The organism is Dyadobacter sp. OTU695, assembly GCF_038440355.1.
Lineage (GTDB): Bacteria > Bacteroidota > Bacteroidia > Cytophagales > Spirosomataceae > Dyadobacter.
In genome coordinates, this window is record NZ_JASATN010000009.1 from 115,344 (window position 1) to 230,686 (window position 115,343).

Annotated in this window: 102 protein-coding genes and 1 tRNA gene (2 of these 103 cut by a window edge); 37 read left to right on the forward strand and 66 right to left on the reverse strand. The window is 48.9% G+C overall.

Annotated elements, in window-relative coordinates:
- From AAHB90_RS17735 to AAHB90_RS17770, 8 genes are all read left to right on the forward strand, one after another.
- Positions 1 to 434 carry the 3' end of a S41 family peptidase gene (locus AAHB90_RS17735; RefSeq protein WP_342086534.1) on the forward strand. 958 nt of this gene lie to the left of the window's left edge, so the window shows 434 of its 1,392 coding nt (coding positions 959-1,392); its start codon lies beyond the left edge, outside the window; the stop codon is at positions 432 to 434.
- A 111-nt stretch (positions 435 to 545) separates the two neighbouring features.
- Positions 546 to 2,060 carry a GH3 auxin-responsive promoter family protein gene (locus tag AAHB90_RS17740; RefSeq protein WP_342086535.1) on the forward strand — a complete coding sequence of 505 codons (1,515 nt, stop codon included), beginning with the start codon at positions 546 to 548 and terminating at the stop codon, positions 2,058 to 2,060.
- Between the two features lie 112 nt (positions 2,061 to 2,172).
- The gene (locus AAHB90_RS17745; RefSeq protein ID WP_342086536.1) at positions 2,173 to 5,271 is read left to right on the forward strand and encodes an SMC family ATPase; all 3,099 of its coding nucleotides are present in this window, start codon (positions 2,173 to 2,175) and stop codon (positions 5,269 to 5,271) included.
- Between the two features lie 47 nt (positions 5,272 to 5,318).
- The gene (locus AAHB90_RS17750; RefSeq protein ID WP_342086537.1) at positions 5,319 to 6,518 is read left to right on the forward strand and encodes a hypothetical protein; all 1,200 of its coding nucleotides are present in this window, start codon (positions 5,319 to 5,321) and stop codon (positions 6,516 to 6,518) included.
- Positions 6,519 to 6,770: 252 nt separating this feature from the next.
- Positions 6,771 to 7,166 (forward strand): sugar 3,4-ketoisomerase, encoded by a 396-nt coding sequence (locus AAHB90_RS17755; protein WP_342086538.1) that lies wholly within the window; start codon positions 6,771 to 6,773, stop codon positions 7,164 to 7,166.
- Positions 7,163 to 8,257, forward strand: a complete 1,095-nt coding sequence (locus AAHB90_RS17760) for a DegT/DnrJ/EryC1/StrS family aminotransferase (protein WP_342086539.1) — start codon at positions 7,163 to 7,165, stop codon at positions 8,255 to 8,257. The genes AAHB90_RS17755 and AAHB90_RS17760 overlap by 4 nt, the downstream gene beginning before the upstream one ends.
- Positions 8,254 to 9,174, forward strand: a complete 921-nt coding sequence (locus tag AAHB90_RS17765; RefSeq protein ID WP_342086540.1) for a glycosyltransferase family 2 protein — start codon at positions 8,254 to 8,256, stop codon at positions 9,172 to 9,174. Before AAHB90_RS17760 ends, AAHB90_RS17765 begins: the two co-directional genes overlap by 4 nt.
- Positions 9,171 to 9,938 carry a class I SAM-dependent methyltransferase gene (locus AAHB90_RS17770; RefSeq protein WP_342086541.1) on the forward strand — a complete coding sequence of 256 codons (768 nt, stop codon included), beginning with the start codon at positions 9,171 to 9,173 and terminating at the stop codon, positions 9,936 to 9,938. Before AAHB90_RS17765 ends, AAHB90_RS17770 begins: the two co-directional genes overlap by 4 nt.
- 3 nt (positions 9,939 to 9,941) lie before the next feature.
- Here the strand turns inward: AAHB90_RS17770 and AAHB90_RS17775 are convergent, their stop codons facing one another.
- Positions 9,942 to 10,820, reverse strand: a complete 879-nt coding sequence (locus AAHB90_RS17775; RefSeq protein ID WP_342086542.1) for a PIG-L family deacetylase — start codon at positions 10,818 to 10,820, stop codon at positions 9,942 to 9,944.
- A gap of 124 nt (positions 10,821 to 10,944) precedes the next feature.
- Here AAHB90_RS17775 and AAHB90_RS17780 point away from each other — a divergent pair, with 124 nt between their 5' ends.
- The 5 genes from AAHB90_RS17780 to AAHB90_RS17800 all read left to right on the forward strand — a co-directional run bounded on the left by AAHB90_RS17780 (position 10,945) and on the right by AAHB90_RS17800 (position 15,970).
- The gene (locus tag AAHB90_RS17780; protein ID WP_342086543.1) at positions 10,945 to 11,754 is read left to right on the forward strand and encodes an SDR family NAD(P)-dependent oxidoreductase; all 810 of its coding nucleotides are present in this window, start codon (positions 10,945 to 10,947) and stop codon (positions 11,752 to 11,754) included.
- A gap of 85 nt (positions 11,755 to 11,839) precedes the next feature.
- Positions 11,840 to 12,418 carry a TetR/AcrR family transcriptional regulator gene (locus tag AAHB90_RS17785; protein ID WP_342086544.1) on the forward strand — a complete coding sequence of 193 codons (579 nt, stop codon included), beginning with the start codon at positions 11,840 to 11,842 and terminating at the stop codon, positions 12,416 to 12,418.
- A gap of 49 nt (positions 12,419 to 12,467) precedes the next feature.
- Entirely contained in the window at positions 12,468 to 13,469 is a 1,002-nt protein-coding gene (locus AAHB90_RS17790) for a quinone oxidoreductase family protein (RefSeq protein WP_342086545.1), read from the forward strand.
- 23 nt (positions 13,470 to 13,492) lie between these two features.
- On the forward strand, positions 13,493 to 14,083 hold the full coding sequence (locus AAHB90_RS17795; RefSeq protein WP_342086546.1) for an NAD(P)H-dependent oxidoreductase: 591 nt from the start codon (positions 13,493 to 13,495) through the stop codon (positions 14,081 to 14,083).
- Positions 14,084 to 14,095: 12 nt separating this feature from the next.
- Entirely contained in the window at positions 14,096 to 15,970 is a 1,875-nt protein-coding gene (locus AAHB90_RS17800; RefSeq protein ID WP_342086547.1) for a monovalent cation:proton antiporter-2 (CPA2) family protein, read from the forward strand.
- A gap of 5 nt (positions 15,971 to 15,975) precedes the next feature.
- Here AAHB90_RS17800 and AAHB90_RS17805 read toward each other — a convergent pair whose 3' ends face one another.
- The 5 genes from AAHB90_RS17805 to AAHB90_RS17825 all read right to left on the reverse strand — a co-directional run bounded on the left by AAHB90_RS17805 (position 15,976) and on the right by AAHB90_RS17825 (position 21,062).
- Complete coding sequence (locus AAHB90_RS17805; RefSeq protein ID WP_342086548.1) at positions 15,976 to 17,367, reverse strand: sodium:solute symporter family protein; 1,392 nt, start codon at positions 17,365 to 17,367, stop codon at positions 15,976 to 15,978.
- Between the two features lie 243 nt (positions 17,368 to 17,610).
- Entirely contained in the window at positions 17,611 to 17,910 is a 300-nt protein-coding gene (locus tag AAHB90_RS17810) for a hypothetical protein (protein WP_342086549.1), read from the reverse strand.
- Positions 17,911 to 18,116: 206 nt separating this feature from the next.
- Complete coding sequence (locus tag AAHB90_RS17815; protein WP_342086550.1) at positions 18,117 to 18,416, reverse strand: Dabb family protein; 300 nt, start codon at positions 18,414 to 18,416, stop codon at positions 18,117 to 18,119.
- A 29-nt stretch (positions 18,417 to 18,445) separates the two neighbouring features.
- Positions 18,446 to 19,537: a sensor histidine kinase gene (locus AAHB90_RS17820; protein ID WP_342086551.1), complete on the reverse strand. Its 1,092-nt coding sequence runs from the start codon at positions 19,535 to 19,537 to the stop codon at positions 18,446 to 18,448.
- A gap of 250 nt (positions 19,538 to 19,787) precedes the next feature.
- The gene (locus AAHB90_RS17825; protein ID WP_342086690.1) at positions 19,788 to 21,062 is read right to left on the reverse strand and encodes a Glu/Leu/Phe/Val family dehydrogenase; all 1,275 of its coding nucleotides are present in this window, start codon (positions 21,060 to 21,062) and stop codon (positions 19,788 to 19,790) included.
- A 408-nt stretch (positions 21,063 to 21,470) separates the two neighbouring features.
- Here AAHB90_RS17825 and AAHB90_RS17830 point away from each other — a divergent pair, with 408 nt between their 5' ends.
- Positions 21,471 to 22,160, forward strand: coding sequence for a hypothetical protein (locus AAHB90_RS17830; RefSeq protein WP_342086552.1), 690 nt, complete (start codon positions 21,471 to 21,473; stop codon positions 22,158 to 22,160).
- A 25-nt stretch (positions 22,161 to 22,185) separates the two neighbouring features.
- Complete coding sequence (locus tag AAHB90_RS17835; RefSeq protein WP_342086553.1) at positions 22,186 to 22,515, forward strand: hypothetical protein; 330 nt, start codon at positions 22,186 to 22,188, stop codon at positions 22,513 to 22,515.
- Between the two features lie 53 nt (positions 22,516 to 22,568).
- Here AAHB90_RS17835 and typA read toward each other — a convergent pair whose 3' ends face one another.
- Entirely contained in the window at positions 22,569 to 24,383 is a 1,815-nt protein-coding gene (gene typA / locus AAHB90_RS17840; protein WP_342086554.1) for a translational GTPase TypA, read from the reverse strand.
- A 211-nt stretch (positions 24,384 to 24,594) separates the two neighbouring features.
- Entirely contained in the window at positions 24,595 to 24,864 is a 270-nt protein-coding gene (locus AAHB90_RS17845; protein WP_342086555.1) for a DUF2442 domain-containing protein, read from the reverse strand.
- Between the two features lie 165 nt (positions 24,865 to 25,029).
- On the opposite strand from AAHB90_RS17845, the gene AAHB90_RS17850 reads away from it, so the two are divergent.
- The 4 genes from AAHB90_RS17850 (at position 25,030) to AAHB90_RS17865 (ending at position 28,284) form a co-directional block, all read left to right on the forward strand.
- Entirely contained in the window at positions 25,030 to 26,652 is a 1,623-nt protein-coding gene (locus AAHB90_RS17850; RefSeq protein ID WP_342086556.1) for a M28 family peptidase, read from the forward strand.
- Between the two features lie 90 nt (positions 26,653 to 26,742).
- The gene (locus AAHB90_RS17855) at positions 26,743 to 27,603 is read left to right on the forward strand and encodes a TraB/GumN family protein (protein WP_342086557.1); all 861 of its coding nucleotides are present in this window, start codon (positions 26,743 to 26,745) and stop codon (positions 27,601 to 27,603) included.
- A gap of 33 nt (positions 27,604 to 27,636) precedes the next feature.
- Positions 27,637 to 28,092 (forward strand): DUF6934 family protein, encoded by a 456-nt coding sequence (locus AAHB90_RS17860; protein ID WP_342086558.1) that lies wholly within the window; start codon positions 27,637 to 27,639, stop codon positions 28,090 to 28,092.
- Positions 28,093 to 28,113: 21 nt separating this feature from the next.
- A complete protein-coding gene (locus AAHB90_RS17865; RefSeq protein ID WP_342086559.1) occupies positions 28,114 to 28,284 on the forward strand; it encodes a hypothetical protein in 171 nt (56 codons plus the stop codon).
- Here the strand turns inward: AAHB90_RS17865 and AAHB90_RS17870 are convergent.
- Positions 28,281 to 29,738: an NADH-quinone oxidoreductase subunit N gene (locus AAHB90_RS17870; protein ID WP_342086560.1), complete on the reverse strand. Its 1,458-nt coding sequence runs from the start codon at positions 29,736 to 29,738 to the stop codon at positions 28,281 to 28,283. The genes AAHB90_RS17865 and AAHB90_RS17870 overlap by 4 nt on opposite strands.
- 91 nt (positions 29,739 to 29,829) lie before the next feature.
- Here AAHB90_RS17870 and AAHB90_RS17875 point away from each other — a divergent pair, with 91 nt between their 5' ends.
- Positions 29,830 to 30,495: a hypothetical protein gene (locus AAHB90_RS17875; protein WP_342086561.1), complete on the forward strand. Its 666-nt coding sequence runs from the start codon at positions 29,830 to 29,832 to the stop codon at positions 30,493 to 30,495.
- Position 30,496: 1 nt separating this feature from the next.
- On the opposite strand, the gene AAHB90_RS17880 is transcribed toward AAHB90_RS17875, so the two are convergent.
- From AAHB90_RS17880 to AAHB90_RS17940, 13 genes are all read right to left on the reverse strand, one after another.
- On the reverse strand, positions 30,497 to 31,741 hold the full coding sequence (locus tag AAHB90_RS17880; RefSeq protein WP_342086562.1) for an alkaline phosphatase family protein: 1,245 nt from the start codon (positions 31,739 to 31,741) through the stop codon (positions 30,497 to 30,499).
- Positions 31,742 to 31,852: 111 nt separating this feature from the next.
- Positions 31,853 to 32,353 carry a hypothetical protein gene (locus AAHB90_RS17885; protein WP_342086563.1) on the reverse strand — a complete coding sequence of 167 codons (501 nt, stop codon included), beginning with the start codon at positions 32,351 to 32,353 and terminating at the stop codon, positions 31,853 to 31,855.
- A 13-nt stretch (positions 32,354 to 32,366) separates the two neighbouring features.
- Entirely contained in the window at positions 32,367 to 33,689 is a 1,323-nt protein-coding gene (gene ffh / locus AAHB90_RS17890; RefSeq protein ID WP_342086564.1) for a signal recognition particle protein, read from the reverse strand.
- A gap of 131 nt (positions 33,690 to 33,820) precedes the next feature.
- Entirely contained in the window at positions 33,821 to 34,633 is an 813-nt protein-coding gene (locus tag AAHB90_RS17895; RefSeq protein WP_342086565.1) for a mechanosensitive ion channel family protein, read from the reverse strand.
- A 217-nt stretch (positions 34,634 to 34,850) separates the two neighbouring features.
- Positions 34,851 to 35,180, reverse strand: a complete 330-nt coding sequence (locus tag AAHB90_RS17900) for a DUF6787 family protein (protein WP_342086566.1) — start codon at positions 35,178 to 35,180, stop codon at positions 34,851 to 34,853.
- A gap of 110 nt (positions 35,181 to 35,290) precedes the next feature.
- Entirely contained in the window at positions 35,291 to 36,826 is a 1,536-nt protein-coding gene (locus AAHB90_RS17905; protein ID WP_342086567.1) for a PepSY domain-containing protein, read from the reverse strand.
- Positions 36,827 to 36,832: 6 nt separating this feature from the next.
- A complete protein-coding gene (locus tag AAHB90_RS17910) occupies positions 36,833 to 39,178 on the reverse strand; it encodes a TonB-dependent receptor (RefSeq protein WP_342086568.1) in 2,346 nt (781 codons plus the stop codon).
- 44 nt (positions 39,179 to 39,222) lie between these two features.
- Positions 39,223 to 39,600 carry a hypothetical protein gene (locus tag AAHB90_RS17915; RefSeq protein ID WP_342086569.1) on the reverse strand — a complete coding sequence of 126 codons (378 nt, stop codon included), beginning with the start codon at positions 39,598 to 39,600 and terminating at the stop codon, positions 39,223 to 39,225.
- Between the two features lie 110 nt (positions 39,601 to 39,710).
- Positions 39,711 to 40,844, reverse strand: a complete 1,134-nt coding sequence (locus AAHB90_RS17920) for a cytochrome-c peroxidase (RefSeq protein ID WP_342086570.1) — start codon at positions 40,842 to 40,844, stop codon at positions 39,711 to 39,713.
- 18 nt (positions 40,845 to 40,862) lie between these two features.
- On the reverse strand, positions 40,863 to 41,693 hold the full coding sequence (locus tag AAHB90_RS17925; protein WP_342086571.1) for an MbnP family protein: 831 nt from the start codon (positions 41,691 to 41,693) through the stop codon (positions 40,863 to 40,865).
- Positions 41,694 to 41,810: 117 nt separating this feature from the next.
- Positions 41,811 to 42,164 carry a hypothetical protein gene (locus AAHB90_RS17930; protein WP_342086572.1) on the reverse strand — a complete coding sequence of 118 codons (354 nt, stop codon included), beginning with the start codon at positions 42,162 to 42,164 and terminating at the stop codon, positions 41,811 to 41,813.
- 146 nt (positions 42,165 to 42,310) lie between these two features.
- Positions 42,311 to 42,976, reverse strand: coding sequence for a hypothetical protein (locus AAHB90_RS17935; RefSeq protein ID WP_342086573.1), 666 nt, complete (start codon positions 42,974 to 42,976; stop codon positions 42,311 to 42,313).
- The gene (locus tag AAHB90_RS17940; protein ID WP_342086574.1) at positions 42,973 to 43,452 is read right to left on the reverse strand and encodes a hypothetical protein; all 480 of its coding nucleotides are present in this window, start codon (positions 43,450 to 43,452) and stop codon (positions 42,973 to 42,975) included. The genes AAHB90_RS17935 and AAHB90_RS17940 overlap by 4 nt, the downstream gene beginning before the upstream one ends.
- A 171-nt stretch (positions 43,453 to 43,623) precedes the next feature.
- Between AAHB90_RS17940 and AAHB90_RS17945 the strand changes: the two genes are divergently transcribed.
- The 3 genes from AAHB90_RS17945 (at position 43,624) to AAHB90_RS17955 (ending at position 45,465) form a co-directional block, all read left to right on the forward strand.
- Positions 43,624 to 44,208, forward strand: a complete 585-nt coding sequence (locus AAHB90_RS17945; RefSeq protein ID WP_342086575.1) for a Uma2 family endonuclease — start codon at positions 43,624 to 43,626, stop codon at positions 44,206 to 44,208.
- A 120-nt stretch (positions 44,209 to 44,328) separates the two neighbouring features.
- Positions 44,329 to 45,012: a MotA/TolQ/ExbB proton channel family protein gene (locus AAHB90_RS17950; protein ID WP_090157321.1), complete on the forward strand. Its 684-nt coding sequence runs from the start codon at positions 44,329 to 44,331 to the stop codon at positions 45,010 to 45,012.
- Between the two features lie 60 nt (positions 45,013 to 45,072).
- Positions 45,073 to 45,465, forward strand: a complete 393-nt coding sequence (locus tag AAHB90_RS17955) for an ExbD/TolR family protein (RefSeq protein WP_342086576.1) — start codon at positions 45,073 to 45,075, stop codon at positions 45,463 to 45,465.
- A gap of 80 nt (positions 45,466 to 45,545) precedes the next feature.
- On the opposite strand, the gene AAHB90_RS17960 is transcribed toward AAHB90_RS17955, so the two are convergent.
- The 9 genes from AAHB90_RS17960 to AAHB90_RS18000 form a co-directional block, all read right to left on the reverse strand.
- Positions 45,546 to 46,574 carry a Gfo/Idh/MocA family protein gene (locus tag AAHB90_RS17960; RefSeq protein WP_342086577.1) on the reverse strand — a complete coding sequence of 343 codons (1,029 nt, stop codon included), beginning with the start codon at positions 46,572 to 46,574 and terminating at the stop codon, positions 45,546 to 45,548.
- Positions 46,575 to 46,643: 69 nt separating this feature from the next.
- On the reverse strand, positions 46,644 to 48,467 hold the full coding sequence (locus tag AAHB90_RS17965; protein WP_342086578.1) for a TonB family protein: 1,824 nt from the start codon (positions 48,465 to 48,467) through the stop codon (positions 46,644 to 46,646).
- A 21-nt stretch (positions 48,468 to 48,488) separates the two neighbouring features.
- Positions 48,489 to 50,075, reverse strand: a complete 1,587-nt coding sequence (locus AAHB90_RS17970) for a M56 family metallopeptidase (protein ID WP_342086579.1) — start codon at positions 50,073 to 50,075, stop codon at positions 48,489 to 48,491.
- Positions 50,076 to 50,089: 14 nt separating this feature from the next.
- Positions 50,090 to 50,464 (reverse strand): BlaI/MecI/CopY family transcriptional regulator, encoded by a 375-nt coding sequence (locus AAHB90_RS17975; RefSeq protein WP_015812834.1) that lies wholly within the window; start codon positions 50,462 to 50,464, stop codon positions 50,090 to 50,092.
- Between the two features lie 158 nt (positions 50,465 to 50,622).
- Complete coding sequence (locus AAHB90_RS17980) at positions 50,623 to 51,246, reverse strand: Uma2 family endonuclease (protein ID WP_342086580.1); 624 nt, start codon at positions 51,244 to 51,246, stop codon at positions 50,623 to 50,625.
- Positions 51,247 to 51,405: 159 nt separating this feature from the next.
- Entirely contained in the window at positions 51,406 to 52,845 is a 1,440-nt protein-coding gene (pyk, locus tag AAHB90_RS17985; protein ID WP_342086581.1) for a pyruvate kinase, read from the reverse strand.
- Positions 52,846 to 52,874: 29 nt separating this feature from the next.
- Positions 52,875 to 55,370 (reverse strand): replication restart helicase PriA, encoded by a 2,496-nt coding sequence (priA, locus tag AAHB90_RS17990; RefSeq protein WP_342086582.1) that lies wholly within the window; start codon positions 55,368 to 55,370, stop codon positions 52,875 to 52,877.
- A 42-nt stretch (positions 55,371 to 55,412) separates the two neighbouring features.
- The gene (locus AAHB90_RS17995) at positions 55,413 to 56,006 is read right to left on the reverse strand and encodes an aminotransferase class IV (protein WP_342086583.1); all 594 of its coding nucleotides are present in this window, start codon (positions 56,004 to 56,006) and stop codon (positions 55,413 to 55,415) included.
- Positions 55,993 to 56,997 (reverse strand): aminodeoxychorismate synthase component I, encoded by a 1,005-nt coding sequence (locus AAHB90_RS18000; RefSeq protein ID WP_342086584.1) that lies wholly within the window; start codon positions 56,995 to 56,997, stop codon positions 55,993 to 55,995. Before AAHB90_RS18000 ends, AAHB90_RS17995 begins: the two co-directional genes overlap by 14 nt.
- Before the next feature lie 125 nt (positions 56,998 to 57,122).
- Here AAHB90_RS18000 and AAHB90_RS18005 point away from each other — a divergent pair, with 125 nt between their 5' ends.
- On the forward strand, positions 57,123 to 58,130 hold the full coding sequence (locus AAHB90_RS18005; RefSeq protein ID WP_342086585.1) for a YpdA family putative bacillithiol disulfide reductase: 1,008 nt from the start codon (positions 57,123 to 57,125) through the stop codon (positions 58,128 to 58,130).
- Positions 58,131 to 58,132: 2 nt separating this feature from the next.
- On the opposite strand, the gene AAHB90_RS18010 is transcribed toward AAHB90_RS18005, so the two are convergent.
- On the reverse strand, positions 58,133 to 59,149 hold the full coding sequence (locus AAHB90_RS18010; protein WP_342086586.1) for a WD40/YVTN/BNR-like repeat-containing protein: 1,017 nt from the start codon (positions 59,147 to 59,149) through the stop codon (positions 58,133 to 58,135).
- A 191-nt stretch (positions 59,150 to 59,340) separates the two neighbouring features.
- Between AAHB90_RS18010 and AAHB90_RS18015 the strand changes: the two genes are divergently transcribed.
- Positions 59,341 to 59,643 carry a YtxH domain-containing protein gene (locus tag AAHB90_RS18015; protein ID WP_342086587.1) on the forward strand — a complete coding sequence of 101 codons (303 nt, stop codon included), beginning with the start codon at positions 59,341 to 59,343 and terminating at the stop codon, positions 59,641 to 59,643.
- A 68-nt stretch (positions 59,644 to 59,711) separates the two neighbouring features.
- On the opposite strand, the gene AAHB90_RS18020 is transcribed toward AAHB90_RS18015, so the two are convergent.
- The 13 genes from AAHB90_RS18020 to tgt all read right to left on the reverse strand — a co-directional run bounded on the left by AAHB90_RS18020 (position 59,712) and on the right by tgt (position 76,428).
- Positions 59,712 to 60,257, reverse strand: coding sequence for a DUF4136 domain-containing protein (locus AAHB90_RS18020; RefSeq protein ID WP_342086588.1), 546 nt, complete (start codon positions 60,255 to 60,257; stop codon positions 59,712 to 59,714).
- A 22-nt stretch (positions 60,258 to 60,279) separates the two neighbouring features.
- Complete coding sequence (gene dnaG, locus AAHB90_RS18025) at positions 60,280 to 62,304, reverse strand: DNA primase (RefSeq protein WP_342086589.1); 2,025 nt, start codon at positions 62,302 to 62,304, stop codon at positions 60,280 to 60,282.
- A gap of 13 nt (positions 62,305 to 62,317) precedes the next feature.
- Positions 62,318 to 63,070, reverse strand: a complete 753-nt coding sequence (locus AAHB90_RS18030) for a TerC family protein (RefSeq protein WP_342086590.1) — start codon at positions 63,068 to 63,070, stop codon at positions 62,318 to 62,320.
- A 334-nt stretch (positions 63,071 to 63,404) separates the two neighbouring features.
- The gene (locus tag AAHB90_RS18035; RefSeq protein ID WP_342086591.1) at positions 63,405 to 64,367 is read right to left on the reverse strand and encodes a glycosyltransferase; all 963 of its coding nucleotides are present in this window, start codon (positions 64,365 to 64,367) and stop codon (positions 63,405 to 63,407) included.
- Positions 64,360 to 65,754 carry an O-antigen ligase family protein gene (locus tag AAHB90_RS18040; RefSeq protein ID WP_342086592.1) on the reverse strand — a complete coding sequence of 465 codons (1,395 nt, stop codon included), beginning with the start codon at positions 65,752 to 65,754 and terminating at the stop codon, positions 64,360 to 64,362. Before AAHB90_RS18040 ends, AAHB90_RS18035 begins: the two co-directional genes overlap by 8 nt.
- Positions 65,742 to 67,094: a hypothetical protein gene (locus AAHB90_RS18045; protein WP_342086593.1), complete on the reverse strand. Its 1,353-nt coding sequence runs from the start codon at positions 67,092 to 67,094 to the stop codon at positions 65,742 to 65,744. The genes AAHB90_RS18040 and AAHB90_RS18045 overlap by 13 nt, the downstream gene beginning before the upstream one ends.
- Complete coding sequence (locus AAHB90_RS18050) at positions 67,058 to 67,798, reverse strand: acylneuraminate cytidylyltransferase family protein (protein ID WP_342086594.1); 741 nt, start codon at positions 67,796 to 67,798, stop codon at positions 67,058 to 67,060. Before AAHB90_RS18050 ends, AAHB90_RS18045 begins: the two co-directional genes overlap by 37 nt.
- Positions 67,795 to 68,940 (reverse strand): UDP-N-acetylglucosamine 2-epimerase, encoded by a 1,146-nt coding sequence (gene neuC / locus AAHB90_RS18055; RefSeq protein ID WP_342086595.1) that lies wholly within the window; start codon positions 68,938 to 68,940, stop codon positions 67,795 to 67,797. The genes AAHB90_RS18050 and neuC overlap by 4 nt, the downstream gene beginning before the upstream one ends.
- The gene (locus AAHB90_RS18060; RefSeq protein ID WP_342086596.1) at positions 68,933 to 69,946 is read right to left on the reverse strand and encodes an N-acetylneuraminate synthase family protein; all 1,014 of its coding nucleotides are present in this window, start codon (positions 69,944 to 69,946) and stop codon (positions 68,933 to 68,935) included. Before AAHB90_RS18060 ends, neuC begins: the two co-directional genes overlap by 8 nt.
- Positions 69,947 to 69,976: 30 nt before the next feature.
- Positions 69,977 to 72,235 (reverse strand): GumC family protein, encoded by a 2,259-nt coding sequence (locus tag AAHB90_RS18065; protein WP_342086597.1) that lies wholly within the window; start codon positions 72,233 to 72,235, stop codon positions 69,977 to 69,979.
- Positions 72,236 to 72,382: 147 nt separating this feature from the next.
- Positions 72,383 to 73,489, reverse strand: coding sequence for a UDP-galactopyranose mutase (glf, locus tag AAHB90_RS18070; protein ID WP_342086598.1), 1,107 nt, complete (start codon positions 73,487 to 73,489; stop codon positions 72,383 to 72,385).
- Between the two features lie 120 nt (positions 73,490 to 73,609).
- Entirely contained in the window at positions 73,610 to 75,067 is a 1,458-nt protein-coding gene (locus AAHB90_RS18075; protein WP_342086599.1) for an OmpA family protein, read from the reverse strand.
- 227 nt (positions 75,068 to 75,294) lie between these two features.
- Complete coding sequence (gene tgt, locus AAHB90_RS18080) at positions 75,295 to 76,428, reverse strand: tRNA guanosine(34) transglycosylase Tgt (protein ID WP_342086600.1); 1,134 nt, start codon at positions 76,426 to 76,428, stop codon at positions 75,295 to 75,297.
- 60 nt (positions 76,429 to 76,488) lie between these two features.
- On the opposite strand from tgt, the gene AAHB90_RS18085 reads away from it, so the two are divergent.
- From AAHB90_RS18085 to AAHB90_RS18100, 4 genes are all read left to right on the forward strand, one after another.
- Positions 76,489 to 77,670 (forward strand): glycosyltransferase, encoded by a 1,182-nt coding sequence (locus AAHB90_RS18085; protein ID WP_342086601.1) that lies wholly within the window; start codon positions 76,489 to 76,491, stop codon positions 77,668 to 77,670.
- Positions 77,661 to 78,281 (forward strand): 16S rRNA (guanine(527)-N(7))-methyltransferase RsmG, encoded by a 621-nt coding sequence (gene rsmG / locus AAHB90_RS18090; protein WP_342086602.1) that lies wholly within the window; start codon positions 77,661 to 77,663, stop codon positions 78,279 to 78,281. Before AAHB90_RS18085 ends, rsmG begins: the two co-directional genes overlap by 10 nt.
- Positions 78,282 to 78,308: 27 nt before the next feature.
- Positions 78,309 to 78,590 (forward strand): hypothetical protein, encoded by a 282-nt coding sequence (locus AAHB90_RS18095; RefSeq protein ID WP_188938409.1) that lies wholly within the window; start codon positions 78,309 to 78,311, stop codon positions 78,588 to 78,590.
- Positions 78,591 to 78,675: 85 nt separating this feature from the next.
- Positions 78,676 to 78,749, forward strand: a tRNA-Asn gene (locus AAHB90_RS18100).
- A 439-nt stretch (positions 78,750 to 79,188) separates the two neighbouring features.
- On the opposite strand, the gene AAHB90_RS18105 is transcribed toward AAHB90_RS18100, so the two are convergent.
- The 3 genes from AAHB90_RS18105 to AAHB90_RS18115 form a co-directional block, all read right to left on the reverse strand.
- Positions 79,189 to 80,601, reverse strand: coding sequence for a gliding motility protein GldB-related protein (locus AAHB90_RS18105; RefSeq protein WP_342086603.1), 1,413 nt, complete (start codon positions 80,599 to 80,601; stop codon positions 79,189 to 79,191).
- Positions 80,602 to 80,654: 53 nt separating this feature from the next.
- Positions 80,655 to 81,353 (reverse strand): hypothetical protein, encoded by a 699-nt coding sequence (locus AAHB90_RS18110; RefSeq protein ID WP_342086604.1) that lies wholly within the window; start codon positions 81,351 to 81,353, stop codon positions 80,655 to 80,657.
- A gap of 233 nt (positions 81,354 to 81,586) precedes the next feature.
- On the reverse strand, positions 81,587 to 83,239 hold the full coding sequence (locus tag AAHB90_RS18115) for a T9SS type A sorting domain-containing protein (protein WP_342086605.1): 1,653 nt from the start codon (positions 83,237 to 83,239) through the stop codon (positions 81,587 to 81,589).
- Positions 83,240 to 83,422: 183 nt separating this feature from the next.
- Between AAHB90_RS18115 and AAHB90_RS18120 the strand changes: the two genes are divergently transcribed.
- Positions 83,423 to 84,310 (forward strand): dienelactone hydrolase family protein, encoded by an 888-nt coding sequence (locus tag AAHB90_RS18120; RefSeq protein ID WP_342086606.1) that lies wholly within the window; start codon positions 83,423 to 83,425, stop codon positions 84,308 to 84,310.
- Positions 84,311 to 84,399: 89 nt separating this feature from the next.
- Here AAHB90_RS18120 and AAHB90_RS18125 read toward each other — a convergent pair whose 3' ends face one another.
- The gene (locus tag AAHB90_RS18125) at positions 84,400 to 85,437 is read right to left on the reverse strand and encodes a hypothetical protein (protein ID WP_342086607.1); all 1,038 of its coding nucleotides are present in this window, start codon (positions 85,435 to 85,437) and stop codon (positions 84,400 to 84,402) included.
- 999 nt (positions 85,438 to 86,436) lie between these two features.
- Complete coding sequence (locus AAHB90_RS18130) at positions 86,437 to 87,867, reverse strand: T9SS type A sorting domain-containing protein (protein ID WP_342086608.1); 1,431 nt, start codon at positions 87,865 to 87,867, stop codon at positions 86,437 to 86,439.
- Positions 87,868 to 88,373: 506 nt separating this feature from the next.
- Between AAHB90_RS18130 and AAHB90_RS18135 the strand changes: the two genes are divergently transcribed.
- A complete protein-coding gene (locus tag AAHB90_RS18135) occupies positions 88,374 to 89,921 on the forward strand; it encodes a tail fiber domain-containing protein (RefSeq protein WP_342086609.1) in 1,548 nt (515 codons plus the stop codon).
- Between the two features lie 53 nt (positions 89,922 to 89,974).
- On the opposite strand, the gene AAHB90_RS18140 is transcribed toward AAHB90_RS18135, so the two are convergent.
- The 9 genes from AAHB90_RS18140 to AAHB90_RS18180 all read right to left on the reverse strand — a co-directional run bounded on the left by AAHB90_RS18140 (position 89,975) and on the right by AAHB90_RS18180 (position 98,191).
- Positions 89,975 to 90,877 (reverse strand): carbon-nitrogen hydrolase family protein, encoded by a 903-nt coding sequence (locus tag AAHB90_RS18140; protein ID WP_342086610.1) that lies wholly within the window; start codon positions 90,875 to 90,877, stop codon positions 89,975 to 89,977.
- A 7-nt stretch (positions 90,878 to 90,884) separates the two neighbouring features.
- Positions 90,885 to 91,487 carry a GNAT family N-acetyltransferase gene (locus AAHB90_RS18145; RefSeq protein WP_342086611.1) on the reverse strand — a complete coding sequence of 201 codons (603 nt, stop codon included), beginning with the start codon at positions 91,485 to 91,487 and terminating at the stop codon, positions 90,885 to 90,887.
- Positions 91,484 to 91,888, reverse strand: coding sequence for a nuclear transport factor 2 family protein (locus AAHB90_RS18150; protein WP_342086612.1), 405 nt, complete (start codon positions 91,886 to 91,888; stop codon positions 91,484 to 91,486). The genes AAHB90_RS18145 and AAHB90_RS18150 overlap by 4 nt, the downstream gene beginning before the upstream one ends.
- Before the next feature lie 52 nt (positions 91,889 to 91,940).
- Positions 91,941 to 92,345, reverse strand: a complete 405-nt coding sequence (locus AAHB90_RS18155; protein ID WP_342086613.1) for a hypothetical protein — start codon at positions 92,343 to 92,345, stop codon at positions 91,941 to 91,943.
- 15 nt (positions 92,346 to 92,360) lie between these two features.
- Positions 92,361 to 94,403, reverse strand: a complete 2,043-nt coding sequence (locus tag AAHB90_RS18160; protein ID WP_342086614.1) for a glycosyltransferase family 39 protein — start codon at positions 94,401 to 94,403, stop codon at positions 92,361 to 92,363.
- A 66-nt stretch (positions 94,404 to 94,469) separates the two neighbouring features.
- Entirely contained in the window at positions 94,470 to 95,519 is a 1,050-nt protein-coding gene (locus tag AAHB90_RS18165; RefSeq protein WP_342086615.1) for an ABC transporter ATP-binding protein, read from the reverse strand.
- On the reverse strand, positions 95,516 to 96,568 hold the full coding sequence (locus AAHB90_RS18170) for a FecCD family ABC transporter permease (protein ID WP_342086616.1): 1,053 nt from the start codon (positions 96,566 to 96,568) through the stop codon (positions 95,516 to 95,518). The genes AAHB90_RS18165 and AAHB90_RS18170 overlap by 4 nt, the downstream gene beginning before the upstream one ends.
- Positions 96,565 to 97,734 (reverse strand): ABC transporter substrate-binding protein, encoded by a 1,170-nt coding sequence (locus AAHB90_RS18175; protein ID WP_342086617.1) that lies wholly within the window; start codon positions 97,732 to 97,734, stop codon positions 96,565 to 96,567. Before AAHB90_RS18175 ends, AAHB90_RS18170 begins: the two co-directional genes overlap by 4 nt.
- Before the next feature lie 67 nt (positions 97,735 to 97,801).
- A complete protein-coding gene (locus tag AAHB90_RS18180; protein ID WP_342086691.1) occupies positions 97,802 to 98,191 on the reverse strand; it encodes a DUF5618 family protein in 390 nt (129 codons plus the stop codon).
- Positions 98,192 to 98,419: 228 nt separating this feature from the next.
- Between AAHB90_RS18180 and AAHB90_RS18185 the strand changes: the two genes are divergently transcribed.
- The 6 genes from AAHB90_RS18185 (at position 98,420) to pdeM (ending at position 108,212) form a co-directional block, all read left to right on the forward strand.
- The gene (locus AAHB90_RS18185; protein WP_342086618.1) at positions 98,420 to 101,050 is read left to right on the forward strand and encodes a TonB-dependent receptor plug domain-containing protein; all 2,631 of its coding nucleotides are present in this window, start codon (positions 98,420 to 98,422) and stop codon (positions 101,048 to 101,050) included.
- A 42-nt stretch (positions 101,051 to 101,092) separates the two neighbouring features.
- The gene (locus tag AAHB90_RS18190; protein WP_342086619.1) at positions 101,093 to 102,202 is read left to right on the forward strand and encodes a ligase-associated DNA damage response exonuclease; all 1,110 of its coding nucleotides are present in this window, start codon (positions 101,093 to 101,095) and stop codon (positions 102,200 to 102,202) included.
- Positions 102,199 to 103,797: an ATP-dependent DNA ligase gene (locus AAHB90_RS18195; protein WP_342086620.1), complete on the forward strand. Its 1,599-nt coding sequence runs from the start codon at positions 102,199 to 102,201 to the stop codon at positions 103,795 to 103,797. Before AAHB90_RS18190 ends, AAHB90_RS18195 begins: the two co-directional genes overlap by 4 nt.
- A 134-nt stretch (positions 103,798 to 103,931) precedes the next feature.
- Positions 103,932 to 105,038 carry an ATP-binding protein gene (locus AAHB90_RS18200; RefSeq protein WP_342086621.1) on the forward strand — a complete coding sequence of 369 codons (1,107 nt, stop codon included), beginning with the start codon at positions 103,932 to 103,934 and terminating at the stop codon, positions 105,036 to 105,038.
- Positions 105,039 to 105,118: 80 nt separating this feature from the next.
- Positions 105,119 to 107,581, forward strand: coding sequence for a ligase-associated DNA damage response DEXH box helicase (locus AAHB90_RS18205; protein ID WP_342086622.1), 2,463 nt, complete (start codon positions 105,119 to 105,121; stop codon positions 107,579 to 107,581).
- The gene (gene pdeM / locus AAHB90_RS18210; protein ID WP_342086623.1) at positions 107,571 to 108,212 is read left to right on the forward strand and encodes a ligase-associated DNA damage response endonuclease PdeM; all 642 of its coding nucleotides are present in this window, start codon (positions 107,571 to 107,573) and stop codon (positions 108,210 to 108,212) included. Before AAHB90_RS18205 ends, pdeM begins: the two co-directional genes overlap by 11 nt.
- Before the next feature lie 557 nt (positions 108,213 to 108,769).
- Here pdeM and AAHB90_RS18215 read toward each other — a convergent pair.
- From AAHB90_RS18215 to AAHB90_RS18245, 7 genes are all read right to left on the reverse strand, one after another.
- Complete coding sequence (locus AAHB90_RS18215; protein WP_342086624.1) at positions 108,770 to 109,006, reverse strand: hypothetical protein; 237 nt, start codon at positions 109,004 to 109,006, stop codon at positions 108,770 to 108,772.
- 74 nt (positions 109,007 to 109,080) lie between these two features.
- Positions 109,081 to 109,287 (reverse strand): hypothetical protein, encoded by a 207-nt coding sequence (locus AAHB90_RS18220; protein ID WP_342086625.1) that lies wholly within the window; start codon positions 109,285 to 109,287, stop codon positions 109,081 to 109,083.
- A gap of 161 nt (positions 109,288 to 109,448) precedes the next feature.
- Complete coding sequence (locus tag AAHB90_RS18225) at positions 109,449 to 111,452, reverse strand: response regulator (protein ID WP_342086626.1); 2,004 nt, start codon at positions 111,450 to 111,452, stop codon at positions 109,449 to 109,451.
- Between the two features lie 25 nt (positions 111,453 to 111,477).
- The gene (locus AAHB90_RS18230) at positions 111,478 to 111,909 is read right to left on the reverse strand and encodes a response regulator (RefSeq protein ID WP_342086627.1); all 432 of its coding nucleotides are present in this window, start codon (positions 111,907 to 111,909) and stop codon (positions 111,478 to 111,480) included.
- Between the two features lie 43 nt (positions 111,910 to 111,952).
- Complete coding sequence (locus AAHB90_RS18235) at positions 111,953 to 113,281, reverse strand: sensor histidine kinase (protein WP_342086628.1); 1,329 nt, start codon at positions 113,279 to 113,281, stop codon at positions 111,953 to 111,955.
- A gap of 3 nt (positions 113,282 to 113,284) precedes the next feature.
- Positions 113,285 to 114,406, reverse strand: a complete 1,122-nt coding sequence (locus AAHB90_RS18240; RefSeq protein ID WP_342086629.1) for an FIST signal transduction protein — start codon at positions 114,404 to 114,406, stop codon at positions 113,285 to 113,287.
- 109 nt (positions 114,407 to 114,515) lie between these two features.
- Positions 114,516 to 115,343, reverse strand: partial view of a deoxyguanosinetriphosphate triphosphohydrolase gene (locus AAHB90_RS18245; protein ID WP_342086630.1) — the 3' portion only. The gene runs 519 nt beyond the window's last position; the window shows 828 of its 1,347 coding nt (coding positions 520-1,347); its start codon lies beyond the right edge, outside the window — the gene reads right to left on this strand; the stop codon is at positions 114,516 to 114,518.

The window sequence follows — 115,343 nt, forward strand, 5'->3', positions numbered from 1 at the left end:
TCGTGGTGCTGGTATCGTCTCGTACGGCATCTGCGAGTGAGCTGGTGATCAACGGTCTGAAACCTTTTATGACGGTTACATTGGTCGGCGGCAAAACTGTCGGTAAGAATGTGGGGTCGATAACGATCGCTGATGAGAACAATGGCATCAAAGTGGGGTTGCAGCCTATTGTTTCAAAATCTTTGAATAGGGATAAAAAGTCGGACTACAATGTGGGCTTTGAACCGGATGTGAAGGTGAGCGAAGGCAATATCCTTTATCCTTACGGCGACCCTCGCGACCCGTTGCTGGGCGAGGCGCTGTTCCGGATCACAGGTACGCATGTAACGCGCCAGGGGCGCAGCGCGCGCGTATTGCAGGAAGAAGCAAGTGCGGAATTGTCATCGTCGATCAGCCGCAAAGCGGGCGGCAGCAACATGTTCTACGACAGATAGCGATCGGCCGATGTATTTTTTTGAATGGTGCGAGAACGGCTTCCAACTGTTCTAGCACCATTTTTTATTGCTATTTTTACAGACTTGCTTATTTCTAACTAATTGACCTTTATGAAGCTGGTAAATGATATGACTGTCTGGTTTTTGAAGCGGCGCTTCGAACGGATCGAACAGTTTATGAAGTACCCCATTGAAACCCAGCAGCGTATATTTTCCGAGTTGATTGAAACTGCCCGCTACACCGAATGGGGCAGCCGCTACAATTACGGGCAGATCAGATCTGTAAAAGAATTCCAGGAACAGGTACCCATTTCAGCTTACGAACAACTTTATCCCTACATCGAGCGCGTGCTGAAAGGTGAGCCCAATGTACTCTGGCCGTCGCAGATCGAATGGTTTTCCAAATCGTCGGGTACGACAAATGCGAGAAGTAAATACCTGCCCGTGTCCCCCGAGGCGCTTGAAGAATGTCATTACGAAGGCGGTAAGGACATGATGACCCTGTTGATCAACAACCGCCCGGATACCCGTGTTTTTGACGGAAAAGGCCTCTCGATCGGCGGTACTTTGCATGCGAATCCTTTTGATGATTATACCCAGATCGGCGACGTCTCGGCGGTAATCATGCAAAACTTGCCGTCTTGGGCGGAATTTATGCGTACGCCACCGCTGGAAGTCGCGTTAATGGACCACTGGGAAGGCAAGCTGGACAAAATGGCGTCGATTTGCTCGCAGGAGAATGTGACCAGCATTCTCGGCGTGCCTACCTGGACGATCGTGCTCCTCGACCAGATTCTCGAACGTACCGGCAAAAAGAATATGCTGGAAGTGTGGCCTGATTTTGAAGTTTTCGTGCACGGCGCGGTGTCGTTCGAGCCCTACCGGGATTTGTTCATGACGAAATATTTCCCGTCCGATCAGGTGCTTTACCTTGAAACTTACAGCGCTTCCGAAGGCTTTTTCGCGATCCAGGACGATATTAACCGGGTAGGAGAAATGCTGCTAATGCTCGATTACGGCATTTTTTACGAATTCATACCCATTGAGGAGCTCGGCAAGGAACATCCCCAGGCATTGTTGCTGAATGAAGTGGAAGTAGGGAAAAACTACGCCATGGTGATCTCGACGAATGCAGGCCTATGGCGCTACCTTATCGGGGATACCGTGAAATTCACCTCTATCTATCCGTTCCGTGTGAAGGTAAGCGGGCGCACGAAGCATTTTATTAATGCATTTGGTGAAGAGGTGATTGTCGAGAATGCGGACCACGCGATTAAGGTAGCGGCACACCAGACCGATGCCTTGGTGGCCAATTATACTGCCGGTCCCGTGTACATGGGCGACGGCTCGAGAGGCTGTCATGAATGGATTATAGAATTCACCAAAGAGCCAGAGGACCGTGAAGCGTTCGTCCAGGCGCTGGATACTGCATTACGGGAAGTCAATTCCGACTATGATGCCAAGCGTTACAAAGACATGGCCCTTACGTGTCCGCAGGTACATTTCGCGCCCGCAGGCACTTTCTACGCCTGGATGGGCAGGAAGCACAAGCTCGGCGGCCAGAATAAAGTGCCAAGGCTCAGCAACACGCGGGAGTATCTGGATGATTTGCTGGGCAGTTTATAATACTTCGGCGGTCGGCTATCGGCCGTCGGCTTTTTTGAATACGATTTTAATTAAATGACGGCTCACAAAAAACGGAAGGCCGACAGCCGATGGCCGAAAGCTGACAGCCACTATGATTCCTAAGCGCTTAAAAATCAAAGGACTATATTCTTACCAAACCGAGCAGGAAATTGATTTCGATCCGTTGACGGACGCTTCCCTGTTCGGGATATTCGGCGCAGTGGGGAGCGGGAAGTCTTCCATTCTGGAGGCCATCACATTTGCATTATATGGGGATACCGAGCGGCTCAACAAGTCGGGCGACGACCGGACCTACAACATGATGAACCTCCGGTCCGACGATCTGCTCATTGACTTTGAATGCATTGCAGGAAAAAATGGCGACCGGTACCGGTTTACAGTGCGGGGCAAACGGAATAGCAAGAACTTCAAGGATGTAAAAACCTTTGACCGGAAAGGCTACATCTGGCAGGAAAACGATTGGGTACCCCTGGCCGAAAGCGAATCGACCGAAAGCATTATCGGCCTGAGTTACGACAATTTCCGCCGGACGATCATCATACCGCAGGGGCGTTTCCAAGAGTTTATCGAGTTGAGAGACGCCGAGCGGACGCGGATGATGAAAGAACTTTTCCAGCTCGAAAAATATGACCTCAGCCGTAACGTGGGCTCGTTGGCCAAGCAGAATGACCTCGCATTATCGAATGTGGAAGGCCAGCTGCTAGTACTTGGCGAGGTAACACAGGAAATGCTTGCGGAAGGCCAGCAGCGGTTGGAGCAACTTTGGCAGCAGATCGGGCAGATTACCAGCGAGCTGGCAGTCCAGACGGAACTCGAAAGCAATTTTCAGAAACTCAAACTTGCCGGGGAGAAAATTCAAATGCTCCGTAACAGGCTGGCGGTGCTGGATTCCCAGCGCGCGGCGATGCAGGAGCGGGAGGCAATATTAAAGACTTTTGAAACCTGTTCGCTGCATTTCAAATCTATTTTTGACCAGAAAAGTAACCTGCTGGCAGCCATAGCACGCGACGAACGCATTTCAGCGGCAAACCAGCAGCGGCTGTCGGAACTGGCCGGCTCGCTGGAAATACAAAAGGAAACTTTGCAGATGCTCAGGCCGCGCTATGAAAAGCGTGAAGAGTTGCTTGCTACCGCCGAGGAGCTCGAAAAGGTCCTGCAAATTATCGATCATTCACAAGCCGTTCTCAAACGGAAAGAAGCGCTTGCACGTGGCGAGGAGCAGTTGAAGGAGAAAGAAGCCGCCATTGAAATACAAAAACAGCAAAGGCAATTGCTGGAAGCGACCAATGAACAGCGCAAGGCAGGCCTCGGTGATGTGCTCGAAATGGGCCTTGTGAAATCCTGGTTTACCACGGCCGACAGTCTGACCGAAGGCCGCCAGGTGATTAAAACCGAGGCGGAAACACTGGCAGCGGAAATCAACGCGCTAACGGAAGGCCTGGCATTGCGCTTGGAGGAGATTACCGGTAATTTTGGTATTGATTTTGGAACGGAAGCATCCCTTGAAGTTTTTCAAACGGGCATTTCTAATTACCTGGAAGCAGGTGAAAGTCATCGTAAGGAGCTAAACCGACGGCTGTTGCACATTCATACGCGGGTAGCGTTACATCAGTATGCGGGGAATTTGCAAGACGGGGAGCCCTGTCCGCTTTGTGGCTCGCTGCACCATCCGGAAGTTTTGACCGCCGACGGTGCATTATCGTCGGAAACAGCAGAGATCGAGCAGCAGGTAAAGACATTGGATGAAAAAGAGAAACTGCTGAGGCGCCTGCAATCGCCGATTGAACGGATTTTTAATCAGATAGAAAGCCTTGAAAAACAGAAAGGCTCGATAAAACAGCGCTATGTAGAGGCTCAGAGCAGATTGAAAGCTCACGACGAAAGCTTTAACTGGCCGGCATTCAGTAAGGCCGACCGCGAAGGTTTTGAAAAGCGTTTTGCGGAGAGCAGCCGGTTGCAGATGGAAATTAAAGCCGGTGAAACTGCAATAAAAACATCGACGGAACAGATAGAAGTAGCTGCGAAGGAGAAGATCGAAAAGATCGAAAAGCCGTTGCAAGTGTTGAAAGATGAGATTCTGAGGTTTGAAAATACGGTTCAGACGCTCTCGGAACAATTGTCAAGGGTTAGTCTGGCTGATTTTGAAGCGAGAGAGAAAGGGGAGATTTCTGAGCAGATCAATGCATTGAAAGCCGATTACCGCCAGCTTTCAAGCACATTTGCCGCGGCTGAAAAGCAGATAGATGAGATTGAAAAAGACCGGAATACGCTTTTAGGGAGCCAAACCACATTGCTGGTCGCTTTGGAAGGCAACCAGCGCGACCTTGTAGCTGTGCAGGAAAAGATCGATAGCCAGCTGGCGACTTATGCATTCGAATCGGAAATGCAGGTCGTGGAAATACTGCAAAAGCCGATCCGGATCGAAACGGAGCGGCAGGCGATCGGCGAGTTCAAGCTCGCATTGGAAACGACGGGTGCAGAGCTGAAAAACCTGCTCGAAGAGCACGCAGGCGAACAATATGATGCGGCAAAACATGCGGAAGTTACCGCATTGAAAAATACACTGACCGAAAACCTGAGTACCCTGCGGAAAGAAGAGGGGAATATCGGAGGACGGTTGAAGCAATTGGCCGAAGATCTGGCAAAAAAGGTTACGCTCCTCGCGGAAAAAGGACGTTTGCAACTCAGAAAGGAACATTTGGACGATCTTGCGAAGCTGTTCAGATCCAGCGGGTTTGTGGATTATGCGTCGAGCATTTACCTGCAAAACCTGATTCAGGCAGCGAATCACCGTTTTCACCAGATGACCCACCAGCAACTCCACCTCGAATTGGGCGAAGGCAACAGTTTTTCGGTGAGGGATTTGCTCAACGGCGGGCATATGCGGCTGTTGAAAACGCTCTCGGGCGGGCAGAAATTTCAGGCGGCACTGTCGCTCGCCCTGGCGCTGGCGGACCACATCCACGTCCGTAACGAATCGAAGCATAACTTTTTCTTCCTAGACGAAGGTTTTGGCTCACTTGATAAAAATGCGCTGCAAACGGTTTTTGAAACGCTGAAATCGTTGCGGAGAGAGAACCGGATCGTCGGTATTATCAGCCACGTAGAAGATTTGCAGCAGGAAATCCAGACGTACCTGCGCATTACCGAAAGCGAAGAGGGGAGCAGGATCGTGCCAAGCTGGAAATGAGTATCACACATTAAATGTATATTTGGGCCTATTTGCCCAGCCGTCCTATGCTTTTGGAAAATTTTTACGGTTCGTCCCTACTTTGGATTGAAGCACAATTATCGGGAAAAAACTGGCTGTGGAAGCTCACTTTTTTTGCTGTCGCACTGTCGCTTTTTCTTGCGTTTCCACCCTATTCGCTACTGCTTAATCATTTGAGAAACAATGGCGTGAGCCTGGATGCGTGGGTTTTTATCCAAAACCAGGCGCATGACTTGTTACACCCCAAAGACATGGACTATGACGTCCGTCGCGAGAACATGATCTTCCGCTGGACGCTGCCGCTGCTTTCATTCCTGACAGGGCATAATGTACTGCTGATCCTGATCATCCAGGCTGTTTTAGGAGTGCTTTTTCTTTACAAGATAGCCGCTTACATCTATTCGGTTTCAGGCGACAAGGTGAGTACTGCGCTGTTTGTCACCGCTATCGCCAATATTTTCGTGAGCGTATGGGCGTTTGCGGATGTGCATGGGTATGGCGACGAATTTGCCTTTTTCTTCCTGTTGCTGGCATTGCTGAGCAAAAATCCGCTCGTGATATTCCTCTCACTTCAGATTGCATTCTTCACCGACGAGCGGGCAGTGGTGGCGGGAGGCTATTTGCTGCTTTGGTGGATGGGTACGAAGGCCTATCGCAGCAACAATTTCAGCGTTCCCGGCTTGCTGAAATCGGCATTCACGGGCGAGAGCCTGGTGGTTTGGGTAGCATGGGCGATCTATTTCACGATCCGGGAATATGTGCAGACAACCTATTTCCCCCATCATTCCTATTCCACGATAGGAACGCCGGTATTGCTCGCCAATGCCCACCGGAACGGTCTTGGAAGCAGCATCTGGGGCGCATTTGAAGGGACGTGGCTCATTCTGGCCGCTGCATTTGCGGTACTGTGCCTTACGAGGCGCTATTGGCTCCTGCTGGCCCTGATGGGCGGTTTTGTCGTGCTCCTTGCTACCGGCATTTATGTGCATGATATCGACAGGGCATTGTCGTACGGCTTTCCATTTATCCTGCTTGCGGTTTTTATACTGATTGAAACCTCCTCCACATCTGTTGTGCGGCTCATCCTGTTCTTTACGATGGTTGTTTGCGTAATCCATCCGCAGGTTTTTTATATGGGTTACAACAAAATATTGTGGCTCGAACCGCTGCCTGTCAAGCTTTTCATGCTGATTGACCACCGCTTGCAGTGGGGTTTGTTCAGTTAGGGTCGCCCGGATAGGGGTTAGGCCGATTATTTTCGTCCTCTCCCAACCAATGCCCGGCAACATTGGTCAACGCGAGGGTCGGTGTGCATTAAATGATCATTAAGCCTCGCCTCGGGGTAATCGATTTTTTTATGTGGAAGGTATTTTTGTATTTTAATGGAAAAATATCTGACATTTACTAAACGGTTACTTTGGAAGAGGATCGCGTACGTGAAAGAGTTTGCCACACCCTAACAATCTAGAAATTTTCATATGCCGCTTTTAGTACAGCTGGATACATTTAACACCGGATCTGGTAACCTCACAGTCTTTGAAAAAATTATTCCCGGTACGATCAAACGCGTATTTTACATCTACGGCGCGGGTGAGACACAGAGAGGTGGCCACAGGCATCACAAAACCTGGAATGCGCTTGTTTGTATTCACGGAAGCTGTCGTATATACTCCAACGACGGGGAAAAAGAGGAGATTTTCATTCTCGATAACCCAGTGTCCTGCCTGATCCTCGAACCGAAGGACTGGCACATTATGGATTCTTTCTCGGACGACGCGATCCTTTTGGTATTGTCCAATGAATATTATGACAAAGCCGATTACATCGACGAGCCATATTCATTGAATCAGCTAATCCAGACAGTATCTCAATGATCCCATTTCTGGATTTAAATCAGGTAAATGCCCCTTATCTGCAAGCAATCGAAGAAGCCTCCCTCCGGGTGATCCGGTCGGGATGGTATATTCTGGGCAATGAATTGAAGGCATTTGAAAAGGCTTTCGCCGAATATTGTGAAGCGGAGCATTGCGTGGGAACGGCCAACGGACTGGACGCGATTACGCTGATACTGCTGGCGATGGATCTGCCGAAAGACAGCGAGATCATCGTGCCTGCCAACACTTATATAGCGTCGGTACTGCCGGTGAGCTATTTGCATCTGACGCCGGTTTTCGTAGAACCCGACCCCAATACGATGCTGATCGATCCTGCGCTGATCGAACAGGCCATCACGCCGCGGACGAAAGCCATTATCACCGTCGATCTTTACGGGCGTAGCTGCGAAATTGCAGATATCCTCGGCGTTGCGCAAAAACGCGGCCTGAAGGTAATCACGGACGCCGCACAGGCGCATGGGGCTACACATGCGGGCAGGAAAGTAGGCGCATGGGCGGACGCGACTGCTTTTAGTTTTTACCCTACCAAAAACCTGGGCGCGCTAGGCGACGCCGGTGCTATTACTACTCACGACGCCGCATTGGCCGAAAAGATACGGTACCTGCGCAATTACGGCTCCGTGATCCGGTATCAGAATGAATACCAGGGGGTAAATAGCCGTCTGGACGAAATGCAGGCCGCTGTTCTCCGTGTAAAGCTGCCTTACCTGGATACTGAAAATGCCCGCCGACGGGAAATAGCCGGCCGGTATCTGCGGGAATTGCAATGCCGGGATCTGACATTACCTCCCGGTGACAGGCTTTCCGAAGATGCCTGGCATCTCTTTGTGGTGCGGCATCCGAGGCGCGCGGAGCTCGTTGCCTTTCTGGATGCGCATGGAGTGCAGACAAACATCCATTATCCCCAGCCTATTCATAAACAATTAGCCTATAAAGAATTTAAAGATTTACATTTGCCTTTGACAGAGCAGATCCACCAGCAGGTGGTCAGTTTGCCGCTCAACCCGGTTCTGACGGACGATGAGGTGGCCTACATCATTCAAACCGTCAATCAATTCGATCGTCAATGAAGCTATCGGTCATCATCCCGGTTTACAACAGCGAAAAAACCATCCGGCCGCTGATCGAAAAACTACAAGCGACTTTATCAGAAATATCCTTCGAGATCGTCATGGTCAACGACGGCAGCCGTGACCGCTCCGAGCAGGTCTGCCGGGAATTGTCGCACACTTATCCGAATGTCCGGTTTATTTCACTGCGAAGGAATTACGGGGAATTCAATGCAGTTATGTGCGGGCTCAACTGGGCATACGGTAACTATTGCGTGATGATCGACGATGATTTCCAGAATCCACCGGAGGAGATATTAAAGCTGGTCGAAACCGCCGAATCGGGAGAGTACGACGTAGTTTATACGCATTATGCCAAAAAGCAGCACTCTGTCGGCCGGAATATGGGCAGCAGATTTGTTAACTGGCTCACGAGCTATCTTCTCAATAAACCCAAGGACCTCTATCTTTCGAGCTTTAAACTGATCCGGCAGGAAGTTGTACAGGAAATCATTAAATACCACGGCCCATATCCGTACATCGACGGGCTGATATTCAGGATCACCCGGAACATTGGGACCGTGCAGGTAGCGCACCAAAAGCGGGAAGAGGGAGCTTCGAATTATACTTTACACAAGCTGGTATCGCTTTTTCTGAACATCCTTTTCTGCTATTCCTCGCTGCCGATCCGCCTTTTCGTGCCCATCGGCGTGGGGTTATTCAGTCTGGGCTTTTTTCTCCTGCTCTTCCTGACAATACAGTGGATCATTGGTCCCGACCCAAAAGGCTGGCAGGTGGTAACGGCCACCATCATCTTCATTGGGGGTATTCAATGCATGCTGCTGAGTGTTTTGGGAGAATACATCGGCAAGAGTTTCATGGCGCAAAGCGGTCAGCCGCAATATGTGATCAAATACAACAGCTCCGAACACGCATGATCGACAACCGGCTCGAATACCAGCGCATGTATGAAACCGAGCGTAAGCTGTGGTGGTATCAGATTCTGCACGGTAAAGTCCTGGGCCAGATCCGCAAACATTTCCGGGCCATGGACCCCGACCTCAAAATCCTGGATGCGGCATGCGGTACGGGCGGGTTAATGTCGTTTTTAAAGGAAAATGGTTATTCCAACCTCCGGGGCTTCGATTATTCACAGCATGCCATCGATTTCTCGGATGAGCGCGGCCTGAATGTGGTTTTCGGGGATCTCCGGGACGTGGATGCATTCGAGCCGGGCGAGACTTTCGATATCATTACCTGCAACGATGCGCTTTATTTCCTGACTGATGAAGAGATCGTCCGCGCATTGACCGCATTCAAAAAGCGCCTGAACCGCAACGGGCTGATCATCATCAATATTCACGCGTTCGAAGCTTTTTCAGGTACGCACGACCTCGCCGTAGGCAGTTCGCGACGGTTCAAACTGGAACAGTTCCAGACGTTCAGCAAGGCGGCCGGGCTGCGGATCGATTACAACACGTACTGGCCATTCGCGCTTTCGCTGCCGATTCTGCTGGTGCGGCAATGGCAGAATTACAGGATACGGAGCAAGAAGATCAATGTCGAAGACCTCGATTCGGATGTCGAATACCCCGGCGATGCCGTGAATGCAGTTCTGAAAACCATTACCAGGGCCGAATCGGCCATTCTGGGCAAAGCGCCATTCGGCAGCTCGCTATTCATGACCTTCCAGCCAGCCTGATTCCTATTTTTTGGAGTACCCCGACGAATTCACGGCGTCAAACAGCGCTTTGGCTTTGGCAACACCATCCTCGCCATTGAGTGCGAAATACCAGAATACTTCCAGATCGCCGCGGTGCATAGCCTGGTTCATATCGCCGCTTTGAGACTTGTGGGCAGCCTTTACCCAGTCGGCTACGATCATGTAACTGTGTTTTTCATCTTCTCCAAAACTGAATGAACGGTCGAACTCGAAAACAGGCGCTGTTTTAAGAATATTGGTTTCCGGATAACCGGCAAGTCCGGAGAATTGGAAGGTATAACCCTTGTTTTGCGACTGACCGCCCAACACAAGCGGTTTCCTGGTGCCTTTGTAACGCTGCACGGCCCTTATCGCGCTGATGGACGCCGTTTTATGGTGCGCGTGCTGGCCCTCGTGCGGAATAAGGCAGAATATGAAGTCATAATTGCCGTTGGCCAGGATATTGTCGAGCTTTCTTTCCACATAGGCAATGTCCCAGTTCTTGCCTTGCAGATAGGGCCTTTCGTCGCGGTTATAGTAATCATCGAGCTGGTCGAGAAAGAAGAAATTACCAATGCCCATTACCTCGCCGGAAGCCATCAATTCTTTTTTTCGGATCAGCGGTAAATGTTTTCTGCCGGTCGCCGAATCCACGAGATTCAGGCCATAGTAGCTCGATGCCACGAGGCCATTGTAGCCGCCCGACGCGTCGGTGATCAATGCCAGGTCGGCAGTGCCCTTTAATTCATGGGTGATTTTAAAAACAGTGACAGGAAACATCGTTTCATCATCCGGATGCGCCGTAACGATCAGGACACGCGGGCCCTGCGCATATAAGCCCAGGGGAAACAGCAATAGTAACAAAAGATAAATGTTCCTCATGCGATGATTTTGTTAGGTGATGTGTTATAAAATTATGGATTTCGGGCATCATTGCAATCCATAGCAGGCAAGGGTCACTCTTTCTGCTAGTTCAAACATTCATCACGCTACTACTATCAAGTTTATGGATTTGAAACTCAACGGGAAAACTGCATTCATCAGCGGTTCAACACAGGGTATCGGCTTCGCCATCGCACAAAGCCTTTTGAAAGAAGGTGCGAACGTCATTATCAACGGCCGCTCGGAAAGTAAAGTAGCCGAGGCCGTTCAAAAATTGAAGGAATTATCGTCGGGCGACGGTTCGTCGGGAGCGAATGTCAGCGGTATTGCAGCTGATTTTTCAAAGGTTGACGAAGTGAATGCATTGCTGAAACAGCTGCCGGATATTGATATACTGGTCAATAATGCGGGAATTTTTGAGCCAAAGCAGTTCACCGAGATTTCGGATGAAGAATGGTTCCGGTTTTTCGAAGTTAATGTGCTGAGCGGCGTGCGCCTTGCCAGGTATTTCTTTCCGAAAATGATCGCCAAAGACTGGGGCAGGATTATCTTTATTTCCAGCGAGTCGGGTGTTAATATCCCCGAGGAAATGATCCATTATGGGACTACCAAGACGGCACAGCTGGCCGTGAGCCGCGGTTTGGCGGAACTTACCAAGGGTACTAATGTAACCGTGAACACGGTTATGCCCGGTCCGACCAAATCGGAAGGAGTGGCGGATTTTGTGAAACAGCTGGGCGAGGCAAACAATATGTCGGCCGAACAGGCTGAGAAGGATTTCTTCAAAAATGCGCGGCCTACCTCGCTGTTGCAGCGGTTCGCGTCGGTTGAAGAGATTGCCAACCTGGTAACTTACGTGGCGAGCCCGCTTTCGTCGGCGACCAACGGTTCGGCGCTGAAAGTGGACGGCGGCGTGGCAAAGTTCATTATCTGACGCTCCACACAGGCTGCGTTTATATGCGTTGATTGGAATATACTTAATTTTGGAACGTTCGTTCCGGAATAATTGTCTGATAGTCATGGCACGCAACAAAGCATTTGAACCGGAAGAGAGGCTGGAAAAGGCGAAATGCCTTTTCTGGCAAAAGGGCTACAACGCCACCTCCATGCAGGACCTCGTTGATACGATGGGGCTCAACCGTGGCAGTATTTACGACACCTACGGCGACAAGCACAGCCTGTTTCTGCAATGCCTGCGGATTTATACCGAAGACATGTTTGAAGACTATCGAAAAGTAGCCGAGGAAACGAAGTCGCCTATCAAGGCGGTTGAAAAGATCATCAAAAAGGCGGCGATCAGGGCGATAGAGGAGGAAAGAACATGCCTCGGTGTGAAATCGACTTTCGAATTGGCTTCGGTGGATGAAGAGGTGCATGCCATATTAAAACAAAACACCACCAACCTGACTGCCCTGCTGAAAGACCTTTTAAAGAAGGCGCAAAAGGCCGAGGAGATCAGTGGCAAGAGGGACCCGGGCATGCTGGCGAATTTCATCGTATCGAATTTCACCGGCTTCTCGCAGTTTTACCTGGTGTATGGAGATGGGGAGCTGGTTCAACAGCAAGCCGAATTTTTAATAAAATCTATCAAAAAATGAAGTTGTCTAATGATGGAACAAGCATTCCATAATGACAATGCTTACGGATATGTCAGGGTTAATTACACAAACAGCAAATAAATCAGGTATAGTAAAAATCTACAAGCAAGGAGCGCCCTCGGTGCTGGGTTACGAAAGAGAAACCATCACAGAACCGGGCCCCGGAGAAGTTCGGGTACGCCAGGAAGCCATAGGGCTTAATTTTGTAGATACCTATTATCGCGACGGCAAGTTTCCCGTCAAATCATTTCCTTACACACCCGGAGTGGAAGCGGCAGGTATCATCGAGGCCGTCGGGCCATGGGTGACTGAGTTCGGCGTAGGCGACCACGTCGGTTACCATTTCATTCCCGGTGCTTATGTGGAAAGTCGGGTCGTCTCGACCCAGCAGCTGATCCATATTCCGGAAGGCATTACTTCGGACGAGGCAGCGGCTATGATGGTGAAAGGCTTTACTGCGAGGATGCTCGTGAAAGCGATCCATCCCGTTAAGCCGGGCGACGTGGTGCTGGTGCATGCGGCGGCCGGAGGCGTAGGTACCCTTGCTACCAAATGGGCCAAAGCGCTAGGAGCGACGGTGATCGGGACGACGGGTTCGGAAGAGAAGAAAGAAATCGTTCTTGCCAATGGGGCCGATTATGTTTTTCTGGCAGAATGTAGGGAGTTTGTCTATTCGGTTTTGGAAATAACCGGTGGCAAGGGTGTGGATGTCGTGTTTGATGGAGTGGGTAAAGATACTTTCACCCATTCGCTGGACCTGATAAGGAAAGGGGGTAAAATTGTGCTCTACGGATCATCATCGGGCCAGCCCGAGCATATCGATCACGCATTGCTGCGCGAAAGGTCCATTGTGATGGCTACCCCCACGCTCAGCGCATACATTACCGATCGCGGGTTGCTCGAAGAATATGCTGCCGATACATTCGGTGCATTTCAAAGCGGGGTATTCGGAAAACTGGCTATTACACGGTATCCGTTATCGAAAGCAAATCAGGCGCAGGCCGATCTTGAAGCACGGAAAACGACGGGTTCTGTCATTTTGATACCGTAATTTTTTCGCAATAATTCCATGTTATGTCCAAAGTACTTATTCAATTTGCCCATCCTACCCACAGCAAATCCAACGTGCAGAAGACATTGGAAAAGTATGCCCGAACAGTAAAGGGAGTTACTTTCAATGATCTTTATGAGCATTATCCGGATCTCTTTATTGATGTTAAAAGAGAGCAGCAATTATTGGCAAAACACGATATCGTCATATTCCAGCATCCGTTCTACTGGTATAGCAGCCCCCCGATTTTGAAACAATGGCAGGACCTGGTATTGGAATACAACTGGGCGTACGGGCCGAAAGGACATGCATTGAAGGGTAAAAGGATATTCAACGTATTGTCGTGCGGGGGCGGACGGGATGCCTATACACCTTCGGGATACAATCGCTTTCCGGTTGGCCAATACCTGTTACCATTCAACCAGACGGCCTATTTGTGCCGGATGGATTATCTACCGCCATTTGTCGTGCACGAAACTTATACGATTGAAGATTACACGCTGAAAGCCTGTGGAGAGCAATATGCCGAATTGCTGGATGCGCTCGTGAACGATCGTATCGATCCGGCAAAGTTGGCTGGGATAGAATATCTGAACGAACTTTTTCCACACTAAATACCCTTTGCGATGCAACAATCCTTCTTTTTTCAGGCAATGATATACCTCGCGGCTGCGGTGGTGATGGTCCCCATTGCCAAACGGCTGGGGTTGGGATCGGTGCTGGGCTATCTGGTCGCGGGGGTGATCATCGGCCCGGCGGGTCTGAAATTCATTGGGATGGAGGGCCAGGATATTATGCATTTTGCCGAGTTCGGAGTCGTAATGATGCTTTTTGTCATCGGACTGGAACTCGAACCTTCACGTTTGTGGCGCATGCGGAAGAGCATTGCCGGGCTCGGAGGCTTGCAGGTTGGCATCACGACCGTACTCGTGGCAGGCATTGCGATGCTGTTCGGCATAAGCTGGAAAGAAGCGCTCGCTCTCGGGATGATTATAGCGATGTCGTCCACGGCGATCGTGATGCAGACACTAAATGAAAAAGGCTGGCTGAAAACGATTGCCGGGCAGAGCTCGTTTGCGGTACTGCTTTTCCAGGATCTGGCCATTATTCCCATGCTTGCATTGTTTCCGTTGCTCGCCGATCAGGCCGGAGTGTCAGATGGCCACGGAGGTGGAGGCTCGCTGGTGAGCGCATTGCCCGCCTGGCAGCAGGCTATTGTCGTATTGCTGTCGGTTTCGGCGATTGTGCTGACGGGCAAATACCTTTTACGCCCGGTGTTCCGCATGATGGCCCGCACTGCATTGCGTGAAATGTTTACCGCTACGGCATTGCTGCTCGTCGTGGGCATTGCCGTGTTCATGACCTCGGTAGGCCTGAGCCCGGCGCTGGGTGCGTTCGTTGCCGGTGTGGTACTTGCCAACAGTGAATACCGCCATGAGCTCGAAAGCTCGATCGATCCATTCAAAGGATTACTTCTGGGATTGTTCTTTATTTCGGTAGGCTCTTCCATCGATTTTTCACTTGTCACTTCCAAGCCGATGTTGATCATCGGATTAGTGGCAGGATTAATGCTGCTGAAAATGGCCATTCTCTTTGTTTTAGGGAAAATATTCGAAGTGCGTAATGCGCAGAACTTCATATTCAGCATTGGGCTGAGCCAGATCGGCGAATTCGCATTCGTGCTGCTCAGCTTTTCGGTACAGCAAGGTGTTTTGGGAAAGGAAGTTTCGGATACGATGACGGCTGTGGTGGCGATCAGCATGGCTATGACACCGTTAGCGATGATGGTTAATGAGAAATTTATCCTTACACGTTTCTGCCTGGTGAGCGCAGGATTGCAGACGGCACAGCGGCCAAGCGACGTGGAAGACGAGGACAACCCGGTTATTATCGCCGGTTACGGGCATTTCGGAAATATCGTTGGACGTTTTTTGCGGGCTAATGGCGTGGAGGCGACGGTGCTTGACAATGACAGCGACAATGTTGATTTCCTGCGTCGTATGGGGCTTAAAGTGTACTACGGCGATGCCACGCGTTATGAATTGCTGGATATTGCCGGAGCGGGCCGTGCTCAAATGATCATTATAGCGATCAGCGACGAAGAGAAGAGACTGGAACTCATTGAAACGGTTAAAAAACACTTTCCCAACCTGCATATGCTCGTGCGCTCGACCAACCGAAACGATGCATACGATCTCATGAACGCGGGTATGATGCATATTTACCGCGAAACATTCGATACGAGCCTCCGGTTGGGTGTGGATGCTTTGAAATTGCTCGGACATCGGGCACATGAGGCGACGCGAATGGCAAAGACGTTCTTCGTCCATGACGAGCGGACGTTAAAACACTTATCGAGCATCCGGAACGATGAAGAATATATCCATGCGGCACGGCAGCATATGGAAGAGCTGGAAATGATCATGCAGGCAGATAGGGATGCGGTTCATTTGAATGCCCTCGCCGGCTGGGACCGCAAAGCCGAAGCTGAGACGGTCTGACCACCTCAAGATACAGCCGAGGCTTGGCGGCCCTGCATTTTTCCCCAAACCCATCCGGCTAGCATGCCCAAAAAACTTGCGAGAAGGCCATAAACGAGTGCGGGGTATGCTGTTTTGATAAATACGCAAACCAGCCACACCGCCAGTCCGGCTAACATCGACAATATACAGCCGAGTGTATTGCTGGATTTCCAGTAGAGTCCGGCCGCCAGCGGTACGAACAGCGATACTAGGCTGAATGCGGAGGACTCGGCGACTAATTCAAAAATGCTTTCCCGTGTCGCCGCCATAAAAATGCAAATGGCGGTGATACCAATAATGCCGGTACGGATGATTTTCAGCAATTGCCTGTCGTGGAGGCCGGGGTTAAAGAATTTGAAAATATTCTCTCCCAGGACAACGGCCGGGGCCATAATGGCACTGCTGGTAGTACTGAGGATGGCCGAAACCAATGCGCCAAAGAACAGGATCTGGAGTGGCAGGTTCATGTGTTTCAAGACCATATTCGGAATGATCATTTGGCCATCCTGCTCTTCGCCGGGGTACAGGTGATGCCCGCAAAGCCCTATGAAGAGCGGCAGGAGGGCGATCGTCAGGTACATGAGTGATGAAAGAAGCGTGGACTGGACCGATACCCGGGCGGATTTCGCCGACATTACCCGTTGGAAAACATCCTGCTGCGGGATGGACCCGAGCCCGATGGTGATCCATGCGGCAAAATATTCGAGGTGGCCTTTGAGTGTATTTTCGGGGAAAAAGCGGAAAAAACCCTCCGGTGCGGCGTCGATTAATGGTTTAAAGCCTCCTACTTCCTGGTAAAGGACCGCCGCCACAATGAGCAGGCCTACGATGATCATGATTGTCTGGATAAAATCGGTGATCGATATCGACCACATACCGCCCCAGATCGTGTACAGGATCACGACGAAGGAACTTGCCAGAATGCACATCAGCAGTGACCAACCAAGAACGATTTTCAGCACAATGCCCATGGCAAGCAATTGGGCGGCTATCCAGCTAAAATAGGACGGAATGATGAGGATGGCGGAAAGAAGTTCGGCATTGCGTCCGTAACGGAGCCTGAAAAAATCACAAAATGTGATAATATTCATTTTGTAAAACCTCCGGGCGAAGAATATTCCGACGAGAAAAAGGCACAGTGAAGCACCGAAAGGGTCTTCGATGATGCCCAATACGCCGTGTTCGATAAACTCGGTAGGGGCGCCCATAATGGTTTCCGATCCGAACCACGTCGCAAATGTGGCGGATGCAGCCAGGATCAGCGGGAGCTGGCGCCCCGCCAGGACGAAATCCCGTGTGGTAGAAATTCGTTTGGAGGCCCAGAGGCCTATTCCCAGGTTTGCCAGCAGGTATGCCAGGATAGAAAAGGCCAGCATGCTTTCAGGCTTCCAGGTTTTTTACAATGCCTTGCTTACTAAACGTTTTACCCATTTGGTGATGTTTTTTAATAGGCAATAATGCTTCCGTGAAAATAGTACTTGAACAGGTTTTTAAAAAATGAAATGGCTTGTTAAGTAATCCATATCAGCTTGCGATGTCCGTAAAACCTGAATAAAAGGAAAAGGCCCGATAAAGTGTTTTGTGCACAGTACCGGGCCTTTTTATCTAAAGTATGTCAATTATCGTCTGTGTCCGCGATGACGGCCATTGTTTCCGTAATGGTCGTTGCGGCGGTATTGTTTGCGGTAAACCCTGTCGTCACGCCTGTAATGCCCGTGACGATCGGCATATATAATCCGGCGTGGTGCCGGTTTTACCACTACAACACGCGGTGGCGGAGGGGGCGCATGGTAGTACCTGTAACCATGCCGGTAGCCGTAGTCATAGCCCGGGTCATAGGAGCGATAGGTACAGGATGAAATCGATATAGCTGCGACCAGCGTCACGATGACCGACAGCAAAACTCTGTTCTTTTTCACGGTTCTAGTTCGTTTTGTACTGTTTCTAGAACGAATTGGATGGTTGAATAGTGCCGCAGGTGGGGCATTGCTGCTGCCTCTTTCAAGTTATCCACATTGTGGACAATGCTTAAATGTAGCTTAACTCGCTGAAAATGGAAGGTTTTGAAGGTTGTTAACAAGTTATACACATTTGAGGTGTGGATAACTTGTTAACAAATATTAGCTTATGCTTCGACGTCGTAAATCAGTACGCGGTCCCAGAGATGAGCGCAATCCTCGATGAATTTTTTGTGCAATGGATGAACCTGGTATACGTCATGTGCAGCCTCATCTTTGAAAATCAGAATCTCTGCGAAATCATAAGTGGCGTCGATAACCGGTCTGCGCGTGGCGGCAGGTGGGCCGATATAAGCCGTTTCAATGGATTCGATCGCTTCGAGTGATTTGATGCCGGCGAGCAAGGCTTGTCTTGCTTCTTCGTTGTCCTTCTCTTTCAACCAGAAGAATACGTTATGAATAAACATGGATAATGGTTTATGGTGTTAGAAATTGATTATGGATTCGACTGATTGACGACCTCATCGGTTTTCGCTTCCGGCAACTGCTGGTGATAGGCTTTTTCCAATTTGAAAGAAAACGTGGTGCCTTTTTCCGGCTTTGACATAACGGCGATTTTAGTGTCGTGGGCGTTCAATATATGTTTTACAATGGCAAGTCCCAAACCTGTTCCGCCGATTTCTTTGCTCCGGCTTTTATCTATCCGGTAAAAACGCTCGAAAATGCGGTTCAAATGCTCGTGGGGGATACCTGGGCCATTGTCTTTCACTTCTACCTCGATATATTTTTTACTCTCACTGAAATGAACAATCACTTTCCCGTTGTCATTGCCATACTTAATAGCATTTTCGATGAGGTTAAGCATAACCTGCTCCATGCGATCGGCATCGGCTTTGATCCAGACCTCCGGCATGTCGTCCGGTTTGACTTTCAGGGTCACATTGCGGCTCTTGGCAATGTGTTCGAGCCGGCTGAAAATGCCTAGGGTGAGTTTGCGAAGATCAGTCGGGACGAGATTCATTTTAATGTCTCCCGTTTCCATTTGCGAGAGCACGAGAAGATCCTTCACCAGTACATCGAGGCTGTCGAGGTTGTTGGCTGCCTTGCGTAAAAAGCGTTCGCGCACTTTCTCGTCGTCCATTGCGCCGTCGAGGAGCGTGTGGATAAATCCCTGCGCGGCGAAAATCGGTGTTTTGAACTCGTGCGAAACGTCTGCGAGAAATTCCCTGCGGAACAGTTCCAGCTTTTTCAATTCGTCGATCTCCTTTTGTTTTTTGGTTACATAAACAAAGATTTCGTCGTTGATCGTCTTCAAAGGATTGGATTCCCGGATGAGCTTCTTGCGCGGGGCCATATTGAAATCCCTCATTTTCAACTTGTGGATCGTCCGGTACATTTTATTCACCTCGCGGAAAACAAGGATATCGACGGCATAAAGGACGAGAAAGAACGAGGAAATAAAGGAGGAAATAGCCGAAACGAACAGCATCCCTTTCGAAACTCCATCCACAAATGCAAGGAATGTGGTGGTAATGACGGATATCAGGAATGCCAGGATGACGGCAATGAAGCGGGGACTTAACGACATGATACTTTAAGGCTTGCCACACGCGAAAGCTTGTTCTTCCGCGTGTGGCGAATCTGTTGAAATTTAGCCTTAAAGTTAACACTTTGAAACCGGTTTAGATTCGGTTTCGCTTCCGAAGTGGCTTGTTAAGAAATTGTTAAGTCAGGTGTAGTCAGGTATGGTCAAGCGTGGTCAGGTATTGTCAGGTAGGGTTTGTTCAACCTCAAACCACAACTCACAATACTTGACAACGAATGGCAATACCTGACTCTTAGAATCCCCCACGGTACTTATATGTACTTGCGACCTTGTCGATGGCCACAATGTACGCGGCGATGCGGAGCGACACCTTGTATTTCAGCGAGGTTTCATACACTTTGTCAAAGGCATCCTTCATAATGCGGTCGGTACGGCGGTTGATGCGTTCGAGCGTCCATTTGTAGCCGATCCGGTTTTGAACCCATTCGAAATAGGAAACCGTTACACCACCTGCATTCGCGAGGATGTCGGGTACCACCATAATGCCCTTTTCGTTGATAATATCGTCGGCTTTGGCGGAAGTAGGGCCGTTTGCACCTTCGACAATCATTCGTGCCTGAATGCTGGATACATTTTTACGGGTAATTACGTCTTCTTTCGCTGCGGGCACCAGCACGTCTACGGGCAAGGTGAAGAGGTCGTCGCCCGAAATCGGTTCAGCTTTGGCATAACCTTCCAATGATCCTTTATTGGCATCCCGGTAGGCGATGGCATCGGCCACGTCGATTCCTTTATCATTATAATATGCTCCGGAAATATCGCTGATCGCGTGGATGGCGGTCCCGCGCTCGCGCAGGAGCAGGGCCGCGTGTGAGCCGACATTGCCAAAACCCTGAACTGCCGCCGTAGCGCGGTAAGGATTGATGCGCAGCTTTTCCATACCTGCCAGCGCGGATACCATTACTCCCCGGCCCGTGGCTTCCGTGCGGCCGAGCGAGCCGCCCAAAACCAGCGGCTTGCCGGTTACCACAGCCGGCACGGTCATGCCTTTCGATTTGGAATATTCATCCATCAGCCACGCCATTTCACGTGGGCCGGTACCCATATCGGGTGCGGGAATATCCTGATCGGGACCGAAGACATCCAGCAATGCCGTCGTGTAAGCGCGCATGAGGCGTTCGATCTCGCCGGGCGACATTTCGCGCGGGTTACAGGCAACCCCGCCTTTGGCACCACCGTAAGGAATATCGACTACGGCGCATTTCCAGGTCATCCAGGCAGCCAGCGCGCGTACTTCATCGAGGTTCACATCCGGATCGAACCGGATGCCGCCCTTACTGGGGCCGAGAATGGTGGAATGGATTACACGATAACCCTCGAAGGTCCGGATCTCGCCGGAATCCATCGTTACCGGCAGCCCGACTGTTACCTGTTTACGGGGTACTTTGAGGATATAATACATTTCTTCTGATATTCCGAGGAGGTCTACGGCTTTATCAAAGCGCTGCATCATTGACTCCAACGGATTGTCTTTATCCTTAATCGGAGCCGGTTCTATGTAGGACATCATTTGATATTTAAATTATTGATAATAAGTAAGTTGTCTATTTATATGTGTTTGCTTTTACAAACTACGGCATTTGTTATTATAAAAACAAAAAACTAGTTTTTCTTGAAATAGTAATAAAAAATGACCAAAGTAGATTGTTTCAATACAGTAACAAAGACTAAAATTATACCTACGGTTTTACCGATTATCCCAAATTTTCTGGCGCCATCGAGGTAAATAGTGAAATGCGGAAAAAATGAAAAACGAAGCAGTTGTCAAAAAAATTAATGAGGGGAGCAGACGGTGACCGATTCTTGCCGTTAAAAAAACGGTCGGTGCCACATGCTGGTTAGCGGAGTATGTCAATCGATCTTATGGTGGTTTAGAGATAATTTGTTTGCATGTTAAATCTAAATCACCACTCACATGAAAAAATTTTTCGCATTCGCTTGTCTATTTATGTTGATTTTTGGCGTGGTTACATCCTGCAATAAAGAGGTTGACACCGTCTCCGTTGATAATGGGAATACTAGTGGCGTGGCTCCTGATTTTAGTATTCTCAAATCATCCAATCTTACCGAGGAAGAACTGGTAAGAGTTATGGTGGATTATGTATGGTTTGTTAGGGAAAATCTGACAAAGAGTGATAGAATAAACTCTCTGGCGGAGGAAGAACTAAATGGCTTGCGCGAAGCCAAAGACGATCAGGAGTTAGGTCACGTCATTAGCCGGTTGGGCGGAAACGGGAGTGACATCATAAAGCTCTTTCCAGGCTATCGCCAGTTGGTCAAGTACATTGCTGACCAGCACCTTGACGCCGGCCGCATTTCCAAAATCGTTGCACGCAGAATAACCGAAAAAGTTTTTAGGCAACGGTTTAGCGCCGCAAAGACGCCGGATTGCGCGGGTTTGTGTAGTCAGCAATTCAACATTGACATGGAGTCTTGCGAAAATACGTTGGCTTTGGAAATCGGGGCAACTTTGGTCGCAGGAGCTATTTCGGGAGGAATGGTCGGCGCAGGCGGATTTATTTTTGCTGTTGGAACGTATTTCAATTGTGAAAGCACGGCATTTGCAAGTTTCGATGTTTGTTCAATGAATTGTGGAATGAATTGAGGTTCGCCTATAAACTTCGCTTCAAATGAAAACAATAAAACAGCTGAAAAGTCTATTCACCTGGTTGTTAATCGTGTTAGCAGGAACCCATCTGATCCTCTCTTTCTTTTTCTACAAGGAGGTTATGTTCAGAACTAATCTGCCTGTGACGCTGGATTTTGCTATCATTATCACGCTGTTAATTCTAGGTTACATCAAATATCGCTCGGGTGATGCGCTGCCAGGGAAGGTAAGCGTTACATCCTTTCTGACTATGACAGTTGTGGCTCTACTCACCTTTATCCTGATCACCAGAAATGCACACAAACGTCAGGTCGAGGCACTTACAAACTTGATTATCAAACTAAACAAATAAAAAAAGGAGGCAATTTTTTGCCTCCTTTTCGGGTTTGGAATGTCCGGCCTCGATTAAGCCATTTCCATTTTGGATGCGTAGCGCTTGCGCTCGTTCTCATCCAGGTATATTTTCCGCATACGCATGCTGGTAGGCGTCACTTCGAGGTATTCGTCTTTCTGGATGTATTCCATAGATTCTTCCAGAGAGAAATTGATTTTCGGAGCGATACGCAGGCCGTCGTCCGTACCGGAAGCACGCATGTTGGTTAGTTTTTTCGCTTCCTGCAAGTTTACAACGATATCGTTCGGGCGGTTGTGCTCTCCGATAACCTGTCCACCGTAAATTTCATCACCCGGCTCAACGAAGAAACGTCCGCGATCCTGCAATTTATCAATGGTATAACCCGTAGCAGGTCCTGTATTTTTTGAAATGATAGAACCACTGATACGTCCCGGGATTGGTCCGCGGAATGTACCGAATTCTTTGAAGCGGTGCGTCATAACGGCTTCGCCTTGAGTCGAAGTCAACACGTTCGAACGAAGACCGATCAGACCTCTTGAAGGAATGAGGAATTCAAGGTGCTGCAAATCTCCTTTTGGCTCCATGATCAGCAATTCACCTTTACGCTGTGTTGCCAATTCAATTACCTTACCGGCAGTTGCTTCCGGAACGTCTACCACCAATGTTTCGATCGGTTCGAGACGCTCGCCATTTTCATCTTCTTTGAAAAGCACCTGTGGCTGACCCAACTGCAATTCGTAGCCTTCGCGACGCATTGTTTCGATCAACACCGACAAGTGAAGGATACCACGTCCGAAAACGAGGAATTTATCTTCTGTATCCGTTGGCTCCACGCGCAATGCAAGGTTCTTTTCAGTTTCTTTCATCAAACGGTCACGAAGGTGGCGTGAGGTAACAAACTTGCCTTCCTTACCGAAGAATGGTGAGTTGTTGATCGTGAAGAGCATGTTCATGGTAGGCTCATCCACGGCAATACGCGCGATTGGCTCTGGATTTTCGAGGTCAGCGATGGTGTCGCCGATTTCGAAATCTTCAATACCCGTTACTGCGCAGATATCTCCCGCAGAAACTTCCGAAACCTTCACACGGCCAAGTCCTTCAAACGTCTGAACTTCTTTAACTTTCACTTTCTTGATCACACCGTCGGCTTTGCAAAGCGACAATGTCGATCCCTCTTTGATGGTGCCTCTCTTTACACGACCGATGGCGATACGGCCAACGAATGCATTGTAGTCGAGGGAAGTGATTTGCATTTGCAGCGTACCTTCGTCGATTACCGGCGCAGGAATGGATTCGATGATCGTATCCAGCAAATAGGTAATGTTATCAGTTGGGTGCTGCCAATCCGGGCCCATCCATCCTTGTTTTGAGGAACCATAAACGGTCACGAAGTCCAATTGGTCTTCGGTAGCGCCGAGGTTAAACATCAAATCAAAAACGTTTTCCTGAACTTCTTCCGGGCGACAGTTTTCTTTATCTACTTTATTAACAACCACGATAGGTTTCAGACCCAAATCGATGGCTTTGCCCAAAACGAAACGGGTTTGTGGCATCGGTCCTTCGAATGCATCGACCAGCAACAATACGCCATCCGCCATTTTAAGAACACGTTCTACCTCACCACCGAAGTCTGCGTGACCTGGTGTATCAATTACATTGATTTTCACATCTTTGTAACGCACCGATACGTTCTTGGAAACAATTGTAATCCCACGCTCACGTTCCAGATCGTTGTTGTCGAGGATCAGGTCGTCGAACTCCTGATTGTCGCGAAACAGCTTTGACGCGTGGATGATTTTGTCGACCAAAGTCGTTTTACCGTGGTCAACGTGCGCAATAATTGCGATGTTACGAATGGCTTGCATTGTTTTATGGATCAGTTGTTTACGGCATTGCTACGAAATGGTTAGAACTACGCGCAACGACCGTTTGGCTTTTGTCTGGATGTAATTTGGCCAAACAGGGTGCAAAGGTACACACTTTTCGTCTGAATAACAGTATTTTACAATTAAATAATTGTTACGCCGTGAAAAACAGCCTTTAAACTGAGAGAAGTGCAAAAAGTGCAGTAAAACCTCAAAAGGTTGCAATTTCGTTTTGTGACTTTTTGTAAAGGTTGTCCGGGTCGAAATCGACGCCATTATCCCAGGTAAGGGTTCCGTAAGAATCCAACCCTACCGTCTTGAAATAGTCCGGGTAGGACAACTTGCTGATTAAGCCATCATTGATCCTGCGGTACTTCTCGATTAGCTCTCTCAGATCTACGGTTCTTATTTCATTCGTGTTAAACAGGCAAGTCACCGTATAGTCCCTTATTTCGATGATTTTTTTGATGTAGTGTAGCATAGTTATTGGAGTGGATCAATCTTGTTGTAGGGGCTGATCTCAGGCATGATATAGTGTGTATATGTTGTTAGCCAAATATAAGAACTTTCTCTCGAAGCCAGTCATTTTGCATTAGCGCGCGGCTTTCGTTAATTTGTGAAGATTGAATGACCATTAACCTCGATTATGAACAAGAACATTCTGGCTGGAATACTCCTGTCTGTGAACACTTTGGCATTGGCACAGAACCATCTGCCGCAGGAACGCCTGCCGCAGGACGATGCAGCCAAATATGCGGCAAGCATAACCCCCTCCGATCTTAAAAAGCACCTCGTTATTGTCGCTTCCGACAGCCTGGAAGGCCGTGATACCGGTTCACCTGGCCAGAAAAAGGCAGCGGAATATGTTTCTAAATATTACAAGCAATACGGATTGCAGCCCATTGCGACACAAGCGGATGGCTCTGAAGGCTATTTGCAGAAATACAAATTATACAAGCGCAGTTGGGGCGAGGTGTATGTGACGGCGCACGGCAAGAAGTATGAATTTAATAAAGACTTCTATCTGAATGGATTGCTGGATGTTCCCGAAGAGATCAGCACCGATCTGGTGTCGGTAGGTTATGGAATCGAGGACGGAAATTATAACGACTATGCCAATATCAATGTAAAAGGCCAGTCCGTGATGCTGTTCGATGGAGAGCCTAAATCTTCCGATGGAAAATACCTGCTCACCGGCAATTCGGAGAAAAGCAAATGGAGCGGACCGGTTTCGTGGCAGGTGAAGGCTAAGCTTGCCAGGGAAAAAGGCGCTAAGTATGTTTTCATAATTACCGAGAAAACGGGCGAAGACCTGGATAAGGAGATTCGCCAACACGCTGTAATGGCCCGTCGGTTTAGTGCCCCTACATTAAAACCGGTACAAGAAAACCCGTCGCAGACAGCTGCGTTCGTGTTTTCGGCAAAAGCGGCGGCAGAAATGCTGGGAACTTCGGTTACAAAACTCATAAAATTGAAATCCGCGATTGACAAGTCGGGTAAACCTGTTTCAGAAAACTTCGCGAATACGGTCTCATTGAAAGTTGGCCGTATGAGTGAAACGATTGATACGGAGAATGTGGCGGCGTTCCTGGAAGGTTCCGACAAGAAAGACGAGGTGCTGGTCATCAGTGCCCACCTGGATCATATCGGCATTTCCGAGAATGGCGAAATCAACAATGGCGCCGACGATGACGGTTCTGGAACAGTATCATTGCTGGAACTCGCCGAAGCGTTCAGCAAGGCGAAGGCGGAAGGAAAGGGACCTCGCAGAAGCATTCTCTTTCTGAATGTTACGGGAGAGGAAAAGGGACTCTTTGGCTCGGAGTATTATTCTGAAAATCCGTTAATACCGCTCAAAAATACGATCGCCGACCTGAATATCGACATGATCGGCCGTGTTGATGAAGCACACAAGAATGACCCGAAATACGTTTACCTGATCGGTTCCGACAAGCTCTCTTCGAAATTGCATGCGATCAGCGAGGAAGCGAACAAGAAGTACGTCAATTTCAAGCTCGATTACACCTTTAACGACCCGAAAGATCCGAACCGGTTCTACTACCGCTCCGATCATTACAACTTTGCCAAAATGGGCGTCCCAGTCATTTTCTATTTTACGGGCGTTCACGAAGATTACCACCGTCCGGGCGATGACGTGGAGAAAATCCTTTTCGACAAGCAATCTGAGATCGTGAAACTTGTTTTTTACACAGCCTGGGATCTGGTGAACCGCGATGAGCGCATTGTGGTGGATAGTCATAAGGAGTAATTTTCTGGGAGAATGGAGGAAGGGGAGGAAGGAGGAAAGGGAAGAAGGAGGAAAGGGAGGTTGAGGTTGTTTAAACTAAATGCTTGAAATATGAATCGGGTTTTGTTGCTGTTGGTTTTTTGTGTGTTAAGCCTCGTCTCGCGGGCGCAGGTACCGGCTGAGAATTCGCTTCTTTGGGAAATCAGCGGTCGCGGGTTGGCTAAGCCTTCATACCTGTTTGGAACTATTCACCTCATTTGCCCGACCGATTTCTCCCTCAGTGATTCTTTAAAAAGCACCCTCTCGCGCACGCGTCAGGTAGCACTCGAAATGGATATGGACGACCCGGGTATGATGGCCGGGATGATGAAGGCGATGAATATGACCGCGGATAACGAGTTGAAAAAGCTGGTTACGAGCCAGGAGTACGAGCGACTGGACCGCTTTTTCAAAGACTCGGTGCATGTGGGCCTGGCCATGTTCGAGCGGGCAAAACCATTCGTGCTGATGGGGCCGCTATTCAATACGGTGCTCGATTGTCAGCCGCAGTCTTATGAAATGGCATTGGTGGAACTGGCTGGCAAGCAGAAATCGGAGGTAATCGGTATTGAGACCCTGGAAGAGCAAATGGCTATTTTTGATACGATTCCTTACAAAGATCAGGCGAAAATGCTTCTTAACCTGATCGATAGTCTCCCTTCTGCCCGGAAAGAATTTAAGGCCCTTATTGAATTGTATAAGGCTCAAAATATCAATGAGCTATACGGAATGACGCTGAAAAGCGAGTTCGGAATGGAAGGTAATGAGGAATTAATGCTGTTCGCCCGCAACAGGAAATGGATCCCACGCATACGCAGGATCGCGAGCGCGAAGCCAACGTTTTTCGCGGTTGGCGCGGCCCATTTGGGCGGGGAAAAGGGGGTTATTGCTTTGTTGAGGAAGGAGGGGTTTCAGGTGAAGGCGGTGAAATAGAAGATCTTTTTTTACACTATATCACAACACACTATGAATACAGATCATTATCTCCTCACCGGAGATGAAATGCTTCCCGTGTATTATTTCATTAGCCAGGGAAGTAAAGGGAATATTAAAAAAGGTGTGTTTTTTCAACTGATTGATGAAGAACGAAAGTTGTTTAATTTGGCATTTGGTGATTGGGACGAGAGCACGAGCAATTTAGACGATCTGGCAAGGACGAATAATTATGATACTCAGAAAGTGCTGAACACGGTAGCAATTGCCGTCTTAGATTTCATGGATAAAAATCCTGACGCCCGATTATTTGCAAAAGGAAGTACGGAGTCCAGAACCCGCCTTTATCAAATCAATATTCGGAAAAATATCGTTGAAATTTCCAGAGAGTATGTCGTCGAAGGTTTCAGAAATGGTTGCTGGGAGGCTTTCGAAAAGAACGTAAACTATGAAGGTTTTTTATTGATCAGGAGATTGCTAACTTTATAATCAAAATCAAACGCACTAGAAATGAAAGCTTCAAAAAAAACACACAATGAGTTTTCTCCTGGAATTCAGGTTGTGAAATCAATTGGGGTGCCGACCAATCCTTTTTTCGAAAAAAAGCGTTTGGACGCGATTAGATTTATTCAAAAAAACCCTCTGCCTGAACGATTTCTGAAACAGATTTCGCAAGATTAAAACACCGAAATCCACCGCGTCAGCCATTCAGGACTGAAAAACAGCATTAATAATGCCACGAGGAAAAGCCCGGCGACCAGTTTGCCGGAAGCACTGTTGTTGCTCACGACCGCCCCGGCTCTCACCGTCTTGAAAAATAACAAATAGGGCAACCGCATATAATAGGCGAGAGAAATAGCGGCATTCAAAATCCCGCCCACGAGCAGCCATAACATCCACGTCAGTTCCTGGTCATGGTAGCTTTCCCAAAGGGCTGAGAATACGAGTAGTTTAGAGGTGAAACCGCCGGTAGGAGGTAAGCCCGCCAAAGCGACCATTACGACGGTCAGGACGCCTGAAACCCAGACGTAGTTGCGGCCCAAGCCTTCATAATCTTTGAGTTCGGTTTCCTGCCTCGGTTGTAGAAGATCGACGAGGAAGAATGCGGCGAGATTGATGATTAGATAGGCCGCGGTGTAAAACACGGCAGCTTCGAAGCCAAAACGGCTGTATGCGGCAATGCCTACGAGCAGATAACCCGCCTGGGCAATGGAGGAATAGGCGAGCAAACGGCGTGCATTACTTTGCCAAAGGGCTGCTACATTACCGATGGTCATGCTAATCAATGCGATCCCTCCTAAAACAGGGAAATATTGTGCCGGCAAAATCCCCGCCAGGCGCATGAGTACCAGTATAACAGCCGCTTTGGGCGCAACCGAGAGGAATGATACTAATGGCGTAGGCGCTGCTTCGTAAACGTCCGGCGTCCATACGTGAAATGGCACAAGCGAAAGCTTGAAGAGCAGGCCGGCGAGTGTCAGTACAATGGTGACCGTTACTACCAGGTCCGAATTACTGCTGAGGGCAACGGTCATAGCGTCATTGGTGATGTCGAGCGTGCCGCTGAGGCCATAAATGAGCGAAATGCCATAAAGCATTACCGCCGAACTGGCGGTCCCGAAAAGCAGGTATTTGATACTGCCTTCCGCCGCTTTTTTATAGGGCGACAATGCTACAAGCAGGTACGAGCTGATGGAAATCAGTTCGAGCGAGAGGTAAATCGACAGCAGATGTGTGGACATTGTCAGCAAATGCATCCCTGCCACGGCCGCAACGAGCAATGCGTGGTATTCGGCCGGGAAATCGTATTTTAGAATGCGAACATGGAGCAAGGTAAATATCCAGGCGAGCGTGATCAGGATTTTAAAGAAAACAGCCTGCCTGTCGAGAAACAATAAGGGCTGGAACCGGAACGAAGGTTCTTCATTCCATTGGGCGATCACCAGTAACAAGGTTATTAAGCTGCCCGCCAGTGCTACATTCAACAAATAGAACCTTGATTTTTCCTGGCCAAAACGCCTGGTGAAAATCAGTTCGGTGAGCAGGAAGAGGCAAAAGAATAGGACCAGAAAAATTTCAGGGATGATTCCGCCGAGGCTCTGGCGTATATGTATGAGCTGATCGTTGATGTCCAAGAGAGCAGGTACAATTTTTGTGCAAAAGTACGGAAACAATCCAGCCCTTCGGCTTTCAAACCTCGAACTTATCAAATTAACCAACTTAATCATGAAATATCTGCTAAGAATTTTCTCGCTGGCATTCTGCATTATGAGCATTCAGGCAAACGCGCAGGATTCGACGGGGCTGGCGGGGACGCCTTACCAGGAAACACAACCGGCGGCTGGGGAAAAATCCCCGTACCTTTTGAAAGAATGGTATTCCGGGGCGGTCAGGACGAGCGATGATCGTGTCCATGACGGTGTTCAACTGAGATATGACTATCTGAAAGACGAAATAGAGTACAAAGTCGGCTCAAACCTATACCGGGTATCGTCCGGCGTTGCGGAGTTCTCGATTCCAAGCGGTGTAGAGTTGTATACTTTCAGGAGTGGTTACCCCGCCGTCGGCGACCAAACCTCCAAAAGCTTTTACCGCGTGCTTTATGATGGTAATACCAAGCTTTTGAAAAAATATACAAATCCCATTAAAACGGAAAAAGCCAGCGCCACAAGAGAAATGGACGCTGGCGCAAAGTTGTATTTGTTGAAGGATGATAAAATGAATCCCGTTCAGCTTAATAACCGCAACAGTTTTCTTAAACTGCTTACCGACGAAAAGAACAAGCTGAACTATGTTATTAAAGAGCAGCAGCTTGATTTCGCAGGCGAAGACGACCTGATCCGCCTCTTGGAAGAGTATGATTCCTATAAAGCAGGTCGCGGAGGCAACTAGCTTACTTTTCCACAAGCCAGCGGTTTACACTGTTGTATTTCCCTTCAAGAACGATCTTGAAAAAGCCGGAAGGATATTTTGAAATATCTATTTCGGCTTTTTCATTGGTGACCTCTATCTCGTCCATCAGGTAATAAAGGTCGCGGCCTCCCTTCCCGAACAGGTTAGTTGTGGTAAGCCAGATCTTTACTTTTCCATCTTTTTCTAGGGCCTTCCAGGTGATGTTAACCTTGCCATCTGACTTTTGCACTACCGGCGCTGTTACCGACAGCTTTCCTGTAAATGGGACGCCGTCAACTTCGAAAGCTTGCTCTTTGGGGATATTAAGGTCCATATGTCGTGCTATGGAAGGGAAAATGTCGACTATGCCCGGCGTTGCTTTGAAATTCGCATTCAAATCCTTCGCATTGGTAACGATCCACGTGCTGCGCTCACGGTCGCTCTGGCCACCGTGGCCTTTGCCACTTTTGGCGTCGCGGCCATGATCGGTAGTGACTACGATGAGCCAGTCCTCCTTAAAGTTCTTTTCACGGTATTCAATGGATTTCCAAATGCGGCCCATCTGGTCGTCCATCGTACCGATTGCTTTGTGAAACTGCTCGCTATCGCCGTATTTGTGGCCCATATCGTCGGTGTATTCGAGGTATACCCAGGACATATCCGGTCCATTGTCGTGGATGTAAACAGCAGCTTCGTCTACTACTTTCTCATCAATTTGATGAATGTATTCGCTCTGCTTATCGTGTTTGAAATGCACGGTATCGAGCTCAAAACCGTCGAAGGAGTAGTCGATTTGCAGTTTATCGGTTTGCGGCAGGTTGGTGCCGACGAGTTTAGTGCGGTTATCGAGCCAGGTCGAGAAAATAGCGGTGCGTTTTTGCGGATATTGTTCTTCCAGGAAGCGGAAAAGTGTCCAGTAATTGTAGTTCGGGTCTTTAATATCGTTATCCCAAACATTGTGCTTGTTCACCCAGGTTCCCGTAAGCAGACTATTGTAACCCACGGCTGAAATGGTCGGCGTTTGCGAATAGGTGCCTTTGCCCCCGCCCACATGTGCGCGCGTGTAGCCGCCTACCTTCGCGATCGCGTCCAGATGCGGGGTCGCGATTTTCTCCTTACTGTCACTGGAAATGCCGTCCACGATCACAAAGACGACCTTTTTGGTTTTCGTAGCCTGGGAAAAGGCCGTCGGGGCGATGATTATGGCCAATATTAGCCATAGCAGAAAGGAAAAACGGGTTTTCATAAATTGAATGACTGTTTAATAAAAAATCCCTCAAATTAACGGCTATTTCACCGAATTTGAGGGATTTTAAGACTAAGAAATTATTATTAATTACAATTTCTTTTGTGTTTTCTATGGACTCACCGGCTGTTCCGGTGCCGCGTCCGTTTTCTTCTTTTTGCCAAATGCATATACGAGCCCGAAATGGGTTTTGAGTACGCCGCTATCGAATTTATCCTTCACATACGGGTTCAGTTCCAATGCGAGCATAATGCGGCGGTTCATCGGGAGCGGTGATATGCGTACGCCTACGTTCACGGAGTAACCGTCGATGGTGATCAGATCCGCATCGGCGTCGGCAATGCGGTATAGCGGGTTTAACCTGAGGCCGCCGCCAAGATACCATTGCACCACTTCGCCTCTTTTCAGATTGATCATCGGCAGCAGGTCGATGCTCAGGCTGCTGAACAGCGAGTTGGTTTGCAACCGGGTATCCAGCCAGATTGCCTTTTTTGCATTCGTGCTGACAGTCAGTAAGTTGCTCCACGGGTAGTAACCCACCGATGCTTGCGCCCGCAGTTTTCCCAAACTTGCCAGCATTACCAGCATCAGTATCAAAAGAACTCGTTTCATCGAGGAGTGTTTATTAGCGACGCATTGCTTTGCCCAGCTTGCCTGCGGCCTGCATGGTATTCATTTTTTTCATCATCTTCCGCATTTCATCAAACTGCTTGATCAGGTTGTTGACTTGCAGAATGGAGGTTCCGCTACCGGTCGCAATGCGTTTTTTACGGCTGCCGTCGATAATATCGGGGTTTTCACGCTCTTTTTTAGTCATCGACTGGATGATCGCTTCGATCGGCTTGAACGATTCGTTGTCGATATCGAGGTTTTTAATGGCTGAGCCCATTCCCGGGATCATACCGATAAGGTCTTTCACGTTCCCCATCTTCTTGATCTGCTGCAACTGGCCGAGGAAGTCGTCAAAATCGAATTTGTTTTGACGCATTTTGGCGTTAATGCGTTTCGCTTCATCCTCGTCGAATGCCTGTTGGGCGCGTTCAACGAGCGAGATCACGTCACCCATGCCGAGGATGCGGCTTGCCATACGATCGGGGTAGAAGGAGTCGAGTGCCTCCATTTTTTCCCCGGTACTGATGTATTTGATTGGCTTCTCAACCACCTGGCGGATCGAGAGCGCCGCACCACCGCGGGCATCACCGTCCAGCTTGGTCAGAACGACACCGTCGAAATCGAGTCTTTCATTAAATGTCTTGGCCGTATTCACCGCATCCTGACCGGTCATAGAGTCGACCACGAAAAGGATTTCTGAAGGTTTTACAGAAGATTTAATGTCTTCCACCTCTTTCATCATCACTTCGTCCACCGCCAAACGGCCGGCAGTATCGACGATAACGATCTTCTTGCCTATTTTTCTCGCATGTGCAACGGCATTCCGCGCGATGTCGACGGCATTCTTATTTTCAGGCTCCGAATATACTTCTACCCCGATCTGCTCGCCGAGCACTTTCAGCTGGTCGATCGCCGCGGGGCGGTACACGTCGCAAGCGGTAAGGAGTACCTGGCGGCCTTGTTTTTTGAGCAATGCAGCTAGTTTTCCGGAGAAAGTAGTTTTACCGGAACCCTGCAAACCTGCGATCAGGATTACCGCGGGATCGCCTTTGATATTGATCCCCTCGGCATTACCGCCCATCAATTCGGTCAGCTCTTCCTGCACGATTTTGACGAACATTTGCCCTGGCTCAACAGAAATCAGGATTTTTCTGTCGAGGGCCTTTTCACGGATGCGGTCGGTAATTTCTTTGGCTACCTTGAAGTTAACATCGGCGTCGACCAATGCCTTACGTACTTCCTTGGTGGTAGCGGCAACATTTATATCTGATATCCTATCCTTTCCTTTTAGTGTGCGAAAGGCGTTATTAAGCTTGTCCTGTAAGTTTTCAAACATGGAATAATATCTATGAATCTGAACCTGAATTTGAAATAAAACACAAAGGTATAAATAAAATGAGGAGTACAGGAAAGTTACCTCCCGTACTCCTCAATATTCGCTGGTTCGAAGCTCCTGCTCCGAACCGGTTATTGCTTCACTGCGACGCTTAGCTCCGCTGGTTTTGGTGCCTGAATGCCATCCAAAGCGAACTGGCGGCTGATCCCTTCATGCACATTATAATAGGTATCCCAATACGTCGCGCTGGGTGTCCACACGCGTACGTCGAAGAAAATGGCGTTCTCGGTGAGTTTGGTGACCAGAATATCGTGCGAAACGTCCTTTAATGCGGTGGGGCAGGCGTCGACCACCTTTTGTACCGAAGCCCTGATCTTGTCCACACCGTTCTGACTGCCTGCGGCGAATACCATATCGACGCGGATCTTACCTTTTCCTGAAATATTGGTGATCGGCGATGTCGATAATGCTCCGTTCGGGAGGATAATGGTTTTGTTATCGGGTGTTACCAGGACGGTGTTGAAAATCTGTACCCCTTCGACAGTTCCCGTAAACCCCTGGGCGTTGATCAGGTCTCCGACGCGGTACGGTTTGAAGATGAGGATCAGGACGCCGCCTGCAAAATTTGCCAGGCTACCCTGCAATGCCAAGCCGACCGCCAGACCGGCCGCACCAAGTACCGCCACGAATGAGGACGTTTCGATACCTACGATGCCCGCGATACTGAGCAACAGCATTACATTCAGCAAGACAACGATCAGCGAGCTCAGGAATGGCTGCACGTCGTGGTCGACCTTGCGTTTTTCCATTACGTTGGTCAGCATCGCGCTGATTTTGCCTACAATAAAACGGCCGATGATAAAAGCCAGGAGTGCCAGGAGGATCTTGCCGCCATAGAGTGTTGCCAGCGTCCAGATCTGCGCTTTGATAATGTCAAAATTCATGCGTGTAGAGGTTTTGTTGACAGATGTGAATTGTGTGAAACGTTGTGACTGAAATGTACATTCCGCTGCAAAGTCATTCATTCCGGAGACATTAGCAACGTGGCGGGCAAAATCTTTGGGTAGAAATTGTTCTGTCGGGGGTAGTAATGTAATGAAAAAAGGGTGAGCGCGGCTCTGTTACCGTCTGCTCACCCTTTGGAGTATACTTTGTATTCACTTATTTCCTGAACTTGGCGGCGATCCAGCGGAACATCTTCTTTTCCTTTTCCCAGAAAAACGAGAACTGGCCTAGCAGAAACCCGTAAAGCAGTAATAAGCTCTGGTAGGTCGGGAAAATGAACAGAATGTAGGTAATGGTTTTGAGCCACATCGGCGTCGTGTCGTCATACCCGAGCAGGTAAAAGAGCCCTTTCCGGAGCCATACCACCGACGAACCTGATAAACTGAAAACTGCGAGTACCAATAAAACCTGCCTGGTTGTTTCCAATCCCCATTTTTCCTGCATTTTGCCCAACCAGGGCTGTGCATTCTTTTCTCCGCTTTGCATATGTTACTGTATTGACTGCGACTGAATTTCCTGCAAAGAAACAACGCGAATCGCAGAAATCCTTGGTTTTAATGAAGGTTTAATAGCCGAGTTCGTGAAAGGCGGATCATCTATTTAATCCTCAAAAACACGAGCAACCCCAGCACACTTACGATTAAAACGCTGGCTGCGGCGGCTGTCATAACGCCATCGCGTGCATTTTTCCCCAGGAAATCCAAACCGCTGTATTTATGCAGGAATGCGAAGCTGAAACCCTCGCGGCGATTGTGATCTTCCACTTTGGTCGAAAGGCGGCTGGTCGTGGTTTCGATGTAATAGGTCGTGTGGGTGGGCGTATCGTACGCGAGTTTGACCACCGGAAGCCTTTTGTTCACGAAACCATATTCACCCGCAAAACTGGTTACGAGCGAAGCTTTCTCTACCTCTGCATCCGAAATAGGCGACGAAATTTGCGCTTCCATCAGGTCGCAGCAGCTTTCGGCATTGCGTTCTTCCTGCGCGGCGAACTTGCGCGCGAGGTATTTCGCGAAACGGATATTACCGTCTTCGAGCTTTTTACCGTCGCGAATGTTGGTGTAATCCACCACCGTTTTGTCGGTTTCCCAGTCCTTCCGCACGGTTTGCCAGAAGATATTCTCGCCCCATTTGATCAATCCGATATTGGTGACACCGTTAAGGTCAATCACCGATGCCTGGGCGATTTCTTCCGTTTTGATCACCGGATCGTAAATGTATTTCTGTCGCTGGTCGGGATCCAGTTTCTGAACAGCGTGGTAGGCGCCCGAGAACGCGAAAGTGAATGTGAAAATGCTGCACCAGATGCCGATCGAACGGTGGTACTTGCGCAAAATCCCGCGCTGGTTGCCTGAGAGGCCGGATTTAAACTTTTTCCACATTAACCCATACACCGTCACCCCGGCGACTGCCGAAAGGATAATGAGGCTCAGGAATGTCACCATGACCGCAATGCGGATCGTATTGTTGGTGATCAGATCCATAAAACCCCAGTTATGGAAGGTGCTGAACACCCAGATGAACGCTTTGCGCCCCTTGTCGTTGAAAGTAGCAAACCGGCTCTGGCCTGTTTCGACATAAATATCCATCTTACGGTCGTCGTCGAAGCTGATTTTCCACACGGGCAAAAAGCGGTTCACATACTTGTACTGATCGGTGAATTCGGTCAGTAATGTGCTGGAAAGGATCTTCGATTTCGCATCACCAAGCATATAGCGCGCCATGTGCTCGGCATATTTCCGGTCACCATCGGGCAGTTCGGAGCCGGTGGAGGCATTGAAATACCTTAACTTATCGTCGACGCCTTTTACCTGGTACCAGGTATCTCCCTCGAACTTGATCAACCTGAAATTCCTGAATTCTGTAACCTTGTTTTGGATCAATATCTGCCCGAGCTGCAATGTCACGTCGGCTGGCGCAATCGGGTCAGCTTTGTAAGACTCGTGGGCAATGGACGTTTTGAACCAGTGCGACATGAACGGGTGCATGACGCCCGAGGCGGTCCAGAAAATAGTGGGAACAAGCGCCAGCAGCCCGAGTATACGGTGCCAGCGGTAAATGTTCCTGCGGATCGTCTTTTCGGCCTTTGCCTTAAATGATCCGTTTGGTTTGATGGCGATTTCCTCGATCATAACCTGTTATTTTTTACCTGTGAAAGTGTATTGTAAGCCGAAAACAAACGTCCTCGGTGCCGCAGCGGTGTAGGTCGTGCGGTCGGTAGCATTATTGCCGCGCGTCGCGTTGGTGGCGTAAAGCACATCGGTGAGGTTGAGGACATTGGTGAACAGCTCGATGCCTTTCCAGTTGTATCCCAATCTCAGGTTCAGGATGTCGTAGCCTTCGTATTTGACGGTATTGATCTGGTTCTGATAGTAGGAAGCCACATGCTGCCATTCCACCGACGACCGGAAGTTCTTGAACCATTTGGGATAATAACTGAATTCGGTATTCCAGAGCCATTTTGGCGACGACGGCATATCCTTGCCATTGACATTCTTGACAACATCGGAATCGCGGTTGCTCAATATAAATTCCTCGTAGCGGTGAATGGCCGTAGTGCCGCCGAAACGGAAGAAAAACTCCTTGGTAGGCTTGTAAGTCACACCAAATTCCGCGCCGCGGTGCAGTGTTTTTCCGGCCGATTGATAGTCGTAGGAATTATCCGGCAGCCGCACATTCAGCAACTCGTTGCGTCCATTCATTTGGTAGAATGCGAGATCGACATAAATCTTGTTGTCGAGCAAAGAAACCCAGCCGCCGATTTCCGCATTGTTAAACTCCGCAGGTTTCAGATTGTAGTAAAACAAATCGCCGTTCTCCGCCGCTACCGTACGTTTACGGAATACCGACGTCAGACCCGGAGGCGAGAAACCTCTCGAATAATTGGCATAAATCCCTTTCCCTTTACCCAAATCATAGGTAGCACCTATTTTGGGAGTAACCTTGCTGTAAGATTTGCTGCCGGAAGTGCTGTCGAGGAAGTTGGTGTAGGTAAATGACATGCGGTCGTACCGCAATCCTGCGGACACGCGCAGTTTCGGCAACAGCTCGAAATCATATTGCGTGTATGCGGCCATATTCTTGATATCCGCGTCATAATCGGCGTTTTTGATGTCGGGGCGCTCTTTTATGATGGTGTATTTCTCCACCGACTTTTTATCAGGTCGCAGCTGGGCGGCCAGATCGACCTGGTAGGACCAGTAATTCGACGGTGAAAAGTCGAAAACAGCGCCTGTGATCAGCTTGGAATTGAGAAAACTGAACCGCTGACTGTGCTGGGCGAGTATTCCAAGACTTTTGAAATTGCTCGAATTGATTTCACCCTTCGCGGTGGTCTGTCCCGGCGTCCAGCGGATGCCGTAGTTCGGGTTCTGACCATGCTCATTTTTTCTTGCGAAGGCAGTTACGAATGTCTGCGAGCCATTTTTCCAGTCTTTTTCAAGGGTAAGCCGGCTGCGCAACGAGCTCACTTTACGGTAGGTAAAATCGGTGGTGCTCACATATTGGCGTGAGTAAAATGCAAGGCTATCCACGCTGCCGCTGGTTTGAGAATCATACTTGCTGTATGCCAGGGTGTAAATCAGTCGCGTCGACGGCGTGAAATGATATTCCAGCCGCGCATTGATCGCATTCTTATCATAATCGGAGCTCTTCATCCAGGAATTCCGCTGGTTGGCGACGAACCCGCCTACGTAAACGCCGAACTTCCCGATCATGCCGCCCGCACCATATTGCACGCGCTTGTAGCCCCATTGGTCGGCCTGTACGCCGATTTTGGCAGTTGGCAATATCGTTGGCCGCTGCGTGATGAAGTTGATCGCGCCACCCACTGCTTCCGGGCCGTAAATCGAGGAAACCGGGCCTTTAACCACTTCCACCGAGCTGATCGCGAACTGGTTGAATTCCAGGATTGAGTTATGGTTGAAAACACCCATAGGCCTGATCGGCACACCGTCTTCCATATACAGGAAATAGGCATTGGTCGTAAACGGCTGGCGAATCGCCATCGAATGCTGCTCGTTGCCGAGGTTCACCATCATTACGCCCGGTACCTTGTTCACGATCTCGTACATGGCCGTCGGTTTGGCCTCGTCGATCATCCGGGGAGTCAGTTTAGAAATGGCGATAGGGCTTTCGGTCCGCAAAGTCGCCTCACGATTGCCCGTCACCACTACCGATTGCAGGTTTTCCGTAGCCGCATCCAGTCCGATTTGAATGCTCTTGCCATCTAAGATCTGAACCTCTTTGGCAGAAAATCCAATGCTGGAAATATGGAGTACCGCATTGGATACGGGGCTGCTGAATGCGAAATGGCCGTTATGGTCGGTTGTCGTACCGAGGTTCGCGGAGACGATCTGCACGGTTGCCCCGGGGATGGGTTCTTTGGTCTGGGTGTCAAATACACTGCCTTCGATGCCCTGCGCGACGGTGGCGTGCGCGCATACATACAGGAACAGCGCCTGTAAAAATATTTTCAGGTTCATTATAATGCTTTAAGAGATTAAAATTCAGTTAGGTATCGTGAATTTTATCTCCTGGGCGGGCGCAGCAGTTTGCCAATTGGCGCGGAGTAGAAAAGCAATTGATGGAAGAAACGAACCGGTTCGCGGAATACTTTGATCTCCGGTTCAAAATTGTAATAGTATGGTTGTGGTGTAAAAAGTTGGATAACAGGCATATTGTGGACTTTCTCGGAAGTTTCCTTATCCTGTTTTTCCTGTTGCTGTCTGAGTTTTTTGGCGAGGTAACATTTCCCGTCGCAATGCAGCTCGGGGCGTTTCCGGTTTTCACAAAGTACCTTGGCGATGTATTCCCGGTTCAGTTTAAAATAGGCGATCGTTCCCCACGGGCTGAGCGTGGGTAGCATAATAGCTGCAAGCAGTATGTAGGCTATAACGGAGCGCATATTTTTACTTCGGCTTTCGGCAGTCGGCTGTCGGCTTTTTTTCTTCGGCTTTCGGTTTGTTTAATTTAATACAAAAGGTTCGACTGCCGATAGCCGACAGCCGAAGTACTCTAGAACGATGTCCCTATGCCGGGATCGGAAAAACGTTTGTCTTTGATAAAATCGTCGTCGTTCAATGTTTTCAGAAATGCAATGATTGACTGCTTTTCTGTGTTCGTCAGGCTGATCCCCCGTTTCTGTCCGGCTACATTCAGGAGCGGGTCCAATGTTGGTGAAACGTAAATGCTGTCCTTGCTGCCTGGCTTGTCATTCGCGTAATGATCAAGCACCTGTTCCAGGGTCGTAAACCGGCCATCGTGCATGTAAGGGGCTGTCAGGCCCACGTTACGCAAGCTCGGGACTTTGAATTTCAGCCGGTCGTCGGCATTCAGTGTAATGGTGTACCTGCCCTGGTCGTTGATGCGGTTCGGTGCGAGGCCATTATTCCTGAATTTTTGGTCCGTAAAAAGCTCGCCTGCGTGGCACGACGCACATTTTTGCTTAAATACTGATAAACCGTCCTTCTCCTGGGCCGTCAGCGCAGAAGCGTCACCCCTTACAAAATAATCGTACCGTGAGGTGGCCGAAACCATCGTCATCATAAACTGCGACAGCGCCTGCATCATTCGGTCAGCGGTAATGCTATCGCTACCAAACGCGGCTTTGAACATTTTGGGATAATCCACCTGCTTGGTGGCACCCGCTACGGGCGTTTTTCTTAGTTTTTCGATGACATTAGCGACCCGTTCGTCCATTTCGACCTTGTTTTGAATGGGAACAGCCGGCACCATATCCATATCATGCACGCCTCCGTCCCAGAAGAAAGAGGTGTTCCATGCCATGTTCTGTACCGACGGAGCGTTCCGGGTGCCGATTTTGTCATCCACACCGTGGCTCAGATCGTGGCCGTGGTGCGTGAATGCGGCCTGCTGCTGGTGACAGGTACCACAGCCGATATTGTCCGTCCGCGAGAGAATGCCGTCATAAAAAAGAAACTTTCCGAGTTCGACACCTTCGACGGTTAGTGGGTTTTCGGATAAATCATAAACGGGATCAGGAAAATAGGAAGGTTTTGTCCATTCTAATGGCGTAGGCTTATCGTCGGGCGGAACAACTGGCTCCGGAGCGTCGGTTTTCTTACTACAAGAAACCACCAGAGCCAGCAGGGCCGCCAAAATGCTTAATATGCCTGTAACCTTCCTCATTTCGCTTGCGAACGCGGCTTAATTAATTTTTATTTCCTTGACATTGAACATACCCGCGTAGTTGTCGGCGACATATTTCGTAGAGTCGGTAAACATCAATGAAGGGCTCTGCTTGATGCTTAACTGCGTGGGACTGTTGAAGATTTTCTGGATATCGGCCTGAATAACCACACTAGACACAATACTGGTGGTAACGATCGCTTTTTGGCCAGGGAAAGTCAGCTTGACGGTCCTGAGATTGTTGATTGTTCTTTGTGTTCTGCCCCCGAAAAAGCCAATGTGGTAATAGTACTTCCCATTGGGTGTGGCAGATGAATCGGAAGAGCCTTCCAGTTTCAGAAAAATGTAACCTGGGTTCCAGTCCCAATACATTCCTTCTTCGTTGGTAGGTCCTGCATATATATCGAGAATGCCCTTTCGTCCGGGGGAGTCCGGCTCCATCACACTGCGTAGACTGTCGACGCCCACGAGGAACTCAATGCCGGTATAGTCACCTGTCAGCACATTTCGGATCGTCAGTTTTTGAGATTGCGAATCGGCCTCGCGGATCAGGAAGTAGCTCGAATCCTGCGGTACCGTGAATACACTGCCGTCCGTTCTTGTGAGTTTGATATTGGAGATGTAGTAATTCAGCTTGCTGACTGTAAAATCCTCTCCTGCCGCGTTGACGTATTTTGTACTGTCGAGCTGCAAATCCTTGTCGCCCACGATATTGTCGAATTGCAGTTGGATAGTACCGGTTTCAATCGGATCGGTATCATCTTCTTCGTCGGGGAAAGAGCATGAAACCACCAGCAACCCCGAGGCAAGTACCCATGCCGACAGCCATGAAAATGTTCTTTTCATCATGTATGTATTTGTAAAATAATAGTTCACGCGCAACGGATGAGCGCGTTTTGAGCCGGCAAAATTGCAAACAGAATTTGTTCTAGCTAATGATAGAACTGGAAATGGGGTGATTTTATGCTAAATCAGACGAGCGGGGGGATGAAAAATGTCGTCCGCCGCGACACGGGGTGTGAAACTTGAAGCAAGAGAGAAAACTGCTCGTGGCAAAAACTCCACCACCACGGGCGGTTTGGTAAAGGTAAAATCCGAACGCTGGTCCATTACCTGGTCGATCAGCCGCGACATGTAAGTTTTTTCGGCCTGGCGTTTTTCCTGCTCGTCGAGCGAAGCGATGCGTTTGGCCAGATAACATTTTCCATCGCAGCGCATTTGCGGCCTGTTTTTGTTTTCACAAAGATTGGCAACGATGTACTCACGTCTGATCTCAAAATCCAGGTACAACAAAGGAATCACCCACACTTTGACCAGCATGAGGCCAAGGAGGCTGACAGATATCCATTGTTTGGCAGAATTTCTCACAATATCAGAAACGAACAAACGGAAAGAAATGATGTTTGCGGGGCAAAGGTAAACATCAATACGTATAAAAGCGCTGAAATGTTGAACGGGCTTGTGTGTTAACGGACTTTATAGTGGATTTGCAGCGACAGGCCGCCGGAATAGAGGAACCTGTTATTTAACCCTTCGATCGTATAACCAAACCCGGGAAAATACTGAACATAGCTGTCAGCGGCCGATCGCCGCCCCATTACGTTTCGGAACGTCAAACGCAAAAGCCAATCTTTTGCCAACTTGAAATCGAACCCGAAATAGCCTTCGAAACCCAATGCGATATTATTTGTTTCCCGGAACTGGCGCTCGTAATCGCCGAAGGTGGGACCCTTGAAGAGGTACTTTCCATGGTATCCGGCAATGGAAACGACCGGCCCATAGCCAGCGTAGAGGATTCTGCGGGTACTGCGCATTCGTCGCACCTCATACGCCGCGCGCACGTACACGCCTTTGAATGCCTGCGATGGGCTGAAATCGCTGTATTGACGGGTGTCGCCACTGGCAAAACCCGCTCCGAAGTACAATCGTCTGCCGGCCTTTTTCAGATCGAACAGGTAATAGGGCTCTATAATCGTGGTGTAGCGGATGTAATAGCCTTTGGGAAAAATGACAGAAGGCAGGCTGTTGATCACATCAAGGCCGATGTAGGAAGCTCTTCTCGCTAGCGTGTCCTGCGCCTGTGTACCGAAAGGTGCGCTCATGAGAATCATTAATGCGATGAATCTTCTCATGGCTCGATGTCTATTGAAATTCCTGCACCGGGATTAGAGCTTAGCCATGGTTGCTGGCCAGGGCGGACGTAGGTATCGTAATGAATCTCTGTCTTGCTGAAAGTGGAATAGTAATGGCTTCCCGTCGCAGGTTCCCTTGCATCGGTGACAAATCCGCATCCACCTTTGTAGCGGAAAACTCGTTGATAGTAAATAGAAAGAGTATCTGTGCGTTCGGCAAAACGGAAGACATATGTGGTAGTGTCAGATAGAAGTGATATCGGTAACGCGTCCACATGACGGGGTGTGGCATCCGCTAGTTGCCGCGTAATGGCATCCTGACTTACTGCATTCAATGCGTAAACGGAATCCAGCTTCAACGATTTGCCGGTAAAACGTATTCTTGCTGAAAGTTCCGCTTGCGGACCACAGTCCACACAGCCTTGGACGCTGATAGCTGATAGAACGAGGATAATGGGTAGAAGCTGTTTCATCAAAGCGGTCCGTGATGTTTTAGACAACCGGTTAGACACATCTTCCTGACACATCGTTGCTGCCGTCGGATAATCGCTGTTTTTTAGCGCATTGAATTTGAGTCAATAAAAGTATATTTGAGAAAAAACCACACTGTGTCAGCAGCACTCGCAATAGTATATCCACAACCGACCATGTACTCAGAAGAGGAATATCTCCGGCTTGAAAACGACGCCTTCGAAAAGAGCGAATATTTTCAGGGCCAGATCTTCAAGATGGCCGGGGCAGCGCCAAACCACAATCGGGTTAAGGAAAACGTTTCGATAGAAGTAGGGATTGTTTTGAAAAAGAACAAGTCATGCAGAAGCTCTTCCAGTGATCAGCGGATTCACATTCCGGCGAATTCGCTTTATACCTATCCCGATGTTCTTATCGTCTGCGGGCCGAACAAATTTTCAAAACTGGATCGCATAACGATCACTAATCCATTCGTGATCATAGAAGTACTTTCCCCATCCACTGCGGAGTACGACCGCAGCCTGAAATTCAGGTTGTACCGTGACATTGAAACCTTGCAGGAATATGTGACGATCGATTCCCGGAAACCGGATGCGCAGGTGTTTCGCCGGATGCCCGATAATCAATGGATCGTGGCCGATGACGCATTCTCCCTAACCGAATCAATTACCATTCAAACCATCGGCGCTACGCTGCAAATGGCCGATCTTTATGACGGCATTGAGAATGTAAGCAGTCTCTTACCCCCGGTCGAAGAGTAATTTTCCTATATTTGCCCTTTAAACAATAAGGGGCTTTTTGCTCCGTTTAAGATCAAAATTGTTTTTGAATAGAATCGACCTCTGTTTCATTCGCTTAACCATTCACTTTTTATTTCTGATATGATGCTTCTGCAAGCACTTACTGACTCTACTGCGGCTGCACCCGTCGCTGAGCAGGGCCTTTCTGTAATTGATCTGCTCGCCAAAGGGGGGTGGGTAATGTTGCCACTCGGATTGTTGTTCCTGGCTACATTGTTCCTCATTATCGAACGTTTCCTCGGTATCGGCGCAAACGGTAAGATCGAGCCGCAATTTGTTGACAACGTGAAGGATTTTATTCAGCAAGGAAATCTGAAATCGGCTGAGTCGCTTTGCAGAAACCAGCGTAATGCTGCGGGCCGTATTCTTGAAAGAGCGATCGGTCGCATCGGTTATCCGATCAAAGACATTGAGACAACGATTGAAAACGCCAGCCAGATCGAGATCCAGCGTATGGAAGGTAACCTGCCCTACCTCGGGGTCATCGCGGGTATCGCGCCGATGCTCGGGTTCGTCGGTACGATTTCCGGTATCATCCGTATTTTCTACGACATTTCGATCTCCAACGACTTTAATATCAGTACGATTGCCGGTGGTATGTACGAGAAAATGATCACGTCGGGCTCCGGTCTGATCATCGGTTTGATCGCTTACGCGGGTTACCACTTGCTGAACATGAAAATCGACCGTTTTGCATTGCGTCTGCAAATGGCTGCTTCCGATTTTCTGGATGTGCTTCAAAAGCCTGTTGCCGCAAAAAATTGATATATAGATGCGGCCTGTTTTCAAATTTGCCGTTTCTGACAACCCATTACATTTTCCAATATGAAAATACGTCGGAAGAGCCGGTTTGCCCCGGAGGTGTTCACGCACTCGCTCAACGATATTATGTTCTTCCTGCTGCTGTTCTTTTTGATCATCTCGACGATGTCCAATCCGAACGTAATCAAACTGATGCTGCCCAAAGCAGCGGCTACACAGCAGATGTACAAAAAGCAGATCACATTGTCAGTCGACGAGCATAAGGCTTATTTCATTGACAAAGAGCCTGTTCCATTCGACAGGCTGGAAGTGGAGCTGCAAAATATTTTTGCCAATGTCGAAGAACGCACAGTCGTGCTGCGGGTAGATAAGAACCTCGCCGTGCAGGACCTGGTCGATGTGCTCGAAATCGGTGCCAAGAATGATATCAAGATGGTAATGGCTACGGCCAAATAGAGTTTTTGGGAGGAAAGGGAAGAGGGAGGAAGGAGAACGGAAAGGGCTTGGAGATTCGATCTTCAAGCCCTTTTTCGTGGCTATTGGTTAGCTGCGCTTTGATAGATTTGTCCGATGATGGATTGCAGGATGGCGCCTTGTTCTCCGTCGCAAATGTTAGCTTGTTTGCCGTCGCAGAGATCGAGGAAAGCCGTGGTGTTTTCCAATTGGGCATCGACGTCGGTCAAATACGGGAAGCGGATATCGGCCAGCTCGCCTGCTATTTCGGTGTGTACCGACAATGGGAAGAGCTTAGCCCCGCCTTTTGTACCAAATATTTCCAGGTTAATCGTCTCTTCCTGCTCCATATTCAGTGCGAAAGACGTAGATAACGCAATGCTCACATTGCCTGGAAACGACAGATGGGCAAAGCACGCATCTTCCACCTCGAAAGTAGCAGGGTTCCAGGCTCCTTTCAGGCCTTTTCCTCCTGTTTTTCCAATGAAATCATACGTGTTGGCGAGAACATGTGCAGGCTGCTGATAGCCGGTCAAACCCAGTGCAAGATCGAGGATATGGACGCCAAGATCTATCAAGGCACCGCCTCCCTGAATGGTTTTGTTCGTAAAATTACCCCAGCCCGGAATGCCGCGGCGGCGGAGATAGTTGGCTTTGATATGGTAAATGTCGCCCAGATTGCCGAGCGCGTGGTAATTTTTCAGCGTCGTGTATTCCGGAGCATGCCGCCGTTGAAAGTTATATGCCAGGGCCAGGCCTTTCTTTTTTGCCAGATCGGCCATTTCACGCGCCTCGCGTGCATTCATAGCCGGGGGCTTTTCGCAAAATACATGGCAGCCATTTTCGAGCGCCTGCATCGTGAATGGGTAATGCAGGTTGTTGGCCGTGCAGTTGATGACAATGTCAGGCTTGCCCTCGCTCCGATACATATCGTCGGGATTATCGTAGGCAAATGGTACGTCATGTTTATCCGCCAGGGCCTGAGCCTTGTGGATGTCGCGGCTGCATATCGATATGACTTTGACGCGATCCGGTAATTTGGCCAACGCCGGAAGATGGTTCTGGTCGGCAATGTGCCCGCCGCCGATGATCGCGGCTTTCAGTACTGACATGAATGGGAAGAATAGGTTTGGTTATTCTTCCAAATATCAGAATTTCGGATTAGAAAAGCTGCGAGAAAACTATTCAATCAGCTTTTGGTACTTCCAAGCCGTTTTTCGGATTTTCAGATCTGCGTCACTGTAATTGAGATAGCGGTATTTATCGTTTGGATTGGTTTCACTCATCGCAGGTACTCTCGGAATAACGCTGTATGAGCTACCGTACGCAATATCCGGAACTCTTCCGGATTTCGACAGGTTCAGCGTTCCATTGGAAAAGGAGCCGATTTCATCAATCGTCGGAGTCGGGAAAAAGCTTTTTGTATTGAAATTCAGGAAACCCTGCCGCTTATCCTGTCCACTTTTCTCCATTTTGAAATTCACCTCCAAAGTATATTCCATGTCAACCGGTTTGCCGTTCTGTACCGCGGGCGTCCATTTGGGCATTTCATTTACCACCCGTAGTGCTTCCTTATCAATTCCATGGCCGATGTTTTTCAAGCTTTTCGCATTGCGGATATCCCCGCTTTTGTCCACCACAAATGAAACGAGCGCGATCGCCTCTACATTGATTTTACGGGCCGTTTCCGGATATTCCAGATTTTGAAGTAGATATTGCATCAATGCGTCCCTGCCTCCGGGAAATTCTGGTAACCGATCGACCACTTTCATGTCCGAATTCTCAGTAGGAACCGTCGAGGAGGGGACGGTAGCATTTTCAGCGACGGCGGGCCTACCTACAACCACAGCACCTTTGATTTCGTTGACCCGCTTTTTCAGAATCAGTAAAAAGTTGGTCTGGGTATCCGTGAGTGTAAGCTCGTGTGGCTCGTAGGCGACGTGGGTGATGACCAATTTGGAGCCTTCCGGTAGGTTTTTCAACTCAAACCGTCCATTTTTATCAGTGGTGGTACCCTTTGTCGTTCCGGCCAATACGATGGTTGCGTCGGGGATCGGGCCGTCGTTTTCGTCCGCTATCTGGCCTTTGATACTTGCTCCTTCGCGTGTTGGTGCACTAATTTGCCCGATAGCCGTTTGCAGGGGAGCGTGCGAGGCCGAGATGGTCACGGAGCAGATCACGACCGGTAATATCAGCAGATACTTGGTCCGTAACCAGTGAGAGCTGCGTTTTTTGTAAATCATTTGGATACGGTTTTTGAGTATCGATGAATTGAAAAAATGATTAGCAATTGCAATGTCAGGACTGCGCATGGCGTAGGCGACCAGAAAAGAGGCGTAATCGTTCCGGTTCGGAACAGGGAGGTCCGCCAGGTATTCGTGTACTGTTTGAATGGATCGTTTGTACAGCCAAAGCACCGGGTTGAACCAGAAGACTATTTTAACCAGTTCGGCGATCAGGATATCCACGGTATGCCACTGCCGGATGTGCTCGCATTCATGCCTGATCACAACATCGGGATTATGCCGGTAGTCGTGGTCGCTCAGGAATAGCCAGCAGAAGAAAGAAAACGAGCTTTGACTGGTTTTTCCAACATTCTCCGGAAGCAACAGCAATGTGTAGTGCTCCATGTCGATCTTTTCGCTTTGGTGGGCCGCTTTAAACAGTTGGAACAAACCGGAAACGAACGTCCACATCAGGCAGACCGCAACGACCAGGTATAGTCCGGCAACCCACCACCAGGCATGCAAACTTGCCGCAGGAGCATTTCCTGCCACCACGGCCACCGATATGGTAGCTTTCCGGTAAACAGTTTCCGGCACGTGAATAGTCGTGATCGGCTCTGCGAAATGGATCGCCGGCAATGCAAATGCAATCAGCAACGTGCCCAGCAGGTAAAAGCGGTTCCATTGAAAAAATGTATGCTTTCGAAGCAAAAACCAATAGCAGGTGTAAAATAATAACCAATATGCATTGACCTTTGCCAGATAGAGGAGCGTTTCCATGCCGGGCTGCGTTGCTAAACGTTAGTTACTTTTTGTATTAATGGAGACGACACCTTTCGCCCCTTTTGAACCGTACAGACTAGTGGCTTGTGCACCTTTCAATACGCTAACACTCTTAATGGTGTTAGGATCTATCGTATTCAGCGCAAGGCTTTCGATAACCTCGCCGTCCAAAATGTAAAGCGGTTGGGTTTCCGCCGTGAATGGCTCGGATGTACCCCGGAATGTTATTTTAGCGTCCGAACCTTCTCCTACAGTAAGGTCAGTTCTGTCCCCGAAAGTTTCGGCGAGAAGCACGCCCTCTTTCATTGTTTCCGGACTAACGGCATGTGATACGGGTTTGAAGCCTACAACAGTTGATTCTTTATCGGTAGCTGTATGCTCTCCCTCTTTTGCCAGCATAAAGTTGATTGGGACGGTAAATTTCACGTTGACGGCCTTCCCATTCTGCTTGCCGGGAGCCCATTTGGGGAATTTTGAAACCACGCGGAGCGCCTCTTCATCGCAGCCAAAGCCAATGCCTTTCAGGATCGATACATTTTTAATATTGCCTTCCGGAGTAACAATGAAATTGACGAAGACTTTCCCCTGCACGTCGGCGTCCGAAGCAGCTTTCGGGTATTTAATATTCCGGGCCAGAAACTTGAACATCTCGGCATTTCCACCCGGGTATTCCGGTGCAACTTCCACGACTGTGAAGATGGGAGTAGCGTCTTTCGAACGAGCTTCCGTTTTAGGAGCCCCATTTTCCTTTGAAACCTGGCTCTCACAGCCGGCGACGAGGAGTGCGCTGGTTCCGATCATTGTTGCGGCAGCCACGTAGGTGCCCAGCATCCATTTGGATGTGCGGTTCTTATAGATCATCTGGATACGGTTTTTTAACTGAGACGGTTTGAAAAAGTGATTGGTAAGCGACGCCACAGGCGCGTTGAGCGCATATGCGACGAGGAATTGGGCGTAATACTCACGGTTCGGGGCTTGCGCATCGGCCAGGTACTCGTGAATTTCTTGTAGCGACCGCTTATACAGCAGTAGCACCGGATTGAACCAAAAAACGGTCCGCAGAATCTCGATCAGCAGGATATCAAGGCTATGCCGCTGTTGCGTATGTACCATTTCGTGCCGTAGAATGGCGTCGAAATGGTTTTCATAGTCGTTGTGGTTGATGACGATCCATTTTAGGAATGAGAACGAGCCTACCTGGTTTGAGTCGATCAGGACTACGTTGCAGTCTTCCAGCTCGATAAGCTCGCCCGAGCGCAGGTAATGCACCAATTGTGCAACGTGGCGGGCCAGCTGTGAGGCGGCGGCGACGAGTCCTGCTACATAGGCTAATGTCAGAATCTCTATCCATGTCCAGCTTTCCGGTTCTTTCGACTGCCCGCTTATCACGGCGAAAGTCGAAGCATTCATTTCGTAGATCACGGGTAGTTCGGGTGCGGTGGCGGGGTAGATGATCTCCGGCAATGCAAAGGCGATCAGCAGGGAGCCGATGAGGTACCAACGGTTCCATTGGAAGAACGTATGCTTGCGCAGCATCAGCCAGTAACAAGCATAAAGCAGCGTCCAGTACAGGCTTACCTTGCCGATGTATATTAAAGTTTCCATGGCTAACAGACGGTTTACTGGTCGTTTTTATGTTGGTTGATCAGCTTCATGATCTCGTCCAAATCCTTGGTGTTCAGATCGTTATCTTTTACAAAGAAGGAAACCAGGTTGGGGAGCGAATTGTCGAAATAATTGACCATCAATTGCTTCATTTCGTGTCGTTTATACTCTTCCTCCGAAATGAGCGGATAATATTCGTGTGTCTTGCCGTAAGCATTGTAGCCAACGACCTCTTTCTTTTCGAGAATACGAATGATGGTAGATACGGTGTTGTAGGCGGGTTTTGGCTCGGGCATTTCGGCGAGGATGTCTTTTACAAATGCCTTTTTCAGCTGCCAGAGAATTCTCATGACCTCCTCCTCGGCCCTCGTCAGGTTACGAATTTCCATGTGTTCTTTCTTTAAAATGGGTTATTATTTAATCGGTATTCAAATGTATTACTATTTTGTTAGTTTCAAAACTATTTTATTAGTTATTGTTAAAAATAAAAAAACCGCCATGTGAAATTTGACGGTTTGAATTGGTTATCAGGATCTTAGTATTGGCGTTAAGCAAATCTTGATCCTTTGCTTTGAAGGTACTGACCTACATTGCAGATAGCGCCGGGCATTAACATTACCTCATGGTCCCAGTCAAACGTTGTCCAGTTTCCGGGTGTGGCGATCATTACTTTTCTTGTCTCCCTGAAGAACCAAATTACTTTATCCGCGCCGAATTCCAGGAGCTTCATGGTTTTCAAAGTCACATATTCACTTTCCGTGGCTTCTTCCAGTTCAACATCGGTATCCACTTCGATCGATAGCGTGGGAGGAACCTGTATATATTTCAGATCAATCTTATCTATTGTAAGCACATCTTTATCGAAGATCATAATCTCAGAAGCGAGGTTGTTTCGCCTGTTAATATGGAGTCCGGGTTCATTTGTAGCTATAATGTATTTAGCCCGGTTGATCTGATCGTAAAAGATGCCTAGGATATAACTGATAATATATGTTTGTAAAGCACTGCACCCCATGATGTCTTCTATGTTCATATTGCCCGCAAGTGCCTCGCGGTAGCCTTTATAGTAGTAAGGTTTCCCATCGATGATCTCGCGGATAAAGGATGTGGGAATGCGCTCTTCTAATGCATTTTCGGGAATGTCAAAGCCCGGTTTCGGTGAAGCTATCATGGTTATGGATCGGTTAGCTCATAATCGAATATACAAAAATTATTGACTGATATTCAACGTAATGTACAAGGTAATAGGCTCGATGAGCAACCGTCGGTAAAAGCAAAGGGCGACGGAATCAAATTCCGCCGCCCTTGCGATAATAAATCTATGTGACGATTACTCGACCACGCTCAGCTTCACTGTATTCGTCTTGCGCTGTCTTGAAACCGGCATGCTCAATGTATTAATGAACACGTCGCCTTTTTGCAACTCGCCTTTTTCAACAAGGAAAGTTTTGATGTCCTCGATGAGATCGTCGGTAGAAACCCCTTGGTCGCGGTCGTAATAGAATACTTTGGTACCCCAGTACAATGCAAGCTGGTTCATCAGTATCCGGTTGGATGTGAAAATCAGCAGATTGGCTTTCGGACGGTGGTGCGACAGGCGGAATGATGTATAGCCCGAGCGCGTAATGCCAATAATCGCCGCAGCCTGGGTGTCACGTGCCAGACGGCATGCACTCATTACTACGTTGTCGTTTAGCTTGTAGGTACCGGGCGTATCATTAACGGCAGCATGGTGTTTGAAATAGATGGTTTTGCTGTTAGCTTCCACCTTTTCGATCGTTCTGGTCATGCTTTCCACAGCCAGGAGCGGGTATTTTCCTGAAGCGGTTTCAGCTGAAAGCATTACGGCATCGGCACCGTCGAGTACCGAGTTCGCTACGTCGTTCAACTCGGCGCGGGTTGCACGCGGGCTTTCGATCATACTTTCCAGCATCTGTGTTGCCACGATTACCGGTTTGCCGGCACGGTTACATTTCTCAACGATCATTTTCTGGATCATCGGAACCTCTTCCGCAGGAAGTTCAACCCCGAGGTCACCGCGGGCTACCATGATACCGTCCGTAGCTTCGATGATCTCATCGATATTGACGATCGCCTCAGGCTTCTCGATTTTCGCAACGACGCGGGCGAATTTGCCTTTGCTGGCGATATATTCCTTCACTTTTGTGATTTCATCAGCTGTACGGACGAACGACAATGCGATCCATTCCACATTGTTTTCCAGACCGAAGTCCAAATCTTCCCAGTCTTTCTGTGTTACCGAAGGCATTGAAACACGTGTGTTAGGCAGGTTAACACCCTTTTTGGATTTCAGATAGCCTCCGTAAATAACCTCTGTGATCACATCCGTTCCGTCTATTCCGGTTACCAGTACTTCCAGTTTACCATCATCCATCAACACGCGGTCACCGATTTTTACATCATTGTACATTCCGTCGTAAGGCGTGCTCACTTTCTCGGCAGTACCCAGTACTTCGGTGTTCGACAGGATCAGTTTCTTACCTGCCTCGATCAATACACCGTCTTTCTCTGCCACCATACCGATACGGATCTTCGGTCCCTGCAAATCCTGCAGAATAGCCAGGTTTAAGCCGTGCTCTTCGTTTATCTCGCGGATGTTGGTGAGTCTTTCAAGGTGGTCAGCGTGGGAACCGTGGGAGAAGTTGAGACGGAATACGTTCACTCCTGCTTTGGCCAATGCATATAATGTTTCTTTCGATTCCGAGGTCGGGCCTACGGTTGCAACAATTCTGGTTTTTTTGGAAGACATAAAGTTAATGTGCAGTAAAAATGATGTTTTTATAAACAATCCACGTCGATTATTACCTGGATGCTTTTTAGCGTCTTGTCAGTCAGAATGTCAATTACTTTTTCCTGTATAAATGACTTTGCCGCCTTAAAATTAATCTTTTCTCGCTCAAGTTTGATGAGAATATCGAACAAAAACTGATTTCTTACTCTTTCGACCAGCGGCGGCTGCGGCCCGAGAACCCTGCTGGAGCCTAAATGGGCCGTCAGTTTTTCGGCAAGCACTTTCGCGGCACGGTTGGAAGTTCCCTCGTCGACATGCTTCACCGTAACCTTGATAAGCCGGGTAAATGGCGGATAGTTGAATTTTTCGCGCTCTGCGATTTCGTCCGCGTACATCCCCTCGTAATCATTGTTGATGATTTTTTCGAGCAAAGGCTGTGACGGGTTGGCCGTTTGGATCAAGACTTTCCCGGGTTTGTCCGCCCGCCTGCCCGCGCGCCCGCTCACCTGCGTAAGCATCTGGAAAGCCCGTTCCGAAGCGCGGAATTCGGGGAAATGGATAATCCGGTCGGCGTCGAAAATGCCTACCACGCTTACATTATCGAAATCAAGCCCTTTGCTTACCATCTGCGTTCCGACTAATATATCAATCCCGCCTTCTTCAAAGTCCTGTATGATCTGCTGGTAGGCATTCTTGGCGCGCGTCGTATCGAGGTCCATCCGCTGAACCCGTGCTTCGGGGTACATGACATTGATCTCCTCCTCAATTTTTTCAGTGCCGTATCCCATGGTTTTCACTTTCGGAGACCCGCAATGCGGACAGGTACGCGGTACCTCCTCCTTATGCCCGCAATAATGGCAGCGCAACTCGCGCGCCTTCATGTGGTAGGTAAGGCTCACATCGCAGTTGGCACATTCCGAAATCCAGTTGCATTCCTCGCATTGCAAATAAGGCGAGTAACCGCGGCGGTTCTGGAAAAGAATGGTTTGCTCTTTGTTTTTAAGGTTGTATTCCAAATGGCTGAGCAGCACGGAAGAAAACTCATTCTTCATCTGCTTCTGCCGCTTTTCTTTTTTGGTATCGATCAGTTCAAAGCGGGGCAATGCGGCATTGCCGAAGCGCTGCTTCATCTCCACCAGTCCATACCGACCACTTTGCGCGTGAAAATAGCTTTCCAGCGAAGGGGTTGCCGAACCGAGCAGCGTTTTGCCTTTATGCATGTACGACATGATCACGGCCACATCACGCGCATTGTAACGCGGGGCGGGATCGTGCTGCTTGTAGGAAGTTTCATGCTCTTCGTCCACGATAATCAGTCCCAGGTTATCAAACGGCAGGAATATAGCCGACCGCACGCCGACGACAAACTGGAATTTGCCGTCCAGAATGCCCTTCCAGACTTCCACGCGCTCGTTGTCCGAGAATTTGGAATGGTAAATGCCCATTACCTCGCCGAATACTTTACGCAGACGGATAACGATCTGGGTCGTCAGCGCAATTTCTGGTAGCAGGAACAACACCTGCGAGCCGCTTTCGAGGACCTGTTTGATGAGTTCGATGTAAACTTCCGTCTTGCCGCTTCCGGTAATGCCATGCAGGAGTACGACCTCTTTTTCCCTGAAAAGTTCGTGGATTTGCCTTGAAGCCTCCTCCTGCGTTTCGGTGAGCGTGATATTGCCCATATTGCCCATGGGAATGTCATCGAAACGGGAGACAAATATTTCGAACTGCTCGAAAACGCCTTTTTTAATGAGGGTATTCAAAGAGGCGTCCGAAATGGTGTTGTCCTGGCTGAATATCGATTTGTCCAGACCTTTATGGTTCAGATCCGGATTGTTGTAAACCGGGATGAAACTGAGGTATTTCAAAAGGATTTCCTGCTGCTTCGGTGTCTTGTCGAGGTCGGCCGCCAGTTTCGAAAGTGCTTCATTTGTGGTATAAGCGGCCGTTAGCCTGATCTTCTTGACAACTTTGGGCTTGTAGCGTTCTTTAACCTCTTCATACAGAATCACAGCCCGCTTCCCGACAAGCGATTTAATAATTGCAGTTATATTCGATTTTTGCAGGAGCCTTTCTACTTCTTCATAGGAAAGGGTCTGGTGCTTTTTAATCTCCTCAATAACCAAATGCTCCTGATCTGTCAGCAGGTCTTCATATTCAAATTCCGGATTCAGCTGGATCCGCGACTGACTGGTAATTTTCAATCCCGCAGGCAATGCCACATTCATTACCTCGCCAATGTTGCAGAGGTAATATTCCGCTACCCAATTGAAAAGTTCAAGCTGATGTGTGGTAACGATCGGCTGCTCATCAAGTAGTTCAAGAATGTATTTGGCCTGGTACTTAACGGGCGGATTAGTGTGCAGCTGCGCCACGACGGCGGTGATAACCCTTTTCTGACCAAACTGTACGATTACCCTCGCCCCGACCTTGATCAGCGAAGCCATTTCCCGCGGTACGCGGTACGTAAACAGGCTCGGAATCGGTACCGGAAGGATCAGATCGGCAAAAAAGGTAGTTTCTTCCTCAAAAAAGGAGGTCATTGGTTCAATTCTTTAATTCGGCGGCAAGTTCGCAATTTGTGGTCAAGCAATCAACGAAACATCGAGTGTAGCAGCATGTGCCCAGTCGACCATCGCATTGAAGAGCCTGATCTTTTGGAATGTAACAATATCACTTTCCCGGATTTCGGCCGGCCTGATCATGCCCTGATCGAGCAGGAGTGCGCGTTGCGTACCGGGTAGGAGCGGTGTTGCGGGCGTCAGCCAATAAGTACCGTCGAAGAATGCGACGTTGCAAAAATTGGAATCGGTGACAAGCCCCTTTTTGATAATCAGTATTTCGTCGGCATCTGCTCGTTGCGCAAAAAGCGTGTTAAGAGCCTCGCGGTCATCGTATTTATATCGGTAATCGATCTCATCGTGATAGACCCGCTGAATTTTGTGGATCGTGCGGATTGAATAGGGCTCCCACCGGATGTTATCGATGTTTTTATCATAAGCCAAACGACATTTGTGGGTGCTGTTATCGATTTGAGAGGGTATATCCAGAAGCTTTGCTAAATCCCAGTTGTCGGAGCAACCCCAAAGTTCCCGGCGGGTTTTGTTCAGGCGTACTTCGTGATAATGCAGGTTCTTCCATTGTCGGTTTTCAACACAGATCGTTTCAAAGCACAGCATGTGGTGTATAGCTAAATGGGAGGTAAACCTTATCGACAATTTCCTGGTATTCACTGAATGCATTGCTCCGCGCGGTAATGCCGCCGCCGCTTTTGAAAATCATTCCATCTTCCTGCTGCTCGATGAAACGGATCATCACGGCGCTTTCGAAATTCTGTCCATCGAAATAACCCATTACTCCAGTGTAATAACCACGGTTATATTCTTCGGCTTCCTCAATGATTTCCAATGTGCGCGGTTTTGGTGCACCGGTAATAGATCCTGCGGGTAATAGTTTTTTCAAAAGATCCCCATATTGACCATCGAAAGAGGCCGGAAGGATTCCCGCAATTTCAGAGCTTACCTGTAACAAAGTTTTATCGGAAGTCTGGATGCGGTCGATGTAGCGATAGCGTTCCACCCACACTTTTTCGGCTACCATACTCAGGTCGTTTCGGATCAGATCGACAATCGTAGCGTGTTCGGCGGCTTCCTTATCATCGGCAAGAATTACCTGTTCCGCATTGGGTACCGAAGCGTCGATAGTACCTTTCATCGGAAACGAGGCAATGTGGTTGCTGTGAATTCGGACGAAAATTTCGGGAGAAAAGCAAACGAACCGGTTTCGGAAAAGCAGCCGGTAAGGCGCTTCACTGTGCCGGAATATTTGTTCCAGCGTCAGGTTGGTGTCAACTGGCGTAGGTACGGAAAGATTGACGAGAAATGAGTTTCCCGCATTCAAATGGCGTATTACACAGTCGAATTTGGGTTGGTAATCTCTAAAAGCGAGCGGACGTTTGTCAAACCGAATATGCTCGGGAAGGTCGTCGCCAGGTGCGGCAACGTCATTGGTAAGACCGTTCAGATTGAAAAGGATTTCTTTCGGGTCGACGTCGTCGAGCTTCCAGGCCAGGGGCTTTTGGAACTGATAGTCCACCAAAAAAAAGAACGGGGTTTTTGCCTTGCCCCATTCATTCAGTTTCTCCGTAAAATCCCCGGCCGCGTTTTCCAAACTAAAAGTGGTATTATCAGACTTTCTGAACAGTTAGCTAATTTACAAAGTTCAGAAACCAATAGCTAAATTAGGGGGTTAAAAGACTATGGACGGCCGGTAGCAAAGGGCCGTCGGCCCAAACAATGCATATTTACGACGCAATCATTATCGGAGGCGGCCCGTGCGGCCTCGCAATGGGGATCGAGCTGGCCAAAAGCGGTCTCGATTACCTGATCCTCGAAAAGGGAAACCTCACAGAATCCATTCGCCGCTACCCGCGACGGATGAAGTTTTTTTCCACGGCCGAAAATATCGAAATAGGCGGAATACCGTTCGCGATTTCGGATGTAAAAGCCAACCGTAATGAGGCTTTGCAGTATTATCGGAAAGTGGCGGGGTATTTCCACTTGAATTTCAGACTATTCGTGGATGTCGACCGGAGTGAAAAACAGGCAGACGGGACTTTTCTGACGTATTCGAATGATGGTCAGGTATTTCAGTCCAAAAATGTGATCCTGGCCACGGGGTATTTCGATGTGCCGCGCATGCTGAATGTGCCGGGGGAGAACCTGCCACACGTTTCGCATTATTATGATGAGCCATTTAAATACTCCTATACCAATGTGGTGCTGGTAGGCGGTTCTAATTCTTCCGTGGAGGCTGCATTGGAATTGTACCGCCACGACGCGAAGGTGACGATCGTTCACAAGGAGGCCGATTTCCGGACGAAAGTAAAATACTGGCTAGTGCCGGATGTCAAAAACCGGGTGAAGGAAGGGAAGATCCACACGCGGTTCAACTCTGTTACGCGGGCGATCGAGCCGGGGCGACTTTTAATTGAAAACATTGAAACCGGCGAGCAGGAGTGGCTGCCGGCTGATTTCGTGTTCCTGCTGGTGGGTTACCTGCCCGACGAGCATTTGCTGGCGCGTTGCGGCGTGACGCTCGATCCCGTCACGAAGGTGCCGGAGTATGATGCGGAGACTTTCGAGACGAATGTGCCGGGGCTCTACCTCTGCGGGACTGTTTTGGCAGGTGTGTTTACAGAAAAGGTCTTCATTGAGAACGGCCGGGATCATGCGGCTGCTATCGCCGATCATTTGGCAGGCCGTGAAGTCAGGAAGGTGAAGGAGCTGATTGACCGGATATGAGCTTATCCATCCACTAAAACCAGCTTTTTCCTTTTCTTTTTGGAGGAAATCTTCTCGATTTTACCAATTAAACCGTTTGCCCCAACGCCATAACCTACATTTCCTGCGAAACTGAGGGCATGGAAACCTTCGGTGCCGAGTGAAATCCAGCTTTTGCCGCGATCAAGGGAAACGCTGTTGCCGGACGGACCTGAGGCTACTAACGCATAGTTGTCCGATCGGATTTGGGTGTCGCCATTCCAGGTCGCATTTGTTTTGTGGTAAATGGCCACGGATTCTTTCAACCCGGCTGGTTTTGTCATGCCTGCTAATGTCCAGGTAATGCCTCCGTCGGCTGTGAGTAAAACGTTTTGAGTGGAATCTGTTGTTTTTTTGTAGTCGCCACCTACTGCTACTCCATTCTTTTTAGACCAGAATCTTAATCCGAAAATGCCACTGGTAGGCCCGGCGGGCAATGGCGTGGAGGAAACCTGCCAGGAGCGGCCGTAGTCTTCGGAGCGGAATACCCGGGCCATTTTGCCGCCGCCGGTACCTATGAAAGCACTTCCTTTGCCGTTGACAAGAATGGAGGTGCCGCTGGCAGCGAAACATGCTTCGCCGGGTTCAGCGGCCGGACGCTTGTCGATGGGAAGTTCCTGCCAGGAGTTGCCGCCGTCTTCAGTTGTCAAAATGAATAGTTTGCCTTCGGTTGGGTCGCCGAGGCAAATGCCCTTGTTTTTATCCCAAAAGTCGATTCCATCCAGAAAAACCCCAGGTTGTGTAGTTTGGTACACAAGCTTCCAGCTTTCGCCGCCGTCTTCGGTCTTGTAAATTTTCGCTTTGTCTTTTTCAGATTCGCCCGCGCTCATGGCGATCGCAACTTGTTTATCGAATGCGTGAATGTCGCGGAAGTCGAGCGAGTCGGCACCGGCGACTTTGTAGGTTGTCCAGGTGTGACCGCCGTTGGTCGTTTTCAAAACAGTGCCCCGTGTGCCGCCGATCCAGCAGATTGTTGGGGCTACGGCATGTACTGCGCGCATATGGATATTCGTTTTGATATCGATGACTTTCCATTGCGCCCGACTCTCTGTTGCTGTGAGAAAAGTCATCAACGGAAGTAGGACAGCAAAAAGGCCGTTTACGTAAAATCGGGACGCTGGCTTGCGAAGTGGCACAGTATTTTGTTATTTTTCAGTTCTAATGTTTTATCAACACAAAATAGGGAATTCATATGAACAAGAACCAAAAATTTTTGATTGGCTCAATCGGAGCATTGTTGACAGGCATCGCGATTGGCCTTTTGGTTGCTCCAAAAAACGGCAAAGAAACCCGCAAATTGATCAAGAGTAAGGCAAACGACCTTGGTGGAAACGCAAAGGATAAGTATGAGAAAAGCCTTGAAGAGCTTTCTCACCTCGCCGACAAGCTCAAAGACGGGTTCCTGAAAAATGTAAGTACAGCAAAAGATAAGGCAAATGGTGTGGCCGACAATGTGAGCGATAAAGTTCGCGGTGTGGTCAACAATAATGCCTAGTAACTCCGATATTCACGACATTGAAAGGGTTGTTTCCGACAAAGGAGCGACCCTTTTTGTTGTTTTAATCACGGTATTTTTGCCACTACTTCATTGATTACCTGATTAATATCGGCAGTGAAGCCCTTCGTTTTCTCGGGGATAATGCCGCTCGCGCCCCCCTGCCATACCATCCTGTTATTGGCGGCATCCACCAGGTCGATTACGATTGTGCCTTCGCGGTATTTTCCTGTCACCACTTCTTCACTTTTCCACGAATACCGGCGCTGGCCCATATAACGCGGTAGCCCGTCGGTGCGGAAATCTGTCTGCCGGGTCTGCAATTGTTCCTGCACATTCAATGCGATATTGATTTTCAGGGCGGGATCACGTGCTTCGTCCAACCCGCGGGCCTGGAGATTTTTGGCGATGGCTTCCCGGATGATATTCACATTCTTTTCAAAGTTTTTGGAAACGGTATCGCCGCTCGCTTCAATGTCGTAGAAGCCGTAGGTAGAGTAGTCGGCAAGCTTGAAGGTATCTTCTTTTTTGACTTTCAGTAGTTTATAGGAAGGGCTGCACGCGGTAATCACAAAAATGAAGCACAAAAGGGCGAGTGCCGGTACATTTCTCATAACAGCGAATATTTAGGTTAAATTATCCGATTACGCTTCCCAATTCCTTGGCGGCGGCCATGCTGATGCCCTTGTAGAACATGAATTCGGTCATCACGGCATGTTGCTCCTCTTCCGTTTTCGCATGCACAGCCTGTTGCAGACAGACCTTCATTTTCTCCTCGATGAACGCTTTTTTGAGCCTGAGAATATTGTTAAATGCCGTTCTGTCCAGTACATCTGTCTCAAAAGGCACATAAATCTCGTATTTTTCCTTCCACAATTCGCTCAATTCGTGTTTCTGCGTCAGCCATTCAATGGTAAGGTTCCTGATTTCGGCCTCGTGGTGGTTCAGGAAATAGTCGGTGGTCAGGACGTGATTCCGGTTGAAGTTTTCGCGGAACAAGGTTAGCAAATGACCGAACACCGGATCTTTCAGCTCAATCCCTTCGATTTGCCCTAGCACATACTGGCATACCGTGATGGTCGGTTCGAGCTCGCGTGCGCCGTGTACTACGAGCAGGCGCACGAATGCTTCTTCCTGGTAATGCAGTTTGGTACGCTGGAATGGTTCGGGCGCGACTTCGTCCTGGACGAACGGACTCGTCTCCGGCTCACCGGCGAACGGCCCGAAACCATCGCTGAACAACCCGTCCAGATCACCGGGTCCCTCAGGTACGAAACTATCGGGTCTCGGACCTTCCGATATTGCATTGTTTTGCCGGGGTTGCCGTTCGGTGGGTTTGGAGGTTTGCTGTTTCCGAAGCAGTTTGTTCCCCTCGGTAATCAGCATTTGCTCGTCCACCCGCAACATTTCCGATGTGCGGTGGAAAAATACCTGCCTTTTGATCGCATCGGGGATCTTGACGATGCTGTTGACAACCTCCTGGATCACTGCGGCTAGCCGGAAAGGGTCATTCCCGGCATCCTGCAACAGGATTTCGGTCTTGAAGGTGATAAAATCCTTCGAAGCCTTTTTTAAATGTTCTTTAAATGCTTCCGCGCCTACTCGCCGCACGTAGCTGTCGGGGTCTTCATTGTCGGGAAAAAGGACGACATTGACATTCAGGCCTTCTTCCAAAACCAGGTCCAAACCGCGCAGAGCCGCCTTGATACCCGCCATATCGCCATCGTAAAGAATGGTAATATTGGGTGTAAACCGACCGATCAGCCGTATTTGCTCCACGGTGAGCGAGGTTCCGGAGGACGCGACGACATTCTCGATCCCGGCCTGATGCAGCGAAATAACATCCGTGTATCCTTCTACCAGGTAGCAATGTTCAAGACTACGGATCGCGTTCTTAGCCTGGTAAATACCATAAAGCACCTCGCTTTTATGGTAAACTTCGGTTTCGGGTGAGTTGAGGTATTTAGGCTGATTTTTATCAGATTTCAGAATGCGCGCGCCAAATGCGATCGTTTTCCCCGCGATGTTGTGGATCGGGAAAATAACCCGGCCCCGGAAACGGTCGTAACCCGCGGTATTGCTGCCCTCCTTGTGAATGAGCAAGCCCGCTTTTTCAAGGATTTCGGCGGAATAGCCCTTTTCAAGCGCTTCTTTGGAAAACGAATCCCAGTTGTCGAGACTGTAACCCAGCTCAAACTTTTTCCGGATTTCATTTGTGAAGCCGCGTTCGCGAAAGTAGCTCAGACCGATCGCCTGGCCTTCCTCGCTGTTGTGAAGCTGGTGCTGGTAGAAGTTTTTGGCATAATTGAGGATGATATACAAACTTTCCCGCGCATTCTGCCGGATCGTCTCTTCGTCTGTAAGTTCTTCCTCCTCAATTTCGATATTGTATTTGCCGGCCAGGTACCGTAAAGCCTCGCCATAGCCGATCCCGTCAATATCCATGACGAACTTGATGGAATCGCCCGCAGCGCCGCAACCGAAGCATTTATAGATCTGCCTTACGGGATTGACGTTGAAGGACGGCGTTTTTTCGTTGTGAAACGGGCAGCAAGCCGAATAGTTGGCGCCCTTTTTCTTTAAGGAAACAAAATCCCCTACAACCTCCACAATGTCGGCGGCGTGCTTGATCCTCTCTACGGTTTCGGGGTTAATGCGCATAATTTTCTAATATTCAGTTCACGTGGTCGCGCAGCTTCACCGGATTCTTTGTCTTCTTATCCAGTTGCATATTCAGCAGCTCCACGAGGAAAGAAAAGGCCATTGCGAAATAGGCGTAGCCTTTCGGGATTTCGTAGTGGAATGCTTCTGCCACGAGCAGCGTGCCAATCATCAACAAAAATGACAGCGCTAAAATTTTGATAGATGGGTGATTATTTACAAAATCACCGATTTTACCGGCAAAAGCGATCATAATAAACGTCGATGCGATTACCGCGATGATCATAATCGGTACTTCTTTCACGAGCCCGACGGCTGTCAGCACGGAATCGAACGAGAAAATGATGTTCAGCAATGCGATTTGGACCAATGCGCTACCGAATGTCATCGATTTTTTGTTCGAAATATCACCGGACGGCAGCTCTTCCGGCTCGCCTTCCAGCTTGTGGTGGATTTCTTTGGTGGTGCTGTAAAGCAGGAACAGTCCTCCGCCAAGCAGAATGAGATCACGGCCGCTGAAACCATGACCAAACAGGGTCAGAAGATCTTCTTTAAGACCGATAACCCATGAAATGGCAAACAAAAGCGCAATCCGTAGCACCAGCGCAATGAGCAAGCCGTTATTCTGTGCTTTTTTTCTCTGATCAACCGGCAGTTTTCCGGAAACAATTGTGATGAAGATTACGTTGTCAATGCCAAGGACGACTTCCAGCAGGGTTAATGTTAACAAACTGATGAGCGCGTCGGTGGTAAAAAGTGATTCCATGAATGAGTTGGTGAGTGTTGGTTGCACGAAAGTAATCAGGCAGAGTAGTTTGAGCAATAATTACGCCAATTTTCCGTAAATTTGAATGATAGGGCATTTCAATAAAAATTTTTTAGGGAATTGTCCATTATTTTCTGATTAGAATTTAGAAATTCGCATCCTAAAGTTTTTTTCTGATCACTTTAGTTTGTTATTTTGCGGTATTGAAATTCAATCTGAAATTTATCTGAGCGATATATAGATATTAAAAATATAGTGTGTGTATAGTGTGAAACAGGGCATGGAAATTTTTCTATGCCTTTGTTTTTATATACTGATTACCAAATGTTTAGCATCACAGTTTAGCAGTTTCCAGATATAGTGTGATCAGTTCGCCTACCGCGTCGTATGGTGTGGCGGGTAAGGCGGTCAGCCGCCGCGCTTCTTCCAGTTTTTCCTTTAAATCAGCTTCCGAAAAATCCTGAAAAATGCTGCAAAATGGCGGCCGTTCCACTGCTGCCGAAGCCAGGACGGGGATTCCCTGCTCCCGTGCCTCGTGAATAGATAATGAGATGCCATCGGTAGTAGTGTTTCGGATGAATGCGTCGGAATGCCGGAGAATACTTCTAAAATCATGTAGTTGGCTGATAAATAGCACATTGTTTGAAATGTGCAGCCTGCGCTTTTCAATGTACGATCGGTAGTTGCCGGAAGGGTCGGATATCAGGAGTTGATATTCCGGATAATCGGCGAAGCGGGCTATCATGGCTGAAATTCCATAAGTTTCACAGCCATTCTTATCAAATGTCACATTCCACGCATTAGTGCAGAATGTGGCCTGGTAACATCTGCGCCGGGATGTGAGCGCGCTCTGCAATGCGTCGGGAAGCGGCACTGTTTCGGGGTCGGGAATGTAAGTTGAAATCAGGCGCGCGCGCGCATTGCAGCGCAGCGCCTGCGTGAGGCTCGCCCGCTCCTGTACAATGGGCACGTGCGTGAGGTAGGCCGATAACCTTACAGCCCAATTCCCCACCGCACCATACCGACCCCAGCATCCGTGATAAGTAATGATCAGTTTTTTGAATGTAATCCGACAGAATACGGCGAATAAAACCTGGATAGCCGGGTTTGAAAAATGAATGTGAATGGTGCGATGCGTTGCTATGTCAGCAAGTATTTTGCGGAGACTGGCGCGTCCTGGATCACAAAAATCGAAATGAGCCCCGACCCGTCGCAGGCTTTGTCTCAGCCGTTTCACATGCATCGTCACACCTCCGATGGGCGGGGGTATTCTTCCTATAATCAGCAGTTTAGCCATGCATCACAATAGGCTTACAGATGCTTTTTGAATAATAATACATACAGATCAGCAGCATCGGGGCAATGCAATTGATCGTGAGACTTTTGGCCGGAATGACTACCCAAACGGAGCCTACCGAATGCACAAAAAGCAGGTACGCGCCAAATGCGCCTGACAAAGGCAGATAATGGCGCCCCAACGCAGCTGTTTTATACAAACAATACCCAAGCCCAACGAAGAGCGCGTACTGATACAGCATCCCGATCAATCCCTGCTCGGCGAGAATGGTAAAAAACATCGAATGTGCTTCCCGATAGCCGGGCCCAAGAACCTCAAAACTCCCTATACCATGGCCGTAAAGGGGATTTTCAAGAAACAGCTTGTAGGCAAGATCGCGGATCTCTGCCCGGCCGCTGGTGTCTCCTAGTTTTTGAAAGGCCGGTGCGGCTGTCTGGAAATCTGCGAAACGCAATTGCCAGGAGTAGGCCAGATCCGCATTGATCTGTTGAAGCAGACTGTCGAAATCCGCGCCGAACAGAGTACCGACCAGAGCAAACCATCCGGCTTGTTTCAAATTGTTCGAGATCAATAAGGTGACAAGCAAATAGGGCAGTACGATAAAGACAGCCCCGCGCGAAAAGGATAACACTACCACGACGGTAAAAAGCAATACCAGCAAGGTTGTCAATAGAAACGTACGTGCCGAATACCCGGCATATCGCAATGCAAAAGGCCAAAGGAGTATAAAATAGGCCATTGTTACGTTGGTGTCGGAAATATTCCGCGTTACCAGCAGGTTGCTGGCTCCTTTATACTGTGCGCCGAAAAAGACCAGCCCCACTGTACCGAATGCAAGGATGAGGAAAAGGAGGCATAGCGACCGCTCCAGATCTTTTGTGAAAGAGGGGCATTCCGAGTGCATGTTGAGATAGCAGAAGTATAAAGGGAGGGTCAACAGGATCAATACGAATGCCCCGGTAATAATTCCCGGCAGATTCGGAGAAATGAGGATGAACAGGAAGTTAACGGCTATCCATGACGCGACTGCACTTTTTTCTCCGGCGGAAAGATTCGTTTTAAAGCGAACCAGCACAGATATGATGTGAAGATCGGCCAGTATAAAAGGTAGCAGTCGCCATAGGGAATTGGCGCCGGCTGGAAAATCATACTTTTGGTACAGGTGCAGAAATTGGCTCAAAATGGGAATGCTGAGCACATAAAAGAACTTGTGCTCCGATGGAACGGCCAACGTGAGTACACAGTAGGTATAAAAGCCAAAAACGAGTACCGTTTGAATTGTACTTCCGCCGAAAATGAGCAACGAGTTGAATAGCATCGAAGCTATCCACATCAGGCCGACGGATATGGCCGCCATGGTGCCCGCGGCGATGATCAACCTAACCATTCCCTGATATATTGAGCAGCCAACCGGGTGGAGTCGGGCGCACAGTGATGAATGAAAGGTTTGACAGCGTTCCCAGGATCGGCCTGAACATTGGGATCTACTAATATTTCATCCAGTTTCCGGAATAACTCCCCGCGATTGTGAACAATATGCCCGTCCAGAATTTTATACAACGGCAGTTGATGAGAATAATCATAGAATCTTCGCACTGAGCCGGCATAATGCACACTCGAGTGGGCATCGTACGCAATACTGATACATGGTTTGCGGCATGCAGCCGCATCCAGAAACATAGTGGAGGCTACTTGCACACAAACATCACAGGTTACCAACTGTAAATGCAGCATTTCGAGAAAATCGGCGGGAGGTACATGGCCCGGGTTTTCGCCGAAAGGGTGAAAAAAGTGAAGTTTTTTAATCAGACCGAAATGGGCGTACCGCTCTGGGTCATCGCCGGGATGGCATCTTACCAGGATTACCGTATCAGGCCGGCTTTCCGCATATTCGAGCAGGTCGCTGATGATATAATTCTGGCAGGAGTGGTGTTTAACGGCGCCTGTCGAGAAGAGGATAACCCGTTTCACAGGATTTTCCCAGATTGTCCCCGCCAGATTTGAATTTTGCAAAGGCCGTTCCCGGAAATAAATATCAAACCTTGGAATGCCGGTAATGCGAACCGCGGCATGGTCCCCGAACGAGGCATACAGCCGCTGATATTCCAGGGCCATCGGTTTATTCCAAACCAATACCAGGTCGGATTTCGTGTTCATGACGCCCTTTGAAGTCAGGTTGTCCCAACTGATGATGATCGAAATACGGGGTATCGTGAGCGAATTGGCGATGGTGTTTTCACGCAAGTCAAACGGTGAAGTTGAGACTACTGCCAGAAAGTTGCAAGTTGCAAGCGGCGCATAGGTATCCGGCAACGTTGTGCGACGGATCAACCAATTTCTGACAAAGGTCATTCCCAAACCGGTCAAAAGGGCTGGTAGCCGGCTTTTTCCGGATAGGAGGAAGAGCCGGTGAAAGATAGGGCTGCGTTCCGCGATTTTGATACGGATCGTTTCGATGCCGAAGTGATAACCGTGGAGCAGCGTCTGCACAGCTCGCAGCCATTTACCAAACCTTGAAATTGTCGGGACCCGCGTATCCAGTAAGCGCATATTTAATTGGAAATGCTCGTTGAAACGGTCGATGTCTGCCTTGGTCAGCAAATCCGATATGATCGAAATCCTGTAATTTTTTTCAAGCTGCCCCATAAGGCCGGAATGTATGCTGTTAAGGACCGCGAACGGGTTGGTAATCAATACGAGAATATGTTTTTGGTCTGCTCTTTCCATCGGCTGAGAAGTGTTTCGGCCTGCGTCCAATCGGCAGGTGTGTCTATGTTGATCCCCAATTCATTGTCGTTGAGCCATCCCGACAGCTTCCCGCCAGTGAGCTCACCTTTGTGGATCAGTGACGTACGTGCAATGTAAATCTCTCCGTCGCGATAGTAGGTGACGGGCAGATCCTGCCTTCGTGTGGCCTTTCTGTGATCTCTACACGGCATCGCATGTTTAAATCCGTCGGCATGGGAGGTATAAGCCCAGAAAGGGTTGAACGGATGGGGGATTTTTCGTACGGTTATAAGGCTGTCGGCCTTTTGCTGAACGATATGTCGAATGGTGTCATCGATAATGTGCGGGGTACGAAACGGGCAGGTAGGTTGGAGTAGCAATACAAACTCAAAACAATATCCATGGAGCCGGGCATAGTTCAGCGCATGCGTTACTACGTCGACCATCGGCGTGTGATCCGTTGCCAGGTGCGCAGGACGCACAAACGGCACCGTTATTCCTGGGAAACACCTCGCAAAGCTGGCGGTGTCGGGACAATCCGTGGAAACGAAAATGGTATCGAGAAGCTGCGATTGCAGGGCGGGCTCAATCGTGTATTGTATCAGCGGTGTTCCGCCTAACGGTTTCATGTTTTTACCGGGCACTCCTTTGGAACCCATTCGCGCGGGAATCAGGCCCAGTATTTTGGGAAATAATGGCTTCATGCAGGAAAAAGGTGTTTTTTGATAATGAAAGGGATGGTTGCCAGCTGCTCGGCAATGCGTTCTCCTGCATTTCCGTTGCCATATAATCTAGTGCCCGGATAATGCCCATGCGCAAGCTGGTGTCGCACGGCGGATAGGATCGAGTCGGTGTCGGGGAGACAATCTATGACATTCGGGCCCCGCTCCCGGCCCCGCTGCCTGGTTCCGATATTCACCGCGGGAATGCCCAGCGCACTACATTCCCGTATCCCCACGCTGGAATTACCGACAAAACATACACAGCCTTTCAATAGCTGAATAAAGTGATGGGATTCCATATTTTTAAAAAAATGAAAAGGGAGATCCGGGTGTTGCTCCCGAAACGCGCGTATGCCCTGAGCGGTGCCGGCTGTCCCGGGGTCGGCATTGGGCCAGAACCAAATGCTGGGCATTTTCAGGGCGGTGATGGCACGCAGGGTACTGTCGATCTGCCATTTGGAATGACCTGTTTCGGTGGTTACCGGGTGCTGCAATATGACCAGATAAGGTGCATTCAGATCCGGTTGTGAGCCGACGCCCCCATAAGTTTCATAAGGGTTGAAATTAAAATCCCTGTGCCGGTGCACCAGATCGATGGATGGGCATCCTGTGTGATGGATTTTCTGAGGGGAAAGCCCCATTCGTATCAGTCTGCTTCGCGCATTTTCGGTCGATACGAAATGCAGGTCAGCCAGTTGCGATATACTGTTCCGGATACGATCATCAATGTTGCCGGTAATTTCTCCACCTTGCACATGAGCGAGTGGAATGTTCATATTTACCGCGGCGATGGCAGTAGCAATCGTTTCAAACCGATCGGCAACGGTCACTACTACATCGGGCCGAAGGTTGGCAAAAAAGGTGGCAAGTTCAATCACCGCAAGCCCGGTCGTTTTCGCCGATGCGGTAGTGTTTTCGACATCCAGCAGGTTTGGAATAACAGCGGAAACAGGCAACTTCTCAGCTTCCAGATAGGGGATGATATTCCCGAACCTTTCAACCAGTGCACTGCCGGTCACGACAAGTTGTAGCAGGAGCCTCGGGTGATCTTGAATGGCTGTCAGGACGGTTTTGATCCGGCTGTAACTGGCCCTGGCGGTAATAACAACGCAGATTTTACGCATGGGTAAGGTGGTTTTCGGTGAGAAATTCCCATTGTGCAATGTCTCTTGTCAGGGGTTTACCCAGCACTTGCTGATAACGCGCAGCCGATACTCCGAAACCGGCCGGTTTTTTTGTTTCAAGATCGGCACATTGGATTTGCTCGCCCTTTCGCAGATCGCGATTGACAGCCAGAGACTTGCCGAAAAGGCTTTTTAGTCTTGTGAAAGCCGCATTGGCGTCTTTATTAACAGGGAAATTCAGCGCTGTTTCTATTCTCCGGACGCCCGAGATCAAAGTATTCGCTTGTCGTACGGTGAGTGATGCGGTGGCGTCGGGGTTGCTCATCCTTTTGTCGAAAGTAACGTGGAATTCCAGGATCCGGGCACCGAGCGCGGCAGCTGCCAGGCAAGCGTAAACATCCCCGGAGTGATCCGAAAGACCAATAGGGACCTGGTAACGCTGACTCATTTCATACAATACGTTCAATCCCCACTGATGCGGCTTGGCAGGGTAGGCGGTCGTACATTGGAGCACGGAAACCGTACTTCCCCGGGATTGCAGGAATGCGACGGCCCTGTCGAGCTCCGCCCAGGAGCTCATTCCGGAAGAGAGTATGACGGGCTTTCCGGTTCCCGCTATCTTGTCGAGCATGGGCAGGTTATCGACCTCGCCAGATCCAATTTTAAATGCGGATACCCCGATTTTATGAAGGAGATCCACCGCGGCCAGCGAAAATGGGCTTGCAAGGAAGTCCAGCCCGGCTTTTTCGCAGTGCTTTTTAAGTCCGGCCCATTCTTCCTCAGAAAACTCCATGCCTTTCCAGTAATCAAAGCGCGAACCGTTCTGATAGGGTATTTTGATCCGGAAATCTTCGTAAATACTGCTTTCCGCCTCGGCGATATGGACCTGGAACTTGGCGGCATTCGCTCCTGCGTGCGCAAGTACATCTATGTACGAATGCGCGAGGCCGATGCTGCCCTCGTGAGCCTGGCCAATCTCTCCGATAATGTAAATCTGCTGTTTCATAGGTGTGTTTGTTCATTGGTTGGGTAGATATTAATAGTAGTTGTATTGATAGTGTCGCAAGTCACGGGTGCCGTTGAGGACGATATATAAATCAGATAGTTGGCGTTCATCCCGGGCTTTCCGTATATCGGCGAGCTGGTGGACGAAAGTGAAATGTTGGCGGACAATGTATAAGGTCATGTCGGCATGCTGTCCGAGTAGTCGTGCATCGGCTACGAGGCCGACAGGCGGGCTGTCCAGCAGCACATAATCGTACCTGCTTTTAAGGGTTGAAATAAGCTCTGCAATCTTGGGCGAGAGCATTAATTCGCCAGAGCCGGGGAATGGTGCGCCAGCGGCAATAAAATCAAACGGGTGCACTATGCCACATTTTTGAATGAGGGGCATGCCTCCTTGTGTAATACATTCGGTTATGCCTTCGGTTCGTAGTTTCAGGAGCTGGGCCAGCGTTGGTTTTCGGAGGTCGAAGTCGATGAGCAGTACCTTTCTACACGCAAGGGTAAGGGAGCGTGCGAGGTGCGTGGCGACGAATGATTTTCCTTCATTGGCCATTGCGGATGTAAGGAGGATCACGGCGCTTTGCCGTTCCCTGACGACAAACTGGATATTCGTCCGTAATGAACGGAACTGTTCATTGATCAGGCCGCGGTTATCAGCCTTTTTCGGCCATGTAGACGAACTTTGCTGGCTGATTTCTCCGATTATCGTGGCGTCACATTGCTGGATAATATCCTCTTTCGATGTGATCTTATTGTTGAATATCTGCCCGACATAGAGCACGCCGATAGGTGCCATCATGCCCGCTAGGAAAGCTACCAGCATAGTAAGTTGCCGGTTGGGATAGGCAGGTACCGGACTGACTTTCGGTGGATCGATCACCCTTGCATTGGCGATATTTGCCGAGCGGGAAATCGCGGTTTCCATGCGTTTTTTCAGCAGAAACAAATACAATTCCTGCTGAATGCCCTGCTCACGGGATTGCGACAGTAATGCTCGCTGGCGCCCGGGCAATTGGGAGATTTCCGCGTTGAAGCCCATACCGTATTCACGTGTCGCGGCTATGCTTAGCGCAAGTTCCTGCCTTTGATGCCGTATTGCCTCCAAAAGGCCGTCTCTCAGCGCTGCCAGCTGATTGTCCAACGTCTTCACTTCGGGATGCTGCGGCGTGAGTGACGCAAGGGCCTTTAAGCGCATTAACTGCATTTCATTGTATTTCCCGACTAACGTAGCAAAGTTGTCGTCCTGAGGATATAACGTGGAGGGAATCGCCGTTGCTGGTTTGTCGTGCAGATGGGCTTCCAGTAGCCGGATAATTTTCAAATGCATTGCCAATTCCCTTTCGCTTGACGCATTTACAGTAAGTCTTTCAAGTGCCTGACGGCCGTCTTCCACAAGATCGATCGCCTTGTGGTGCTTGCGGAAATGCTCGATATCTTTTTCAACTTTGATCAGTTCGGACGAAACGCGCGTCAGATTCGCATTGATGAAGGCGATCGTGTTATCTGCTATTTTGTTTTTTTCTTCAATACTTGCCTTCTGGTACCGGGCAATCAGCTGCGTCAAAATGGCTTCACCCTTCTTTGGCAGGGCATCCTGTATGGACAGATTGACGAGGCTGGCAGTTTTGTTCGGGGCCTGAATTCCCAGAACACGTGCATAGTCGCTCAGGACTGTTTCACTTCGCGATATTTCGAAAGAATACTGGTATCCGAAAGCAGGTTTGAAATCGGTGGTATCGATGATAGCCAACCCGTGCGGCAGTTTTAGCTTCCTGCCAAACGTGCCCTTGTAGGCTCCACCAGGGGTTTGAAGTGTGAAGGAAATGCCGCTTTCACGAATAATACGATAGATTCCCGGTTTCGCAGTCCGTGGTTCTAAAAACCTGACCTTGTATGGCGTTTTTTCATAAAGTTCAGCTGTTTTGAGATGGCCGGAAGCGAAGTACTGCGTGGTTAAATGCAGGTCTTCAATGACCTGGCTTAGCAGTGTGCGGCTTTTGAGTATTTCAATTTCGTTTTCAGCGCTGCTGGTAGCGTCAGGAAGTCCCAGTTCTGTGAGAAGGGCATTTTCATGAAAATCACTACCTCTCGAATCGTCGCGCACCAGTAACGAGGCTGTAATGTTGTAATGCGGTGTTTTGTATCGCAGGAACGTCAATCCGAGCAATGTCGCCAGGCAAGGGGAAATGAGAAACCAGTACCAGCGGAACCGGATCGCTTTCCAGAGCCGGTGATCAGCCCAGTCGTGAAATGGTGTGAAGTTCGCTATCGGAGGTTTGGTTGCCAGCATTGCATACACGTTTTGGTCGGTATGATTTAGACGCTGACTTGTGATTTTGGTAACGCAACTTCTACAAATTTTTTTTCAAAAGTTTTCCAAAAAGCAAAAAGCCCTGTCTCAGTACATTGAAACAGGGCTTTTGAGAAAAAACATTTTTCAGGAATCGAAATGTACTTTCACTTTTTTGAGTGCCGATGCAACCACCTGATGCATGTCGTAGTAGCGGTATTCTGCCAGTCTTCCGCCAAAAATAACATTCGGTTCTTCGGCCGCGAGGGCTTTGTATTGATTGAACACTGCCGTGTTTTTATCATCATTCACCGGGTAATAGGGCTCTGCTCCCTGCACCCATTCCTGCGGGTACTCATGTGTGATCACCGTTTTTGGCTGCGTACCAAATTCGAAATGCTTATGTTCGATAATCCGGGTGAAAGGCGTTTCGCCATCAGTGTAGTTTACCACTGCATTCCCCTGATAATTTTCCTGATCCAGCAATTGATTTTCAAAGCGCAAACTGCGGTATTCGAGCTGGCCGAAGCGGAAATTGAAATATTCGTCGATAGGACCCGTGTAAACAATGGTTTCTGCAAGGGCCGCAAGTGATTCCCTTTCCTTGAAAAAATCCACTCCCAGGCGAACGTCCACATCTTTCAACAGGCCTTCGGTCAGTTTATTATAGCCGCCGATCGGGATGCCCTGGTAGCGGTCGTTGAAGTAGTTATTGTCGAAAGTAAACCTGACGGGGAGCCGTTTGATAATGAATGCGGGTAATTCGGTAGCTTTTCTACCCCACTGTTTTTCGGTATAGGCTTTGATCAGCTTCTCGTAAATATCGGTTCCTACCAGTGAAATGGCCTGCTCTTCCAAATTTTGCGGGTCTTTAATACCTGCTTCTTCCACCTGATGACGGATTTTTTCCTTCGCTTCTTCCGGCGTGCGCACTTTCCAGAGCTGGTAGAAAGTGTTCATATTGAATGGAAGATTATAGAGTTCGCCGTTGAAATTGGCTACCGGGGAGTTGGTATACCGGTTGAACTCCACGAATGAGTTGACGTAATCCCAGATGTCCTTATCATTCGTGTGGAATATATGTGCTCCGTATTTGTGGACATTGATGCCTTCGACGTTCTCGCAATACACATTTCCGCCAATATGGTCGCGGCGATCGATAACGAGACATTTCTTTCCGCGTTTGGTTGCCTCATGGGCAAATACCGACCCCCACAAACCTGCACCTACTACCAGATAATCATATTGTTTCATTAATTCCCTGTTGCGTTGTTATGATGTGGCTAATTGATTTCTGTAAATGAGCGTGTGAATATATTAAAAAGAGAAAGGCTCCCGACGGGAGCCTTTCTCTTTCAGTCGTTTCTTCAACTATTAGGGAAGAAGTTTCAATTCTACGCGACGGTTTTTCTGCAAACCTGTGCGGGTTGCGCTGTCTGCGATAGGTTTGAATGATCCGAAGTAGTCTACGATCACTTTGCTTGGGTCTGTCAGACCAGCTTCATTGATCAGGTAATTTTTCACTGCGTCCACGCGGCGTTTTGAAAGCGAGATGTTGTAACGGTCAGATGCACGACGGTCGGTGTGACCAGCCAGTTGCAAGCGGCATCCGTTTTTGTTCATCAATTGTGCTACGTTTTTAAGCAATTCCTGGAATTCAGGTTTCAATACGTTTTTGTCGGTATCGAATGTTACGTTAGCAAAGATCTCGGAGCATGCTGCACCTGTTGCCAATGCATTTTTCACGTAAGAATCGAAGTCGAGTACACGACCGGCACCATCAACAATGCTTCCTGCTGGTGAGTTTGGCTCTTTATCGAAGAAGTCGGATACACCGTCACCGTCGGTATCAAGCAGCAAACGTGGGTCGATATCTTTTGGACGGTTTGCTTTTGCAACCGAGTCCATTTCTTCGAGTGTAAGGATTTTCGGTGGTTTAACCAGTACACGTGGGTCTGTGTAGCGCAGGTGGTAGTAACCGCCTTCATCCGGTTTGTAATCCCATTTGCCATCCACTTTCGCAACTTTCAAAGGCTTTTTGCCCAATTTGTAAGTTACCTGGATTGCACCGTATCCGTAGCTGTCAAGTTCCGAGTTTCCTTTGTGGGAAGTTTTGACCTGATCTTTGATCTCAACATTGTTTGCAGTTCTGTCGTAGTCTCCGCCGTAAGTAGCATCGAGATAGTCAGAGTTGGTGTGGTTCAAACGGAAGTCAACACCGATGTCGATTCTTGGCGTTACTTCATAGTTAATGTTCAAACCGGTTGGAACGATCCAGTCGTTCATTTTACCTGTTTTGCGAAGCTCGACACCGCCTGTCAGGTCATATGCCGTGGCGTCGTAAAACACCTGACCGATACCTGCATACGCATCGATTTTCCAACGCTTCATTTTGTTGGGACCCATCAGGAGCCCTTTCAGGTTGACCGTTCCTGAAACCGAGACGTCGAAGTAGTTGCCTTCAAAATAACGGTTATAGTTACGACGTTTCATACCTCTCAGGTTCCCCAAAGACGCGTCCAGACGAGCGCCGAACAGGTAGGAAAGTTGTTTGTTCAAAGTGAGGCCTCCTTGAAAAGTTCCGGATTCCTTGTGGCTGTCAGAGTTTGTTTTGGTAACAGGCCAGAAGTCATATTCTCTTAAATCGCCAAAAAACAGCGTCGGGCCAAAGTGTGCGGAAATTGACCAGGTGTTCAATTTGTAGGGGCCATCGTACGTCGCTTTTGGATTGTAATCCGGAGAATTCGGTTGCACCAGCGGCTGTGCGAATGAAGGCAGCGCCATCATTGCTCCCAAGGCAAACGAACCAATCAACTGGGATACTTTTTTCATACTATTCAAGTTAGCGTTATTAAGATTAACTAGGATTGATCTATATCCAATTTTATGAGTAAAGTTATATATTGTTTTCACGGCTAATCGCAACATTAACCAAATGCCTAGTGCGCACAAAAATAGGTTATCAATATCACTTAATCAACCGCAAGTTGATACAAATGGAAAAGTTTCCTGATATTTAATTCAAATTTTACCCGAAAGAAACCTCCTTTTTTGAACTTTCAAAGCCGTTGATTCAATTTTTTTTCCATTTCCCGCTTCCAGGAAGTGAAAGTTCCGTCAATAATTTTCTCTCTCGCGCTGTTAACCAGCCACAAATAGAATGTCAGGTTGTGAATACTCGCGATCTGCGCCCCGAGCATTTCGCCCGACTTCACCAGGTGCCTCAAATACGCCTTACTGTAAAATGTACTAACGTGCCCTCCGAGGCCTGAGTCTATCGGTGACAAATCATCCTTCCACTTTTCGTTGCGGATGTTGATAATTCCTTCTGTTGTAAAAATCATGCCATTACGTGCATTACGCGTCGGCATTACGCAATCGAACATGTCCACGCCCAAAGAAATGCATTCCAGAATGTTCGCAGGCGTGCCTACGCCCATGAGATAGCGCGGCTTGTCTTTCGGTAAAATATCGCACACCACCTCCGTGAGCTCGTACATGATCTCGGCCGGCTCGCCTACCGAAAGCCCTCCGATCGCATTCCCCTCACGGCCAGCAGATGCAATAAACTCCGCCGATTGCTTGCGGAGGTCTTTGTAAACACTTCCCTGAACGATGGGGAACAATGTCTGGCTATGGCCGTAATGCGGTTCGGTACTGTCGAAACGGTTGCAGCAGCGGGTGAGCCAGCGGTGTGTCATCTCCATCGACTTCCTGGCATAGGTGAAATCGCACGGGTAAGGTGTACATTCATCGAATGCCATGATAATGTCTGCCCCGATCGTCCGCTGGATATCCATGACGTTTTCGGGGGTGAAGGTGTGTACGCCACCGTCAATGTGTGACTTAAATACCACACCTTCTTCATTTATCTTACGGCCGGTTCCAGCCAGCGAATATACCTGATAACCGCCGCTATCGGTCAGTATCGGCCTGTCCCAGCCGTTGAATGCATGTAGCCCGCCCGCCTTTTCGAGAATGTCGAGCCCGGGGCGGAGATATAAATGATAGGTGTTTCCTAATATGATCTGTGCCTTGACATCCTCCTTCAACTCGCGCTGATGAACCGCTTTCACAGTTCCCGCTGTACCCACGGGCATGAAGATAGGCGTCTGGATTACCCCATGATCCGTCTCGACCAATCCTGCCCTCGCTTTCGAATGGGGATCCTCAACTTGTAATGTAAACTTCATTAAAAGGTTTTAAATTGCTGGTGTGCAAAAATAGGGGGAACGTCTCGAACATTCCTGTCAATGACAGTATATTTGCATGAATATGGAAAAATTTTACATCTCTCTTCTATTGTGGCCGATTCTTTACTCTATGCGCTAGGAGCGTTTGTAGCTGTTCAGTTATTCTATTATCTCTTCTTTTTTACACGGCTGGCATTTTACGGAAAAGGGGCAAATTATGGCAATGCCATGCCCGGAGTAACCGTATTGGTCTGCGCCTGGAACGAAAGGGAGAACCTGACGGAGCTCATTCCACTGCTGGACGCGCAGGAATATCCAGAATATGAGGTGATCCTGCTCGACGACCGGTCCGATGACGGGAGTGAAGAGTATATCCGCGAGAATATCAACAGCTGGAAGCACATCCGCTACATTCGTATCAACGATCAGTTCAACCACGTCACGCCCAAGAAATATGCGTTGACCGTTGGAATGAAACAGGCCAAATATCCCATCGCGCTCATGACCGACGCCGATTGCCGTCCCGCTTCGAACCACTGGATCACTGCCATGACCTCCCGGGTAAACGAGGACAAAGATATCGTACTGGGTTTTTCACCTTATTTCAGACAAAAGGGGTTGCTTAACTGGTTTATTCGCTGCGAAACTTTCTACGCGGCCGTTCAATACCTGTCTTTCACACTCGCGGGAGTGACCTACATGGGCGTTGGGCGTAACATATTATATAAGCGCTCCGTCTTTTTCGCCAACAAGGGCTTTTACACACACAAACATGTATTCGGTGGTGACGACGATATTTTTCTGAATGAGGTAGCTACCAGCACCAACACCACCATATCGATCGAGGAAGATTCTTTCGTTTATTCCGTCCCCAAGACCAATTGGAAAGACTGGTTCCGGCAGAAGCGTCGGCATATTTCGGTGAGCAGGTATTACAAGCCACGTAACAAGGTTTTACTCGGAATGCTTTCTGCCGCACACATTGGTACCTGGTTTTTGGGGCTGTTGATATTGGCCTGGGGCCTGATCGTGAAAGACATCCTGTTGCTGCAATACCTCGGTATCATTTTCGGCGTAAGATGGGCCATTCAATGGTTCCTCCTTATCATTATTAATATAAAGCTGGATAAAACCGTGGAGTGGTTCGGCTTTTTACTGATGGACTTTGCGCTTTTTATTTATTACCTCGTTTTCGGGTTTTTGACCATGACGAGCAGAAAACCCCGTAAATCATGGAATTGATTGATAAATACTTCCCGGACCTTACCGCTGACCAGCGTGATAAATTCGGGCAAATGGGCGAATTATACGAATACTGGAATGCCCGGGTGAATGTGATCTCTCGCCAGGATATCGATACCTTATATGAACGTCACATTCTGCATTCGCTGGGTATCGCGAAAGTGCAGCAGTTCAAACCGGGTACGAACTTGCTCGATGTCGGCACAGGCGGCGGCTTTCCGGGTATCCCGCTGGCCATTATGTTCCCCGAAGCCCAGTTTCACCTCGTCGACAGCATTGGCAAGAAAATCCGCGTCGTGCAGGAGATTGTAGACGCGTTGAAGCTCGACAACGTGCGTGCAGAGCAGGTACGCGCCGAGAAGCTGGACGACAATTATGAATTTGTCGTAAGTCGTGCCGTGACGCGCATGGCACCTTTTGTAGGCTGGGTGAAAAAGAACATCAGCCGCAACTCCTTCCACGACCGTAGGAACGGTATTTTATACCTCAAAGGCGGCGACCTGGACGAAGAACTCTCCGAGATCAGGGAAAAGCCGCAAATTTACGCGCTTTCCGACTTTTTCGGGGAGGAATTCTTTGAAACTAAGAAAGTCGTATACGTACCTTTGTAAGCATTCATTTATCAACCTATTCAAAATATGAACGAGCGATTCAGCGCCAGTGGGCTCATGAACCCCTTTTTTCCGGATGAAGTCACTTTCGGAGAAAAAGGCGTAACCTTCAAAGTCAGGAAACTTTTCAAAAGCAACGATAACTTCGTTTTTTATTCCGACATCTCGGGCGTAGAAATTGAGAGTGGTGTGTTCTTTTCGACGATCCGGGTCATTCCGCGCATGCGTCCTGAAATAATTATCAATAATTTTACGAAGGGAGATGCCAAGAAAGTCAAGGAGTTAATCCTGGCGAAAGTGCAGGCGTAACATTTTTTTGAGGTTTGGGCTTGCGCTGTATAAATCGATTTCTTAGATTTGCACCACAATTCGAGTACAACAACCGGATAATGATTCCCGAATAGCTCAGCCGGTTAGAGCATCTGACTGTTAATCAGAGGGTCGCTGGTTCGAGCCCAGCTTCGGGAGCTTGAAAATGAAGCACTTACGAGATAAAACTTGTAAGTGCTTTTTTGTTTGCAAACATTTTGGGCCAAGTCAAAAAGGATCAGCGCCAAAACTTGGGATCAAGTCCTAAACTTGTGGAGTGCACAAGATTTAATCTCAAAAATATCTGTCTGTGCTTAAGTTTTTTGGATTGTGCTAAAATCAACCGGCTGGTTTCAGGGAAATAGCATTATTTCTTGCATAACCGATAATAAGAGTTGCCGGTAGGAATAAGCATATAACAAACTGAAAGTGATGCAGGTACTAGTTCCATAGCGCCATGCGTAAGCTACGGAATGGCCCTGGTAGTTAACCAGTTTACCAGATACCAGCACCTTATTTGGGCATTCCAAACAGCATTCTTTTATATGGGACCATTTTTTATGATAGCACGTTGCCGCCCTCATAGTGTCGACCTAGGCTATTTTTTACCTCCTGAAATTTTTTCGTCCAATTTACTTTGACTCAAAAATGTCCTGTAATCCTTGATATTCAGCATGTCGTGCAGAGCCTTTTTCTTATCAGCTGCCTGGTCATAATAAGCCTTGCAGATTTGATACCCTACCCAATAGCCTAAGTCGGCAGGACGGTCCGCTGTTTCCTGACTGCTATTGCCAATCCAGTTTGAGTAACGATCCAGATACATCTCCTTTTTGAACTCTTCCCAAACCTTCCGTTCATTTCCAATGGCCCAGGCGTGGAGGCGCTGATTTGCCGTCCTGCCGCTGATCAGTTCTCCGATGAAATCGGCCATACCTTCCTCGATCGCATAGCGCAGCAAGATGGTGTCAGCGGCCATGTTGTTCTGTTGTACATGCACCAGTTCGTGCGCTACCACATGCTTTAATTCATTAAATGGCAGCATGTTTTTTTTCTGCCATAAATTCAATTCATGGGTTGGCGTATCCTTGTTCGCTGCCTGCATATCGACCCCCATGATGGAGCCATAACCAGTGACAGTTCCACCTGAGCTCCATCCTCCGATGACGAAAGCGACATTAGGAAAAGTGGCGGGTGTGTACAAGTGTTTCAGATTCCGGAATATAACACGGAGGGAATCCTCCAAAGTGCTAACCTGTTCCGTGTTAGCACGGATACTGGCGTAATATTCAGGCATGATTTCAAGGTTGTGGACAAAACCTTTGACGCCGCCGATGTTTGGCGTTTTTATCCGGTAGTATTCCTGCAAATCGGGAGTGCCTTTCTCGAAATATTCAGTAAGAAACAACTTCTGAGCGTTAGAAGAGTCTTTTTTATATCGGTCATAAACTTTCCAGAATAGCGCTATATCGCTCGTGATCACCGCAGCCCGCTCGGGATCACGCTGCGCGTCTTGTTTTTCGGTCATATAGCGAAGCAGATCTGAATATGTCTGATACTTCCGAACCGCCGCCAAGCCAGGTTCAGACTCTATCCATTTTCTATTACTAAATCCATACAATTTCACAGCCTTTTCAAGGCTGGCCAGTGCGCTATCGGGCATTTGAGCCATGGCATAGAAATAGGTGGCATTTACCGCTGGTTGTCTTTTATATGCCAGCATTCTGCGGGCCTCCCCCTCGGCATGATAGTTTCTGGCAGCTCCTTTATAGTGCTTTGCTTCACCCAAACTGTCTGCGAGCTTTTGATATTTGTCTGCTGCCTGATTGAAATCCTGTGAAAAAATCTTGGTGGTTAAAAGAAGCGAAATTGTCAGTACACATGCCTGAACGACCTTCAATTTAACAGGATAACGCATTTTAAGATTGTTAAGTAAATTTCGAATAGACGCTAACCTAAATCTAGGTGAAACAAAAGGTAAAAGTAAGTTACAACTATATGTAACAACAAGCAAACCGGTCAGTTTCTCTGCGGATTACAATTTTGAGTTAATTGACCACTTGGGTATTAAACCGCTGGACAATAAGTGGTGTTGAATTCATTTTCTGAAATGGTTTTGATCCCCGTTGCCAGATCGTTGGCCGTTATCTTGCCAAATCCCAGGAAGCCCTTGCCTGTGCGTTGCAGCTTACTTGCTTCATAGTTATATTGAATGGTGTTAATGCCCCCCGATCCCATTCTGCAATTTGAAATCGGAAACGGCGTAGAGCGGTGGCTGGATCGCGTTGAATGGGTAAGCGGTGAGATTTCCCCGGATATGGAAGCCGTTTTCATCCGTGAGCTTCTTGTAAACCCACTTGGTAACATGGTTGTAGCCGTTTTTACTTTTTCAAGAAGATTCTCTCTGCCTTCTTTTTTGAAGTAAAAAAGATCCATTTTTACATTGATGATCTTGAAATTGGCGGTGTCAGCCCGGTGGTCACAGTTGAAATCGCCGATCATTGGAAGGGGCGCACCCAGATTTACTGCGTAAGTGCTATTTACACAATAAAAATTAACCCCGGTACTTGAATAACCCTTTCCATAGTAGACATCGAAATTCGAAGGTGCCGCTATTTGCCACCCGTGATAAATGTCCGATTTGCCATCTCCGTTGATATCGGCAATACCCAGCTGATCGCCTGTGAAAGGATCGGTATCGGGAGTTGTGTTAAATGTAAAAGGCGATTCATAGAAGCCTACACCATTAGAGATAACTACTTTCAAGCTCCTGAAGTAGTTGATTCGGCCAGGATATCCGTTTTTCCGTCGCCATTAAAATCGCCAAAGTAGCTTAGGTGGTCTTTGGTTAAGTAATTGGTTGAGAAATGGATCCGGCGTGCCGTCCACCCATCGAAGGTAAAAACCGTGAACAAGCTCCCCGCTGCTATCGAAGATGAAAACGTTTCTACCGTCAGTGGCACGGACGTAGCTGGGCAATTTAGTAGTGTCTCCCCCTTCTATTTCCGGATTACTATCTTTTGACTTTTCCCGGGCGAAGTGACGGTGTACAGGCCGCTTGTCAGATTGCTGACGTCGACCGGCTTGCCAGGCTCCACAAACTGTTTGCTCATGATTTTCCCCTCCGGATTCCGGATGATGATGACGCTTTTGTCTTTCAGATTTTTAAGATAAAAGTGATTTCCGGCCGGATTCGGGTAAGCAACGATCTCATCGTCGGGGCTTTTAACGGAAATTACTCTTGAATAGGCGAATTTGCCATCAAAATCCATTTGTTTGAGCCGGTAGTAGCTGAGGAAAAGCGGGCTTCTGTCAATGAAATTGTAATCGCTTCCAGTATTGGTGTTGCCGCGGCCTGCTACAAATCCGATCTTCTCGAACTTATTCCCATCCCAGCTTCTCTCGATAGCAAATCCTTCGCTGTTGTTTTCGAAGCTGGTTTTCCAGGCAAGATAGTTTTGCTCGCCTATATTGCTGGCGGAAAACGATACCAGGGTCACGGGGAGCGTGGCCACGACTTCGTTTTCGGTAGTCAGGGTGAGGCCGGGTACAGCGCTGTTGGTAACCTCGGCGTAATACGTGCCGTCTTCGGTCACGTTGTAGTCTTTATTGCCGACTATCGTCGCTACCAGCACGTTGTTTCTATACCACTTATAGGTGTTATTGGCAATCGTTCCACCTGCTTCCGCAGTCAGCAATTTCGCGCCAACGTTGTAATCGATGCCAATTTTAGCCTGATTGTTGTAAATGTCAATCCGACTAATGTTTACATCTAAGCCTTCAAAATTGAATGAATTGTTCGGAATACTCACACTGGCCAAAGCCGGAATTCCAGATAAATCGGGAATAGGGCCTTCCAGTCCGCCATATAATGGGATGGCACAGCATGGATTGTTATAATAACCTAAACTCAGTGAGTTTAAACTTGTGAGGTTATTAAAGGAAGCGGGAATGCCACCCGTAAACTGGTTCGCGCCGCCCAGGTTCAAAAACTCTAATTTAGTAAGGTTGCCAAGTTCGGAGGGAATAGCGCCCGAAAATTGCTGGGAACCCAGGTTCAGATAAGTAAGATTAACAAGATTGCCCAGGGAGCCGGGGATAGGGCCATTCAATTCGCCATGAAATTTCATGTCTCTCAGCATGCAACTCAGATTAAGGTATGTCAGTTTCGTCAGGTTGCCTAGACTTTCCGGTAGCGGGCCTGGTAGCGGCAAGCCACCATATATGTCGTAGTCGATCCCATTGTCGCCGCTTAGATCGAGATGTTCGAGGTTGGTCAGATTGCCGATCTCCGTTGGAATGGGTAGATAAGGCGGGTTGTATGCTGTGCGAGCGTCGGTGAGGACAGTCCAGCCGAGAATCAGGGTTTTCAATTGATCCAGATTCCCGATTGCCGGTGGAATGCTCCCATCGAGGCCACTTTGCAAGAGATTCAGGCCCGTTACACGTCCTCCCTCGCAGGTGACGCCGTACCAGCCACAAGGGCTATCGCCCGGGTTGCCGGCAGGATTCCAGCCGGCATTCTCAAACCAGGCCGGGCCGTTGGTGGAATTATAAAGTGCTATTAATGCCAGTCGGTCAGATTCCAAAGAACCTTGTCCCGAACTTGTAAAGAAAGACAGTAGTAAAATTGCCAGTAGAATGTGTTTCATAGCTTTCAGTTATTGGTATTGAGGGATAATATTTGAGGTTGTTCCAATGGGTTATAAAATTGTAAACATTGGATACAAAATGCAAGCAAATAATGCGTCATGTCGATTTTAACTCAATGCCATTTCAGTTTAAATTGAGAACTTTATCCTGATTAATCTAACCGCAAACCTTTTACCCAGCAAATGGATGAGCTAAAAAAAGAGGATATCAAACAGGAAGTATTTGACCTTTATGACGACTATGCGCACAATCGTATCGACCGCCGTAATTTTATGCAGAGCTTGTCGGCATATGCGGTGGGTGGTGTGACGGTGACTTCGCTGATGAGCTTTCTGATGCCCGATTACCAGGGGGCCGTTCAGGTTCAGGCCGGTGACCCGCGGTTGCAGTCGGATTATGTCAATTACGATTCTCCGAAAGGTGGAAAAACGATCAAAGCATTGCTCTCGAAGCCTGCCGATGCGCAAGGCAAGTTGGGAGGCATTGTAGTGGTTCACGAGAATAGGGGACTGAACCCGCATATCGAGGATGTAGCGCGCCGTGCGGCATTGGCAGGGTTTATTTCGATTGCGCCGGATGCGCTTTCACCGCTGGGTGGGTATCCGGGCAATGACGACGCTGGGCGAGAGCTTCAAAGCAAACGCGACCGCAATGAAATGCAGGAAGATTTCATCGCGGCTTATGAGTATTTGAAAAACCATAAGGATTGTAATGGCAGGGTCGGTGTCGTGGGTTTCTGTTTTGGCGGTGCCATTGCCAATATGATGGCCGTGCGTATCCCTGACCTGGCCGCCTCGGTGCCGTTTTACGGCGGACAGCCGGCAACAGAAGATGTTCCGAAAATCAAAGCGCCGCTACTGTTGCATTATGCGGGCCTGGATACGCGCGTGAACGAAGGCTGGCCCGCGTATGAGAAAGCATTAAAAGAAAACCACAAGGAATATACGGCATTCATTTACCCCGACGTGAATCACGGCTTTCATAACGACACTACGCCCCGGTACGACAAGGCCGCCGCAGAGTTGGCGTGGCAACGCACAATCGATTTTTTTAAAGGAAAACTGGCGTGATGCGAGATTGATGGCTTTGGTGAAAAAAAGTAACCCCGTAAAACAGTGGTTTTACGGGGCTCTAACAAATAGAATTATCCGCCTGATTATTATTTACCGCTGCCTTGGTTGTGGCAGTTTTGGATCATTTTGTCTCTCAATTCTACCGCTTTGGCAAGCGCATCGTTATAGTTTGCTTCTACACGGGCAGTGTTTGAGTTCTTAGTTTCCTCTGCGCGTGCTTTGGCGATCGCTGCGATTTCTGCGCAAGTGCCGGTTTTAGCAGCTTCAAGCTGATTAACCTTTGCCAGGTAATCAAGCAACTGAACGTTGATCAGCGCCTTCAGTTGTTCGTACTGGCCCGGTTTCAGGAATGGCTTAGATTTCTCCAACGCAGCAAGCGCCTCATTAGCGATTTTGATACCAACCTGACGAAGTGCTTCGAAATGCGCCGCACTGTTTTCGCCGGTGCATTGTTCCAGGTTACGCTGAATGCGTTCCAAGTCCTTGTTGTAAGCATCGTTGATTTTGTCGAGCTCTTTCGCTTTGCTGTCATCCAGGCGCTCCTTGGTTTTCTCGAATTTCTCGTTAGCCCGGGCGATACAGTCGTCGGTGTTGCCGGCTTCAACAGCCGGGTTGTTGGAAGATGTTCCTGCTGTAACTCCGCCGGTGCGTCCACCTTCGAGAAGGCCAGCCACCTTGGCTGCTGTGAAAAGCGAGAGGTAGCCCTGAAGTTTTGCGTCTGCTGCAGCTTTGTTCAGGATGGAACGCACCTGATCCGAATTGATCACGGTTTTCGTTGCCTGAGCTGGGGTAACCTGGTTCAGCGCTTTGATCTCCGCGTCTGTCAGCGAGCTGGATACCTCCGCGGCTGCCTGCGATACATTGGCCGGGATATTTCCAGCCGTAACTGTGCTCAATGAGCTGTTCAGGTTCTGGCTCTTTACCGAAGTTTCCACTTTTCCGGGCACGAGTTTGACGTCCGGTGATTCCTGAAGTGTGGTAGGGGCCAGTTCCAGCTTGTCCAGTTCGCCGGAAAGCTCTGTGTTGGCGGGTGCCAGTGAATCCGCTTCTTTATCCTTACACTCATAAAAGAAGAATGTAAAGAACGTCAGAAGGGTAAGTAATCTGAGTGTACGTGTTTTCATTACGAGTTTGATTTAGTGAAAAAGACTATTTGGCGGATTATTAAATTGGTTCTGTTGCTACATTATTCTCCCTGGCCAGTGCGCTTATATAAGCCAGACCAAACCTTGGCTGCTTACCGGTGTAAACAGTCTGATTATCATCCACCGCATAACAATGCCGTGCTTAGCCCTTCAATGGCAAGCAGTAAAAGCGAACGGATACTCCTATATGTTTCCTGTCACGCTATGCCACAATCCGTTTCATCGTAGCATACCAACAGGTTCGTACATGCTTTGCGGCATTCTCTAAGGGATTTTCGCAATTATCAATAAGAGGAAGAGGTCGGGACATTTCCTGAACGGAAGTCCTGGAAACAGGATAGTTGAAAAGGAAGGTCAGATTCTTAAAGTGGCCGGATAGGCACCGCCCTTGTCCGGAGCTCATTCCGCCTCGCGGCGAAAGCCATTGATAACAATTTTCCATCATGTCTTTTACCGTTGAGTGAGTTGTCTGTCCAGTCAGAGTTTCGTTCATTTGAAATTCTACGGGCTAATTGTAGACGTTATTTTACTTGCATTTTTCCAGATGTAAAATAAAATCTACAACAAGTTTAAGGGATTAGATTTCAATTTCAAAATAAAAATATCTCTACAAGTTTGCAAGTAATTGATAATGAGCTATATAAAAAATTGTAAAGATAAATATTGAAAGTTGTTCTTTTAAAAGTCACATGGTGGTAAGGCTACATTACTGTCGTTTTTAAACATTGAAAGGGTAAGTAACGTGGGTCTTATGTCGCAGCGTTTCAATAGCTTGTAATCATCTGGAATCGTTGGTGAGTGCCATATGATAATCGGTTATCTTTAATTTTCTCAAAATGAATAATGGCAAATCACTTCCATCAGCCAAGGTTCTCCGGCAAAAGGGATCAGCACCGCCCTCCTGCGCTGGTTGGGGCATTAAACCAAAAGACCCGCCGAAAAAAGCGTCGGCGGGTCTTCTGTATGAAAATGTGAAAATTACGGTACAAGTACCTTCCTGGTCAGTGTGCTGGCGTTGCTACGCTGCAGGGAAAGAATGTAAAGACCCGATGAAATGCCATTTTTAGGCTTTAGAACAAATTCATTACCTGTATGGCTAAGCGAAAAGCGTATTGCCCTTCCTGATAGATCGTAGAGATTAACATTGGACGCATTTTCGTTTTTAAGCAGGAATTTGATTTCCCTTGTCGATGCCGGGTTGCCCATAAGCTCAAATGCGACGCTATTGGCGCCATTGTCAACAGCAATCGTTCGTGAATACTCGAATTTCCCATCCAGATCCACCATTCGCAGGCGATAATAGTTGTTGCCAGCCAGGGGTTTGGCATCGACGAACAGGTATTGTTGGGTAGCCGCCGAATTCCCCTTTGCCTGAACACGGCCGAGTTGGATGAATTCCCTTGCGTCCGTACTTCTTTCGATGTCGAAATGGCTGCTGCCAGCTTCTTCGGTGGTAGTCCACGAAAGGCTGACGGCATTATCGAGCAGTGACCCGTTGAATCGGGCTAGTGTAACGGGTAGTGTAATAGTACAGCCGTTTTTCAACTCGGCCACGATCGCATTTGGCAGGCTCGGGCCGTTCAAAACCACCCAGATCGTACGTTTATCTTCCAGTAAGCCATAGGTATATGGTTCTTCCTTACTTTGGATAGGCTGAGAAGCCGAAAGGTTGGTCGGGCCGCTTGTATAAATTGGTGTATCGCCCGCGCCGAAAGTCGTTTCTCCGTTTGTTAATACTCCATCGTCCAGATACAAGGTATATGACACCTCAAATGCCGTCGGACTGGTGGAAACAATGCTCAGGTCATATGTCCGCGGACCGTCGGGCTCATTGCAATTGATCTTGCCGGTAATCACAGGATCATTGATTTGCAGATTGAAGCCCTCATTGTAACAATGGACAGGAGGATTGGCGCTCTGCGCCTGGCTGGACCAGACATCACCTTTCAGGATTGGAAGCGCTTCGCATGCGCCCGGTACCGCAAACTGGATGTTCTCGATTGTTATGCGATACACGTTTGAACCCAGATCTTCTTCGATGAGGTTCAGCCCGGTAAAGAGGGGTATCACATCCTCGTCGGCACTGTAAGTAGATAGTAATGTGGCCGATCCATCGGTACTGATAGCAAGCGTGGCAAGCACATTGCCAAGGTCGGCGAGTTTAGGCGCTTTTTTGTAATCGATGTCGGGGTACTCGGTAGGTTTCCACAAATGTACATAAGTATACTTGTTACCATTGTTTTTGTCGATCGTAAAGGAGAGGTTGACATTCACGATACAATCTGAGCCGCTCGGGGAAACACTGTTAAGTTCAATTGCGGGTTCAACCAGCTGACACTGAGCGTGAGACTTCGAATGGATGGAAATTGCCCCAAGGACAACCCATATCCACAGGTAAAAAGTTTTCATGATAGAGGACGTTTAGTGACTTAAAAATTTAAAATCAATATACTTCCAATATCTTGAAATAATTAAATTATAAAGTATTTGGTCAAGTAATTTTTACAAAACTACCAATAGCTATGCGTCGTGTAAAAATAGTACCTAGCGCCACCTGTTTTCCGACTACGAATAATAGAAATAGTATTGTTTTTTTGTGTAAATATATTTTTATATAATTGATTTTTAATTGTTTACATTTTAATGAAACTATTTTTTATCCAACTATAAATTTTGCTATGTCTTATTGAAAACTTTCGAGTATTAGACATAATCTTAATCCCGCGCTATGAATGACCTATTGAAAAAGTACAATTTATAGGCCAGCATTCTCCCTGATATAATTCTATTTTTACCGTTGGTATATCCAATAGTGCCGCCTGGTCACTTTTTTACCGGTCGAACCGTTTGTTAGCTCTTTTTTGTCCCGGTACGAAAACTCGGCCCTTTAATTCCTGACTCTAAAACAACAGACGATGAAGGCATTCTCAATTGGCGTTATACTGGTTTTGCATGGATTGCTTATCCTCGCGCAGACTCCACAACAATTCAGTTTCCAGGGAGTCGCGCGGCAAGCCGACGGGAAGATCGCAGGTAATGCCACTGTGGGCATCCGTATTACGATCCATTCCGAAACGGCGGCTGGCGCTTCGGTTTATCAGGAAGCGCATGCCACTCAAACCAACGCGAGTGGCATTTTCAATATTCAGATTGGCGGAGGGGCTGTTGTAAGCGGAAAGTTTGCGGATATTTCGTGGAAAACATTCCCGTATTTTCTTCAATTGGAAATGGACCCGTTTGGTGGAACGACGTATACGGATATGGGAACAACGCAAATGGTAAGTGTCCCATATGCCATGCATGCGACGGAAGCGACGAAATGGAACGACGGGTACCCGGTGGTGCAAAAAGACGGGTTCGGGCCTGACCTCGATCCGAATGATCCGGATGCTGTGAATGATTCTGATCTTAAAAAGTACCTGTTGCCTCAAATCGGCGACGGGAACCGATTGATCTGGTATCCGGCGAAAGGTGCCTTCCGTGCAGGAAGTTCAGTAAACGGTAAGTGGGAGGATTCTGAAACCGGGACATTTTCAGTTGCATTCGGAAGCGACAATATAGCGAAGGGATTAGCCAGCCTTGCTTCCGGAGTAGCTTCTTCGGCTACGGGCGATTTTTCGACAGGGATAGGCTTCAACGCATTTGCATCAGGTTATACTGCTGCCTCATTTGGTATCGGCACACAGTCCAACTACAGGGGTAGTTTCATTGTCGGTATGTATAATTTGCCCCATGGCTCAGGCGGTAGCGCCGTTGCTGCGCCTGATGATGCTATTTTTCAGGTCGGCAACGGAACGGGGGATAATGATAGATTGAATGCAATAACAGTTTTGCGGAATGGAAGTACAGGAGTAAATCTGCGTAATGGATTTCCAGAATTTCCGCTAGATGTCGGTGGGCGGATGCGCATCAGGCACAACGGGGCGGCTTCCGGAATCTATTTCAACAACTCGCAAAATGTTGCGGATGCTTTTGCCGGATTGAAAACAGATTCCCAAATCGGTTTTTTTATTAACGGCGCATGGCGATTCTGGGTTGACAACGCGGGTAACGGAACCTTGGGAGGTACACTAACGCAATCCTCCGACCGCCGGTTAAAATGCGACTTTTCCCGGCTTTCGGGCAGCCTCCAAAAATTGGCCAGCCTCGAAGGTTACCATTATCATTGGAAAGAAAAGGAACGAGATCAATCGCTCCAAACCGGTTTAATAGCCCAGGACGTAGAAGCGGTGTTTCCCGAACTGGTCAAGACAGATGATAAAGGTTTCAAATCGGTTAACTACACAGGATTTATCCCACACCTGGTCGAGTCGGTAAAGCAATTGGCGAGTCAAAATGTGAAGCTGGAAGCTGAAAATGCGGCTTTTAAAGCTGATAATAGGGCCATTCAAGACCAACTGAACACAATACAGTCAAGGCTTGATAAATTGATGGTGCAGCCATCGGGTATGACGGCGAAGTAAATTGAAGTGGAAAAGGGATAGCGGCGTTCAGTTTGGATGCCGCTATTTGATGTTTAAAGGTGTTTGAAAACGGTAGAAACCTGTTCGTTCGCCAATTCCATTGTCATCCGCGACTGATCCCTGAAATTAAAAACATGCCCGTCGCGACGGACTTCGTCGACGAGTGAGAAATCGATTTGCCGGATCAACCAGCCTTCTACCTGCGCAGCTTTGGAGGCGATAATGCCTTCCTCGGGCGTATCCTTGTCGGGCGTAGTGTAAAATGCCGCATAGCCGTAGTTGACATCCACCGCGGGCGACCATGCCGCTTCGCCGATGGTTTGGGACACCACCGTATAAGCCTGGTTTTCGAGCGCGCGTGCCCGTGCACCCACATGTACGCGCGTGGCGCCGCGAAGGGTTTCTGTGCAGCTTGGGGCTAAGATCAGTTTGGCGCCGGCTTCGCAGAGTTTTTGCGCCCCAAATGGAAACTCTACGTCGTAACAGATCTGAATGCCGAATTTGCCCCAGGGGGCTTCAAAGACCGTCAGCTGTTTTGGCGCGCTTTCGATGCCCCAATGCTCGTTTTCAAATCGCGTCATGAAAAACTTGTCCTGATATCCCGCCAGGCCATCCTTGCCAAACACAAAAGCCCGGTTCAACTTTTTTCCCTCTTCCACGACGGGAATGCTCGGGGCAACAATGATAACCCCGTATTTGCGTGCAAATGCTGCGAAAGTAGCGCAGAAATCGGCTTTCAGCTCGTTCAAGGCGTGTATCTGGCGACGGATATCGTTACGGACGTCACCGCCGAAGATGCTAACAAGCTCCATGGCGCCGTATTCCGGGAAAAGGAGGAGCTCCGCGCCACCGATGGCAGCGTCGGCTACCCATTTTTCCGTATGCTTCTGCCACGAGGCAAAATCCGGATGTTCGGTAATAGGATATTGTGCCGAAGCAATCGTTACCTGCTGCATTATTGGTTTAGTTTTTGAGCGGTTTAGTCCAGAAAATCATGGTTTTAGGGCTAGAAACAAGTTCTCCTAAATCCGGCCATTCCATGATACTTTGCAATGCCGGTTCTTTCTGATAGCCGCGTTTCAGCCAGAATGCATCGTTTGGACGGTAGTCGGTGGGTTTGAGCGGATGGCTGTCGCCTCTGTCCACGGAGCAGAAACAGCAGGTTTTGAATGTACCCAGGCTTCGCGCATACGCCTCTCGTTCGTCGAAAAAGCGATGACCAAGGCCTGATCCCCGGTACGCGGGCAAAAGAATGCTCTCGCCAAAATAACAAATAGCCTTTTCATCGAAGCCCGCGACTTGAAATGGCTTGCGGATTTCGGCCGTTTCATCTTCAAGCGGAATGCAGGTCGTAGCCCCCACCATTGTATCACCGTCATAAATGGCGAAAAGGAAAGAGTGCCCCGATCGCAGGTAGGTTTGCAAATATTGCTTCTCGTATTCGACACTGCCTTCATACAAATAAGGATAATCCCTGAAAACGGCAATGCGGAGCCGGGCCAGGTCGTCAAAAACTTCCGCAATCCCGGCCCCTGTTTTTTGAATGAAGGTTAATTGGGCGGTCATGGTTTGGAAACGAGTTCGATCCAGAGGGGCAGGTTATAGTAAGTGGTTACCCGGCTGATCTTGCCGTCGGTGAGTTCCAGGAATGCCCCGGCAGGTAGTACATAAGACTGCCCACGCGCTTCGGGGAGGCCCTCTTCCGCCCGTTTATAAATGCCGTTCACGACGAACTCCACAGCAACGCGTTTACCAAGTGGCTCGGAGAAAAACACCATGTCGGTAAGCGTTTCTTCGTAGGCTTCATCCATTTTTTGAAGAAATGCCGTGAATTTCTCCAATCCAATGCGGACGTCACCCTGGTTGGCCTCGTGCCTTACTTGGGGATGGAGCAGCGCGAGCATGCCTTTCCAGTTTTTCGCATTGAAAGCTTCATAGTATAGCTGTACGGTTTCTAATGCAGTCATTTTTTCAGGTATTTGTTTAAAAACGATTCGGATAAATAATGGAATGTTGGTTTTAAAATGGCTTCTCGTCCAGCGAAACCTGTCCATTTGCGTCCTTTCGGTACACCGCAAGACAGTTAGGCGAGAATTTCGGGGCAAAATGCGGCTCACTTGCTGAGAGGCTGTTCGGGAACGGTTTTGCGGCATCAAAAAAATAAACCGTCGTAGTGCCGTATTTGGTATAAGGCATCAGGTCGCCGTATTTGAGCAAGTCCTTAGAATGCGTATCCTGTACACTTACCGCATATATCCGCACGATCGGCCCCGTATTATTTTCATTCCGGTACATCGCCACCTCGCTGAAACCGCCTTGCAGATCGGCGACGGTCGGCTGCGACGTGGAATCGTAGACGATATAGCCTATCATAGCAGCCAGTGCGAGCAGCAGCAGGTTTTTCTTGTTTTTAAAAAACGTCATAATCGTTGAACAAGGTCATTTTAAAGGAACATACAGCCATTTGCCGTCACTTTCCAGAACAAGTCGGTAGGTTTTTCTATGATAGTCAAATCCCGGTCCCTCACTCTTTTCGGCGATGATCGCATCCGGCTGAAATGCGGGATCTTCCAGCATTCCCGACGCATTGCCAACAAGCACATGCGCAAATTCCCGTCCGGGTTTCCGCAGTAAAAACTGGTAGGCATAATCAAAACTGGCTTCCGTGAAAACAAAACCGATTTTTTTCGGATTGAGTGCATTCACCTGCAGTAAAAGTGCTTCCGTTCCGGGCCAGTGATCACCCCAAAAAAGCCGCCCCGGGCTGGCATGCAATACACTTTCCTGTTTGAGGTTCAGGTTAGGGGCGTCCGTGCGGATATTCAGATGCAATGCGGAGTTGATAGGGGGAAATACTTCTTCAAAAAACCATTTGGTGGAAAGCAGTGGGTGCGCCGAACTGAGCAATGCGAATGGCAGCGCTGTCGCCCAAAGCAAAGAAGGGAGCAGTCGGGCAAGCCATGTGGGTAAAACGGCGCCGTAAATAATGCCTATGACGGGCGAGGCGAGCAGAAAGAACGGAATGTGCAGCCGCGAGCCGTAGGTCTGATAACTGATAAAAAAGCAAAAGACGAGGAAACTGAGAAAAGTGAGCCGGCTATACCATCTGACGGTTTTGGACAAGCGTGCCAAAAACAGCGCCGGAATGCTGAGCAGGATCAGCCAGATACCGAAGAAGTTATGGGCGAAATCTTCATTAAAATTCAGCTTGTTCATTTTGAATGGCATTCCCAAACGCGGTACATCGAGGGGGATACCCATTGCGTCGTGAGCATTTTTAAGCTGATTATAGAGGAAATCGTTGTACCGGTTACCGGGAGAAACGAAGCCCAGGTGCAGGAAAATATGCTTACTGACCGATGAAATGTAATCTGCCGGCCCGGTAAAAGTGTTTTTATTGCCGGAACTGATCGTGCCGATCGGCGACCCGAAAACTTTGTTGGTCCGGTACCAGTAGGGCACATTGAGCGCGAGGGTAAGGATCAGCGCGGCAGCTACGAAACCGGCGATATGCTTTCGGAGCGCTGGTTTGCGGAGCATGGCGACCAGCAAATAACAGCCGAAGGGGAGCACATAAAACAGGAATGTTCCCTTGGTCATCATTCCGGCCGCGCAGCAGAGCGGGATGAGGTACAGGCTTGCCAGCAGGTTATTTTGAATATAATCAAAAGCCAAAAATGCTGTGGCAAGGATGAAAAAGGCTACTACCAGGTCGTTCTGGGTCGTCATCGATTCCAGGACGACAATCGGGAGCGTAGCAGCGAAACACAAGCCGATCCGAAGTGCAATCTGTCGCCGGGCGACGGTTCGTTGCTCGGCGGTTTGCCGCCCGACGGTCTCCTCCGCGGCCGGAGATTTAAAAAAAAGCCGGATGATCATCGAAATCAATGCCAGTATTCCCAGCAGGCAACCCCATTGTAAAAGCTGAAAATAGCGTTCCGAGCCTGAAAGCAGAAATGTATGCAAATGAACATACTCTGAAAACGGGCTGAATGAGATCGAACGCTCGATGTGCGAGGCGTAATGCGCGACGTTTCCCTGCTGTATCCAATAGCCAAGCCGGCTGAGATGATAACTGAGTGAATCCTGGTTGTTTGGAATGGCTACAAGAGCGACAATTCCTGTAATTGAGGAGAGTATCACCAGCATAGCGGTCGTCCACAGGCCCAATTCCCGGTAAAAGTTACGGGTGCCATCCAGCCATCGTCGTGCTACCGACCCGAACGTGATGCCGTGAATGCTTTTCAGTTTGAACCACGTCGCTGCAAGGGCTGCATTGAATATGACCCAGGCGCCCATAACCGCCAGGCGGTTGATCAGGTTGAATAACCCTAAAAGCTCTGTAATGCCGGCAATGAAAAAGAAGATAAGAATAGCGGCGGATATCAGCGAACGGCGAAAAGGCAGATCTGTGGCTCTGTAAAACGCCACATAGCAATTGGCTGTGGCCAGCACCATCGCCGTGGGGATCAAAAGGATCATAGGTAAGAAAAGTCCTGTTCGGCAAATACGAGCCGCAAACTAACTATTTCGTCGCAAAGAACCGCATTAGCTCGCCGCGCCGGACCTCGATTGCGCCGGGAAAAGGAGGTGTATTTGCGTAATAAGTGCCTGAACCGAAGAAACTTTGAAGGTCTGGTTTTGAAAGATTATTTCGGCTTGAAAACCATTTTCGGCATCGACTACCCTGACGAGGCAAGCGGCATCGCGGTACCTGCTGATACCAAGCCCATTCCGTTGCAGCGCCCGTTTCGCCCAAAAAAGCGGTCCTTCCGGTCCTTCGAGGTAAATCTGAGCATTGTCGATGGGTTGATGAATGATAAATGTGCCGGTAGCGCGGTCGAAAGAAAAGCCGCTGCGGGCAAATGTAGCTTCGAATGCGCCGTTCAGCACCAGATCTTCGGGTAATCCTGCCAGAAGGGATCCGTCCGGGTGCATTAGCCAAAGCTCGTCGGCGGTTTGTAATGCAAGATCCAGCTCGTGCGTGCTAAGCAGGATCGCCTTGTGCGCGGTGCGCGCGAGCGTGTGCAGGAGACGCATCATTTCGACACGGTTCGGCAGGTCGAGATGGGCCGTAGGTTCGTCGAGCAGGATCACCGGCGTGTCCTGCGCAAGCGCGCGGGCGAGCATTACTTTTTGCCTTTCGCCGTCGCTTAATTGGTGCATATGCCGACCGAGCAGCGGGGTAATGCCAGTTTGTTCAATGCTTTGGGCTATTTTGAAATTATCGTCCCTTGTCAGTGACCCCAGCCAACCGGTATACGGCGTGCGTCCCAATGCAACCACTTCCCGCGCAGTGAGGTTGCCGGCTTCGATCCGATCGGTCAGCACGAGGCTGAGTTTTTGGGCGAGTTCGGCGGGCTTTAAGGTACCCAGCAGTTGGTCGCCTATCCTGATTTCACCTGCCAATGGCGGTTGCAGGCCGCTCAACGTGCGCATTAAAGTCGATTTACCTGCGCCGTTTGAGCCCAGCAGGCACACCATATTGCCTGCACGAAGCTGTATGTTTAGCCCCACCGCAACGGTCCTTCCCATGCCGGACGACCGGTAGCCGATGGCCAGTGAACGGGTTTCTACTATGGCTGTCTGATTGTTCATGAAAACGAAGAACGCAGGTTATTACGTCGGATAATAATCCAGATTACCACGGGAGCGCCCAGTAAGGATGTTACGACGTTGATCGGGATTACGGTTTGTGTACCGGGCAGTTGTGCGATGATGTCACAGAGCAGCAGCAATACAGTGCCGGTGAGACAGGTCGCCGGGATGAGTACCCGGTGGTTGGATGTGCCCAGCAGCGAGCGGGTGATATGCGGGATAGCGATGCCTACGAAGCCGATCGGCCCGCAAAAAGCCGTGACGCTCCCGGTAAGCAGGCTTGTACTGAGCATGATCAACAGGCGTGTCCGCCCGACGGTAAGTCCCATGCTCCTCGCGTAATTCTCACCGAGTAACAGCGCATTGAGCGATTTGGACGAGGCGAATGCCAGCAACAAACCTGCAACGACCACCCCGGACAGTACATACAAATGGTAACCGGTAACACCGCCCAGCGACCCGAACGTCCACATAATATACTCCTGCAACTGCTCGGGCTGGCTGAAATATTGCCATATACTGATGATCGAGAGTGTGATAGTGCCGATCATAACGCCCACGATGAGCAAGATTACATTGTCGCGGATGCGCCCTGCGATGAGGAGAATAAGCGCCAGAACCCCGGCCGAGCCCAGCGAGGCCATTCCGATGATGAGCCAGCTTCCTGAAATCCCCAACTGGCTGATCGCATACATGCTTGCGCTGCTTCCACCTGCGAGCATGACGGCCGCTACACCCAGGCCCGCGCCCGCGGTGATGCCGAGCTCCGATGGCCCGGCCAGCGGGTTACGGAAGAGTGTCTGCATTTGTAATCCGCTCACGGAGAGACCACAGCCGGCAAGGATAGCGGTAATGGATTTGGGCAAACGTATTTTTTCAATGATAAAAAGCCAAGCGCGGTTTTCAGATTCGCCCGTTGTGACGATCCGGAATATTTCTTTGAATGGTATGGCCACCGAGCCTAGCATAATGTCCAGGCAAAACAGGGCGATGGCAAGCATCCCCAGAAAAAATAATGTCCAGCTTCTGTTTTGAGTATGCTGTATCATTCGGGAAGCTGTTTGTAGTAAACCAACTGATGTCCGGGAAGCAGATCGGGATGGAAAATCCGGATCATATCGGCCAGTACCGTATGCGGGTTTACACAGCCTGATTCGAAGAAATCGTTAGAGCCCCGGTCGCTCACGAGACGGTTGTAACTGTATAGCCTGCCCGTTTGGGTGGCTTTGAAATCGGCATAGCGGGCGTCCTGTGCGATGATGCTTTTTCGCGTGTCGCGGCTGTCGAAGCCGACATTGAGCCAGTAATCCGCTTTCAGGGCAAATGGGTATACGGCCTCAAAACTGAGGGGAAGGCTGCCTGTTTCAGGCGTATCGTACCATTGATAGTCGGCCCCGGCGTCCCTGAAGAAACGTGCCATGAAGCTACCGCCCGCGGGCATGAACCATGCATCCTTGGTGTTCAGGCCGGATAATACCGTCGGTTTCTGGGTTGCTTTCCCGGCCAGGGCTGCGAGCCGCTCATATTCGGATGCCACCTGTGCAAATTTTTCGTTCACAAGCTCCTCCTTATCCAGTAATGCGGCCATGAGTTTCACCCATTCGGCGCGGGCCAGGGGTGTTTGCTCCACCCATTCCGAGTTGATCAGCACAGGTATCCCGGCTTCTTTCAGTGTACGGTAATGGTCCATCTTGCCGCCGGGATTGCCGACGGTCATCGCCAGGTCGGGCCGCATTTCGACCACCTTCTCGTCATTCAGGCCCTGGTCGCGGCCCACTTCCATTATTTTCCCTGCATTGATGAGCCCGATAACCTTTGGGGAATAGACATATTGCAGGTTGCCGAGACCAGTCAGTACATGCTCCGCATCCAGAAAACCCAGCAAACCGATGTGCATCGACGACATTGCCACGAGGCTTTTGACCGGTATTTCAATGCGTTGGGCGCGGGGATATCCGTTTGTAGGAGTTGCTCCTTTTTTTTGTAAAATATATTGCAAAGTATCGCCCTGTCCGCCGAAAGGATTAATAATATTGACCAGTTTAAAGTCTTTGAAATACTTTATCTCAAATCCCCGGGCATGGTGAATTTCGGTTTTGACAAACTGCGTGACTGTATCGGCTGGTGTCGTCTGATCGTGCTGTTCATTGCCGGATGACGTGCAGCCCTGGAAGAGGAGGGCCAGCAGTATGAACAGGATGGAGATTTTGGACATGGAGTATAATGGGTGAATGAGTGAATGAGCGAATGGCAAATTGTTGACCCGCTCATTCAAAATTAGCTCAAATATAACTCAGCATTTGTTTCACTCCATTCATTCCTTTCTGCATTGTATCCACTGATCGTGTTCCGTGATAATAGCCTGCCAGATGCAATTCATCATACACACTGGCAAGAATTCTAAGCAATTTCTTATCGTACTTTCTTAGCCGCGTCATATAGTCCTCGATGCTCTTCGGTTTCACGAAATGAATGCCCTCTTTTTGCCGGAGATATTCATCCAGAATAAGCAATGCAGCCGAGTAAGCTGTACCGGCGGCCATTTTAACATATTTGACATCGGCATACAAACCATCCTTTTTGCCTGCTTTTTCGGACAGGATTTTGCGTGCGTTTTCCAGGTAGCGTTCGGCTTCCTGTGCGGGGGGTGAGGGAAAGATCGTGTTGTTCAGGTCTTGCCATCGTGTTGGTTTATCTAACCTTTATACGAACACTTTCGCGTAAAGTAACATTCAAGTTGCGAATAAATTTCAGAAGCTTTTGCGGCGGGGGGAGAAATTGTATTTTTGATGAACTGAAATGATATATAAGTTACATTACCTCTATCGTTAATGAAGCATTTTTACCCTTCGTTTACTGTTTGCAGTATTCTCTTTAATCTTCTTGTTTTATTCCAAAATTTGCTGCAAGCCCAGTCTGCACCTGATTCTTTGAAAGCGGATTCCGTACAGAAAGCCAGCTTGCCGATTCTTTCCGGTAATTCCGCATGGACGAGCCGAAGGATTGTTCAAAATGAACAGAAGCTGATTGCCGCTACACCCGAACAACTGCTAGCCGGGCAAATGGCGGGCGTGCGCGTAATCGAAACTAACGGTGCACCTGGTGGGGTTTTTTCGGTGCAGATCAGGGGCGCGGCGGCATTGGCAACTTCCAACGAGCCGTTGTATATCATCGATGGTATTCAGCAGGAAAGTTTTAATGCGGATTTTGCGCTGAACCAGCTAGGTCCAAGCTATCCTTCCAGCGCTCCGAACGTGCTTTCGATTATTAATCCCTCGGACATCGAATCGATTGAAATAGTGAAGAACGGCTCTGCGATTGCTATGTACGGAAGCCGGGCAGCATATGGTGTCGTGTTGATCCGTACTAAAAGAGGCCGAACGAACGGGCTTCACGTGGATTTCGAATCGACGGCTTCCATTCAGCGGAAAAGGCATGCGCCGGACATACTGAGTACGGCGGATTTTAAAGTATTTCAAAAAAGGCTCGAATCGCTGTATCCCCGGCAGGCGCAGCTGACGAAATACCTGGAAGACCCTTCTTTTTCCTACAAAAGCATCAACTGGATCGACGAAGTTACTCAGACAGGCACCGCAATCCGGCAACAGTTAGGCGTGAGCGGCGGGCTGGATTTTGTAAGGTTTTCGGTGCAGGGAAATCTTTCTGACCAGAAAGGTGTGGTGAAAAATAGTGGGTATGACCGCAAAAGTGTACGGGTTAATCTTGATTTTAACTTCTTTAAAAAACGGCTCCGCTTCGGGACAAGCACCTATTATGCCAAAGCAAGGATGGATATGCGAGACATCCGGCCAGCCTACGGAGCATTACCTTTCGGGCCACCAAACAATGCAGACGGATCACCGGCTCCGATCAAGATAGGGCTCTGGCCCCGGGAAAACCCATTGGTTGAAATAGAAAGAACAGCCGAACAGACAGACATAGGACAGCTTTTTACCTCACAATATCTTGAAATCGCGATTATACAGGGACTGACCTTAAAGGCGCAATACGGGATTTCCGGCTATAAGCAGGATTATAACATGGCCTTTCCGCACTCCCCCTACGGAACGCATGCATTTATAGATCATCATCAAAATACGCTGGATGCTACGCTCAGCTATCGCTATGCCTGGAGAAACAATGTATGGAAGATTTCGGGAGGCTATGCGAAACAGAAATTCGACAAAACCGTCGCAGAGGCGCACGGGAGGGATCAGGATTTGGTAAACTATTGGCTTGAACAGGCCAGGGACCACATCATTATACCGGGCCCGGGACCGACAATTCCTTTTTCTTACTCCTATTTCAGAAGAAAGTCCGACGCTAAATCGCTCTTTGCTCAAACCTCGTTTTCGACCGGTGGATGGGATTTCCATATAAATGCGCGAAAGGATAGCTGGATAAATAGCTTCGGTTCGATTGGCGGGAGCATTGGCTGGCTTGTACCGGACAAAAGCGGTCGGCTGGCAAAAATAGGTATCAACTCGCTCCGGTTGATAGCCGACTATGGCCACGTCGCGCCGACATACGGCTTGTGGCTCGGTACTTCCGGATCCAAAAGTTTGAGACTGAGCCGGAATATGATGAGCATAGGGAGCGAACTTAGCATGCTCAATGGAAAACTTCGCGTAGAGCTGGATATTTTTAATCAGGTTACGAATAATCAGGTGTATGAGGACAGAATATATCTGCCGGGAGGTGAGAGCATAGGATTCAATTCCAGTGTGAAAGGTCTGTATAGCCATGGGATCGAAATATCGGCTTCCGGGGAAGTGCTTCGGAAAAAGGACCTGGTTTGGAAGGTTTCCGGCAATTTCACGGCAATGGCGAACCGGATCAGGAAGCCGCTGGATTTTTTTGGTTTCGCGAAAGATGGGGATAAAACTAACCAGCCGGTGGGTGGCTGGTTTGTACCTGGGGTCGTTGGCGTTTGGAAAACCCCGCAGGAGATTCTCGACGCGGGATATCCGGAGAGCCGCGTTCAGGAATTATTGGGTATGACCAGGGAACCGGTGGGTGCCGAAGGACCAAAACAGAGCGGAAGTGCATTCCCCAATGTATTCTGGGGCCTTTCATCGACACTCGACTGGCGGCGGTTCGACGTATCCCTTCTGATCCGCGGTGAACACGGACAAAAGATATATAATTCGGCAGATCAGTCATTACACGCCGGTTTTCTGACAAACACCACTTATTATACCATGGAAGATGCCTGGGCTCCCGATCGCCCGGACAATAATTTCCCACGCCAGGGCATAGATGCTACGTCTGGAAACCGATTCTGGTACTTGCAAAAGGGCGGATTCGTGAGATTGCAAAACCTCGCAATTGGCTATACTTTACCTATTTTAAAAGAGAAAAGCGTACGCGTATTTCTGAGCGGACAAAACCTGATATCCTTAACGAAATACAAAGGCTGGGACCCGGAAGTGAGCCATTACGGCCAATCCATTCAGCAACGTGGTTACGACTATGGCGCGTATCCCCGCGCGATGACCCTTTCTTTGGGTGTTCAACTGCGTTTATGGTGAGGGAAATAGCTCGTTTGGCATACTTTTGATAAATTCCCGGGTATGCCAAAACAGCCACTCTTACAGTTTACGGGAAAAAGCATTTACTGTGCCGTTGCCGACGTCCACATAGATCCATGGATGCCGGTTGGCCGGGCGATCATCACGCACGCGCACAGCGACCACGCAAGATGGGGAAGCCGGCATTACCTCGCCCACAAGGATAGCGAGCCGATTTTGCGGCTGAGGCTGGGGCAGGACATTAACCTGCAGACAGTTCGCTATGGCGAGAAATTCATGATCAACGGTGTGAAGTTCTCATTGCACCCGGCGGGCCATATTATAGGTTCCGCGCAGGTTAGGGTGGAGTATCAGGGCGAAGTTTGGGTGGCGAGCGGAGATTACAAGCTGGAAGACGATCATTTTGCAACACCTTTTGAACCAGTGAAATGCAATGTGTTCATCACCGAATCCACATTCGGGTTACCTATTTATAAATGGCAGCCGCAGCAACAGGTTATGTCGGAGATCGACAACTGGTGGGCACAGAACCGCGCCGAGGACAAGGCTAGCGTGCTGATGGGCTATTCGTTGGGTAAAATGCAGCGGATTTTGAAAAATATCGAGTTGCAGGACACTGTCATTTATGCCCATGGGGCCATTTACACGGTGAACGAACGCTTGCGTGACGCTGGTTTCGAGCTGCCGGCGCTTACATTGGTTACCAGGGAGACAGATCGAAAATTGTTCAGGGGCGCGCTGGTTCTGGCACCACCTTCGGCAGATGGAACTACCTGGATCAGGAAGTTTGCTCCCTATTCGGTCGGTTATTGTTCGGGCTGGATGGCATTAAGGGGCGCCAAGAATCGCCGGGCGGTCGACCAGGGTTTCGTATTGAGCGATCACGTCGACTGGCCCGATCTGAACCGGGCCGTGAAGGAATCCGGTGCCGAAAAAGTGTACGTCACGCATGGTTATACCAGCATTTATGCGCGCTGGCTCAATGAAAATGGCATTGAAGCGGCGGAAGTTAATACGATGTATGGCAACGAGGATGAAAATGAAGAGGAAGAAACCGTGCAGGATGCCGCAGCAGGGCAGGATGCTTATCAGGGGCATAAGCAGGAGCTTGATGGAGAAGTGAATGCGGATAAAGACGGTTTAGCGCTATGAAACAGTTTGCAGACCTCTTCATGAATCTCGACCGTACGAATAAAACCAATGCCAAGGTCGATTTGCTGAAAAACTACTTTCTGACCGCTTCGGATGACGATAAGCTATGGGCATTGACATTGTTCACAGGTCGCAGGCCGTCGTTTAAGGTCAACCGTACGCAGGTGAAGGAATGGGCGGCCGAGGAAGCAGGCATTCCGATGTGGCTTTTTCAGGAGAGTTACCATAGTGTAGGGGATTTGGGAGAGACCATTTCGCTGCTTTTGCCTCGTACGAGTAGCGGCGGCTCCGATAAATCGCTTTCCGAGTGGTTTCGCTACCTGGCTATGCTGCCCGGCATGACAGACGAGGAGAAGCGCGATCATATTATTCAGGCATGGATGCAGCTTTCGCAGCACGAGACATTTGTGTTCAACAAACTACTCATGGGGAGTTTCCGCATTGGGGTTTCGCAGACTTTGGTAGTCCGCGCACTGGCGGAGGCCACCGAAACAGATTCCAATGTGATCGCCCATCGGGTAATGGGGCAATGGGACCCGCTGGGAACCACTTTTGAACAACTCATACTCGACAAGGGCGAGAACGACAATGCTTCGCGTCCGTACCCGTTTTTTCTCGCATATCCGATCGAAGGTGATGTCGCCGACCTGGGCGAGGCAAGTGACTGGTTTGCGGAATGGAAATGGGACGGCATTCGTTCGCAGATCATTTACAGGAATAAAGAGCTGTTTATATGGACAAGAGGCGAGGAATTGTCTACTGAAAAATTCCCCGAGCTGCATTTCCTGAGCGACGTTCTGCCTGATGGTACTGTGCTTGATGGAGAAATTGTAACCTTTACCAATGGTCGTCCGATGCCTTTTAATGTACTGCAAACCCGCATTGGACGGAAAAATCTGTCCAAAAAGGTGTTGGAAGAAGCACCGGTAGCTTTTTTGGCCTATGATATGCTCGAAGCAAACGGCGTTGATATTCGGGGGCTCACGCAGGAGCAGCGTCGTGCCCAGCTGGAAGCGGTACATGCCAACGTGCCCGTGCAAAGCTATTTTAACCTGTCGCCGTTGATCGACTTTAAAGATTGGCAGGCCCTGCGCGACCTTCACCCGCAATCGCGCGAGAATATCGCGGAAGGGTTTATGATTAAGCGGAAAGCTAGCATTTACCAGGTCGGTCGTAAAAAAGGCGACTGGTGGAAATGGAAAATAGATCCACTGAGCGTTGACGCGGTACTTATATATGCCCAAAAAGGCTCCGGCCGCCGCGCCGAGCTTTTCACCGACTACACCTTTGCCGTCTGGGGCGACGACGGCAAGCTGGTTCCATTCGCGAAAGCTTACTCGGGCCTCACCGATGCGGAAATCGGGCAGGTGGATTATTTTATCAAACGCAATATCCTGGAAAAATTCGGACCCGTTCGTACCGTTAAGCCTGAGCTGGTTTTTGAAATCGGGTTTGAGGGAATCAATGAATCGACGCGGCATAAATCGGGAATTGCCGTGCGGTTTCCCCGCATTTTGAGATGGCGGAAGGATAAGAAGGCGGAGGAGGCTGATAGCTTGGGGAGCTTGCGGGAGATTTTAAATAGTTATAAATAATTTAGTTTGTATATAACTATTTTACTTTTTACTATGCAAATTTAATATTTCATGTTAGATTTGCATAGATGATTAAGCGCCGACTTGAAACTAGAATTAAGGAGGCTTTGACAAAAAGCGCTTCAATAGCTCTGATGGGCCCCCGTCAGATAGGGAAAACTACAATCGCCCTGGACGTCGTGGATTCTACCCCGGCATTATATCTGGACCTAGAAAGCCGCCTGGATCTGGAAAAGGTTAGAGATGTTCGCGCATTTTATGAAGCCAATAAAGACCGGCTGATTGTTCTCGACGAGGTTCAACGGATACCGGAGCTTTTTACGGAATTACGGGGGATTATCGATCAGGAGAGACGAAGGGGAAACAGGTCAGGACTGTTCCTTTTCCTTGGATCGGCTTCTATTGATCTACTTCAACAATCGAGTGAGTCGCTTGCAGGCCGTATTGCCTATCTGGAACTTTTCCCCGTCGATGTCCTGGAATATGCATTAGATGACTTTCAGCAAGTCAATATATTGTGGCTTCGCGGAGGATTTCCGGAAAGTTTGTTGGCAGCTTCCGATCGCGACAGCCTGGAATGGCGGCAGGATTTTATCCGGACTTATCTCGAACGTGACATTCCGCAGCTTGGTCCACGTATTCCGGCAGCAACTTTGGAGCGATTCTGGACGATGCTCGCACATAACCAGGGGAGCGTGCTGAATGCATCACATTTGGCGAGGAATCTGGACGTCTCCGGTGTGACCATCAGCCGGTATCTGGATTTGATGGTCGACTTGCTCCTGGTGAGGCGCTTGCAGCCATGGGCTTCGAATGCGGGCAAAAGATTGGTGCGCAGCCCGAAGATTTACGTCAGAGACAGCGGCATCACACATGCTTTAATGGGGATAGAAACCTACAATAACTTGCTAGCGCATCCTGTGGTAGGGGGAAGCTGGGAAGGTTTTGTGATCGAAAATATCATGAGCGTGGCGCCCGCGCGTATGCAGCCTTATTTCTACCGGAGCGTGGGTGGGGCAGAAGTAGACCTGGTCCTCGAATTTGCCAACGGTGAAAAATGGGCGATAGAAATCAAAAGAAACTCGGCGCCACACTTATCCAAAGGATTTCACATAGCCTGTGAGGACATTCAGCCGGACAAAAAATTTGTGATCTATTCAGGGAATGATACATTTCCAATGGGCGATGGTATTGTGGCCACTTCACTCATTCATATAATGCAAGAGGTAATGGCTGTGTAAGTTGTACCGGAACCTGTGGCACAGAAGTTGGATTGCTTTTACACAACAGTTTTAGTTAATTCAAATCAAAAATTCCTCCCTTGACCAAATCCCGCGGACATAGCATTGTTGAGCAATGGTTTAAAGATAAAAAGTGGAAGTGGGCCGCCTTTCAGAAGGAAGCGGCTGCGGCTTATCTGGCAGGTAAAAGTGGTTTGGTGAATGCACCGACGGGCAGCGGGAAAACTTACTCGCTCTGGCTGCCGATCCTGATCAGGCACATCAATTCGCTTCCCAAAAAGCCGGTAAAGACTAAAAAGGGCCTTCAAGTACTTTGGATCACGCCGCTTCGTGCCCTTTCGAAAGATCTTTTCCGGAATATGGAAATGGCGGCATTGGAAATGAACCTCACATGGCGCGTGGGTATACGTACGGGCGACACGGGTACGCGCGAGCGTAACGAGCAGAAGCGGCAAATGCCCGACGCCCTCATTATCACGCCGGAGAGTTTACACATGCTTTTTACGCAAAAGAACGCATCGGAATTCTTCAAAAACCTGCATACTGTTGTCATAGACGAGTGGCACGAGCTCATGGGCAGCAAGCGCGGCACGCAGACGGAGCTTGCTTTGGCACGCCTGCGTACCATTAACCCGGATTTACAGACCTGGGGTATCTCGGCAACGATCGGAAACCTGGCAGAAGCGAAGCAGGTTCTCCTCGGCATGCAGTTCCCCGAGGAAAACTCCGTGATAGTCAGGGCGAATACCGAAAAGAAGATCCTGGTTGAAAGTATCATTCCCGAAAGAGTGGAAACGCTGCCCTGGTCGGGGTATATGGGGATCAGGCTGGTGGATAAGGTGGTGGAAGTCGTGAACAAGAGCCGCACGACGCTGCTTTTTACCAATACGAGGTCAGGCACGGAGATCTGGTACCGAACGATTATCGAGAAATACCCGGAATTCGCCGGCATAATGGCGCTGCACCACGCCTCACTCGACCGTGAGATCCGCGATTGGGTGGAAGAGGCATTGCATGACGAGCGGTTGAAACTGGTCATATGCACGGCCAGTCTCGATTTAGGGGTCGATTTTCGGCCTGTCGATACGGTTATTCAGGTTGGAAGCCCCAAAAGTATTGCACGGTTTGTTCAGCGGGCAGGTCGGAGCGGGCACCAGCCGGGCGTCGATAGCAAGATCTATTTTTGTCCTACCAATGCATTGGAACTGATCGAAGCCGTATCACTAAGGGAGGGGGTGATCAAGAACATGATCGAGGACCGTCCGCCGGTTGCTCACGCATTCGATGTTTTGGCTCAATGGATGATCACGCTGGCGGTAGGCGAGGGGTTTGATGAAGCGCAGCTTTTCGAGGAGGTTCGGAATGCGTACGGTTACCAATATTTGAACCGGGAGGAATGGGAGTGGCTTTTGGGATATATTACCACGGGTAGTTCGTCGCTCACGGTTTATGACGAATACAAGAAGGTAGAGCGGGTGAATGGTCGCTATGTGGTGACGAGCCGGCGCATTGCCCACCGGCATTTGCTGAGTATGGGTACGATCGTTTCGGAAGTTTCGCTGAAAGTAAAGTTGCAGAGCGGTAAATATCTGGGCGCGGTGGAAGAATCATTCGTTACCTGGATGAAAGCGGGCGACGTTTTCTTCTTCGCGGGCATGAGCGTGGAATTTGTACGGATCCATGAAATGACCGTGACGGTGAAAAAGGCCGAGGGCAAGAAAGGTTACCTCGTCCGCTGGGCCGGTGGACGGATGCCGCTGTCTTCCCAGCTCTCCGCATTCATTCGCGAGCGCCTTGCCGACGCCATTGAAAACCCGCATAAGGAAGTGGAACTGGCCAAAATGCAGCCGCTGCTCGAATTGCAGGCGAAGCGCTCGGTCATTCCCAAAACCAACGAGTTGCTGATCGAGCAATGCGAAACCCGCGAGGGATATCATATCTTTATATTCCCGTTTGAAGGGCGGCTGGTGCATGAGGGTATGTCGATTTTGCTGGCCTACCGCATTAGCCAGTTACGGCCGATCACGTTTTCGGTGGCGATGAACGATTATGGTTTTGAGTTGTTAAGTGATCAGTATGTCGATCTGGCTGAAATCCTGGGTGAAACGGATCTTTTCTCGACCAAACACCTTGTAGACGATATTTACCAGAGCGTGAATGCGACGGAAATGGCGAAGCGGAAGTTCCGGGAGATTGCCGCCATTGCGGGGTTGATGTTTCAGGGTTATCCTGGTAAATATGTCAAGACCAGGCAATTGCAGGCATCCAGTTCGCTGCTCTTCACGGTCATGAGTAAGTATGAGGGCAATAACCTGCTGATCAAGCAGGCATACCAGGAAGTTTTGACCTACCAGCTCGAAGAAGTCCGCATGCGAGAGGCACTCGCGCGGATCGAACATCAGAAAATAGTCATACAACATACCGACAGACCGACACCGTTTTCGTTCCCGATCATGGTGGACAGGCTTCGGGAACAATTAACTTCGGAAAAACTGGACGACAGGATCCAGCGAATGATCAAACAGTATAGTAATGCAGATTGAGATCAGAGGCAACCACTTTATATTATTGACGCAAAGGGCGATTTTTTGGGAGGAAACGCAAACATTACTGATCGGAGACCTGCATTTAGGGAAAATAACGCATTTCAGGAAAGAAGGCATTGCGATCCCTAACAATGCTGCCGCCAACAACTTCCAGCGACTCGACGAGCTGGTCCAACAAACCGGCGCCACACGCATTATTTTCCTTGGCGACCTTTTTCACAACGAATACAATTCCGAGTGGGAAACCTTTCGGGAATGGCGCGACGAGCACCATTATATCGAGATGATCATCGTCATGGGCAACCACGACATCCTGCCTGTAAGCTTGTTGCTTGAATGTAATTTGCAGGTTTATGTAAATGATTATGAGGAAGATATATTCATATTTACACACCATCCAAAAGTGGAATTTGATGCTACCAAATTCGTTTTCGCGGGCCACGTGCATCCGGTTTTCACTTCCTACGGAAAAGGCCGCCAGAGCGTACGGCTTCCCTGCTTCGTCGTCGATAAACACCAGGCCATTCTTCCGAGCTTCGGAGTGTTCACAGGCGGGTACCAAATGGGCCTGGCCGACGATCGGAAAATCTATATCACGACAGAAACGCGGGTTTTTTCTGTTTGTTAAGTATTGATTAAGAGTGTATTGTATCGAAACTGGAAAAATATGGAATCTGATTCCATATTTTTCCAGTTTTGCGTTCCACGGGTATTAATGTGCTGAATTGGTTTGAGTTGCTGAAACGAGGCATTTAAGGCTGCGTTTTGCATCAAGGAGGCTCCATCCGGAGCCCGATGATGTTGTTTGCGGTGACATGCTATAAACAGGCGATTCCTCCGGAATCAATCTTGCATATATTGTTCCGGAGGAACATCCTGTTTCTAGCCGGAAAATGAAACGTGCTAAAGCGGCTCCGGAAGGAGCCTCCTGAGTGCTGTGAACAGGCGATTCCTCCGGAATCAACCTTGCATGTATTGTTCCGGAGGAACATCCTGTTTCTAGCTGGGAAATAAAACGTACGAAAGCGGCTAGGGATCTAGCCTTTTGACTCTCATAAACAGGCGATTCCTCCGGAATCAACCTTGCATATATTGTTCCGGAGGAACATCCTGTTTCTAGCCGGAACATGATACGTAGGAAAGCGGCTCCATTCGGAGCCTCCTGAGCCGTCCCATTCGTTACCATCACCGATAATTTTCCCCCAACTTCGAAATCAAATTAATGACCCGGTTCTGGTTCACAATATGCATCCGCATTTCCAAGCTAATATTCTCCATGTTTTCTGCGCACAAAAGACTTTCCGTCATGAACGTCAACGAATTGATGATTTCGCTGGCACTGTCGGTTTGGAAGAATGCTTTGATGATTTCGTGTTCATTGTCTGGCGCTTCGCCAGGGGCTTCTACTTGTAACGCCTTCATAGGTTTAAGATTAGTTTAGTTACAGACTGAGCTTTGTAGAACACTCTACAAATTAATGGCAAATAAAAAGCCGGTTAAGGCTCGCGGGTAATGATGGTTTCGATTTTGAACTTGCCAAATTCGATTAATATCGCTTTCATTCTCTTCTCTGAAACACCTCCGCCATGCGTGTAGTCACGCCATGCAGATACAGGTTTTCCCTTCTTCAAGTCGGCTGGCAGATCTGGATATTCGTTTTTTAGCCACCATTCGAATGCTTCGGGGATTGAAGAGAACTTCATTGTTGCAAATATATGATTTGTAGATTACTCTACAAAGAAAATTTCACTTTGTAGAACTGATATTTCCGATTAGTACAAATATATCAGTTTGGAGTTAGCAATTGGGGAACCCAGCGATTGCTGGTGCAATTTTCCGCAGAACAGGTAGCCGTCCCGGGAGATCAGCTGAGTGCGGCTGGTGTAGGATGGGTTTTTAGTTTTAAATGTTGGCTGATAACCCGTATCAATTCCTCTGCTTTGAAGGGTTTGGTGACAAAGCCACTGAAATTGCAGGCCGCTATTTCCGGGGTTTTTTCGGCGAAAGTGTCGGCTGTGAGAGCGATTGCGGGTACATTCCGGTGCCTTGGGTATGAGCTTTGTATCTTTTTCATAGCAGTTATGCCATCCATAACCGGCATTTGGATATCCATTAAAATCAGGTCGAAATCGCTCGTTTCGAGCACGTGCAGCACTTCTTTTCCATTATTGCAGATCACGAACTCCGCTTCCCATTTGTTGAGCAGATGTTTCAGCAGGATCTGGTTGGCCAGAATGTCCTCAGCGGCCAGAATACGGAAGCCTTTCAACGACAACGTCGCGGGTGCGTCGGTTTTTTCTTCTTCGTAGGAGGTGCTTCCTTTACCAAAATTGAGTACTACCGTGAATGTACTGCCTTCACCGAGTTTGCTGCTGGCGGAAATAGACCCTTTCATGAGCTCGGTGATTTTCCGGGTAATGCTCAAACCCAGCCCCGTACCACCAAAATTGCGCTCGGCATTGTTGTTATGCGCTTGTGAAAAGCTGTCGAAAATGATATTCAGCTTGTCTTCCGAAACGCCTATTCCTGAATCGGAGACGGCTATTTTAAGGTCGATATTGTCGCCATGATCCTGGGCGAGTTGTACACCGACTTTGACGAAACCACCTTCCTCCGTGAATTTGATGGCATTACCGATCAGGTTGACCATGATCTGATTCAGCCGGTAAGGGTCGCCCATGACGATTTGGGGTACTTCGCTACTACAATCGAACGTAAAATCGATCGACTTTTCTTTGGCCCGGATTTCAAAAGTTTTCATCAGGTACCCCAGCTTCTCACGCAGGTCGAACTCAAAGTTTTCCAGCCCGAACTTTCCCGCCTCAATTTTAGAAAAGTCAAGAATGTCATTTAATATAACCAGCAGATTATCAGCGGAGTATTTGATGGTTTTTAGGTGCTCCTGCTCCTGTCCTGTAAACCCGCTCGATAGCAGCAAATCCGTAAATCCGATGATCGCATTCATCGGCGTGCGGATTTCGTGGCTCATTGTCGACAGGAAGTCGGATTTGATCCGCGTCGCCTCTTCGGCGTCTTTTTTGGCCTGGATCAGCTCCCGTTCGACTATTTTACGCGAAGTAATGTCAATCGCCGTACCCAGTACTTCCTGCACACGGCCTCTCGCATTCCTTTTAAATGGTACCTCACGGGTGATGATCCAGACTTCGGAGCCGTCCTTGTGTTTCAGCCTGAACTCCTTCTCTACCACTTCCGCATCCTTTACGCGGTACCGCATGTGATCGTAATGGGCGCGGAACGTGTGCTGGTCCTGCTCGTTGATAATCCGCGCAAGGCCCTTTCGCGTATCGGTTTCTACCTCACATTCCGAATAGCCCAATATTTTCCAAATCTGTTTATTATGAAAAATATTGGTCCATTTCTCGATATCGATTACATAAATAATGTTAGGAGAAAGTAGCGCTACTTTATTGATAAATTCTTCTTTTTCAGCCAGTTCATGCTCCGCTACTTCCCGGCCTTTCTCCATTTCGAGCATTTGGCTCATGGTATGGAAGGCCTTCGTCAGTTTTTCGGCGGTAACTTCTGATTTGGGAAAATAATCCAGTGCACCGGCCTTCATCATCTCCACTGCGAGACGTTCGTCGCCATGCGATGTAAGCACAATCACGGGCAGGTGTGGTGCCCGCTCCTTGACCGTTTTCAGCAGTTCCAATCCGTTGGTTTTGGGTAGTTGGTAATCCAGGAAAATGCAGCCGGGCGTCCAGATATCAAGCATCTGGATCGCCTCTTCGGCATATTTACATATTCTGATCTCGCCTATTTCGACCTGTGCCTTGCTGATGGCGCGGCTCAGTTTCATGGCATCGATATCGTCGTCTTCAACTAGCAAGATGGATAGAGGGGGCATAAACGGGGGCTTATAGTGAATGTCGCTATTGAGGATATTCGCACAAGGTCCAATAGCTGTTCAGTGTGGATACCGCGGCAATGAACCGGTCCATGGACAATGGTTTGAGGATGTACCCGGCAACGTTCAGATTAAAGGCGTCGATCTTGTCGCTGTCTTCGTTGGAAGTTGTCATCACGAAAACCGATAGCGAGCTGAGCGACGGATCTTGTCTGATCTCCTTGAGAAACTCTATACCGCCCATTTTGGGCATGTTCAGGTCCAGCAATACGATTTTTGGCCTGGGATATTCCAAAGTTTCGGAACGGAGCAACGTCAATGCCTCAATGCCGTTGGAGGCGACAATGAGCTGGTTGGAAATGTTGTTTTTCTTGAATGCCCGTTTGACATTCATCACATCTACTTCGTCATCTTCTACGAGGAGTATGGTCATCGGAACAGGAGAGGAAAAGGACATTTTTGTTAAAATTGAATGGAGTTAAATGGGTTATTTGACATTGTCATATGTCTTTTGCTTCGTTTTTCGGCCATGTGAAACGGAATGTGGTCCCTTCTCCCATGACGGTTTCAATCTTTATCTGGCTATGTTTTTCATCTAGTATTTTCTTCACAATAGCAAGGCCCACTCCGGTGCTTTCCACTTCGTCCCGCGCTTGGAGCGTCTGAAAAATCACGAATATCCGCTCGTGGAACTCGGGACTAATACCGGGGCCGTTATCGCCGACATAGAATTCAAACTGGCTGCCAAGGTCTTTCCAACCCACAGTGATATGAATCTCGGCCTTGTCGTTATACTTGATACCGTTTGAAATCAGATTTTGCAGGATTTGGGTCAATGCGATTCTTTCCGCTTCGATTTCCATGCCTGCATCTCCCTCGATCCGGAAAGAAAGTGGTTTTTTAGTACTGAATGATTCACATAGTTCATCTACGAGGCCCCTGATCAGGAATTTCTCTTTCACGGTTTTGATCCGGCCTGCGCGGGAATAGGACAAAATGCCGTTGATGAGATTCTCCATCCTGTGTACGCGCCCACGCAGGAGCCTGAACTGGTCTTTCGTTTCGCCTTCCAGCAGGTGGCTGATATCTTCCTCGATCCATTCCGAAAGGTTGTTGATCGCCCGCAGCGGCGCCTTCAGGTCGTGGCTCACGACGTAAGCAAACTGGTCGAGCTCTGCATTGATCCGTTCCAGGTCGCGGGTGTAGGATTTGAGCTTGGTTTCGGCCGTTACGCGCGCGGTGACGTCCGAAAGCGTGCCTGTAAAGCCAATATGCCGGCCGTTGGCAAAATACGGGCTCAATGAAACACCCAACCATTTTTCCAATCCGCCGGCGGTGAGTATTCGCAAGGTTTCTTCCTTGCCCGGGGTTTCGTCTTTGAGTATTTCAACGAGCTTTTCCCTGGATTCGAGCGAAGGAAGAAAACCTGCAAAGCTTTGGCCCAGGCTTGTGCCTACCGGATAGCCCGTTATGATCTCCCACGCCTGGTTGAGGTATGTAAAATTACCTTCCTGATCAAGCTGCACCAGTACTTCTGAGATACTGCCTACCACTTCTTCGAGCCTTTTGCTGGTGACGGCGGCTTCCTCTGTTTTTTCCTGTGCAATGCGGCTCAGCTCGCGGTTGGCTTTGAAAAGCTCACCGGAACTTTGCTCCAATATCAACTCCATCCGTGTCAGGTCGTCCTGGTATTCGGAATAGGCTTGGTTGACAGCGAGCAGGAACCCCTGAATGTCGGGGTGCTCGGCAAGTTCGGGAGGTAACGACTTTCTGATCTGTCGTTTTAAGAGCCGGTGGTAACTGGTGTCGGTCAGTTCGAGCGTTTGCATTGGTTATTCGCTGAAGGTGGTAATCGTCATGGTCTGGTTATGCAACTCGCATAACGAATCGCGGTTGAACGGCGCCAGCTCGCCATAGGAGTAGAAACCGGTCATCACCGGGCCTTCCAGCATTTCGGAGACGGCTTCTACCTCCTCTTCCACCATTTGCTTCAACACCAGTTTGCGTCCGACACAACTCACTAGTATGGCAAACTCGGCACTATTATCGAGGCCGCGAGCGGCTTCCCCGGCCGCTTCCTCGGCACCGTTGATCAGCCGGTCATTATTGGCTTTCATCAATCTCACAAACGAGCCTTCGGGAATATCGCCGGCGAACGTCAGGCTCTTCTCATCCTCATTGATTCCCAGAATGGTGCGTACCACGGGTGCGCGGTCCTCACTGTCGCGCATGCTCAGCGGGAAAAGCAGGCCCGAAGCGGGCAGTTCTTTCGCTTTTTCGCCCAGGAAAGATTTATAGAGGTCCAGCGCCGGTTCGCCGTCGATTTCATAGAGAATATTGTCTTTGGAACGGGTTACCCTGCGGTCGAGCCCGAAACTGTCCCAGCCCCCGCGAGAGCCATATCCGATCGAAAGTTTTTCGCCATAAAATCCAATAGCCGCCACGCTTTCTGTTGTGACTTTCCCATCGGGCTCAACAATTATCGTACGGGCGAAATGTGAGCCATCGCCTGCGAGGCCGCCCGTGATGGTAACACCGTCCGACAATCCGTTCGTCATGCCCTTCACAAGGTCGGTACCGTTGACTTTCAGGCCGTCGGAGACGACAAATACATGTTTAAGGCCTTGAACGGGAAGTTGCGAGACGAGCCGCTTTCCGGCTTCCGTGCTGTCGAAGGCAATGTCTTCCAGACTGATCTTAGAACTTTTGATCGAAACCTCATCGAAAGCGATACCCGTAACAACGATGGTGTGATCCTTTACCGACTCGTTGGCGATCTCTCCGGCCGTTGAGCATCCGGAAAATATGGCATCGGGATATTGTAATGCTAGCTGGCCCGGGATATCCGTCGTTTCAAGCAATTCCCGGTCGCCGAAAATAAACAGCAATTGCGGAGAAAAAGAGAACTGGATTTCAGACGGCCTATCCGAATAGACAAACTGTTCAATCTGCATAGGTACAGGAGGTTGCGATTTTTTAATTCGATCAACAATTTACATAAAACTTTTGAGAACGAATTAATTTTACGCTTAACGCTGCACAGTAAAGATAAATCTGGTTTGGCTACGAAATAGATGGGAATGAAATCCCCTTGATTTTACGGAATAGTTCTACTGCGTAAAGGTCGGTCATGCCCGATACAAAGTCGAGAACCGTCTGTATCCTGGAATACGGATCTGTTTTGGTGGTGATAAACTGTTTGGGGATCAATTCCACAAGCTTGCGGGTGTAATGCGAGTTGTTGTGGAGATAGGCTGGTACGAATTCTTCCAGCAATCCGCCCATTACTTTGTAACCTGCCACTTCGATCTGCACCACCGACGAGTAATTGTAGATTTTCTTTACTGAAATATCCCCGATTTCCTTCATCGCCGACCGGTGTGGTTCGGGGATACGATCGATCAGGCTCGCATTGAAATCGCCATTCAGAATGCTTTCCTGTTCCTTGATAAACAGTTCCGAGCATGCGCCGATGAGGGTACTGATCGATTTCGCACGAAGCAGGCCGATTTTGGCATCGTCATCTTCTATTTCGGCCAGGCGGCCAGGCATTCGCGGATCGTTGCAGAGGTCGAGCAGGAGTGCTTCTACTTCCTGGTAAGACAGGATTTTAAGTCGGTGGGCGTCTTCAAGGTCGATGATATTGTAGCAAATATCGTCCGCAGCCTCCACCAGGTACACGAGGGGGTGCCTTTTGTAAACCACCGGCGAATCGGAAACCTGCGACATGCCCAATTCGGCGGCGATCTTCTGAAAACCAGCTTGCTCCGACTGGAAGAAACCGTATTTTTTGGTATAAATATTCGCTTTCTGATGCCCAGCAAGTGACTCACATGGGTATTTGGCAATGGCGGCAAGTGTGGAATAGGTCAATGCAAAACTGCCATAACC

Bases quoted from the DNA above. Each gene is read 5' to 3' on its own strand.
- AAHB90_RS17740 (WP_342086535.1), top strand. From the start codon at position 546: ATGAAGCTGGTAAATGATATGACTGTCTGGTTTTTGAAGCGGCGCTTC.
- AAHB90_RS17745 (WP_342086536.1), top strand. From the start codon at position 2,173: ATGATTCCTAAGCGCTTAAAAATCAAAGGACTATATTCTTACCAAACC.
- AAHB90_RS17750 (WP_342086537.1), top strand. From the start codon at position 5,319: ATGCTTTTGGAAAATTTTTACGGTTCGTCCCTACTTTGGATTGAAGCA.
- AAHB90_RS17755 (WP_342086538.1), top strand. From the start codon at position 6,771: ATGCCGCTTTTAGTACAGCTGGATACATTTAACACCGGATCTGGTAAC.
- AAHB90_RS17760 (WP_342086539.1), top strand. From the start codon at position 7,163: ATGATCCCATTTCTGGATTTAAATCAGGTAAATGCCCCTTATCTGCAA.
- AAHB90_RS17765 (WP_342086540.1), top strand. From the start codon at position 8,254: ATGAAGCTATCGGTCATCATCCCGGTTTACAACAGCGAAAAAACCATC.
- AAHB90_RS17770 (WP_342086541.1), top strand. From the start codon at position 9,171: ATGATCGACAACCGGCTCGAATACCAGCGCATGTATGAAACCGAGCGT.
- AAHB90_RS17775 (WP_342086542.1), bottom strand. From the start codon at position 10,820: ATGAGGAACATTTATCTTTTGTTACTATTGCTGTTTCCCCTGGGCTTA.
- AAHB90_RS17780 (WP_342086543.1), top strand. From the start codon at position 10,945: ATGGATTTGAAACTCAACGGGAAAACTGCATTCATCAGCGGTTCAACA.
- AAHB90_RS17785 (WP_342086544.1), top strand. From the start codon at position 11,840: ATGGCACGCAACAAAGCATTTGAACCGGAAGAGAGGCTGGAAAAGGCG.
- AAHB90_RS17790 (WP_342086545.1), top strand. From the start codon at position 12,468: ATGTCAGGGTTAATTACACAAACAGCAAATAAATCAGGTATAGTAAAA.
- AAHB90_RS17795 (WP_342086546.1), top strand. From the start codon at position 13,493: ATGTCCAAAGTACTTATTCAATTTGCCCATCCTACCCACAGCAAATCC.
- AAHB90_RS17800 (WP_342086547.1), top strand. From the start codon at position 14,096: ATGCAACAATCCTTCTTTTTTCAGGCAATGATATACCTCGCGGCTGCG.
- AAHB90_RS17805 (WP_342086548.1), bottom strand. From the start codon at position 17,367: ATGCTGGCCTTTTCTATCCTGGCATACCTGCTGGCAAACCTGGGAATA.
- AAHB90_RS17815 (WP_342086550.1), bottom strand. From the start codon at position 18,416: ATGTTTATTCATAACGTATTCTTCTGGTTGAAAGAGAAGGACAACGAA.
- AAHB90_RS17820 (WP_342086551.1), bottom strand. From the start codon at position 19,537: ATGTCGTTAAGTCCCCGCTTCATTGCCGTCATCCTGGCATTCCTGATA.
- AAHB90_RS17825 (WP_342086690.1), bottom strand. From the start codon at position 21,062: ATGTCCTACATAGAACCGGCTCCGATTAAGGATAAAGACAATCCGTTG.
- AAHB90_RS17830 (WP_342086552.1), top strand. From the start codon at position 21,471: ATGAAAAAATTTTTCGCATTCGCTTGTCTATTTATGTTGATTTTTGGC.
- AAHB90_RS17835 (WP_342086553.1), top strand. From the start codon at position 22,186: ATGAAAACAATAAAACAGCTGAAAAGTCTATTCACCTGGTTGTTAATC.
- typA (WP_342086554.1), bottom strand. From the start codon at position 24,383: ATGCAAGCCATTCGTAACATCGCAATTATTGCGCACGTTGACCACGGT.
- AAHB90_RS17845 (WP_342086555.1), bottom strand. From the start codon at position 24,864: ATGCTACACTACATCAAAAAAATCATCGAAATAAGGGACTATACGGTG.
- AAHB90_RS17850 (WP_342086556.1), top strand. From the start codon at position 25,030: ATGAACAAGAACATTCTGGCTGGAATACTCCTGTCTGTGAACACTTTG.
- AAHB90_RS17855 (WP_342086557.1), top strand. From the start codon at position 26,743: ATGAATCGGGTTTTGTTGCTGTTGGTTTTTTGTGTGTTAAGCCTCGTC.
- AAHB90_RS17860 (WP_342086558.1), top strand. From the start codon at position 27,637: ATGAATACAGATCATTATCTCCTCACCGGAGATGAAATGCTTCCCGTG.
- AAHB90_RS17865 (WP_342086559.1), top strand. From the start codon at position 28,114: ATGAAAGCTTCAAAAAAAACACACAATGAGTTTTCTCCTGGAATTCAG.
- AAHB90_RS17875 (WP_342086561.1), top strand. From the start codon at position 29,830: ATGAAATATCTGCTAAGAATTTTCTCGCTGGCATTCTGCATTATGAGC.
- AAHB90_RS17880 (WP_342086562.1), bottom strand. From the start codon at position 31,741: ATGAAAACCCGTTTTTCCTTTCTGCTATGGCTAATATTGGCCATAATC.
- AAHB90_RS17885 (WP_342086563.1), bottom strand. From the start codon at position 32,353: ATGAAACGAGTTCTTTTGATACTGATGCTGGTAATGCTGGCAAGTTTG.
- ffh (WP_342086564.1), bottom strand. From the start codon at position 33,689: ATGTTTGAAAACTTACAGGACAAGCTTAATAACGCCTTTCGCACACTA.
- AAHB90_RS17895 (WP_342086565.1), bottom strand. From the start codon at position 34,633: ATGAATTTTGACATTATCAAAGCGCAGATCTGGACGCTGGCAACACTC.
- AAHB90_RS17900 (WP_342086566.1), bottom strand. From the start codon at position 35,180: ATGCAAAGCGGAGAAAAGAATGCACAGCCCTGGTTGGGCAAAATGCAG.
- AAHB90_RS17905 (WP_342086567.1), bottom strand. From the start codon at position 36,826: ATGATCGAGGAAATCGCCATCAAACCAAACGGATCATTTAAGGCAAAG.
- AAHB90_RS17910 (WP_342086568.1), bottom strand. From the start codon at position 39,178: ATGAACCTGAAAATATTTTTACAGGCGCTGTTCCTGTATGTATGCGCG.
- AAHB90_RS17915 (WP_342086569.1), bottom strand. From the start codon at position 39,600: ATGCGCTCCGTTATAGCCTACATACTGCTTGCAGCTATTATGCTACCC.
- AAHB90_RS17920 (WP_342086570.1), bottom strand. From the start codon at position 40,844: ATGAGGAAGGTTACAGGCATATTAAGCATTTTGGCGGCCCTGCTGGCT.
- AAHB90_RS17925 (WP_342086571.1), bottom strand. From the start codon at position 41,693: ATGATGAAAAGAACATTTTCATGGCTGTCGGCATGGGTACTTGCCTCG.
- AAHB90_RS17930 (WP_342086572.1), bottom strand. From the start codon at position 42,164: ATGCTGGTCAAAGTGTGGGTGATTCCTTTGTTGTACCTGGATTTTGAG.
- AAHB90_RS17935 (WP_342086573.1), bottom strand. From the start codon at position 42,976: ATGAGAAGATTCATCGCATTAATGATTCTCATGAGCGCACCTTTCGGT.
- AAHB90_RS17945 (WP_342086575.1), top strand. From the start codon at position 43,624: ATGTACTCAGAAGAGGAATATCTCCGGCTTGAAAACGACGCCTTCGAA.
- AAHB90_RS17950 (WP_090157321.1), top strand. From the start codon at position 44,329: ATGATGCTTCTGCAAGCACTTACTGACTCTACTGCGGCTGCACCCGTC.
- AAHB90_RS17955 (WP_342086576.1), top strand. From the start codon at position 45,073: ATGAAAATACGTCGGAAGAGCCGGTTTGCCCCGGAGGTGTTCACGCAC.
- AAHB90_RS17960 (WP_342086577.1), bottom strand. From the start codon at position 46,574: ATGTCAGTACTGAAAGCCGCGATCATCGGCGGCGGGCACATTGCCGAC.
- AAHB90_RS17965 (WP_342086578.1), bottom strand. From the start codon at position 48,467: ATGGAAACGCTCCTCTATCTGGCAAAGGTCAATGCATATTGGTTATTA.
- AAHB90_RS17970 (WP_342086579.1), bottom strand. From the start codon at position 50,075: ATGGAAACTTTAATATACATCGGCAAGGTAAGCCTGTACTGGACGCTG.
- AAHB90_RS17975 (WP_015812834.1), bottom strand. From the start codon at position 50,464: ATGGAAATTCGTAACCTGACGAGGGCCGAGGAGGAGGTCATGAGAATT.
- AAHB90_RS17980 (WP_342086580.1), bottom strand. From the start codon at position 51,246: ATGATAGCTTCACCGAAACCGGGCTTTGACATTCCCGAAAATGCATTA.
- pyk (WP_342086581.1), bottom strand. From the start codon at position 52,845: ATGTCTTCCAAAAAAACCAGAATTGTTGCAACCGTAGGCCCGACCTCG.
- priA (WP_342086582.1), bottom strand. From the start codon at position 55,370: ATGACCTCCTTTTTTGAGGAAGAAACTACCTTTTTTGCCGATCTGATC.
- AAHB90_RS17995 (WP_342086583.1), bottom strand. From the start codon at position 56,006: ATGCTGTGCTTTGAAACGATCTGTGTTGAAAACCGACAATGGAAGAAC.
- AAHB90_RS18005 (WP_342086585.1), top strand. From the start codon at position 57,123: ATGCATATTTACGACGCAATCATTATCGGAGGCGGCCCGTGCGGCCTC.
- AAHB90_RS18010 (WP_342086586.1), bottom strand. From the start codon at position 59,149: ATGCGCGCAGTACATGCCGTAGCCCCAACAATCTGCTGGATCGGCGGC.
- AAHB90_RS18015 (WP_342086587.1), top strand. From the start codon at position 59,341: ATGAACAAGAACCAAAAATTTTTGATTGGCTCAATCGGAGCATTGTTG.
- AAHB90_RS18020 (WP_342086588.1), bottom strand. From the start codon at position 60,257: ATGAGAAATGTACCGGCACTCGCCCTTTTGTGCTTCATTTTTGTGATT.
- dnaG (WP_342086589.1), bottom strand. From the start codon at position 62,304: ATGCGCATTAACCCCGAAACCGTAGAGAGGATCAAGCACGCCGCCGAC.
- AAHB90_RS18030 (WP_342086590.1), bottom strand. From the start codon at position 63,070: ATGGAATCACTTTTTACCACCGACGCGCTCATCAGTTTGTTAACATTA.
- AAHB90_RS18035 (WP_342086591.1), bottom strand. From the start codon at position 64,367: ATGGCTAAACTGCTGATTATAGGAAGAATACCCCCGCCCATCGGAGGT.
- AAHB90_RS18040 (WP_342086592.1), bottom strand. From the start codon at position 65,754: ATGGTTAGGTTGATCATCGCCGCGGGCACCATGGCGGCCATATCCGTC.
- AAHB90_RS18045 (WP_342086593.1), bottom strand. From the start codon at position 67,094: ATGGAAAGAGCAGACCAAAAACATATTCTCGTATTGATTACCAACCCG.
- AAHB90_RS18050 (WP_342086594.1), bottom strand. From the start codon at position 67,798: ATGAAGCCATTATTTCCCAAAATACTGGGCCTGATTCCCGCGCGAATG.
- neuC (WP_342086595.1), bottom strand. From the start codon at position 68,940: ATGCGTAAAATCTGCGTTGTTATTACCGCCAGGGCCAGTTACAGCCGG.
- AAHB90_RS18060 (WP_342086596.1), bottom strand. From the start codon at position 69,946: ATGAAACAGCAGATTTACATTATCGGAGAGATTGGCCAGGCTCACGAG.
- AAHB90_RS18065 (WP_342086597.1), bottom strand. From the start codon at position 72,235: ATGCTGGCAACCAAACCTCCGATAGCGAACTTCACACCATTTCACGAC.
- glf (WP_342086598.1), bottom strand. From the start codon at position 73,489: ATGAAACAATATGATTATCTGGTAGTAGGTGCAGGTTTGTGGGGGTCG.
- AAHB90_RS18075 (WP_342086599.1), bottom strand. From the start codon at position 75,067: ATGAAAAAAGTATCCCAGTTGATTGGTTCGTTTGCCTTGGGAGCAATG.
- tgt (WP_342086600.1), bottom strand. From the start codon at position 76,428: ATGAAGTTTACATTACAAGTTGAGGATCCCCATTCGAAAGCGAGGGCA.
- AAHB90_RS18085 (WP_342086601.1), top strand. From the start codon at position 76,489: ATGACAGTATATTTGCATGAATATGGAAAAATTTTACATCTCTCTTCT.
- rsmG (WP_342086602.1), top strand. From the start codon at position 77,661: ATGGAATTGATTGATAAATACTTCCCGGACCTTACCGCTGACCAGCGT.
- AAHB90_RS18095 (WP_188938409.1), top strand. From the start codon at position 78,309: ATGAACGAGCGATTCAGCGCCAGTGGGCTCATGAACCCCTTTTTTCCG.
- AAHB90_RS18115 (WP_342086605.1), bottom strand. From the start codon at position 83,239: ATGAAACACATTCTACTGGCAATTTTACTACTGTCTTTCTTTACAAGT.
- AAHB90_RS18120 (WP_342086606.1), top strand. From the start codon at position 83,423: ATGGATGAGCTAAAAAAAGAGGATATCAAACAGGAAGTATTTGACCTT.
- AAHB90_RS18125 (WP_342086607.1), bottom strand. From the start codon at position 85,437: ATGAAAACACGTACACTCAGATTACTTACCCTTCTGACGTTCTTTACA.
- AAHB90_RS18130 (WP_342086608.1), bottom strand. From the start codon at position 87,867: ATGAAAACTTTTTACCTGTGGATATGGGTTGTCCTTGGGGCAATTTCC.
- AAHB90_RS18135 (WP_342086609.1), top strand. From the start codon at position 88,374: ATGAAGGCATTCTCAATTGGCGTTATACTGGTTTTGCATGGATTGCTT.
- AAHB90_RS18140 (WP_342086610.1), bottom strand. From the start codon at position 90,877: ATGCAGCAGGTAACGATTGCTTCGGCACAATATCCTATTACCGAACAT.
- AAHB90_RS18145 (WP_342086611.1), bottom strand. From the start codon at position 91,487: ATGACCGCCCAATTAACCTTCATTCAAAAAACAGGGGCCGGGATTGCG.
- AAHB90_RS18150 (WP_342086612.1), bottom strand. From the start codon at position 91,888: ATGACTGCATTAGAAACCGTACAGCTATACTATGAAGCTTTCAATGCG.
- AAHB90_RS18155 (WP_342086613.1), bottom strand. From the start codon at position 92,345: ATGACGTTTTTTAAAAACAAGAAAAACCTGCTGCTGCTCGCACTGGCT.
- AAHB90_RS18160 (WP_342086614.1), bottom strand. From the start codon at position 94,403: ATGATCCTTTTGATCCCCACGGCGATGGTGCTGGCCACAGCCAATTGC.
- AAHB90_RS18165 (WP_342086615.1), bottom strand. From the start codon at position 95,519: ATGAACAATCAGACAGCCATAGTAGAAACCCGTTCACTGGCCATCGGC.
- AAHB90_RS18170 (WP_342086616.1), bottom strand. From the start codon at position 96,568: ATGATACAGCATACTCAAAACAGAAGCTGGACATTATTTTTTCTGGGG.
- AAHB90_RS18175 (WP_342086617.1), bottom strand. From the start codon at position 97,734: ATGTCCAAAATCTCCATCCTGTTCATACTGCTGGCCCTCCTCTTCCAG.
- AAHB90_RS18190 (WP_342086619.1), top strand. From the start codon at position 101,093: ATGCCAAAACAGCCACTCTTACAGTTTACGGGAAAAAGCATTTACTGT.
- AAHB90_RS18195 (WP_342086620.1), top strand. From the start codon at position 102,199: ATGAAACAGTTTGCAGACCTCTTCATGAATCTCGACCGTACGAATAAA.
- AAHB90_RS18200 (WP_342086621.1), top strand. From the start codon at position 103,932: ATGGGCCCCCGTCAGATAGGGAAAACTACAATCGCCCTGGACGTCGTG.
- pdeM (WP_342086623.1), top strand. From the start codon at position 107,571: ATGCAGATTGAGATCAGAGGCAACCACTTTATATTATTGACGCAAAGG.
- AAHB90_RS18215 (WP_342086624.1), bottom strand. From the start codon at position 109,006: ATGAAGGCGTTACAAGTAGAAGCCCCTGGCGAAGCGCCAGACAATGAA.
- AAHB90_RS18220 (WP_342086625.1), bottom strand. From the start codon at position 109,287: ATGAAGTTCTCTTCAATCCCCGAAGCATTCGAATGGTGGCTAAAAAAC.
- AAHB90_RS18225 (WP_342086626.1), bottom strand. From the start codon at position 111,452: ATGCCCCCTCTATCCATCTTGCTAGTTGAAGACGACGATATCGATGCC.
- AAHB90_RS18230 (WP_342086627.1), bottom strand. From the start codon at position 111,909: ATGTCCTTTTCCTCTCCTGTTCCGATGACCATACTCCTCGTAGAAGAT.
- AAHB90_RS18235 (WP_342086628.1), bottom strand. From the start codon at position 113,281: ATGCAAACGCTCGAACTGACCGACACCAGTTACCACCGGCTCTTAAAA.
- AAHB90_RS18240 (WP_342086629.1), bottom strand. From the start codon at position 114,406: ATGCAGATTGAACAGTTTGTCTATTCGGATAGGCCGTCTGAAATCCAG.